This is a genomic window from Ruixingdingia sedimenti (assembly GCF_031432425.1).
GTDB classification, from domain to species: domain Bacteria; phylum Pseudomonadota; class Alphaproteobacteria; order Rhodobacterales; family Rhodobacteraceae; genus Ruixingdingia; species Ruixingdingia sedimenti.
On sequence record NZ_JAVKPH010000007.1, the window covers coordinates 1 to 111,621 of the forward strand.

107 protein-coding genes, 1 tRNA gene and 1 pseudogene (1 of these 109 only partly in view) are annotated in these 111,621 nt (G+C 68.2%); 50 read left to right on the plus strand and 59 right to left on the minus strand.

The genetic code is table 11. The features are described from left to right. Positions 1-205 precede the first annotated feature (205 nt). Together msrQ and msrP are read right to left on the minus strand one after the other, a co-directional pair. Positions 206-814, minus strand: a complete 609-nt coding sequence (gene msrQ, locus RGD00_RS08055) for a protein-methionine-sulfoxide reductase heme-binding subunit MsrQ (protein WP_310456801.1) — start codon at positions 812-814, stop codon at positions 206-208. Continuing rightward, positions 814-1,722, minus strand: a complete 909-nt coding sequence (msrP, locus tag RGD00_RS08060; protein WP_310456802.1) for a protein-methionine-sulfoxide reductase catalytic subunit MsrP — start codon at positions 1,720-1,722, stop codon at positions 814-816. Before msrP ends, msrQ begins: the two co-directional genes overlap by 1 nt. A 168-nt stretch (positions 1,723-1,890) precedes the next feature. Here msrP and RGD00_RS08065 point away from each other — a divergent pair, with 168 nt between their 5' ends. After that, positions 1,891-2,337, plus strand: coding sequence for a DUF302 domain-containing protein (locus tag RGD00_RS08065; protein ID WP_310456803.1), 447 nt, complete (start codon positions 1,891-1,893; stop codon positions 2,335-2,337). Between the two features lie 58 nt (positions 2,338-2,395). Here the strand turns inward: RGD00_RS08065 and clpB are convergent, their stop codons facing one another. From clpB to RGD00_RS08080, 3 genes are all read right to left on the minus strand, one after another. Then, positions 2,396-5,011, minus strand: coding sequence for an ATP-dependent chaperone ClpB (gene clpB, locus RGD00_RS08070; RefSeq protein ID WP_310456804.1), 2,616 nt, complete (start codon positions 5,009-5,011; stop codon positions 2,396-2,398). A 205-nt stretch (positions 5,012-5,216) separates the two neighbouring features. Next, on the minus strand, positions 5,217-5,879 hold the full coding sequence (locus RGD00_RS08075; protein WP_310456805.1) for a metal-binding protein ZinT: 663 nt from the start codon (positions 5,877-5,879) through the stop codon (positions 5,217-5,219). A gap of 143 nt (positions 5,880-6,022) precedes the next feature. Beyond that, entirely contained in the window at positions 6,023-6,790 is a 768-nt protein-coding gene (locus tag RGD00_RS08080; protein WP_310456806.1) for a hypothetical protein, read from the minus strand. Between the two features lie 123 nt (positions 6,791-6,913). Here RGD00_RS08080 and pyrF point away from each other — a divergent pair, with 123 nt between their 5' ends. The 3 genes from pyrF (at position 6,914) to RGD00_RS08095 (ending at position 9,200) form a co-directional block, all read left to right on the plus strand. Further along, positions 6,914-7,621 (plus strand): orotidine-5'-phosphate decarboxylase, encoded by a 708-nt coding sequence (gene pyrF / locus RGD00_RS08085; RefSeq protein ID WP_310456807.1) that lies wholly within the window; start codon positions 6,914-6,916, stop codon positions 7,619-7,621. A 101-nt stretch (positions 7,622-7,722) separates the two neighbouring features. Further along, positions 7,723-8,421 (plus strand): nitroreductase, encoded by a 699-nt coding sequence (locus RGD00_RS08090; protein WP_310456808.1) that lies wholly within the window; start codon positions 7,723-7,725, stop codon positions 8,419-8,421. 14 nt (positions 8,422-8,435) lie between these two features. Further along, positions 8,436-9,200, plus strand: a complete 765-nt coding sequence (locus tag RGD00_RS08095) for an enoyl-CoA hydratase/isomerase family protein (protein ID WP_310456809.1) — start codon at positions 8,436-8,438, stop codon at positions 9,198-9,200. A 10-nt stretch (positions 9,201-9,210) separates the two neighbouring features. Here RGD00_RS08095 and RGD00_RS08100 read toward each other — a convergent pair whose 3' ends face one another. From RGD00_RS08100 to RGD00_RS08145, 10 genes are all read right to left on the minus strand, one after another. Beyond that, positions 9,211-9,483 carry an NfeD family protein gene (locus tag RGD00_RS08100; RefSeq protein ID WP_310456810.1) on the minus strand — a complete coding sequence of 91 codons (273 nt, stop codon included), beginning with the start codon at positions 9,481-9,483 and terminating at the stop codon, positions 9,211-9,213. Beyond that, the gene (locus tag RGD00_RS08105; RefSeq protein ID WP_310456811.1) at positions 9,480-10,358 is read right to left on the minus strand and encodes an SPFH domain-containing protein; all 879 of its coding nucleotides are present in this window, start codon (positions 10,356-10,358) and stop codon (positions 9,480-9,482) included. Before RGD00_RS08105 ends, RGD00_RS08100 begins: the two co-directional genes overlap by 4 nt. 98 nt (positions 10,359-10,456) lie before the next feature. Then, the gene (locus RGD00_RS08110) at positions 10,457-11,257 is read right to left on the minus strand and encodes an enoyl-CoA hydratase-related protein (protein WP_310456812.1); all 801 of its coding nucleotides are present in this window, start codon (positions 11,255-11,257) and stop codon (positions 10,457-10,459) included. A gap of 10 nt (positions 11,258-11,267) precedes the next feature. Further along, on the minus strand, positions 11,268-12,437 hold the full coding sequence (gene metC / locus RGD00_RS08115; protein ID WP_310456813.1) for a cystathionine beta-lyase: 1,170 nt from the start codon (positions 12,435-12,437) through the stop codon (positions 11,268-11,270). Beyond that, complete coding sequence (locus RGD00_RS08120; protein WP_310456814.1) at positions 12,434-13,279, minus strand: sulfurtransferase; 846 nt, start codon at positions 13,277-13,279, stop codon at positions 12,434-12,436. The genes metC and RGD00_RS08120 overlap by 4 nt, the downstream gene beginning before the upstream one ends. 12 nt (positions 13,280-13,291) lie before the next feature. Then, positions 13,292-14,269, minus strand: coding sequence for an ABC transporter ATP-binding protein (locus RGD00_RS08125; RefSeq protein ID WP_310456815.1), 978 nt, complete (start codon positions 14,267-14,269; stop codon positions 13,292-13,294). Between the two features lie 11 nt (positions 14,270-14,280). Continuing rightward, positions 14,281-15,243 (minus strand): ABC transporter ATP-binding protein, encoded by a 963-nt coding sequence (locus tag RGD00_RS08130; protein WP_310456816.1) that lies wholly within the window; start codon positions 15,241-15,243, stop codon positions 14,281-14,283. 4 nt (positions 15,244-15,247) lie between these two features. Continuing rightward, a complete protein-coding gene (locus RGD00_RS08135; protein WP_310456817.1) occupies positions 15,248-16,090 on the minus strand; it encodes an ABC transporter permease in 843 nt (280 codons plus the stop codon). Further along, entirely contained in the window at positions 16,087-17,106 is a 1,020-nt protein-coding gene (locus tag RGD00_RS08140; RefSeq protein WP_310456818.1) for an ABC transporter permease, read from the minus strand. Before RGD00_RS08140 ends, RGD00_RS08135 begins: the two co-directional genes overlap by 4 nt. A 269-nt stretch (positions 17,107-17,375) precedes the next feature. After that, positions 17,376-19,658: a molybdopterin-dependent oxidoreductase gene (locus RGD00_RS08145; RefSeq protein ID WP_310456819.1), complete on the minus strand. Its 2,283-nt coding sequence runs from the start codon at positions 19,656-19,658 to the stop codon at positions 17,376-17,378. A 209-nt stretch (positions 19,659-19,867) separates the two neighbouring features. Here RGD00_RS08145 and RGD00_RS08150 point away from each other — a divergent pair, with 209 nt between their 5' ends. After that, complete coding sequence (locus RGD00_RS08150; RefSeq protein WP_310456820.1) at positions 19,868-20,842, plus strand: LysR substrate-binding domain-containing protein; 975 nt, start codon at positions 19,868-19,870, stop codon at positions 20,840-20,842. 16 nt (positions 20,843-20,858) lie between these two features. Here the strand turns inward: RGD00_RS08150 and RGD00_RS08155 are convergent, their stop codons facing one another. Genes RGD00_RS08155 through RGD00_RS08165 form a run of 3 tightly spaced genes read right to left on the minus strand, consistent with a single transcriptional unit; the run spans position 20,859 to position 24,973 of the window. After that, positions 20,859-22,388, minus strand: a complete 1,530-nt coding sequence (locus RGD00_RS08155) for a class I adenylate-forming enzyme family protein (RefSeq protein ID WP_310456821.1) — start codon at positions 22,386-22,388, stop codon at positions 20,859-20,861. A gap of 2 nt (positions 22,389-22,390) precedes the next feature. Continuing rightward, positions 22,391-23,308 carry a VOC family protein gene (locus RGD00_RS08160; RefSeq protein ID WP_310456822.1) on the minus strand — a complete coding sequence of 306 codons (918 nt, stop codon included), beginning with the start codon at positions 23,306-23,308 and terminating at the stop codon, positions 22,391-22,393. Positions 23,309-23,362: 54 nt separating this feature from the next. Continuing rightward, positions 23,363-24,973, minus strand: a complete 1,611-nt coding sequence (locus tag RGD00_RS08165) for an ABC transporter substrate-binding protein (RefSeq protein WP_310456823.1) — start codon at positions 24,971-24,973, stop codon at positions 23,363-23,365. 327 nt (positions 24,974-25,300) lie between these two features. Between RGD00_RS08165 and RGD00_RS08170 the strand changes: the two genes are divergently transcribed. Both RGD00_RS08170 and RGD00_RS08175 read left to right on the plus strand, forming a co-directional pair. Beyond that, positions 25,301-26,629, plus strand: a complete 1,329-nt coding sequence (locus RGD00_RS08170) for an NAD(P)/FAD-dependent oxidoreductase (RefSeq protein WP_310456824.1) — start codon at positions 25,301-25,303, stop codon at positions 26,627-26,629. Positions 26,630-26,669: 40 nt separating this feature from the next. Then, positions 26,670-27,926 (plus strand): DNA polymerase IV, encoded by a 1,257-nt coding sequence (locus RGD00_RS08175; RefSeq protein ID WP_310456825.1) that lies wholly within the window; start codon positions 26,670-26,672, stop codon positions 27,924-27,926. Between the two features lie 11 nt (positions 27,927-27,937). Here RGD00_RS08175 and RGD00_RS08180 read toward each other — a convergent pair. Next, positions 27,938-28,749: pseudogene (locus RGD00_RS08180) on the minus strand (IS5 family transposase). A gap of 279 nt (positions 28,750-29,028) precedes the next feature. After that, positions 29,029-29,889 (minus strand): N-formylglutamate amidohydrolase, encoded by an 861-nt coding sequence (locus tag RGD00_RS08185; RefSeq protein ID WP_310456971.1) that lies wholly within the window; start codon positions 29,887-29,889, stop codon positions 29,029-29,031. Between the two features lie 202 nt (positions 29,890-30,091). On the opposite strand from RGD00_RS08185, the gene RGD00_RS08190 reads away from it, so the two are divergent. Continuing rightward, positions 30,092-30,166: transfer RNA gene (locus RGD00_RS08190), tRNA-Val, on the plus strand. 60 nt (positions 30,167-30,226) lie between these two features. Continuing rightward, a complete protein-coding gene (ykgO, locus tag RGD00_RS08195) occupies positions 30,227-30,352 on the plus strand; it encodes a type B 50S ribosomal protein L36 (protein WP_310456827.1) in 126 nt (41 codons plus the stop codon). Between the two features lie 85 nt (positions 30,353-30,437). Here ykgO and RGD00_RS08200 read toward each other — a convergent pair whose 3' ends face one another. Then, positions 30,438-32,918, minus strand: a complete 2,481-nt coding sequence (locus RGD00_RS08200; protein WP_310456828.1) for a peptidoglycan-binding domain-containing protein — start codon at positions 32,916-32,918, stop codon at positions 30,438-30,440. A gap of 139 nt (positions 32,919-33,057) precedes the next feature. After that, complete coding sequence (locus RGD00_RS08205) at positions 33,058-33,288, minus strand: hypothetical protein (protein ID WP_310456829.1); 231 nt, start codon at positions 33,286-33,288, stop codon at positions 33,058-33,060. Between the two features lie 160 nt (positions 33,289-33,448). Here RGD00_RS08205 and RGD00_RS08210 point away from each other — a divergent pair, with 160 nt between their 5' ends. Further along, positions 33,449-35,425: a PAS-domain containing protein gene (locus RGD00_RS08210; protein ID WP_310456830.1), complete on the plus strand. Its 1,977-nt coding sequence runs from the start codon at positions 33,449-33,451 to the stop codon at positions 35,423-35,425. Beyond that, a complete protein-coding gene (locus RGD00_RS08215; RefSeq protein WP_310456831.1) occupies positions 35,415-36,143 on the plus strand; it encodes a response regulator transcription factor in 729 nt (242 codons plus the stop codon). The genes RGD00_RS08210 and RGD00_RS08215 overlap by 11 nt, the downstream gene beginning before the upstream one ends. A 243-nt stretch (positions 36,144-36,386) precedes the next feature. Here RGD00_RS08215 and RGD00_RS08220 read toward each other — a convergent pair whose 3' ends face one another. Further along, positions 36,387-36,590 (minus strand): DUF1674 domain-containing protein, encoded by a 204-nt coding sequence (locus RGD00_RS08220; protein ID WP_310456832.1) that lies wholly within the window; start codon positions 36,588-36,590, stop codon positions 36,387-36,389. An 88-nt stretch (positions 36,591-36,678) separates the two neighbouring features. Here RGD00_RS08220 and RGD00_RS08225 point away from each other — a divergent pair, with 88 nt between their 5' ends. The 9 genes from RGD00_RS08225 (at position 36,679) to RGD00_RS08265 (ending at position 48,234) form a co-directional block, all read left to right on the plus strand. Continuing rightward, positions 36,679-37,962, plus strand: coding sequence for an RsmB/NOP family class I SAM-dependent RNA methyltransferase (locus tag RGD00_RS08225; RefSeq protein WP_310456833.1), 1,284 nt, complete (start codon positions 36,679-36,681; stop codon positions 37,960-37,962). A gap of 80 nt (positions 37,963-38,042) precedes the next feature. After that, positions 38,043-39,791, plus strand: coding sequence for a heparinase II/III family protein (locus RGD00_RS08230; RefSeq protein ID WP_310456834.1), 1,749 nt, complete (start codon positions 38,043-38,045; stop codon positions 39,789-39,791). A 12-nt stretch (positions 39,792-39,803) separates the two neighbouring features. After that, positions 39,804-41,393, plus strand: coding sequence for a bifunctional phosphoribosylaminoimidazolecarboxamide formyltransferase/IMP cyclohydrolase (gene purH, locus RGD00_RS08235; protein WP_310456835.1), 1,590 nt, complete (start codon positions 39,804-39,806; stop codon positions 41,391-41,393). Between the two features lie 2 nt (positions 41,394-41,395). Beyond that, complete coding sequence (lspA, locus tag RGD00_RS08240) at positions 41,396-41,896, plus strand: signal peptidase II (RefSeq protein ID WP_310456836.1); 501 nt, start codon at positions 41,396-41,398, stop codon at positions 41,894-41,896. Positions 41,897-41,950: 54 nt separating this feature from the next. Then, positions 41,951-42,493, plus strand: a complete 543-nt coding sequence (locus tag RGD00_RS08245; protein WP_310456837.1) for a DUF3035 domain-containing protein — start codon at positions 41,951-41,953, stop codon at positions 42,491-42,493. Positions 42,494-42,575: 82 nt separating this feature from the next. Next, positions 42,576-43,901, plus strand: a complete 1,326-nt coding sequence (locus RGD00_RS08250; RefSeq protein ID WP_310456838.1) for a M16 family metallopeptidase — start codon at positions 42,576-42,578, stop codon at positions 43,899-43,901. Then, on the plus strand, positions 43,898-45,208 hold the full coding sequence (locus RGD00_RS08255) for a M16 family metallopeptidase (protein ID WP_310456839.1): 1,311 nt from the start codon (positions 43,898-43,900) through the stop codon (positions 45,206-45,208). The genes RGD00_RS08250 and RGD00_RS08255 overlap by 4 nt, the downstream gene beginning before the upstream one ends. Positions 45,209-45,253: 45 nt before the next feature. After that, positions 45,254-47,086 (plus strand): DNA mismatch repair endonuclease MutL, encoded by a 1,833-nt coding sequence (gene mutL / locus RGD00_RS08260; protein ID WP_310456840.1) that lies wholly within the window; start codon positions 45,254-45,256, stop codon positions 47,084-47,086. Then, positions 47,083-48,234 (plus strand): DNA recombination protein RmuC, encoded by a 1,152-nt coding sequence (locus RGD00_RS08265; RefSeq protein WP_310456841.1) that lies wholly within the window; start codon positions 47,083-47,085, stop codon positions 48,232-48,234. Before mutL ends, RGD00_RS08265 begins: the two co-directional genes overlap by 4 nt. Positions 48,235-48,417: 183 nt before the next feature. Here RGD00_RS08265 and RGD00_RS08270 read toward each other — a convergent pair whose 3' ends face one another. Both RGD00_RS08270 and dapB read right to left on the minus strand, forming a co-directional pair. Further along, entirely contained in the window at positions 48,418-48,645 is a 228-nt protein-coding gene (locus RGD00_RS08270) for a WGR domain-containing protein (RefSeq protein WP_310456842.1), read from the minus strand. Further along, on the minus strand, positions 48,645-49,454 hold the full coding sequence (gene dapB / locus RGD00_RS08275) for a 4-hydroxy-tetrahydrodipicolinate reductase (RefSeq protein ID WP_310456843.1): 810 nt from the start codon (positions 49,452-49,454) through the stop codon (positions 48,645-48,647). The genes RGD00_RS08270 and dapB overlap by 1 nt, the downstream gene beginning before the upstream one ends. A 96-nt stretch (positions 49,455-49,550) precedes the next feature. Between dapB and rbfA the strand changes: the two genes are divergently transcribed. The 3 genes from rbfA to truB all read left to right on the plus strand — a co-directional run bounded on the left by rbfA (position 49,551) and on the right by truB (position 51,705). Further along, a complete protein-coding gene (gene rbfA / locus RGD00_RS08280; protein ID WP_310456972.1) occupies positions 49,551-49,982 on the plus strand; it encodes a 30S ribosome-binding factor RbfA in 432 nt (143 codons plus the stop codon). Further along, positions 49,957-50,724 carry a phosphodiester glycosidase family protein gene (locus tag RGD00_RS08285; protein WP_425603393.1) on the plus strand — a complete coding sequence of 256 codons (768 nt, stop codon included), beginning with the start codon at positions 49,957-49,959 and terminating at the stop codon, positions 50,722-50,724. Before rbfA ends, RGD00_RS08285 begins: the two co-directional genes overlap by 26 nt. Before the next feature lie 66 nt (positions 50,725-50,790). Next, positions 50,791-51,705 carry a tRNA pseudouridine(55) synthase TruB gene (gene truB, locus RGD00_RS08290; protein ID WP_310456844.1) on the plus strand — a complete coding sequence of 305 codons (915 nt, stop codon included), beginning with the start codon at positions 50,791-50,793 and terminating at the stop codon, positions 51,703-51,705. A 58-nt stretch (positions 51,706-51,763) separates the two neighbouring features. On the opposite strand, the gene RGD00_RS08295 is transcribed toward truB, so the two are convergent. Next, entirely contained in the window at positions 51,764-52,732 is a 969-nt protein-coding gene (locus RGD00_RS08295; RefSeq protein WP_310456845.1) for a calcium-binding protein, read from the minus strand. A 249-nt stretch (positions 52,733-52,981) separates the two neighbouring features. On the opposite strand from RGD00_RS08295, the gene rpsO reads away from it, so the two are divergent. From rpsO to RGD00_RS08315, 4 genes are all read left to right on the plus strand, one after another. Continuing rightward, positions 52,982-53,251 (plus strand): 30S ribosomal protein S15, encoded by a 270-nt coding sequence (gene rpsO, locus RGD00_RS08300; protein WP_310456846.1) that lies wholly within the window; start codon positions 52,982-52,984, stop codon positions 53,249-53,251. A gap of 470 nt (positions 53,252-53,721) precedes the next feature. Next, complete coding sequence (gene pnp, locus RGD00_RS08305; protein WP_310456847.1) at positions 53,722-55,869, plus strand: polyribonucleotide nucleotidyltransferase; 2,148 nt, start codon at positions 53,722-53,724, stop codon at positions 55,867-55,869. A gap of 96 nt (positions 55,870-55,965) precedes the next feature. After that, on the plus strand, positions 55,966-56,673 hold the full coding sequence (locus RGD00_RS08310; RefSeq protein ID WP_310456848.1) for a CbiX/SirB N-terminal domain-containing protein: 708 nt from the start codon (positions 55,966-55,968) through the stop codon (positions 56,671-56,673). Positions 56,674-56,756: 83 nt separating this feature from the next. After that, positions 56,757-56,879 carry a hypothetical protein gene (locus tag RGD00_RS08315; RefSeq protein ID WP_310456849.1) on the plus strand — a complete coding sequence of 41 codons (123 nt, stop codon included), beginning with the start codon at positions 56,757-56,759 and terminating at the stop codon, positions 56,877-56,879. Between the two features lie 69 nt (positions 56,880-56,948). Here the strand turns inward: RGD00_RS08315 and infB are convergent, their stop codons facing one another. From infB to rimP, 4 genes are read right to left on the minus strand one after another with little or no spacing between them, the layout of a single operon-like run. Then, positions 56,949-59,504, minus strand: coding sequence for a translation initiation factor IF-2 (infB, locus tag RGD00_RS08320; protein WP_310456850.1), 2,556 nt, complete (start codon positions 59,502-59,504; stop codon positions 56,949-56,951). Continuing rightward, positions 59,501-60,133, minus strand: a complete 633-nt coding sequence (locus RGD00_RS08325; protein WP_310456851.1) for an RNA-binding protein — start codon at positions 60,131-60,133, stop codon at positions 59,501-59,503. The genes infB and RGD00_RS08325 overlap by 4 nt, the downstream gene beginning before the upstream one ends. A gap of 21 nt (positions 60,134-60,154) precedes the next feature. Further along, positions 60,155-61,756, minus strand: coding sequence for a transcription termination factor NusA (gene nusA / locus RGD00_RS08330; protein ID WP_310456852.1), 1,602 nt, complete (start codon positions 61,754-61,756; stop codon positions 60,155-60,157). Positions 61,757-61,768: 12 nt separating this feature from the next. Further along, positions 61,769-62,395 (minus strand): ribosome maturation factor RimP, encoded by a 627-nt coding sequence (rimP, locus tag RGD00_RS08335; protein WP_310456853.1) that lies wholly within the window; start codon positions 62,393-62,395, stop codon positions 61,769-61,771. Positions 62,396-62,608: 213 nt separating this feature from the next. Between rimP and RGD00_RS08340 the strand changes: the two genes are divergently transcribed. After that, on the plus strand, positions 62,609-63,823 hold the full coding sequence (locus RGD00_RS08340; protein ID WP_310456854.1) for an MFS transporter: 1,215 nt from the start codon (positions 62,609-62,611) through the stop codon (positions 63,821-63,823). Between the two features lie 55 nt (positions 63,824-63,878). Here RGD00_RS08340 and RGD00_RS08345 read toward each other — a convergent pair whose 3' ends face one another. The 6 genes from RGD00_RS08345 to pip form a co-directional block, all read right to left on the minus strand. Further along, positions 63,879-64,040 (minus strand): DNA gyrase inhibitor YacG, encoded by a 162-nt coding sequence (locus RGD00_RS08345; RefSeq protein WP_310456855.1) that lies wholly within the window; start codon positions 64,038-64,040, stop codon positions 63,879-63,881. Further along, on the minus strand, positions 64,037-65,074 hold the full coding sequence (locus tag RGD00_RS08350; RefSeq protein ID WP_310456856.1) for a ribonuclease E/G: 1,038 nt from the start codon (positions 65,072-65,074) through the stop codon (positions 64,037-64,039). Before RGD00_RS08350 ends, RGD00_RS08345 begins: the two co-directional genes overlap by 4 nt. Continuing rightward, positions 65,071-65,649, minus strand: coding sequence for a Maf family protein (locus tag RGD00_RS08355; protein WP_310456857.1), 579 nt, complete (start codon positions 65,647-65,649; stop codon positions 65,071-65,073). Before RGD00_RS08355 ends, RGD00_RS08350 begins: the two co-directional genes overlap by 4 nt. Before the next feature lies 1 nt (position 65,650). After that, positions 65,651-65,869, minus strand: coding sequence for a translation initiation factor IF-1 (gene infA, locus RGD00_RS08360; protein WP_021097168.1), 219 nt, complete (start codon positions 65,867-65,869; stop codon positions 65,651-65,653). Positions 65,870-65,965: 96 nt separating this feature from the next. Further along, positions 65,966-66,841 carry a carbon-nitrogen hydrolase family protein gene (locus RGD00_RS08365; RefSeq protein ID WP_310456858.1) on the minus strand — a complete coding sequence of 292 codons (876 nt, stop codon included), beginning with the start codon at positions 66,839-66,841 and terminating at the stop codon, positions 65,966-65,968. Continuing rightward, positions 66,838-67,821, minus strand: a complete 984-nt coding sequence (pip, locus tag RGD00_RS08370) for a prolyl aminopeptidase (protein WP_310456859.1) — start codon at positions 67,819-67,821, stop codon at positions 66,838-66,840. The genes RGD00_RS08365 and pip overlap by 4 nt, the downstream gene beginning before the upstream one ends. Positions 67,822-67,881: 60 nt before the next feature. Between pip and ubiG the strand changes: the two genes are divergently transcribed. Next, positions 67,882-68,631 carry a bifunctional 2-polyprenyl-6-hydroxyphenol methylase/3-demethylubiquinol 3-O-methyltransferase UbiG gene (gene ubiG, locus RGD00_RS08375; protein ID WP_310456860.1) on the plus strand — a complete coding sequence of 250 codons (750 nt, stop codon included), beginning with the start codon at positions 67,882-67,884 and terminating at the stop codon, positions 68,629-68,631. An 18-nt stretch (positions 68,632-68,649) separates the two neighbouring features. Here the strand turns inward: ubiG and RGD00_RS08380 are convergent, their stop codons facing one another. The 5 genes from RGD00_RS08380 to RGD00_RS08400 form a co-directional block, all read right to left on the minus strand. Then, positions 68,650-69,714, minus strand: a complete 1,065-nt coding sequence (locus tag RGD00_RS08380; protein ID WP_310456861.1) for a calcium-binding protein — start codon at positions 69,712-69,714, stop codon at positions 68,650-68,652. A gap of 64 nt (positions 69,715-69,778) precedes the next feature. After that, positions 69,779-70,237 (minus strand): MarR family winged helix-turn-helix transcriptional regulator, encoded by a 459-nt coding sequence (locus RGD00_RS08385; RefSeq protein WP_310456862.1) that lies wholly within the window; start codon positions 70,235-70,237, stop codon positions 69,779-69,781. Continuing rightward, positions 70,234-71,064, minus strand: coding sequence for a carbon-nitrogen hydrolase family protein (locus RGD00_RS08390; RefSeq protein ID WP_310456863.1), 831 nt, complete (start codon positions 71,062-71,064; stop codon positions 70,234-70,236). The genes RGD00_RS08385 and RGD00_RS08390 overlap by 4 nt, the downstream gene beginning before the upstream one ends. Positions 71,065-71,067: 3 nt before the next feature. Further along, entirely contained in the window at positions 71,068-71,325 is a 258-nt protein-coding gene (gene grxC / locus RGD00_RS08395) for a glutaredoxin 3 (protein ID WP_310456864.1), read from the minus strand. Positions 71,326-71,361: 36 nt separating this feature from the next. After that, complete coding sequence (locus RGD00_RS08400) at positions 71,362-72,087, minus strand: double zinc ribbon domain-containing protein (protein ID WP_310456865.1); 726 nt, start codon at positions 72,085-72,087, stop codon at positions 71,362-71,364. A 25-nt stretch (positions 72,088-72,112) separates the two neighbouring features. On the opposite strand from RGD00_RS08400, the gene RGD00_RS08405 reads away from it, so the two are divergent. Together RGD00_RS08405 and hemH are read left to right on the plus strand one after the other, a co-directional pair. Next, positions 72,113-72,955: a methyltransferase domain-containing protein gene (locus tag RGD00_RS08405; protein WP_310456866.1), complete on the plus strand. Its 843-nt coding sequence runs from the start codon at positions 72,113-72,115 to the stop codon at positions 72,953-72,955. A 56-nt stretch (positions 72,956-73,011) separates the two neighbouring features. After that, entirely contained in the window at positions 73,012-74,073 is a 1,062-nt protein-coding gene (gene hemH / locus RGD00_RS08410) for a ferrochelatase (RefSeq protein WP_310456867.1), read from the plus strand. Positions 74,074-74,170: 97 nt separating this feature from the next. On the opposite strand, the gene RGD00_RS08415 is transcribed toward hemH, so the two are convergent. Both RGD00_RS08415 and RGD00_RS08420 read right to left on the minus strand, forming a co-directional pair. Next, positions 74,171-74,353, minus strand: coding sequence for a hypothetical protein (locus tag RGD00_RS08415; RefSeq protein WP_310456868.1), 183 nt, complete (start codon positions 74,351-74,353; stop codon positions 74,171-74,173). Between the two features lie 143 nt (positions 74,354-74,496). Then, the gene (locus tag RGD00_RS08420; RefSeq protein WP_310456869.1) at positions 74,497-75,102 is read right to left on the minus strand and encodes a L,D-transpeptidase; all 606 of its coding nucleotides are present in this window, start codon (positions 75,100-75,102) and stop codon (positions 74,497-74,499) included. Between the two features lie 190 nt (positions 75,103-75,292). Between RGD00_RS08420 and dalA the strand changes: the two genes are divergently transcribed. Further along, positions 75,293-75,802, plus strand: coding sequence for a divisome-associated lipoprotein DalA (dalA, locus tag RGD00_RS08425; protein ID WP_310456870.1), 510 nt, complete (start codon positions 75,293-75,295; stop codon positions 75,800-75,802). Between the two features lie 55 nt (positions 75,803-75,857). Here the strand turns inward: dalA and RGD00_RS08430 are convergent, their stop codons facing one another. The 7 genes from RGD00_RS08430 to hslO all read right to left on the minus strand — a co-directional run bounded on the left by RGD00_RS08430 (position 75,858) and on the right by hslO (position 84,125). Then, the gene (locus RGD00_RS08430; RefSeq protein WP_310456871.1) at positions 75,858-76,361 is read right to left on the minus strand and encodes a L,D-transpeptidase family protein; all 504 of its coding nucleotides are present in this window, start codon (positions 76,359-76,361) and stop codon (positions 75,858-75,860) included. Positions 76,362-76,451: 90 nt separating this feature from the next. Further along, positions 76,452-77,669 carry a class I SAM-dependent RNA methyltransferase gene (locus RGD00_RS08435; protein WP_310456872.1) on the minus strand — a complete coding sequence of 406 codons (1,218 nt, stop codon included), beginning with the start codon at positions 77,667-77,669 and terminating at the stop codon, positions 76,452-76,454. Then, positions 77,666-79,507: an ABC transporter ATP-binding protein gene (locus RGD00_RS08440; protein ID WP_310456873.1), complete on the minus strand. Its 1,842-nt coding sequence runs from the start codon at positions 79,505-79,507 to the stop codon at positions 77,666-77,668. The genes RGD00_RS08435 and RGD00_RS08440 overlap by 4 nt, the downstream gene beginning before the upstream one ends. Continuing rightward, positions 79,504-81,345 (minus strand): ABC transporter ATP-binding protein, encoded by a 1,842-nt coding sequence (locus RGD00_RS08445; RefSeq protein ID WP_310456874.1) that lies wholly within the window; start codon positions 81,343-81,345, stop codon positions 79,504-79,506. Before RGD00_RS08445 ends, RGD00_RS08440 begins: the two co-directional genes overlap by 4 nt. A gap of 67 nt (positions 81,346-81,412) precedes the next feature. After that, a complete protein-coding gene (locus tag RGD00_RS08450) occupies positions 81,413-82,552 on the minus strand; it encodes a CCA tRNA nucleotidyltransferase (RefSeq protein ID WP_310456875.1) in 1,140 nt (379 codons plus the stop codon). Continuing rightward, positions 82,549-83,151, minus strand: coding sequence for a CoA pyrophosphatase (locus RGD00_RS08455; RefSeq protein WP_310456876.1), 603 nt, complete (start codon positions 83,149-83,151; stop codon positions 82,549-82,551). The genes RGD00_RS08450 and RGD00_RS08455 overlap by 4 nt, the downstream gene beginning before the upstream one ends. After that, positions 83,148-84,125, minus strand: a complete 978-nt coding sequence (hslO, locus tag RGD00_RS08460) for an Hsp33 family molecular chaperone HslO (RefSeq protein WP_310456877.1) — start codon at positions 84,123-84,125, stop codon at positions 83,148-83,150. Before hslO ends, RGD00_RS08455 begins: the two co-directional genes overlap by 4 nt. Before the next feature lie 75 nt (positions 84,126-84,200). Between hslO and RGD00_RS08465 the strand changes: the two genes are divergently transcribed. Next, complete coding sequence (locus RGD00_RS08465) at positions 84,201-84,638, plus strand: NUDIX hydrolase (RefSeq protein WP_310456878.1); 438 nt, start codon at positions 84,201-84,203, stop codon at positions 84,636-84,638. On the opposite strand, the gene RGD00_RS08470 is transcribed toward RGD00_RS08465, so the two are convergent. Together RGD00_RS08470 and RGD00_RS08475 are read right to left on the minus strand one after the other, a co-directional pair. Further along, positions 84,635-85,249, minus strand: a complete 615-nt coding sequence (locus tag RGD00_RS08470; RefSeq protein WP_310456879.1) for a glutathione S-transferase family protein — start codon at positions 85,247-85,249, stop codon at positions 84,635-84,637. The genes RGD00_RS08465 and RGD00_RS08470 overlap by 4 nt on opposite strands. Further along, on the minus strand, positions 85,246-85,992 hold the full coding sequence (locus tag RGD00_RS08475) for a GntR family transcriptional regulator (RefSeq protein WP_310456880.1): 747 nt from the start codon (positions 85,990-85,992) through the stop codon (positions 85,246-85,248). The genes RGD00_RS08470 and RGD00_RS08475 overlap by 4 nt, the downstream gene beginning before the upstream one ends. A 124-nt stretch (positions 85,993-86,116) precedes the next feature. Between RGD00_RS08475 and RGD00_RS08480 the strand changes: the two genes are divergently transcribed. From RGD00_RS08480 to RGD00_RS08515, 8 genes are all read left to right on the plus strand, one after another. Continuing rightward, positions 86,117-86,875 (plus strand): SDR family NAD(P)-dependent oxidoreductase, encoded by a 759-nt coding sequence (locus tag RGD00_RS08480; protein WP_310456881.1) that lies wholly within the window; start codon positions 86,117-86,119, stop codon positions 86,873-86,875. 19 nt (positions 86,876-86,894) lie between these two features. After that, the gene (locus RGD00_RS08485; RefSeq protein ID WP_310456882.1) at positions 86,895-87,401 is read left to right on the plus strand and encodes a TRAP transporter small permease subunit; all 507 of its coding nucleotides are present in this window, start codon (positions 86,895-86,897) and stop codon (positions 87,399-87,401) included. A gap of 9 nt (positions 87,402-87,410) precedes the next feature. Next, complete coding sequence (locus RGD00_RS08490) at positions 87,411-88,715, plus strand: TRAP transporter large permease (RefSeq protein ID WP_310456883.1); 1,305 nt, start codon at positions 87,411-87,413, stop codon at positions 88,713-88,715. Between the two features lie 68 nt (positions 88,716-88,783). Then, entirely contained in the window at positions 88,784-89,902 is a 1,119-nt protein-coding gene (locus RGD00_RS08495; protein WP_310456884.1) for a C4-dicarboxylate TRAP transporter substrate-binding protein, read from the plus strand. Between the two features lie 59 nt (positions 89,903-89,961). Beyond that, positions 89,962-91,080: a C4-dicarboxylate TRAP transporter substrate-binding protein gene (locus RGD00_RS08500; RefSeq protein ID WP_310456885.1), complete on the plus strand. Its 1,119-nt coding sequence runs from the start codon at positions 89,962-89,964 to the stop codon at positions 91,078-91,080. A 70-nt stretch (positions 91,081-91,150) separates the two neighbouring features. Beyond that, a complete protein-coding gene (locus RGD00_RS08505; RefSeq protein ID WP_310456886.1) occupies positions 91,151-91,888 on the plus strand; it encodes an SDR family NAD(P)-dependent oxidoreductase in 738 nt (245 codons plus the stop codon). An 11-nt stretch (positions 91,889-91,899) separates the two neighbouring features. Then, positions 91,900-92,685, plus strand: a complete 786-nt coding sequence (locus RGD00_RS08510; RefSeq protein ID WP_310456887.1) for an SDR family NAD(P)-dependent oxidoreductase — start codon at positions 91,900-91,902, stop codon at positions 92,683-92,685. Then, positions 92,672-94,384 carry an FAD-binding protein gene (locus RGD00_RS08515; RefSeq protein ID WP_310456888.1) on the plus strand — a complete coding sequence of 571 codons (1,713 nt, stop codon included), beginning with the start codon at positions 92,672-92,674 and terminating at the stop codon, positions 94,382-94,384. The genes RGD00_RS08510 and RGD00_RS08515 overlap by 14 nt, the downstream gene beginning before the upstream one ends. A 42-nt stretch (positions 94,385-94,426) precedes the next feature. Here RGD00_RS08515 and fahA read toward each other — a convergent pair whose 3' ends face one another. Next, a complete protein-coding gene (gene fahA, locus RGD00_RS08520; protein WP_310456889.1) occupies positions 94,427-95,686 on the minus strand; it encodes a fumarylacetoacetase in 1,260 nt (419 codons plus the stop codon). Between the two features lie 219 nt (positions 95,687-95,905). Between fahA and RGD00_RS08525 the strand changes: the two genes are divergently transcribed. Beyond that, a complete protein-coding gene (locus RGD00_RS08525) occupies positions 95,906-96,334 on the plus strand; it encodes a MarR family winged helix-turn-helix transcriptional regulator (protein ID WP_310456890.1) in 429 nt (142 codons plus the stop codon). Here RGD00_RS08525 and RGD00_RS08530 read toward each other — a convergent pair. Then, positions 96,329-97,594: a PP2C family protein-serine/threonine phosphatase gene (locus RGD00_RS08530; protein WP_310456891.1), complete on the minus strand. Its 1,266-nt coding sequence runs from the start codon at positions 97,592-97,594 to the stop codon at positions 96,329-96,331. The genes RGD00_RS08525 and RGD00_RS08530 overlap by 6 nt on opposite strands. Before the next feature lie 153 nt (positions 97,595-97,747). Between RGD00_RS08530 and RGD00_RS08535 the strand changes: the two genes are divergently transcribed. Beyond that, complete coding sequence (locus RGD00_RS08535) at positions 97,748-98,068, plus strand: Hpt domain-containing protein (protein WP_310456892.1); 321 nt, start codon at positions 97,748-97,750, stop codon at positions 98,066-98,068. Here the strand turns inward: RGD00_RS08535 and ilvA are convergent, their stop codons facing one another. Continuing rightward, on the minus strand, positions 98,069-99,322 hold the full coding sequence (gene ilvA / locus RGD00_RS08540; RefSeq protein WP_310456893.1) for a threonine ammonia-lyase IlvA: 1,254 nt from the start codon (positions 99,320-99,322) through the stop codon (positions 98,069-98,071). 148 nt (positions 99,323-99,470) lie between these two features. Here ilvA and RGD00_RS08545 point away from each other — a divergent pair, with 148 nt between their 5' ends. Together RGD00_RS08545 and RGD00_RS08550 are read left to right on the plus strand one after the other, a co-directional pair. Beyond that, entirely contained in the window at positions 99,471-100,703 is a 1,233-nt protein-coding gene (locus RGD00_RS08545; protein WP_310456894.1) for an argininosuccinate synthase, read from the plus strand. A gap of 131 nt (positions 100,704-100,834) precedes the next feature. Then, complete coding sequence (locus RGD00_RS08550) at positions 100,835-101,119, plus strand: SCP2 sterol-binding domain-containing protein (protein WP_310456895.1); 285 nt, start codon at positions 100,835-100,837, stop codon at positions 101,117-101,119. Positions 101,120-101,124: 5 nt separating this feature from the next. Here RGD00_RS08550 and RGD00_RS08555 read toward each other — a convergent pair whose 3' ends face one another. Continuing rightward, positions 101,125-103,380, minus strand: coding sequence for an NADP-dependent malic enzyme (locus RGD00_RS08555; RefSeq protein WP_310456896.1), 2,256 nt, complete (start codon positions 103,378-103,380; stop codon positions 101,125-101,127). 146 nt (positions 103,381-103,526) lie between these two features. Between RGD00_RS08555 and mutS the strand changes: the two genes are divergently transcribed. Then, complete coding sequence (gene mutS, locus RGD00_RS08560) at positions 103,527-106,142, plus strand: DNA mismatch repair protein MutS (protein WP_310456974.1); 2,616 nt, start codon at positions 103,527-103,529, stop codon at positions 106,140-106,142. A 35-nt stretch (positions 106,143-106,177) separates the two neighbouring features. Here mutS and RGD00_RS08565 read toward each other — a convergent pair whose 3' ends face one another. Then, a complete protein-coding gene (locus RGD00_RS08565; RefSeq protein ID WP_425603394.1) occupies positions 106,178-106,717 on the minus strand; it encodes a nucleotide exchange factor GrpE in 540 nt (179 codons plus the stop codon). Positions 106,718-106,721: 4 nt separating this feature from the next. After that, the gene (hrcA, locus tag RGD00_RS08570) at positions 106,722-107,792 is read right to left on the minus strand and encodes a heat-inducible transcriptional repressor HrcA (protein WP_310456897.1); all 1,071 of its coding nucleotides are present in this window, start codon (positions 107,790-107,792) and stop codon (positions 106,722-106,724) included. 118 nt (positions 107,793-107,910) lie between these two features. On the opposite strand from hrcA, the gene rph reads away from it, so the two are divergent. Genes rph through hemW form a run of 4 tightly spaced genes read left to right on the plus strand, consistent with a single transcriptional unit; the run spans position 107,911 to position 110,787 of the window. Then, on the plus strand, positions 107,911-108,624 hold the full coding sequence (rph, locus tag RGD00_RS08575; protein ID WP_310456898.1) for a ribonuclease PH: 714 nt from the start codon (positions 107,911-107,913) through the stop codon (positions 108,622-108,624). Further along, a complete protein-coding gene (gene rdgB, locus RGD00_RS08580; RefSeq protein WP_310456899.1) occupies positions 108,621-109,232 on the plus strand; it encodes an RdgB/HAM1 family non-canonical purine NTP pyrophosphatase in 612 nt (203 codons plus the stop codon). Before rph ends, rdgB begins: the two co-directional genes overlap by 4 nt. Before the next feature lie 10 nt (positions 109,233-109,242). Beyond that, the gene (locus RGD00_RS08585; protein ID WP_310456900.1) at positions 109,243-109,617 is read left to right on the plus strand and encodes a RidA family protein; all 375 of its coding nucleotides are present in this window, start codon (positions 109,243-109,245) and stop codon (positions 109,615-109,617) included. A gap of 3 nt (positions 109,618-109,620) precedes the next feature. After that, positions 109,621-110,787 carry a radical SAM family heme chaperone HemW gene (hemW, locus tag RGD00_RS08590; protein WP_310456901.1) on the plus strand — a complete coding sequence of 389 codons (1,167 nt, stop codon included), beginning with the start codon at positions 109,621-109,623 and terminating at the stop codon, positions 110,785-110,787. 12 nt (positions 110,788-110,799) lie between these two features. On the opposite strand, the gene RGD00_RS08595 is transcribed toward hemW, so the two are convergent. Beyond that, a protein-coding gene (locus RGD00_RS08595; protein ID WP_310456902.1) for a ParB/RepB/Spo0J family partition protein crosses the window boundary here: on the minus strand, positions 110,800-111,621 show its 3' portion. It continues 99 nt past the right edge of the window; only the last 822 of its 921 coding nucleotides appear in the window; its start codon lies off the right edge, out of view; the stop codon is at positions 110,800-110,802.

Below are 111,621 nucleotides of genomic sequence, written 5' to 3' on the forward strand. Positions count from 1 at the left end.
AGCAGCATCTCAACCGCACCCGCCTTCCAGCTACCGTTCCGAACCACCGTCCGTCTCGGTGAAGCGGTATCTAGGCCCAGTTCAGATGAAGGGCAAGAGGGAAAGTTCATCGAAACGTCACTTTTCTTGAAAATCATTATTTTTCAATAGATTGAAAACACGAGAACCTGCGCGTCGGCAGCGTCTTCCGCCGCCTGCCCCGGCGTCACCCCCGCCGCGGGCCGAATCTGGCCAGCCTCAACCCCAGAATCACGGCCAGAATCACCAGATAGACCATCGGTTCGGGCGGCCAGCTCTTGACCACCATCAGGAAATGCACCCCGCCCGCCAGCGCCGCGGGCCAGGCCAGCCGGTGCAGCCGCCGCCAGGCTGCGGCCCCCATCGCCCGGATCGCCGCATCGTTCGAGGTCAGCGCCAGCGGCAGCATCATCGCCAGCCCCGCCATGCCGATGATGATATAGGGACGCCGGGTCAGGTCGCGCGCGATTTCCGGCCAGCGCAACTGCATGTCCAGAAACAGCCAGACCGCCAGATGCAGCACGATATAGGCAAAGGCCGTCAGCCCCATCGCCCGGCGCCAGCGGATCAGGCTGATCCCCGTCAGCCGCCGCAGCGGCGTCACCGCCAGCGTCCCCAGCAGGAACTGCAACCCGTGCAGGCCGAGCGTGTGTTCCAGTTCCTTCACCGGATTGGCGCCCAGATCGCCGGTGAAGCCGCGCATCACCAGCCAGCACAGCGGCAACGCCCCCAGCACATAGGCCACCCAGCCCGGCACCGGCCGCAGCGCCGCATTCACCCTGCGCGCGACATCCATCAGTAGAACTTCGCCAGATCCATCCCGGCGTAGAGGCCCGCGACCTCTTCGCCATAGCCGTTGAACATCAGCGTATCGCGCCGCTTGGCGAAAAAGCCGTCGCCGATGCGCTGTTCGCTCGCCTGGCTCCAGCGCGGGTGATCGACCTGCGGGTTCACGTTGGAATAGAACCCGTATTCGCGCGGGTTCTGGATGTTCCAGCTGGTGGGCGGCTCGTCCGCCACCAGCGAGATCCGCACGATCGACTTGATCGACTTGAACCCGTATTTCCACGGCACCACCAGCCGCAGCGGCGCGCCGTTCTGGTTCAGCAGGGGTTCGTCATAGATCCCGGTGGCGAGGATGGTCAGCGGGTGCATCGCCTCGTCCAGCCGCAGCCCCTCGACATAGGGCCAGTCGAGTACGGGGATGCCGACGCCCGGCATCTCCTCGGGGCGCAAGAGGGTCTGGAAGGCCACGTATTTCGCCGCCGGCTGTACGCCGACACGGGTCAGCAGGCCCGCAAGTTCGAACCCCGTCCAGGGGATCACCATGCTCCACCCCTCGACACAGCGCATGCGGTAGATGCGTTCCTCCTGCGGCTGGCCTTTCAGCACATCGGCAAGGTCATAGGTGCCGGGGCGGTCCACCAGCCCGTCGATCGTCACCGCCCAGGGGTCGATGGTCATCCGGCCCGCGCGGCGCGAGGGGTCGGCCTTGTCCATCCCGAATTCGTAGAAATTGTTGTAGGTGGTGATGTCCTTGAGATCCGTCAGCGGCTCGTCGGTCGAAAACCGGCTTTCCGCGCGCCCCGCGCCCGCGGTGGCGGCCAGCGCCCCCGCCCCGGCGATCAGCGCGCGGCGGCTCAGGTACAGATGCCGGGGTGTCACCTCGGCCCGGGTGGGATCGGTCTTGCTCGGGCGGCGCATCGCGTTCTCCTTCGCTGTCGGGGGCAGTATACGCCCGAATTCCGCCGCTGCGCATCCCATCGCCGGTTTGTGATGCAAGATATATGAACATACGCATGCGTAGATATTCTTCTGGGCAAGGCAGACAAGCCAAGGCATGCTGGCCCCATGGCTGACACGGAGGAAACCATGCCCCATCCCCTCATCCCCGCCGCCGCGCTTGCGGTTTTCGCGCTTGCCCTGCCGGCGGCGGCCGACACGCTCGTCACCCGCACCGTCGAGGGCAGTTTCGACGAGATCGCCTTCGCGGTGGAAAACGCGATCCTGGAAAAGGGGCTGGTGATCGACAGCGTAAGCCATGTGGGCGACATGCTGGAACGGACCAAGGCCGATGTCGGCGCCACCGCCACCATCTTCACCAAGGCCGATGTGTTTCAGTTCTGCTCTGCCACCGTCAGCCGCAAGGTGATGGAGGCCGATCCGATGAACATCGCCTTCTGCCCCTACGGCATCTATGTCTACGAACTGCCCGAGACGCCCGGCCAGATCGGCGTCGCACATCGCGAATATCCCGAGGGCCCGATGCAGGAGGTACAGGCCCTGCTGGCCGACATCGTGGAAACCGCGCTGAAATAGACGAAAGGCCGGGGCGATCCCCCGCCCCGGCCCGATTCGAACGGCCCGCACCGACAGATCAGTGCACGATCACCTGTTCGCCCGGGTCGCGGCGGGCGCCGGTCATCCGCCCGCCGATGATCAACCCGTCCGGCCCCGCGGTGACGGGCACCACCGCGCCGTCCAGCACCTCGCCGCCCAACAGCATCTCGGCCAGCGGATCCTGCAAATGCCGCTGGATCACCCGCTTGAGCGGCCGCGCCCCGAACACCGGGTCATAGCCCGCATCCGCCAACCAAGCCTTGGCGTCCTTGTCGAGTTCCAGCGTGATCTTGCGCGCATCCAGCCGCTTTTGCAGCCGGCGCAACTGGATCTCGACGATGCCGTCCATGTTCGCCCGCGTCAGCCGGTCGAAGATGATCTGGTCGTCCAGCCGGTTCAGGAACTCGGGCCGGAAATGGGCGCGCACGGCGGCCATCACCTCTGCCCGCGCCTCCTTGCTGTCGGCGCCCTCGGGCAGAAGGCTCAGCGCCTGGGACCCGAGGTTCGAGGTCAGGATGATCAGCGTCTGCTTGAAGTCCACCGTCCGGCCCTGCCCATCGGTCAACTGCCCGTCGTCCAGCACCTGCAACAGCACGTTGAACACGTCGGGGTGGGCCTTTTCCACCTCGTCGAACAGCACGACCTGATAGGGCCGGCGCCGTACCGCCTCGGTCAGCACGCCGCCTTCGTCGTAACCGACATAGCCGGGCGGGGCGCCGATCAGGCGGGCGACCGAATGTTTCTCCATGAATTCCGACATGTCGATGCGCACCATCGCGTTGTCGTCGTCAAAGAGGTATTCGGCCAGCGCCTTGGTCAGTTCCGTCTTGCCGACCCCGGTGGGGCCGAGGAACAGGAAGCTGCCCAGGGGGCGGCCCTCGTCGTTCAGCCCGGCGCGCGCCCGGCGCACGGCGTTCGACACCGCCACCACCGCGTCGCGCTGGCCGATCACGCGCCTGCCCAGTTCCTCTTCCATCCGCAACAGCTTGTCGCGCTCGCCCTCCAGCATCTTCGAGGTCGGGATGCCGGTCCAGCGTTCGATCACCTCGGCGATCTGTTCGGGCCGCACGGTTTCGGACACCAGTTCGGCCCCCTCGCGGCTTTCGGCCTCGGCCAGCTGCTTTTCCAGCCCCGGAATGCGGCCGTACTGCAATTCGCCCGCCTTGGCGAAATCGCCCACGCGCTTGGCCTGTTCCAGTTCGGCGCGCGCCTGGTCCAGTTGCTCCTTCAGCACCCGCGCGGATTCGAGCTTGTCACGCTCCGCCTGCCAGCGCGCGGTCAGTTCCGCCGACCGCTGTTGCAGATCCGCCAGTTCCTTTTCCAGCCGTTCCAGCCGGTCGCGGCTGGCGGCGTCGTCTTCCTTCTTCAGCGCCTCGGCCTCGATCTGCTTTTGCAGGATCTCGCGGTCCAGCGCGTCGAGTTCCTCGGGTTTGCTGTCCACCTCCATCCGCAGGCGCGACGCGGCTTCGTCCATCAGGTCGATGGCCTTGTCGGGCAGGAAGCGGTCGGTGATGTAGCGGTGGCTCAGCGTCGCCGCGGCCACCAGCGCAGAGTCGGAAATGCGCACGCCGTGGTGAAGCTCATATTTCTCCTTGATCCCGCGCAGGATGGAAATCGTGTCCTCCACCGTGGGTTCCTGCACGAAGACCGGCTGGAACCGGCGGGCAAGGGCCGCGTCCTTTTCCACATGCTTGCGGTATTCGTCCAGCGTCGTGGCGCCGACGCAATGCAACTCGCCCCGCGCCAGTGCCGGTTTCAGCAGGTTGGCCGCGTCCATCGCGCCATCCGCCTTGCCCGCGCCGACCAGCGTGTGCATCTCGTCGATGAACAGGATGATTTCGCCCGCCGCCGCCGTGACCTCGGACAGGATCGCCTTCAGCCGCTCCTCGAATTCGCCGCGGTACTTCGCCCCGGCGATCAGCGCCCCCATGTCGAGCGCGAGCAGCTTCTTGTCGCGCAGGGATTCCGGCACGTCGCCGTTGATGATGCGCAGCGCCAGCCCCTCGGCGATGGCGGTCTTGCCCACGCCGGGTTCGCCGATCAGCACCGGGTTGTTCTTGGTCCGGCGCGACAGCACCTGCATGGTGCGGCGGATTTCCTCGTCCCGGCCGATGATCGGGTCGATCTTGCCCTCGGCCGCGGCCTCGGTCAGGTCGCGCGCGTATTTCTTCAGCGCGTCATAGCCTTCCTCGGCGCTGGCGCTGTCGGCGGTGCGGCCCTTGCGGATGTCGTTGATCGCGGTGTTCAGCGTCTGCGCCGTGACCGCGCCGGCATCCAGCGCGTCCTTGGCCTTGGTGTTGACCATGCACAACGCCATCAGCAGCCGTTCCACCGGCACGAAACTGTCGCCGGCCTTCTTGGCCAGCTTTTCGGCCTCGTCCAGCACCCGGGCGACCGAAGGGTCCATATAGACCTGCCCGTCCCCGCCCGACACCTTGGGCAGTTTGGCGAGCGTTGCGTTCACCGCCTCCGCCACCCGCGCGGGTTCGCCACCCGCACGCTGGATCAGGTTGGACGCAAGCCCCTGATCGTCGTCCATCAATGCCTTCAACAGATGCTCGGGCGCCAGCCGCTGGTGGCCTTCCCGCATCGCAATCGTCTGCGCCGCCTGCAAGAAGCCGCGCGACCGCTCCGTGAATTTCTCCAAATTCATCGGTCTCTCCCTTTCCCAAGCGCCGCACCCGCCCGCCCGGTTTCCGGCACGGGGCCTGACGGCCTCGAAGTTCAGGTAAGGGCGTTCGGCGAAAATGCAACACCCCGGGGACCGGGATTCCGCGGCATTTCGGCACCGGGAAGGCGAGGCCGCGAAGGGCGGCTTTCGCCGCCCTTGGGCCGGATGTCGGGGCAGGCGCCGGAAATCAGTGCGCCAGCATTTCATGAACGACGTCTTCGGCGCTCATGGCGGCTGGATAATAGGTCGGCCAGTTCGTGACCTCGTTCAACAACGCCGCACGGTCGTCACCCCAATAGAGGTGATAATGCCCCGCCTTGACCGGCGCGATGGCATGGTCGCTGAACTGGATGAAACCGGGCGCCGCAGCATCGCCCCCCGTCTTCCTGAAGATATAGCGCACGCCGCGATTGCCCTTTTCATAGGTCAGGATCTCGTGCCCGTCGCTGGCGTAATGCCCGTGCACGGCGGTACCCTCGCTGTGGAACGTCACCTCGTCGCCGTCGATCACGATGCGGTCGACATCGGTTCTGTAGCCGACGTCATAATAGGCGCGGTATTCCGCGGCGGATTTGTCGCCATGTTCGGCCTTGTGCGCCATCACCGGGTCCAGCGCGCCGCTTTGCAGCAGCGGATAGACCGACTGCCAGTCGCCGGCCCAATCCGCCAGCGGGCGCGCGGCCACTTGGGCATCCTCGAAGTAGCCGTCATAGACCGACTTTTCGGCTTGGGCGTGACCATGGGAATGGCTGTGGCCATGCCCATGGTCATGCGCCTTCTCTGCCAGCGCCGGCCCCGTGGCGAACAGCGTCGCCCCGACAAGCGCCGCCCCGATCCGGTTTGCCATCATCTCATGTACTCCTTTTGCAATGTTATATCATAACTCTTCCACTACATGAGCAGGATCAGCACCGCAAGTGCCCTCTGTTCAGGGAATATGCCTCCAGCCCCCGGACGGGCCGGAGGAGCAATGCCGATGACGCTCTGCGCTGGCTATTTCTTCGGCGTCAGCAGCACCTTGGGCCGCACCTCTTCGGCCGCCTTGAACAGCGCGAAGGTCTGGTTGACATAGTTCACCGCGCCCGAGATGTGGTCCATATAGGCCGTCAGTTCCGGCGTGCGCTCCGCCTCGACCAGTTGCACCGGGCGGTCGGGGCCGTCGCCCTCGAACTGGCAATAGAACAGCGGCTCGCCGCGTTTCAGCACGATGTCCTTCTGCGGCTCGTGCCACTCGAACGCCCACATCAGCGGCCGCGGCCAGACATTCACCGGAAACCGCCCGCCAAAGATCGTGCCGGGCAGCGGATCGGGGCGGTAATGGGCGAAACAGCCCAGTTGCGTCAGATACACCACCTCGTCCGCGATGAAGCAGTAGGGCAGCGACAGCTGGATCGTCGGCCGGTCGGGGTAACGCCATTCCACCTCGCTGACCAAGGTCAGCACCTCGCCCAGTTTCGACCCGCGCACCGCCGACGCGATCCCCGCGCGGTTGATCAGATGCGGCTTGCCCTTGTCGTCGCGGCCGAAACCGATGTGGATGTCGAACGGGCATTTCACCATGAAATAGCGGCTTTCCATCTGGATCACCGCCGGGCAGCGCGCGGCCGATTTCGCATGCGCGCGGTTGGTCTGGCGGAACATCACCCGTTCCGGCGGATCATAAAGCACGCCACCCTTGTCCGTGGTGCGGAACCAGCCCACCGTGATCGGGCCCGCCTTGGGGTCTTCCGGTCCGCGGGTCAGGTTGATCGAAATGTCCATGCTGCAATCCTCTTGGCCTCGGGCGCATGCTGGAAAATCGCCCCGCCCGCGTCCAGCGGTTTTTCGCCCCTTCGCTGCGGCACATGTTCCTGTTAAGGCACCCTGAAGCCGATGGAGACCGCCATGACCCACCCCGCCGATGACCGCCTGATCGTTGCCCTGGACGTGCCGAACGTGGTCGCGGGGCTGGACCTTGCGGGCCGTATCGGGGATGCGGTGTCCTTCTACAAGATCGGGCTCGGCATGCTCACCTCGGGCGGCTTCGCGCTGGCCAACGAGTTGAAGCAGGAACAGGGCAAGCGCGTGTTCCTCGACCTCAAGCTGTTCGACATCGGCGCGACGATCGAGGCCGCGGTGCGCGGCATCGCGCGGCACGACCTCGACTTCCTCACCGTCCACGGCGACCCGCAGGTGGTGCGCGCGGCGGCAGAGGGGCGGGCGGGCAGCGGGCTCAAGGTGCTGGCGGTGACGGTGCTGACCTCGCTCGACCGGGCCGATCTGGACGCGAACCTGATCCGCCCCGGCGACATCCACGAAATCACCCGCGACCGCGCCGCCCGCGCGCTGGAGGCCGGGGCCGATGGCGTCATCGCCTCGCCGCAGGAGGCCGCGATGATCCGCGCCCTGCCGCAGGCGGCGGGCAAGCTGATCGTCACCCCCGGCATCCGCCCCGCCGGCGCCGCCACGGGCGACCAGAAACGCATCGCCACCCCCGCACAGGCCATCGCCGACGGCGCCGACCATATCGTCGTGGGCCGCCCCGTCTGGCAGGCCGCCGACCCGCGCGCGGCGGCGCAGGCGATCCTGAACGGCCTGCCCCGCCGGGGCTGAGCCACAGGCGAAAGCCGTAGCCGCCATCGGCCACGGCTCCGGTTCCCCTTGCGGCCGGTCTAACGCATGTTAGGCTGCGGCCGACCTTGAGGGAACCGCCGATGACCGACGCCGCACAGACGCAACCCGAAACCGACGCCGATGTGGTCCACCGCCTGCTGGCCGAACGGTTCAGCTGCCGCGGTTTCCGCCCCGATCCGGTGCCCGACGCGGTGATCCGGTCCATCATGGATTCCGCCCGCCTCACCGCGTCCTGGTGCAACACGCAGCCGTGGCAGTTGATCGTCACCCGCCCCGGCACCACCGAACCCTTCGCCGCGGCCCTGACGGCAGAGGCCAGACGATCCCCCGCCATCGATTCCGACCTGCCCTTCCCCGCCGAATACCGCAACGAATTCCTCGCCCGCCGCCGCGCCGCGGGCTTCGCGCTCTACGAGGCCGTGGGCATCGCCCGCGGCGACCACGAGGCGCGCACCTGTCAGGCGCTGGAAAACTTCCGCTTCTTCGGCGCCCCGCATGTGGCCATCGTGACGACGCCCGCCGAACTTGGCCCCTATGGCGCGGTGGATTGCGGGGGGTTCGTGTCGTCCTTCCTGCTGGCGGCGCAGGCGCATGGGGTGGCGACGATCCCGCAGGCCGCGCTGGCCCAGCATTCGACCTTCATCCGCACCTATTTCCAGATCCCCGAGGGGCGGCAGGTCCTGTGCGGGATCTCCTTCGGCTATGCCGACAGGGCGCATCCGGCCAATGGTTTCCGCACCACCCGCGCGGATACCGCCGACATTTTCCGCTTCGCCTGACCGCCGGGGGCCCGATGACCGATACCGTTCTTGTCACCGATCTGGAAACCGGCGTGCGGCTGGTGACGATCGACCGCCCCGCGCGGCTCAACGCGCTGGACGGCGCGACGCTGGCCGCGCTGCACGATGCCATCGCCACCGCGACCGACACCACCCGGGTGATCGTGATCCGCGGCACGGGGCGCGCCTTCTGCGCCGGCAACGACCTGAAATGGCTGGCCAGCGGCGTGCTGGACGACCTGGCCGCCCATATGCGCCATCAGGATCTGATGCAAAGGACGTGGGAAATGATCGGCGCCGCCCCGCAGGTGGTGATCGCCAGCGTCAACGGCCTCGCGCTCGCCGGCGGGTTCGAACTCGCGCTTGCCTGCGACATCATCGTGGCCGATGCGGCGGCAGAAATGGGCGACGAACACCTGCGCAAGAACCTGCTGCCCTCGGGCGGCAGCACACAGCGCCTGCCGCGCAAGATCGGGCAGGCGCGGGCGATGTACTACCTGCTGACCGGCCGCCGCATGACGGGGGCGGAGGCGGAACGCATCGGCCTTGCCGCCCTCGCCGTGCCGGGGGACCGGCTGGAAGAGGAAACCCTTGCCCTGGCCACCGAAATCGCCCGCACCGACCGCCACGCGCTGGCGGCGATGAAGGCGACCGTCCGCCGCGGCCTGGAACTGCCGCTGTCAGAGGGCTTGGGACTGGAACGCTGGATGCAATACCGCTATCGCAACGACTCCCCGGCACTGGTCGCCGCGGTCAAGGGCTTTGCGGGCAAGGGCTGAGTACGGCCGCTCAGTTCTCGTTGATATCCCGGTCGATGCGCTTGACCTGCCCCGCCCGCTGGCCGAGCGCGGCGCGGAAGGCGAGCCAGGCCAGCACCGACAGCACCGCAAAGACCAGCAGCAGCATCGGGAACGATCCGCCCAGAATGCCCAGCCACAGCAGGCCGCCCGTCACCACGGCCCCGGCGGCGAAGCCGAGGAACACATAGCCGGGCGCGAACAGTTCCAGTATCCCGAGCCCGACGCCCGCCACCATCCACACCCACCACGCCTGCCAGATCATTCCCCGCGCCCCTTCAACAGCCTGAACGCATCGCCAAAGGCATCCAGCGCCGCGGCGGGCAACAGCACCACCTGCTTGCCCTGCCCCTTGCCGACCGCGGCCAGCGCCTCCACCTGTTTCAGCGCCACCTGATACTGCGCGGCCTCCAGCCCGTTTTCCTTGATCGCGGCGGCGATGGCGATGGTGGCATAGGCTTCGGCATCGGCCAGCACGCGCTTGGCCTTGGCCAGTTGCTCGGCCGCATACAATTCGCCATCCGCCGCCAGTTCCACCGCGCGGCGCTTGCCTTCGGCCTCTGTTACCAGCGCGCGGCGGGCGCGTTCGGCGTTCAGCTGTTGCAGCATCGCGGCGCGGGTGGCCTCGTCGAGGTTCACGTCGAGGATTTCCGCCCGCGTCACCTCGATCCCCCAGTCGTCCACCACATTGGCAAGGCTGTCGCGGATCCGCTCGATCAGCCGGGCGCGGTTCGACTGCACCTCGTCCAGTTCCATCGCGCCGATTTCGGCCCGCACGATCCCCGCTACGGTGGTGGCGATGGCGGCATCGACATCGCGGATGCGGTAGACGGTCTTTTCCGGTTCGGTGATGCGGTAGAACACGCTGGTTTCCACCTGCACCAGCACGTTGTCGGCGGTGATGGCGTCCTGCCGGCTGTTGGGCAACTGGCGTTCCAGAACCGAGATGCGGTGCTTCACCGTGTCGATGAAGGGCACGATCAGGTTGATCCCCGGCCCCAGCACCGCGCGCAGGCGGCCAAACCGTTCGACCACGTATTTTTCTGACTGCGGCACGATCCGCACGCCCAGAAACACGGCGAGGATGAGGAATGCCGCGATCGCCAGATAGACCGCATTGCCGCCGACGAACTCTTCCATGACGCCCTCCGCTTTGCGCCACACTGCCCCGGCGGCAAGGGGCGCGCAATAGCGGGCAGCGGCAACGCAGGCCGGGGCAGGCCCCGGCCTGCGGGATGTCAGGGATAAAGGCGGTTGCGGCGGCTCAGCGGTTCGTATTCCGCCGGGCGCTTGTCACGGAAGGCGGCCAGCGCCTCCTTGGAATCGGGGAAACCGCTCATCCGCACCGTCGCGGCCTGTTCGAAGGCGTAGCCTGCGTAGAGGTCCATCCATTCGATGCGGTTCAGCACCTCCTTGCCCACGCGCACCGCAGTGGGGCTGAACCCCGCGATGCGGCGGGCAAAGCCGTGGGCGCGGTCGAGCAGTTCGCCCGGCGGCACCACGATCACCCCCGCCCCGGCGGCGGCGAAATCGGGGGCCGCCATCACCTCACCGGTCAGGAACATGCGCCGCACCAGCGGCTGCGGCGCCATCCGCGCCAGATGCCGCGCGCCGCCCATCACCCCCACGGTCAGTTCCGGCAGCCCGAACCGCGCGGTTTGCGACGCCACGACGAAATCGCAGGATGCCGCCAGCGCCAGCCCCGTACCCACCGCCGCGCCCTCGACCGCGGCGATGACCGGCACCGCGCAATCGGTGATGGCAAAGAACGCCTCGCGCACGCGCCACATGCGCTCATCGCCGTTTTCCGGCGTCATGGTGGCGAATTCGTCCAGATCGTTGCCGCCGGAAAAGTGCCGGCCCGCCCCGGTCAGCACCACCGCACGCACATCGGGCAGCGCCGCGTCGATGTTCTGGAACAGCCGCGCGATTTCCATATACATCGGCCGGTCGACCGCATTCACCGGCGGGCGGGCGAACCGGACCTCGGCCACGCCGTCGTCCAGTTGCCGCAGTTCCAGATGCTCGAACCCCGTCATCCCGGCCCCCTCAGGCAAAGCGCAGCCGCCGCAGGCCGGCGTCCAGATCGGCGATCAGGTCGTCCACATCCTCCAGCCCGATATGGATCCGCACCACCGGCCCGCCCTTCCATACCGCGACCTTGCGGTTTTCGGGATGCGCCGGAAGGATCAGGCTTTCGAACCCGCCCCAGCTGTAGCCCAGCTTGAAATGCGCCATGCCGCTGACCATCGCCTCCAGCGCGCCATCCGCAAGGGGGGGCAGTTCAAAGGACATGAGCCCGCTGGCCCCGGAAAAATCGCGCTTCCAGATCTCGTGCCCCGGCGCGCCGGGCAGCGCGGGGTAAAGAACCTGCCGCACGCCTTCCTGCCCTTGCAGCCATTCCGCCACCTTCAGCGCCGAGGCCTGATGCCGCGCCAGCCGGGTTTCCAGCGTGCGCAGGCCCCGCAGGCCGAGGTTGATTTCCTCGGTCCCCGCAACCGCGCCCATGTCCTGCACCGCCATGCGCACGGGCAGATAGGCGGCCTCGTTGCAGGCCACGACACCCAGCATCGCATCGGAATGGCCGACGATGTATTTCGTCGCCGCCTCGATCACCGCATCGACGCCGAGCGTGAGCGGCCGGAAAAACAGCGGCGTCGCCCAGGTGTTGTCGAGCGCGGTGCGGAGGCCGTGTTTCTGCGCCACCGCGACGATGGCGGGCACGTCCTGCATGTCGAAGGTGCCGGAACCGGGGGATTCCATGTAGATCAGCTTGGTGTTCGGCTGCACCAGCGCCTCGACCCCCGCGCCGATGGCCGGGTCGTAATAGGTGATCTCGATCCCCATCCGGCGCAGGGTGCGTTCGGCGCAGCGCCGCGCGATGTCGTATACGCTGTCGGGGATCAGCACATGGTCGCCGCTGTTCAGGAACGCCAGAAACACCGCCATGATCCCCGCCACGCCCGACGCGCAGGCGACAGCGGCATGGGCGCCGGAAATATCCGCCACCGCGGTTTCGAACGCGGCGGATGTGGGGGTGCCGTTGCGGCCGTAAAGTCGGCCGCTGAACGGGGTTTTCCACGCCTCGTCCAGTTCGGCGAGCGAGGAAAAGACGAAGGTCGACGCGCGGTAGACCGGCGGGTTGACGCTGACGCCCGACCCGTCGAGGTCGCGGCCCAGTTGCGTCAGGCGGGTGGCGATGCCGTGATCCTTGCTCACACCGAGGTCTCCTTGGGAAGGTCCGCCCGCTGGCCCCATTCGTGCCAGGAGCCGTCGTAGATGCGCCAGTCGTGCTTGCCCATGCGTTCCAGCTGCATCGCCAGGATCGCCGCCGTGACACCCGACCCGCAGGTGGAAATGATCGGCCGGCCCAGATCCACGCCCGCCTTTTCCAGCACCGCGCGCACCGCCTCGGGCGACAGGAAGCGGCGTTCGGGCGTGTCGTCCACGAATGCTGTCCAGGGGATGTTCACCGACTTCGGCATATGCCCCGAGGGCACACCCGGATAGCCCGAGGATTCGGTACCGTTGAACCGGCCCACCGGGCGCAGGTCGATGATCGTGGCGCTGTCGGCGCTAATGGCGGCCAGCACGTCCTCTGCCTGCACGATGTCGGCGGGCGGCGGCGCGGCGCGGAAGGTTTTCGGCGTGGCGGGTGCGGCGGCGCCGGTTTCCACCGGCCGGCCCTCTGCCTGCCAGCGCGGCATGCCGCCGTCGAGGATGCGCACCTTTTCATGCCCGAAATGGCGGAACATCCACCACAGCCGGGCCGAGACGTAATTGGCGTTGTAGACGATCACCAGCGTGTCGTTGTCCACACCCAGGCGGCCGATTTCCGCCGCGAACAGATCCGCGGCAGGCATCATGTTCACGTAAGGGGAATCGGGGTCCGAGACCTTGTTCAGGTCCACGAACTGCGCCCCCGGAATATGCCCCGCCGCGAACACGTCATAGCCGGATTTCTTCATTTCCGGCACGAACCAGGTGCAATCCAGCACGGCCATGCCCGGCGCGCCAAGACGTTCGGCCAGCCAGTCGGTGGTGACAAGAAACGGGTCCATCGGGTTCCTCCTTCAGGGGGCAGTCGCGGCGGGGGCCGGGGCTGCGAGTTCGGGGATTTCGGCGGCGAAATGACAGGCCACCAGATGGGGCAGGCCCGCGCCGCGCAATTCGGGCCGCTGCTCGGCGCAGATGGGGCGGGCATGCGGGCAACGGGTGCGGAAGCCGCAGCCCGAGGGCGGGTCGATGGGGCTCGGCAGGTCGCCCGACAGCCGCAGCCGCGTTCCCGCCATCCGGTCGGGGATCGAGGACACCAGCGCCTGCGTGTAGGGATGCCGCGCGTGGTTCCAGACCGATTCCGCCGGCCCCTCCTCCACGATCCGGCCGAGGTACATCACCACGATCCGGTCCGACAGATAGCGGACCACCGCCAGATCATGGGTGATGAACAGGAAGGCGATGCCCAACCGCGTCTGCAAATCGGTCAGCAGGTTCAGCACCTGCGCCTGCACCGACACGTCCAGCGCCGACACGATTTCATCGCAGATCAGCAGCGCCGGTTCCAGCGCCAGCGCCCGGGCGATGCTGACCCGCTGCCGCTGCCCGCCGGAAAGTTCATGCGGGTAACGGTCCAGCAGATGCGGGCCAAGGCCCACCTGCTTCATCAGTTCCAGCACCTTTTCCAGCCGTTCGGCCCGGTTGCCGATGCCATGCACCTTCAACGGCAGTTCGATGGTCTGGCGCGTGGTCAGCCGGGGGTTCAGCGACCCCATCGGATCCTGAAAGATCATCTGGACCACGCGCGCGCGCGTCAGCCGGTCGCCCCTGCCGCCCGAGGTTTCCCAGCCCGCCAGCCGCACCGCGCCGCCCGTGGGGGCATTCAGCCCCACGACACAGCGCGCCAGCGTGGACTTGCCGCAACCCGATTCCCCCACCAGCCCCACGGTTTCCCCGGTGCCGACCGACAGCGACACCCCGTCCACCGCCTTCAGCAGCCCGCCCCCGGTCGGGTAATGGACGCGCAGGTCGTCAAGCTCCAATGCCTTCTGCATCCGGTTCCCCCTCAGCCGATGGGAAAGTGGCAACGATACGCCCGGCCACCCTCTGCCGTCAGGTCCGGGCGCGTGGTCCGGCACAGATCGCCCGCCCGCGGGCAGCGCGGTTCGAACAGACAGCCCGGCGGGCGCTTTGTCGGCGCGGGTACGGTGCCGGGAATGTCGGTCAGCCGTTCGCCCGTCAGCCGGAAACTGCCATGCGGCCGCGCCGCCATCAGCCCGGCGGTATAGGGATGGCGCGGGGCCTGCATGATCTGCGCCACGGTGCCGGATTCCACCACCGTGCCCGCGTACATGACGATCATCCGTTCCGCCACGCGCGTGACCACGCCAAGGTCATGGGTGATCAGCATCAGGCTCAGATCCGACCGCGCCCGCAGTTCCACCAGCAGGTCGAGGATCTGCGCCTGAATGGTGACATCCAGCGCGGTCGTCGGTTCGTCCGCGATGATCAGTTCCGGCCCGCAGGCCATCGCCATCGCGATCACCACCCGCTGGCGCATGCCCCCCGAAAGCTGGTGGGGATAGTCGTCCAGCCGTTCGGCCGCGTGCGGAATGCGCACCATGTCCAACAGTTCCACCGCCCGCGCCCGCGCCGCTGCGCGGTCCATCGGGCGATGGGCCTGCAACACCTCGGCGATCTGCGCGCCGATGGTCATCACCGGGTTCAGCGCCGTCAGCGGATCCTGAAAGATCATGCCGATGCGGTTGCCCCGGATCGCCTGCAACGCCCGCTGCGGCTTGGTCATCAGATCCTCGCCCTGAAACAGGATCCGCCCCGCGGTCATCCGTTTCAGGTTCGACGGCAACAGCCCCATGATCGCCAGCGAGGTCAGCGACTTGCCGCAGCCCGATTCGCCCACCACCGCCAGCGCCTCGCCCTTGCCGATGGCAAAGCTCACATCCTCGACCAGCGGCGCCTTGGGCCCGGCGGCGATCGACAGGTTCTGAACCCCCAGAAGTGCCGTCATCGCGTCACCTTTCGCGCAGGCGGGGGTTCAGCGCGTCGTTCAGCGCATCCCCGATCAGGTTGATGGACAGCACCGTCACCACCACGAAGCCCGCCGGGATCAGCGTGATGTACCAGGCCGCCCGCAGGACCGACCGCCCCGCCCCGATCATCGACCCCCAGCTGATCACATTGGGGTCGCCCAGACCCAGGAACGACAGCCCCGCCTCGACGATGATCGCGGTGGCGACCAGCACCGAGGAGGCGACGACGATGGAGGACAGGCAGTTGGGCAGGATCTGCGTCAGGATGATGCGCGCATCCGACATGCCGATGATCCGGCAGGAATGCACGAAGTCATAGTTGCGCAGCCGCAGGAACTCGGCCCGCACCAGACGCGCGATGATCGGCCAGGACACGATGGAGATCGAGATGATCACGGTCGTCAGCGACGGCCCGATGACCCCCACGATCACCACCGCGGCCAGAAACGACGGGATCGTCTGCACCGCATCGGTGACGCGCATCAGCACGTCATCGGCCCAGCCGCGGTAATACCCGCTGACCGCCCCCACCAGCGTGCCCACCACGATCGACACCGCCGCCGCCGCCAGCCCCACAAGGATCGAGGCGCGCGCGCCGTACATGATGCCCGCCATGATGTCAGACCCCATCCGGTCGGTGCCGAAGGGCAGGCCCGGGCGTTCGCCCGGCCACAGCAGGGGGCGGCTGACCATCCGTGTCGGCCCCTCTGGGAACACATATCCCGCGACCAGCGCCATCGCGGCGATGGCGGCCAGCAGCGCAAGGCCCATGATGCCGCTCGGCCGCCGCAGGAACAGGCGCAGCTTGCTCGGTGTCGCGGTCATTGCAGTTCCACCCTCGGGTCCAGAAGGATGTAGAGGAAATCGACCACCAGGCTGACGCAGACCACCGCCAGCGAGGCGATGAACATCACCCCCAGCAACAGGTTGGTGTCGCGGGTGAAGATCGCATCGAAGGCCGTGCGCCCCATGCCGGGCAGGCCGAAAACCGTTTCCACCAGCACCGCGCCGCCGATCAGCGAACTGACCTGCAACCCCGCCATCGTCACGATGGGCAACAGCGCGTTGCGCAGCGCATGGCCATAGATCACGCGCCGCTCGCTCAGCCCCTTGGCGCGGGCGGTGCGCACGAAATCCAGATGCATGGTTTCCAGCATCGTCGCCCGGGTAAGCCGGCCATAGATCGCGGTGTAGAAGGTGCACAGCGCGATCACCGGCATCACCAGATGCGCCGCCACATCCTTGACATGGGTCCAGCCGGTATAGCCCGCCCCCACCGTCACCAGCCCGCTGGCCGGCAGCCAGCCCAGCCAGACGGAAAAGCACAGGATCAGCGCGATGGCGACGATGAACACCGGCGTGGCGTAGAACAGCAGCACCAGCACCGAAATCGCCGAATCGACCAGCCGCCCGGCATTGCGCGCCGCGATCACCCCCATCGCCGTGCCGACGACGATGGACAGCAGCACCGAAAACGCCACCAGCATCAGCGTGGTCGGCAGCCGCCCCAGCAGGATGTTCAGCACCGTGTCGGAATACTGGTGCGAATAGCCCAGGTCGAACTGCGCCAGCCGCAGGAAATACTTGGCGAACTGCACCACCACCGGCTGGTCCAGCCCGAACTGCCGGCGCAGCGCGGCGATCTGTTCGGCGGTCATGTCGGAGGTGCCGCTGAGCACGTCGAGCATGTCGCCGGGGGCAAGCTTGATCAGCACGAAGTTCGCGATCATGACCAGCAGCATCACCACCACCGCCTGCATCAGGCGGCGGGCGACGAAGCGCAGCACATCCATGTTCCAGAACCGCGATCGCCTGCGGCGCGTCCCCGCGGGCGCGCTCATCCGGCCGTCCCTGTCACGGCTGCCGGCCTTGCTGGCGCATGTACCATCCATCCATCCATCGGAGACGGACTCCAGAGCTGAGGGGTTGCCTTGAGATAATATTCTCGTCGTCAAACTGTTTTATACATGCCAAAAAGTCAAGCAATAAAACCCGCCCCGACCGCCCGTCCGGGCGCCGCGCAAGCCGGGGCAAGCCCTGACCTACAGGCGCGGTGCGACCGCGGGCCGGGGCTTGCCCCGGCCCGGTCCGCACCTTGCGGGAAGGCCGCTCAGGCGCCCGGCGGCGGTGCGTCGGTGCGCAGCGGGGGCAACGGGTCGGCGAAGCGTTCGACCTCGACCAGACAGGACTGCGCCGAACAGCCCTGCCCCAGATCCGAGGTGCCGATGTCGCGCGTCAGCACGTTGGGGTTGCTGGAACGGTCCAGCCCCTCGCCCTCGGGGTCGAAGGACGCGCCGGTGGGCAGGCTGATCACGCCGGGGATGATGTCGCCCGAAAGCTCCACCCCCGCCAGACAGGCGCCGCGGCCGTTGAAGATGCGCACCATGTCGCCCGCCCCGATCCCGCGCGCGGCGGCGTCGGCGGGGTGCATCAACAGCACCTCGCGCCCGTTGATGCGGCCCGCGCGGCTGTGGCTGCTGGACTCCATCTGGCTGTGCAGCCGCCGGGGCGGTTGCGGCGTCAGCAGGTGCAGCGGATAGCGCGCCGCCAGATCCGCGCCGAGCCATTCCTCGGGGTCCAGCCAGACCGGATGCCCCGGCTGCGCCGGATCGCCCTTTTCGGCGACGAAGGGGCAGAAGATCTCGATCCTGCCCGAAGGCGTGGCCAGCGGCAGCCGTTCCGGTTCGGCCCGGAACCGACCGAGGATGGCGTGGTCGTCCTCGGGTTCGGGCATGCGGAAGAAGCCTTCCTCCCAGAAGGTGTCGAAATCCGGCGCCGCGATCCCGCGGCGGGACAGCCGGTCGCGGATCCCCGCCCACATGTGGCGCAGCCACGCCATTTCGTCCCGCCCCTCGGTAAAGACGTCGCGGGTGCCCAGCCGTTCGGCCAGATCGGCGAAGATGTCGAAATCGTTGCGCGCCTCGCCCACCGGGGCCACGGCCTGATGCATCGCCAGCAGGAACGGGTCTCGCGACGATCCGCCGATGTCGTTGCGTTCCAGCGCGGTGGTGGCGGGCAGCACGATGTCGGCATGCCGCGCGGTCGAGGTCCAGTAGCATTCCTGCACCACCACCGTGCGCGGCCGCCGGAAGGCCCGGCGCAGGCGGTTGAGGTCCTGATGGTGGTGGAAGGGGTTGCCGCCGGCCCAGTAGATCAGCTGTATCTCGGGATACGGGATCACCGCGCCGTTGTAGCGGCAGCTTCCCCCCGGTTCCAGCAGCATGTCCGCCACCCGCGCCACCGGGATCGCATTGCCCACCGGGTTCGCGCCTTCGGGCAGGCCCGGCATCGGCGTGGCGTACAGCGGATTGCCCGGCGCGTTGATCGACCCATAGCCGAAGGCGAACCCCCCGCCCGGCAGCCCGACCTGGCCGAGCGCCACCGCCAGCGCGATGATCGCCCAATAGACCTGTTCGCCATGCCGGGCGCGTTGCAGGCTCCATGCCGCGGTCAGCATCACCCGCTTGCCCGGCAGGTCGCGCGCCAGCGCCTCGATCCGGTCCGCGGGGATGCCGGTGATGGCCGCCGCCCATTGCGGGGTCTTGGCCACGCCGTCCACCCGGCCCATCAGATAATCGGCATAACGGTCGAACCCCACGCTCAGCCGGTCGATCGCCGCGCGGTCCTCTTGCCCGTTGGCCAGCACCCATTGCGTCAGCGCCATCACCAGCGCCGCATCGGCGTTGGGCCGCAGCGGCAACCATTCGGCCCCGATGCCTTCGGGCACGTCGCGGCGGTTGGGCGTCACGTTGATCAGCCGCACCTTGCTGCGGCCCAGATCGCGGATCGCATCGGGATAGCGGTGCTGGCCGAAACCGCCCGACAGCACCTCCCAGTTCTTGGCGGCAATACCGCCGAAGGCGATGAACAGATCGCCATGTTCGCAGATCCCGCGCCATGAACTCAGCGTGGCGCTGACCGCATCGGCGCCGCCGACGATGCGCGGCAGGAAGGTCATCCCGGCGCCGAAGCTGTAGTTCGTCACCTGCGCGGTAAAGCCGCCGATGGTGTTGAGGAACCGATGCACCAACGTGCGCGCATGGTGCAGCCGCCCGGCGCTGGACCAGCCGTAGGACCCGCCGAAGATCGCCTGATTGCCCCATGTCCGGCGCACATGGGCAAGCTCGCCCGCCACCAGTTCCAGCGCATGGTCCCAAGGAATGCGGACGAATTCGTCCTCGCCCCGTGCGGCGCCGCCGTCGCCTTCCAGCCAGCCCCGCCGCACCACCGGCGCGGCGACGCGCAGATCGGATGTCAGCATTTCCGGCCACACCCCGATCAGGGGCGTGGGGTTGGGGTCATGTTCGAACGGCGCGACCGATTCCAGCCGCCCCTCGCTGACCTGCATCCGAAACGCGCCCCAATGAGAGGCGGACCGCAAGACCCTGGGCATCGTACCCTCGCCGCTAGATCGGTTATTACATCATATCCAATATCATAATCTGACATATTCATGCAACAAAGTTATCTATTATAGACCCCACGGCCCGAGTCGCCCCCCATTCCCCGCCCGCACCGCCTTCGGATCGACACGCGCGTCACATCCGTTTATTCATTTTCTTGCAATCGTTTCCCCTGATTCCCTGACCAGAAGAAACCCGCATGACCACGAAGCTCAAAGTCCGACAGGTCGAAGCCTTCAGGGCCGTGATGCAGCTTGGCAGCATGACGCTGGCCTCGGAACAGCTCGGCGTGTCGCAACCCGCGATCAGCCGCCTGATCTCCGACTTTCAGGAGGCGGTGGGCTACAAGCTCTTCACCCGCAAGCGCCACGGCATCCTGCCGACCGAGGACGCATGGCGGCTTTATCAGGAAGTCGAGAACGTCTTTACCGGCCTCGACGAACTCAGCCGCCGCGCCGCCGCGATCAAGAACCTGGAAATCAGCCATATCCGCATTTCGGCCGTCAGCGTGTCGGGCAGCAACCTGTTGCCGCAGGTGATCGCGGATTTCGTGAAGATCTATCAGGGGGTGAAGATCACGCTCGACATTTCGCGCCACGACAGGGTTCTGGAAACGCTGCTGTCGCGGCGGGCGGATGTGGGGATCATCTCGGGCAGCGATTTCACCGACGACCTGACGCGCGTCGCCCTGTCGCAGCGCCCCGCGATCTGCATCCTGCCCGAGGGGCATTTCCTGGCCGACCGCCCGGTGATCAAGGCCAAGGATCTGGCCGGCCTGCCCTTCGTCAGCTTTCCGCATGATGCGAATTTCCGCTTTCGCGTCGACAACCTGTTCGAACGCGCGGGCGTCGAACGCGACCTGCGGATAGAGGGCGGCACCCACGAATCGGTCTGCAACCTTGTTGCGGTGGGGCTCGGCGTGTCGATCATCAGCCCGTTCACCGCCCTGCTGCGGTCGCGCCTGCCGATCGTGGCGCGGCCGTTCCAGCCGGACCTGAACCTCGAAATCGGCCTGCTGTGGGACGAATCGCACATGTCCTCGGCCACGCGGCTGTTCACGGAATTCATGATCGACTGGTTCAAGAAGAACGAGGAAGCGATCTGCACGCTGGAGCCTCCGCCCCTGCGGCCCGCCGGCGTCCACCAGTTGCGCCGGCACGCAGCGCAGTCCTAGGGGAACGGAGGCAACCCTACCCCCTCGCCATATCCCGCAGGTCGGTCTTCAGCACCTTGCCCATCGGGTTCTTGGGCAGCGCGTCGATGAAGTGCCATTTGCGGGGCACCGCGTAATCGGCCAGATCCCGGGCGCAATGGGCGCGCAGCGCGGCGATGTCGGCCCCCTGCCCGTCATGCAGGACGACGAAGGCCGCCACATCCTCGCCAAGGTCGGGGTGCGGCACGGCGACCACCGCGGCCTCTTTCACCGCCGGGTGGCGGTACAGCACCTGTTCCACCGCCACCGACGCGATCTTGAGCCCGCCGCGGTTGATGATGTCCTTCTTGCGGTCGCGGAAGGACAGAAAGCCATCGCCATCCAGCACCCCGGCATCCCCGGTCAGCACCCGCCGCCCGGCAAAGGCCCGCGCCGTCGCCTGCGGATCGCGGTAATAGCCGAGCGCGACCGCAGGCGAAGTCACCGCGATCTCGCCCTCCGCACCCGGCGGCAGGGGATGGCCCGCGTCGTCCACGATCTCTATCCGGCAATGCGGCATGGCGCGGCCGATGGAACCGGGATGCGCCGCGCGTTCCTCGGGGTACAGCACCGTCCCCGCGGGGCCGCTTTCCGTCAGGCCGTAGATCTGCACCTGATCCGCGCCCGGCCATGTCTCGCGCAGGCGGCGGGCGACCTCTGGCGGCAGGGGCGCGCCGCCGCTGGCGATGCGCCGCACGCGGGACAGGTCGTGGCGCGCGGGGTCGAACGCCTGCTGCATGAAATGCAGCACGGACGGCACGCCGTGGTAGAAATTCGTCCCTTCTGCCCCGATCAGGCGCAGGCGTTCGTCATTGTCCACCATACCTTCCAGCACCAGCCCCGCGCCCGCGACCCAAGCGGACATCGCGGCGATGTTCAGGACCGAACTGGTGAACAGCGGAAACCCCGCCTGATACACATCCCCCGCCCGCAGGCCCAAGGCCGCGCCGCAGCACATCCCCGCCGCGATCATCGTGCGCTGCGAGGCCATCACCGCCTTGGGTCGCGCCGTGGTGCCCGAGGTGAACAGCAGGCAACCGAGCGCATCGGGCGAGATAGCACGTTCATAGGGCAGCGCAGGCGCATCCTCGGGGTCGGGCCAACCCGCGCCGATCACCACCTGCCGCAACGCAGGCGCAAGTGCTGCGAAACGCGGGGCGGAGGCCGGATCGGTCAGCAGGAAGGCCGGTTCCACCAGATCCAGATTGGCCGCAAGCTCCGTATCCGCCGCGCGAGTGTTCAGCGCCACCACCACCCCGCCAAGCGCCAGCGCGCCAAGGGCGGTCAGCATGAACTCCCGCCCCGCATCGTTGGTCAGGAACACCGCCAGCCGGTCGCCGGGGCGCAGGCCCATCGCCCACAGCGCCCCCGCCATCCGGTCGGCCAGCCGGTCCAGATCGGCGAACCCGTACCGCCGGCGCCCGCCCGCCCAGGCCTGCACCGACAGCGCGAAACCACCCGGGTCCTGCGCCGCGCGCGCGGCGATCAGGTCGCGGATGGTCAGCGGGGCCAGCGCCTCGGGCGTCATTGTCAGCGCAGGCGGGGCCAGGGCAGGCCCGCGCCGGTTTCGGCAAAGACGATGGTGCCGCCAAGTGCCGGCCCGCCCGCGACGGACACCCAGCCCTCGCCCCGCACAAGGCCGGTGCCGCCCACCCGCCGCGCCAGCGTCGCCGCCGTGGCCGCCGCATCGCGCACCCGCAGCACATAGCCCGCGATCGCCGGCAGGGGCGGCAGATCCGTCAGCACCGGCGCCGCCGCCACCGCGGGCAACAGCACGATGCGCCCGGCCGCCAGTTCCAGCACACGGCCGGCCCCGGCCGCCACCGGCGCCACCCCGGTGAAGGCCCCGATCCGCGCCGCCGAATCCGCCGGATCGGGGACGACGAACACCACATCCTCCAGCGCCTCGGCCCCGTTGGCATGGGTCAGCCAGCGATCCTGCCACAGCAGGTCGGGCGTCTCGTGCCGCACCATGATCAGCCGCGCCTCGGGCATCTTGTCGCGCGGGGAAATGGCGAGGGTGAAGCGCGCCAGTTCCTCGCCCGCCTCGGTCGGCACCATGCGCTGGTAGTTCATGTTCGACGCCGGGCTGAACCCGGCCCCGTTCAGCCGTTCGGCCTGATACACCGGATCGGGCGACCCGAGCGCCAGCAGATGCAGCCCGACATGCCGCGCCAGCTGTTCCCGGAACGCCGCCACCTGCGCCGATCCGTCGAACAGCGCGCCAGAGATTTCCAGATACCCCCGCCCCGGCAGCATGATGCAATGGTTCGCCATGCCGGTTTCGGCCAGCACGCCCTCGGCATTCGGCGCCAGTTGCTTGGACCGCGGCGCAAGCGTGAACCCCAGTTGTTCCAGCCGCGCGGCGGCGGCATCGAGGTCGGCGGCGCTATGCGCGATATGATCGGGCCAGAGCGCATCGCGCGCAGTCGGCAGGGCTTCGCTCATCTGATCCCTCTTTGCTTGGCGCCGGCCCGCGCGACACGGGCCGGCAGTCTGTCATCAGCCGCGCCAGGCGTGCGCGAGCGAACCGAACGACCCGATCGCGCCCACCGTGTGGTCGTGCACATCGGCCTTCGACACGCTGGACCGGTTGGTGGCGATCATCGGCAGCGACGGCAGGTCTGTCATCACGATCCGCTGGAAATCGGCATAGAGCTGCTTGCGCTTGTCCAGATCCATCTCCAGCCGCGCGGCTTCGAGGATCTGGTCCACCTCGGGGTTGGCATAGCCGGACCCGTTGGAGAAGGCGACGCCCTCCTTGATGTTGGACGACACGAAGAAACGGTGCACCCCGATGGTCGGATCGGGGCCCGAGGTGCCGACGACGATGCTCATGTCGAAATCGCGCGCGGTGTAGATGCGCTTGACGAAGCCCGCCATGTCCGCGGTGCGGATGGTCAGGTTGATGCCGATCTGGCGGAACTGTTCGCGCATGTATTCGGATGCGCGCAGCGGTTCATCTCCCCAGGGCAGCGGGTCGATGGTCAGGTCGAACCGCAGGCCGCCGTTGCCGCGCGGATAGCCCGCCTCGTCCAGCAGTTCCTCGGCCTTCTTCAGATCGGGCGCATAGGTCGGCACGCCCTCGGCGGTATAGAAATCGGCCTGTTCCTGATGCAGCGGCCCCGTCGCGGCATAGCCGAAGCCGAACCAGACGTTTTCCAGCAGCCAGTTCATGTCCATCGCATGGGCGATGGCCTGCCGGACCTTGGGGTTGCTCAGGATCGGGCCGCGCAGGTTGAAGTCGATGAAGGCCATGCTGAGGATGGTCTCATACCCCTTCTGCGTGACCGCAAAGCCCGGATCCGCCTGCAACCGCAGCACGTCGAGCGGCGGGATCATGCTGAACGACACCAGATCGGCCTCGCCCGTTTCCAGCATCGCGGTGCGCGTCGCGCTGTCGGACACATAGCGGAACACGACGCGATCCAGATAGGGCTTGCCGGTATCCCAGTAGTCGGGGTTCCGTTCCATCACGATGCTTTCGCCGACGGTATATTCCACCAGCTTGAACGGCCCCGTGCCCACGGGTTTCGTGTTGTGCGGGTTCTGCATGATGTCGGTGCCCTGATACAGGTGCGCCGGCATCATCGGCGATTCCACCGCGTCGAGCGATTTCAGGATCGCCGGCGCCGGGCGGCTGAGCACCAGCACCGCGGTGTGGTCGTCGGGGGTTTCCACCGCCGTCACGGGTTCGAACGTCACGCGGCCGCGGCCGTGGTGGACCTTCAGGATCTCCATGAAGGTGAAGGCCACGTCCTTGGCGGTGAAGGGCGCGCCGTCGTGCCATTTCACCCCCTGCCGCAGGTTGAAGGTGATGCGCAGCCCGTCCTCGGATACCTCCCAGGATTCGGCCAGTGCCGGGCGCATGACCATGCCGAAGTCATAGTCCACCAGCCCGTCGAAGAACTTGGCCCCGAGGTTGGTTTCCGGCCCGGCGGTGGTGATCGCCGAGGTCAGGTAGGACGGCGGCGGCCAGGCCACCACGGTGACGATCCCGCCGGGCTTGGGATCGGCCGCCCATCCCTGCCCGGGCAGGGCCAGGGCGAGCGCGCCAAGGGCCGTGGTGCCGAGAAAGGTCCGGCGATGCATTCTAGTCGACAGGGCTGCCATGCGAACATCCTCCGAGGGGAACACCATGCGACCGCCCGGCAGGGGGGTAGCGGCTTGGAACCTGCCCCCGGGTCCAGCGCGTGCAGCCGTCACGTCAACATGCGTATGACATAGCTTTTATCGAGTCAACGTAAAGTTGGAATGACGAACTGTTATATGTCAGCCGCCGGAAGCGGGCCACAGCCTCCGGTTAAATATAATGTGCAATAGGTATTGTGCATATGTTGACACCACGCACGTTATATAATACGCAGGGCGGGACCGGCCGTCCCATGCCGCCGCCGCGGTGCGCCGGTCGGGCATGGCCGGCAATTCCGCAGGAAAAACATGGGCGAAGCACAGCATTCCGGTAACTTCGACGTCCTGCCGCCCGCGGCCGATGTCGTGATCGTCGGCGGCGGGATCGTCGGCGTCAGCACCGCCTATTTTCTGGCGAAGAAGGGCCTCTCGGTCGTCCTGTGCGAAAAGGGCGGGTTGGGCGAGGAACAATCCAGCCGCAACTGGGGCTGGGTGCGCAAGATGGGGCGCGACGTGCGGGAAATCCCGCTGATGATCCGCGCGATGGAGATCTGGAAGGATCTCAACGCCATCTGCGGCACCGAAACCGGTTTTCGCGTGCGCGGCATCACCTATTTCTTCGACAAGGAAGGCGACGCCGCCCGCTATGACCCCTGGATGAAGGCGGTCGCGCCCTACGATCTGGACACCCGGCTGATCGGGCAGGCGGAAATCGACCGCATCGCGCCGGGCGCCACGCACAAATGGGCCGGCGCGCTGCATACGCCCAGCGACGGTTTCGCCGAACCGCATCTGGCCACCCGCGCCATCGCCGCCGCCGCCCGCGCCGCCGGCGCCCATATCGTCGAGGCCTGCGCGGTGCGGGGGGTCGAAACCAGCGCCGGCACCATCAGCCATGCCGTCACCGAACGGGGCACCGTCCGCTGCAACGCGGTGGTGCTGGCGGGCGGGTCTTGGTCCACCTTCTTTGCCCGCAACATGGGCGTGCGCCTGCCGCAGATGAAGATCCTGTCGCAGGTCGCGCGCACCCGGCCGCTGACGGGCGGGCCCATCGGCTGCGGTTCCGGCCCCGGCTTCGGGTTCCGCCAGCGGCTGGATGGCGGCTACAACTTTTCCATGCGCGCGCTCAATCCGGTGGACATCACGCCGGACGGGTTCCGGTACTTCAAGGACTACATCCCGGCGCTGAAACACGAATGGCGCGGCATGCTGTTCCGTGTGGGCGAAGCCTCGGTGCGCGAAACGCTGACCGCGGCGCATTGGAAGCTCGACCAGCGCACGGTGTTCGAAAAGGTGCGCATCCTGCGGCCCAAGGCGTCGGACAAGGTGCTGAACCGGGCGCTGGCCAATATCCGGCGGATCTTTCCCCATCTGGGCGAAATCCAGGTGGCCGAACGCATGGCCGCATGGATCGACACCAGCCCCGACGCGATCCCGGTGATTTCCGGCGTGGACAGCCAGCCCGGCTTCTACATCGCCACCGGCTTTTCCGGCCATGGCTTCGGCCTCGGCCCGGCGGCGGGCGAGCTGATGGCCCAGATCGTCGCGGGCGAAACCCCGATGGTCGACATCACGCCCTTCCGCCACAGCCGCTTCATCGACGGTTCGCCCATCGAGCATTGGCCGGTAGCCTTCTGATCCCGTGGACCGGCGCGCGCGGGCGGGGCATAATCGGCCCATGCTGCTGTGCCGCGCCTGCCTGACCCTACACGATGCGCCGGGCCCGCGCTGCCCGGCCTGCCGGTCGCCGCGCGTCACGCTGCATGCGGAACTTACCGCGCTCTCCATCGCGCATATCGACTGCGACGCCTTCTATGCCAGCGTGGAAAAGCGCGACGACCCCACCCTGCGCGACCGCCCGGTGATCGTCGGCGGCGGCCAGCGCGGGGTGGTATCGACCTGCTGTTATATTGCACGGATCAACGGCGTACGGTCGGCCATGCCGATGTTCCAGGCGCTGAAGCTCTGCCCCGAGGCGGTGGTGATCAAGCCCCGGATGGCGGTCTATGCCGAGGTTTCGCGCGCCATCCGGGGGATGATGGAGGATCTGACCCCCGCCATCGAACCCCTGTCGCTGGACGAGGCGTTTCTGGATCTGACGGGTACCGAACGGCTGCACGGCGCGGCGCCCGCGCTGATGCTGGCGCGGCTGGTCGCGCGGATAGAGGCGGATCTGGGCGTCACCGCCTCGGTGGGGCTCTCGCACAACAAGTTCCTCGCCAAGATCGCGTCGGACCTCGACAAGCCCCGGGGGTTTTCGGTGATCGGGCGGGCGGAAACCGATGCCTTTCTGGAAACGAAACCCGTGCGCATCATCTGGGGCGTGGGGCTGGCGACGCAGGGCGCGCTGGAACAGGCCGGCATCCGCACCCTCGCCGACCTGCGCCGGTGGGACCATGGGGACCTCGTGGCGCGCTTCGGCCAGACGGGCGAGCGGCTCTATCACCTTGCGCGCGGGCAGGATACGCGCCGCGTCAATGCCCATGCGCCGGTCAAGTCGATTTCCAAGGAAACCACCTTCAACGAGGATACCGCCAATGCCGACCTGCTGGACGGCCATCTGTGGCGGCTGGCCGAACAGGTGGCCGACCGCGCCAAGGCCAAGGCGCTGGCGGGGCGGACGGTGACGCTGAAACTGAAACGCGCCGACCACCGGATCGTGACGCGCCGCACCACCCTGCCCGCCCCCACCCAGATCGCCGACCGGATCTATCGCACCGCGCGGGTGCTGTTCGACGGCGGCGCGGCGCAGGCGGGGCCGTTCCGGCTGATCGGGGTGGGGCTGTCGGACCTGACGCCCGAAAGCGCCGCCGACACCACCGGCGACCTGCTGGACCCCGGCGCAGGCCGCCGGGCGGCGGCGGAACGGGCGACCGACGCCATCCGCGCCCGGTTCGGCGCGCAGGCGATCATCAAGGGCCGCGCGCTGCGCTAGGTCACCGACTCCTATTGCCTCAAGCAGATGCGTATAGCGGCGAGGTGGACGGAAGCGAGGAAGTTTTCGTCGGTCTTGTCGTATCGGGTGGCGACTGCGCGGAAGTGCTTCAGCTTGTTGAAGAACCTCTCGACAAGATTGCGCCTGCGATAGAGTGTCCGATCAAAGGCCGGGATCCGCTTGCGGCCCGGCATCGGCTTGATGTTGGCCACCGCGCCCCGCGCCGCCAGGGGCTCGCGCAGATAGTCGGCGTCATAGCCGCGGTCCGCCAGCAGGGTCTGGCCCGGCCCCACCGTGCCCAGCATGTCCACCGCCGAGCGTCCGTCATGGGCCTGTCCGGCGGTCAGCTTCAGCCGGATCGGTCGGCCCGCCGCATCCACCAGAGCGTGGATCTTCGTCGTCAGCCCGCCGCGCGAGCGACCCATGCGATCGGATCGCCCCCCTTTTTCGGGCCATTCGCCCCGTGCTGGTGAACCCGGATCGAGGAGGAGTCGATCATCTGGACATCGCCATTGTAAGCCTCTGACACGGCTTGCAGAATGCGCGCCCAATGGCCGGCCCTGCGCCAGCGGTTGAAGCGGTTCACGCAGGTCGTATAGGGCCCGTAACGCGCTGGAATGTCGGCCCAGGGCGCACCCGTCCTCAACCGCCAGAAGATGCCGTTCAGCACCCGCCAGTCATCCACACGCTTCACCCCCCGCACCTTCGTCGGCAGCAGAGGCTGAATCACCGACCACTCGAAATCCGTCAGATCAAAGCGACCCATGACCACCTCCCCACCCGCGGGAAGTGAATCACAGCCCCCGAAGATTGGGAATCCCATTTATGGGTATGTGACCTAGGGCGGATTACCCCCTTCGGGCCGGGCGGGAGAAGGAAACGCACTGCGTTTCCCCGCCCGTCGCGCGACGGCGCCACTGGAAACGGAGATGCCGGGAAAACTGGATAGGCCGGCGCCTGCCCCGGCGGGCGAGAAGCGCCCGCCATGGGCGGGGCGGGCGCTGGCCGGGGGCTTGGGGCCCCCGGCCGGGGCAACGCTATCTGCACCGCGATGGCGAAGGCACGCGCCTTCGCCAGACAGAGCGGCGGAGCTGAACCCGGCCTATTCCGCCGCCAGCGCCTCGGCCCCGCGGCCGAAGGCGGTGATTTCCGCCACCACCCCGGCCAGCCGGGCGCGGATTTCCGCGAAACCCGGCCCCGGGGCCACGCGGGTTTCATCCATGTAGAGCGCGCGGTCGATTTCCACCTGCACCACATGCTGCCCGCGCGACGGCCGGCCATAGGCCTGCGCCACATAGGCCCCGGCGAAGGGGTTGTTGCGCGCCACGCGGAAGCCGGCCCGCGCGAACGCCCCCTCGACCAGATCCATCACCTCGGCCGAGGCGGTGGCGCCGAAACGGTCGCCCAGAACCACCTCTGGCGCGGGCCGCCCCGGGCGGGCATGGGCGGCGATCGCGTCATGCGGCATGGAATGACAGTCGATCAGCAGCGATTCGCCAAACACCGCGCGGCTTTCGTCGATCAGCCCCTGCAAGGCGGCATGATAGGGCTGCCAGACCTGCACGATCCGCGATTCCGCCTCTGCCAGCGTCAGGCGGCCGCTGTAGATCTGCCGCCCGTTGGCCACCACCCGCGGGATCACCCCCAGCCCCGAACTGACCCGGGGGTTGAGCCCGCCGCGCCGCACGCCCTCGATCAGCGCGGGGTCCAGTTCATCCGCCGCGCGGTTCAGGTCCACCCAGGCGCGCGGCAGACGCGCGGCCAGCAAAGGCGCGCCCAACCGCGGCGCATCGGCGAAAAGCGCATCGACAAAGGCATCCTCGGACGACCGGATGGCGAGCCCGTCCAGCAGGCTTGCCGTCAGCAGCGCCGCCGGATAGTCGCGCCCCGAATGCGGCGAGGCAAAGATCGCCGCCGTCGTCCGCGCCGCGGGAAGAAACAGGTCATAGGCCGCTGCCGACATCGCCATCCTCCATCCCGAAGGTATAGCCGGATTGCCCGCGGCCCCGAAAGCCTGTTTGGTCATGCGGTTGCGCGGCGTCATGCGGCGGGGAATTCGCGCGGCCGCACATCCGGCCCCCTTGAACAGCGCCGCGACTCCCTCTATAGACCCTCCACCGACGCGGTACTGCCTGCGCCATTCGGCAAGGGCGGGAATGCGGCACGGGCGCGTAGCTCAGCGGTAGAGCACTACGTTGACATCGTAGGGGTCACAGGTTCGATCCCTGTCGCGCCCACCATCCGCCCTTCGGGGCATGTCATTTGGGAAGGCGCACCTGCGCCGCGAAAGGAGAGGACCGATGAAGGTTGCGAACTCGCTCCGCTCGCTCAAGCAGCGTCATCGCGATTGCCAGGTCGTGCGCCGCAAGGGCCGCGTCTACGTGATCAACAAGACGCAGAAGCGCTACAAGGCCCGTCAGGGCTGATCGCGCACCGTCTTGGGCGAAATACCAAAGGCCGCCGGTTTCCCGGCGGCCTTTTGCGTTGTTCCCGCCGCGCGGGGGCGCCCCGTCAGGGCCCGCCCGCCTCGTTTTGCACCGGCGGAAGCCGCCGCTGTTCGGGATCGGCCTGCGGCGGTTGGCCCTGCCCGGGCGGCGTGGCGCGCGGGCGGTCGGCCGCGGGCGGATCGGGGTTGCGGCCCGGCCCCCGCACCTGCGGCGGGCGGGGTTCGGGCACCAGCCCCGGCGCCTCGCGCGGGGGGGTTGCCGCGGTCAGGCGGGCGATGCGCTGCTTGGCCTCCTGCGCGAAGGCGCCTTGCGGGAACTGGCGCAGATAGCCCTCGTAGGCCGCCACCGAATCGCCGTTGCGCGCCGCGGTCCACGCGGCCCTGTCCGCCGCGCGTTGCTGCTGTTGGCGGTCCTGCTGTTGCTGTTCCCGCTGCTGGCCCTGTTCCAGCACGGCGATGCGCTGGCGGGCGGTGTCGGCATGCACGCCGCGCGGGAATTCCGCCAGATAGCCGCGATAGCCCTGCAAGGTGTTGAGCGCATCCACACGTTCCCATGCCGCCTGTTCGCGCGCGGTTTCGCGCGATGCCGCGTCCTGCTCGCCCTGCAAGCGTTCCATCCGCTGGCGGGCCTCTGCGGCATGCGGCCCCCGGGGCCAGTCCGCCAGATAGGCGCGGTAGGCATCCGCCGTGTCGCGGTTGCGGGCGCGGTCCCAGGCCGCCTGTTCGCGGGCGGTGTCGTTCTGGCTGCTCAACTGTTCGATCCTCTGGCGGGCCTGCGTCACATGCGCCCCGCGCGGCCAGTCGGCCAGATAGGCGCGATAGCCCTCGACCGTATCGCGCTGGATCGCGCGTTCCCAGGCGGCGGCTTCGCGGGCGGCGTCGTTCTGGCCGCCCTGCAACTGGTCGATCCGCCGGCGGGCCTGATCGGCATGGGCGCCGCGCGGGAAATCCGCCAGATAGGCGCGGTAGGCATCCACGGTGTCGCGCTGCTCTGCGCGTTGCCACGCCACCCGTTCGCGCGCGCCGTCATCGCGGCTTTCCAGAACCTCGATCCGGTTGCGCGCCTGATAGGCATGGATCCCGCGCGGCCAGGCGGAAAGGTAGTCGCGATAGGCGGCCACCGTGTCGATGTTGCGCGCCCGGTCCCAGGCGGCGTGATCGCGCGCGTCGCTGCCCCCCTGAAGCGCGGCGATCCGCGCCCGGGCGTTCGCGGCAAAGGCCCCGCGCGGGTGTTGTTGCAGATATTGCTGATACGACTGCACAGTGTCGTAGTAGAGCGCCCGGTCCCAGTCGGAACGGTCGCTGCGGTCGTCGTCGCGGTCGCTGGCCAGCACGGCGAGGATCGCCAGCGCCGTCGCCGCGAACAGCCCCGTCGGGAAACGGTCCAGATAGGCCCGCGCCCCGGCGGCGGTGCCAAGGGCGCCGGTCTGGTCCCAATAGGCCCGCTCATCCGGCCGCTGGTCCTGCCGCGCGCGCACCGCGCCCGCCTCCGACCGCAGCCGGGCGATCTGCGCGCTGTCCACATAGCCCGTCGCGGGCAGGCCCGAGGCCCGCTGCCACGCCGTGATCGCCGTGCGGGTGCCCGCACCGAAGATGCCGTCCACGCCCCGGGTGTTGTAGCCGAGCGTCACCAGATCCTCCTGGATCGCCCGGCGCGAATCGCGGCTCAGCGTCAGCGCGGCCTCTGCCCGTTCGGCGATGCGCACGGGATCGTTCGCCAGCCGGTCGCGGGCAAGGCGCGCCTCTGCGGCATGGGCGCCGTTCGGCCAGGCGGTCAGAAAGCGGTCGTAGGCATCCGGCGTCCCCGCGGCGCGCGCGGCGTTCCAGTCGCGCAGTTCCAGTTCGGCCTGTGTCGGCGCAGGCGCAGGGGTGGTGTCGCGCGCGGGCGGGTAATAGCCGTCCACGGTCAGGAAGGGCGCCTGCCGCGACAGATACCCCTCGCCCGTCAGATCGGCGCGCGAGGCAAGCGCGGTGGCCGGCACCGTACCGCGGCGCAACAGCTGATCACGGGCAAAGGCCACCACAGGGGCCACCGGGCCGCGGATCACCGTCACGCCCTCCGGCACCTCCAGCGCGCCCGCACCGGGCGACAGGCCGGCGGCCAGCGGCACCTCTGCCGCCGTTTCGCCCAGCAACACCACCGCGCCCCCTTCGGGTGCGGCGGCGGCGATTTCCATCACGGCGGCAAGGTCGATCCCCTGCCCGCCCACGCCGGCAAGGCCGGGCCGGTCGGCATCGGCGCCCAGAAACCAGTTGCCGCTGGCGGAATGGGCGAACCGCCCCGCCAGCAGGATCAGGATCCGCGACGCGGGTTCGCCCTCGGCATGCACGCCTTCAAGCAGGTCCCGCATCCGCGCGGTGGTCATGTCGCCCCCCGCCCAGACCCCGAACCCCGCGGCCTGCAACCCGGACACCAGCCCCGGCGCATCCGGTTCCGCCCGGGCCTGCGTCGTGGGCGCATCGCCGTTCACCACCACCATCGCGCGCATCTGCGCAAAGGCGGGGGCAGCCATCGTCAGCATCAGCAGAAAGGCCAGAACACGCATGCATCCCCCCATTCGCACTGCGCCCGGCCTGCCCGTCGCGGACAGCCGACCGCCATCAACGAATGTAGTAACCCACGGCTTCCGCACAATGTTCCCGCGCGGGCGGGCGGAAAATCGGCGCAAGATCGCCGGGGGGCATTCAGCCCGCGGGGGTTTCCTGCTGACGCACCGGCGTGCCGCGCGGCAGGCTGCGCGTCATCTGCACCAGCGCCAGCCGCGCCCCCAGACCCACCGCTAGGCCGATCCCCGACAGCGCCAGCACCGTCATCCCCACCGCCTGCCCGGTGACAAGCCCGATCACGGCCAGCCCGCCGAAAATCCAGAACGCGGAAAAGCCCACGGTGCAGGCGATGGCGCAGAATTTCTTCATTCTTTCCTCCCGGGCGCGGTGCTGCGCCGTTTTGCCGCAGAGTTAAGATTGTCGCAGGGGGCGAGTCAACACGCATTCATAACCGGGAATTCATCCGGCGCGGCGCACCGGGCCTTGGTCGCGCCGCGCCCCGATGCTAGGCATTGGGGCGGAGGACCTCATGCCGCTGACCGATGACGCACGCGACGGCCTGATCCGCGCCGGGTTGAACCTGATCCAGCAGGGCCTGTCGATCTTCGACAGCGACCTGCAACTGGCGGTCTGGAACCGCCGGTATCAGGAGATGTTCCAGCTTCCCGACCGCTTCGTCACCATCGGCGCGGGGCTGGAGGACACCGTGCGCTTCCTTGCCGAACGGGGCGAATACGGGCTGGATCGCAGCGTGGAAGAGATCATCCGCTGGCGCATGGCCAAGACGCGCGAAACCGCGCCGCACTACATGGAACACGCCCGCCCCGACGGCCGCTGGATCGCCATCGAGGCCTCGCCCCTGCCGCAGGGGGGCCTTGTCACCGTCTATACCGACATCACCGAGATCAAGCTGCAAGAGGCCCTGCTGCGCACCCGGTCCGAGGTGCTGTCGGATCAGCTTCTGGCGCATGCCGAACGGCTGGGCCACGCGAACCGCGAACTCGCGGCGCAGTTTTCCGCGCTTCAGGCCACCAAGCGCGAACTGACCGAGATCGAATCGCGCACCCGCCTGACGACCGAAATGATGCCGGCCCATATCGCGCATCTCGACCGCAACCTGCGCTACACCTTTTCCAACCGGCGGCTCGGCAAGGTGCTGCCGGGGCGGCCCTCGGACATCGTGGGCCGCGATTGCGTCGATGTCCTGGGCGAGGGCGCCTTCGCGCAACTGGAGGCCAACCTGCGCCTCGCGCTGGACGGCGAGCCGAGCGCGTTCGAATTCACCGACCCGGTGACGGGCCGGCGCATCCGTTCGGCCTTCACCCCCGACCGCATCGGCGAGGGGCCGATCAACGGCGTCTACGTCCTGTCGATGGACGTGACGCAAGAGGCGCTGGCCCGCGAGGCGCTGACCCAGACCCGCAAGCGCGAGATGGCGGCGCAACTGACCTCGGGTCTGGCGCATGATTTCGGCAACCTGCTGACGATCATCCTCGGGTTGCAGACGCGGCTGGACCGCATGGACCTGCCGGCCCCGGCCCGCGATCTGGTGCAGGCGACGCTGGCGGCGGCGCGGCGCGGCGGCGTGCTGCTGGACCGGATCGGATCCATCGCCGGGCGGCGGTCGCTGCGGCAGGCGCCGGCGGAACTGGCCGTGGTGATCGAAGAGGCCGCGGTGCTGGCCCGCGGCACCCTGCCCGACCATATCCGGCTCGAGGTCGGGCCGGTGCCGGTGCGGGGGCGGCATCTGCTCGACACCGGGGCGTTGCAGGATTCGCTGGTCAACCTGATCCTGAACGCGCGCGATGCGATGGGCGCGGCGGGCGGGACGATCCGGCTGGAAACCGGCCTGACGGCCGACGGCGGGGTCGAAATCGCGGTCAGCGACGACGGCCCCGGTTTCAGCCCCGAGGCGCTGGACCATGCGCTCGACCCGTTCTTCACCACCAAGGGGGGCGAGGGCTCGGGCCTCGGGCTCGCCATGGTGAACGACCACCTCAAGATCGCCGGCGGCACGGTGGACCTGTCGAACCGCCCCGGCGGCGGCGCGCGCGTGGCCCTGCGCATGCCCTTGCGCCCGGCCGCGCCGGTACAGGACCGCAGCCGCATGGTGATGCTGGTCGAGGACGTGGACGAGATCCGCGAATCGGTGCGCGGCATGCTGCGCAGCCTCGGCCACCGCGTGATCGAGGCCGCCAGCGCCGAAGAGGCACTGGACCTCGCCGACCTGCCGGGCATCGACACCGTGCTGAGCGACATCATGCTGCCCGGCGCCATGACCGGGGTGGATCTGGCCGAAACGCTGACCGCCCGCGGCCTGCCGCTCCAGATCTGCCTGATGACATCGCTGCCGCAGCAACACCCGCTGCGCCAGCGCGCCGAGGCGCGGTTCCCGCTGCTGCCCAAACCCTTCGACGCGCCGGCGCTGACCGCGGCCCTCGCCGCGCTGCCGCCGCCTTCCTCCACCGCCCCCGGCACCTCGACGGAACCCGCCCATGCCCAATGACCTGAGCGCAACGCTGCTGCCCCATGTCGCCATCCTCGACGACGAGGCCGACATCCGCCGGATCCTTGCCGCCACGCTGGAAGAAGCGGGCTATCACGTCACCACCCATGCCAGCGCCGCCGAATTCGAGGCCGCCCTGGCCGACGGCACGCCCGAGGTCTGCCTGGTGGACCTGGGCCTGCCCGACAGCGACGGGCTGGCGGTGGTGCACCGGCTGGCGCTGGAATCGGGGGCGACGATCATCATCATCTCGGGCCGCGCGCAGGTCGAGGACCGGGTGGCCGGGCTGGAACTGGGCGCGGACGACTACATCATCAAGCCGTTCGAACCCGCCGAGGTCGTCGCCCGCATCCGCGCCCGCCTGCGCAAGGCCCCCCGGCCGGGCGCCGGGCGCAGCGGGCAGGTGGTGCGCTTCGCCGGCTGGCGGGCGGATTTCGACCGCTACATGCTGATCGGCGGCGACGGGATGGAAACCCCCTTCAGCCATGCCGAGGGCGAGGTGCTGCGGCTGTTCCTCGACAACCCCAAACGGCTGCTGTCCCGCGCGCAGATGCAGGAGGCGCTCGGCGGCACCGCGGGCGAAAGCTTCGACCGCGCGATGGATGTGCGCGTGTCGCGCCTGCGCACCAAACTGGGCGAGGATCCGCGCAACCCCCGGCTGATCAAGACGATCTATGGCGCGGGGTATATCTTCCTCGGCGACGTGGACTGGGACTGAGAGGGCCGCGCCGCGGGCCAGCCCCCGGACCCCCGGGATATTTGGGCCAGCCTGAAGAACAGTACATTCCAGCACGAAAGGCGCGGTCTGCATCTTCAGGCTGGACTTGAATATCCCCGCCGAAGGCCCCTGCACGCTCCACCCGCACCGCCGCCGGGCGGAGGGATTTCCCTGCTCATTTTCTGTCCATAAATATCCCGGGGTCCGGGGCAGCGCCCCGGCGCCCACCTCGCCGCAACGGCATCAGAAGTCGATCGCCAGCCCCTTGCGTTCCCAATCGCCGTAACGGACCGGCTCTGGCCCCTCGCGGCCGCCGAGTTCGGGCGGCAGGTCCAGCGCGCGGGCCTTGCGGCGGCGTTCCTCTGCCTCGGCCAGCGCGCGGCGGGCGGCGGGCGGCAGGTCGGGGCGCGGTTCGGCGTTCGGGGTGGCGGGATCGGTGTCGGACATCTGGGCCCCCTGCGGTTGCGGCGTTCCTTGTCTCGGCTGCCCGCGTGATATACCCGGGGGGCGGATCAGGCAAGGCGGGGCGCGCGGGATGGCGCAAGGGGTTGCGGCGCGGCGGGCGGCGCTGGCGGTGCTGGGGCAGGTGCTGGGGGCGCGGCGGCTTCTGGCCGATGTGCTGGCCGATGCGGCGGGGCCGCTGGCGGATCTGGCGGCAGAGGACCGGGCGCGCGCGCAGCGGCTGGCGCTGGCCACCCTGCGGCGGCTGGAACCTGCGGATACTGTCCTCGCCCCCCTTTTGCGCAAGCCCCCGCCCGCCATGCTGCGCAACCTGCTGCGGCTGGCGGTGGTGGAACTGGCCGAACGGCCCGCCGACGCGCATGGCATCGTCAACGCCGCCGTCGCCATCGCCCGCGGCAACCGGGCCACCGCCGCGCAGGCGGGATTCGTGAACGCGGTGCTGCGCCGGGTGGCGGAAATGGAGGCGCCCCTTGCCGCCCTGCCGCCGCAGCGTCTGCCGCCCTGGCTGCGCACGCCGTTGCGCAGCACCTGGGGCCGGGCCGCCGTCGCGGGGATCGAGGCCGCGCATGCGGCAGGCGCGCCGCTGGACCTGACGCCGCGCGACCCTGCGCAGGCGGCGGAATGGGCCGAACGGCTCGGCGCCGACCTGTTGCCGACCGGCAGCCTGCGGCTGGCGGCGGCGGGGCAGGTGTCGGCCCTGGCGGGCTATGACGGCGGCGACTGGTGGGTGCAGGATGCCGCCGCCGCGATCCCGGCGCGGCTGCTGGCGCCCGCGCCGGGCGAACGGGTGCTGGACCTTTGCGCCGCCCCCGGGGGCAAGACGATGCAACTGGCGGCGGCGGGCGCGCGGGTGACGGCGCTGGACATATCCGCCGCCCGCATGGCGCGGGTGGCGGAAAATCTGGCGCGCACCGGGCTGGCGGCGGACTGCGTGGCGGCCGATGCGCTGGTCTGGGAACCCGCGCAGCCCTTCGACGCCGTGCTGCTGGATGCCCCCTGTTCCGCCACCGGCACGATTCGCCGCCACCCCGACCTGCCTTTCGTCAAGGATGCCGCCGGGATCGCCGATCTGGCCGCCCTTCAGGCCCGGCTCATCGACCGCGCGCTGGCATGGCTGCGCCCGGGCGGGCGGCTGGTGTTCTGTACCTGCTCGATCCTGCCCGAAGAGGGCGAGGGGCAACTGGCCGCCGCCCTTGCCCGCCATCCGCTGGAGGTGGAGGTGGAGGACGCGATGCCCCCGGGCGCGGACCCCGCATGGCGCGCGAAGGGCGGCGGGTTGCGGCTGCGGCCCGACATGTGGGCCGACCGGGGGGGCATGGACGGGTTCTTCATGGTCCGGCTGCGGCGGCGCGCCTGATTGAAACGGTGACAGGAACGGGCCGCGCCGCTATGGTTCCCGCGGCAGAAAGCGGGGGGCAAACCCGCCGGGGCAGGGCAATGGCGGAGACGGAACAGGCATCACAGCCCGGGCAGGACGCGCCGCAACCCGGCCTGCGCGACCGCATCGCCGCATGGCGCGCGGGGCTTGGCCGGCCGGCGGTGGGATTCGTCGCGCAGCCCGAACCGCGCACCATCGGCATGGTGGCGCGGGGGCGGCAGTTGCTGGCCGGCAATTTCCTGCTGGCCGGCGTGCTGGTCGAGGCGCCGGGCCTGTCGCTGTGGGATGTGCCCGCACCGGAACCGGGCTTCACGGCGGCGGCGCAGGGCTTCGGCTGGCTCGACGATCTGGCGGCGGTGGCCGATCCGCAGGCGCGCACGCGGGCGCAGGACTGGCTGTTCGACTGGATCGACCGTTACGGCACCGGGCAGGGGCCGGGCTGGGTCCCCGACCTGACGGGGCGGCGGCTTGTCCGCTGGATCAACCATACCGCGCTCTTGTTGCAGGGCCGCGACCGGGCAGAGGCCGACCGCTATTATACCGCCCTGACCCGGCAGGCCCGGTATCTGGCCCGCCGCTGGTCCGCCGCCGCCCCCGGCCTGCCGCGGTTCGAGGCGCTGGCGGGCCTGACGCGCGCGGCGCTGTCGCTGGACGGGCTGTCGCCGCTGGTGGATCCGGCGGTGGCGGCGCTGGCGCGCGAATGCGGGCAGGAAATCGACGCGCAGGGCGGCATCCCCACCCGCAACCCCGAGGAACTGCTGGAGGTGCTGACCCTTCTGACCGGGGCGGCGCAGGCGCTGGCAGAGGCGGGCCAGTCCGCGCCCACCGCGCTGCACGACGCCATCGCCCGCATCGCCCCCACGCTGCGCGCGCTGCGCCATGCCGACGGGGGGCTGGCCCGGTTCCACGGCGGCGGAAGGGGGATGGAGGGGCGGCTCGACCACGCGCTGGCGGAATCGGGGGTGCGGGCGCTGGCGGCAAGCGGGCCGGCGATGGGCTATCTGCGCCTGTCGGGCGGGCGGACCAGCATCATCATCGACGCCGCCGACCCGCCCGGCGGGGGCGCGGCGGGAGGCGCCCATGCCTCGACCCTTGCGTTCGAACTGACCTCGGGCCGCCGGCCGGTGGTGGTCAGCTGCGGGTCGGGCCTGCCCTTCGGGGTGGACTGGGCGCTGGCGGGGCGCGCCACGGCCTCGCATTCCACGCTGGCGATCGACGGCTTTTCGTCGTCGCGCATGGGCCCGGGCCGGGGCCGCGCGCGGCTGGCGCTGGAGGATCGCGCGCATGTCATCCACCTGCGCCAGACGGCGGGCAACGGCGGGCATGCGGTGGTTCTGGGCCATGACGGCTGGTCGCAGACCCACGGGCTGACCCATGTCCGCGCGCTGGAACTGTCGAACGACGGCCGCAGGCTGGCGGGCGAGGATACGCTCGGCGCCGCGACCACGACGGAACGCAAGCGGTTCGACACGGTGATGGAACAGATGCGGCTGGCGGGCGTGCCCTTCGCCGTGCGGTTCCACCTGCACCCGGATGTGGACGCGGCACTCGACATGGGCGGGACCGCGGTGTCGCTGGCGCTGAAAAGCGGCGAGATCTGGGTGTTCCGCCATGACGGCGCGGGGCGGCTGTCGCTGGAACCCTCGGTCTATCTGGAAAAGGGGCGGCTGGCCCCGCGGGCGACAAAACAGATCATCCTTTCGGGTAGGGTGCTGGATTATGCCGCACAGGTGGGGTGGACCTTGGCGAAAGCGCAGGATACGCCGCTGGCCATCCGCGATCTCGACCGGGACGACCCGGTCATCTGAGGAGGCAGAGCCATGACCAACCTCGTGCCGATCGGCCGCGCGCTGATCTCGGTTTCCGACAAGACCGGCCTGGTCGATTTCGCCCGCGCGCTCGCCGCACGGAGGGTCGAGCTGATTTCGACCGGCGGCACCTCGCTGACGCTGCGCACGGCGGGGCTGAAGGTGCGCGATGTGGCGGATGTGACGGGCTTTCCCGAAATGATGGACGGCCGGGTCAAGACGCTGCATCCGATGGTACATGGCGGTCTGCTGGCGCTGCGCGACGACGACGAACATCTGGTGGCGATGGCCGCCCACGGGATAGAGCCCATCGACCTGCTGGTGGTGAACCTCTACCCGTTCGAGGCGACGGTGGCCAAAGGCGCCGATTACGACACCTGTATCGAGAACATCGACATCGGCGGCCCGGCGATGATCCGCGCCGCGGCCAAGAACCACAAGTTCGTCACCGTGGTGACGGACCCCGAGGATTACGCGACCCTGCTGGACCAGCTTGCCGCCCATGACGGCGCCACCGGCTATGCCTATCGCCAGCGGCAGGCGCAGATCGCCTATGCCCGCACGGCGGCCTATGACGCGGCGGTTTCCACCTGGATGGCGGGCGCCATCGGCCAGCCCGCCCCGCGCCGCCGCGCCTTTGCCGGAACGCTGGCGCAGACGCTGCGCTATGGCGAAAACCCGCATCAGGCGGCGGCCTTCTACCTTGACGGGTCGGACCGGCCCGGGGTGGCGACGGCGAAGCAGTGGCAGGGCAAGGAACTCAGCTACAACAACATCAACGATACCGATGCGGCCTTTGAACTGGTGGCCGAATTCGACCCCGCCCAAGGCCCCGCCTGCGCCATCATCAAGCACGCCAACCCCTGCGGCGTGGCCCGCGGCGCGACGCTGGCCGAAGCCTATGCAAGGGCCTTCGACTGCGACCGCACCTCGGCCTTCGGCGGCATCATCGCGCTGAACCAGATGCTGGATGCCGACACCGCCCGCAAGATCACCGAAATCTTCACCGAGGTCGTCATCGCCCCCGAGGCCACGCCCGAGGCGCGAGAGATCTTTGCCGCCAAGAAGAACCTGCGCCTGCTGACCACCGGCGCGCTGCCCGATGCGCAGGCCGGCGGGCTGGCGTGGCGGCAGGTGGCGGGCGGGTTTCTGGTGCAGGACCGCGACGTTTCCGCCATCACCGCGGCCGACCTGAAGGTGGTGACGAAACGCGCCCCCACCGAACAGGAACTGAAAGACCTGATGTTCGCCTGGAAGGTCGCCAAACACGTCAAGTCGAACGCCATCATCTATGTCCGCGACGGCGCCACCGTCGGCGTCGGCGCAGGCCAGATGAGCCGCGTGGACAGCACCCGCATCGCCGCCCGCAAGGCGCAGGACATGGCAGAGGCATTGGGCCTGCCGAGGCCCCTGACGCAAGGGTCGGTCGTCGCGTCCGATGCGTTCTTCCCCTTTGCCGACGGGCTGATTTCCGCGGCAGAGGCCGGGGCGACCGCCATCATCCAGCCGGGCGGATCCATGCGCGACGCCGAGGTGATCGCCGCCGCCGACGAACGCGGCCTTGCCATGGTCTTTACCGGCCAGCGGCATTTCCGGCACTGACGATGCGGCGGCTGTGGCTGACGGCCATCGCGGCCTTCGCGCTGGATCAGGCCAGCAAGCTGGCGGTGATCCACCTTGTGCGCCTGCCGCTGCGGGGCGAGGTCGATGTGATCGACCCGCTGCTGAACCTGCGGTGGGCCGAAAACCGCGGCATCAACTTCGGCCTGTTCGCGCATGACGCGAATGCCGCGCGGTGGGTGCTGATCGCGCTGGCGCTGGCGATTTCGGCCTGGGTCGTCCACTGGGCCCGGCGCGAGAGGCAGAACCGCTGGACGCAGATTTCCGCGGGCCTGCTGGTGGGCGGCGCCTTGGGCAATGTGGTGGACCGGCTGGCCTATGGCTATGTCGCGGATTTCCTCAACATGTCCTGCTGCGGGATCGAAAACCCCTATGCGTTCAACGTCGCCGATGTGGCGATCGCGGCGGGCGCGATGGGTCTGGTGCTGTTTTCCGGCGGCAGCGGCAAGGCGCCCGCCCGCAAGCCGCGCCGAAAGACCCCGTGACGTGACGGGGCCTTTGCGCTAATACGGCGGGGAAGAGCGGGCAAGGAGTCTCGGATGCAGGCGGGAAAGGGCATGATCGGCGGCGCGGCGCTGATCCTGATTCTGGCGCTGTCGGCCTGTGGCGGCGGGCGCGGCGACGCGCCGGTGCTGCGCAACCTGCGGTCCGCCACCGGCGGGCCGGACGAATTTGCCATCCTGCCGCCCAAGCCGCTGCAAATGCCCCCGGATTTCACCGCCCTGCCCGAACCCACCCCCGGCGGCGGCAACCTGACCGACCGCGACCCGATGGCCGATGCAATGGTGGCGCTTGGCGGCAAGCCCGGCGCGGGCGGCAATGACGGCGCGCTGGTCGCCGCGGCCTCGGCGCATGGCGTCTCGCCCACCATCCGCGAGGATCTGGCGCGCGAGGATTATGCGATCCGCGACCGCAACCGGCCCAAGCTGCTGGAACGCCTGTTGGGCACCGATGTCTACAACAAGGCCTATTCCGACCAGACCGTGGAACAGCAACGCGAACTGGAACGCTGGCGCGCCGCCGGCCGGCGCACCCCGGCCTCGCCTCCCGATCCCAAGCAATGGCCCGAACTGTCGCGCTAGGTCACAACCGCGTATGCCCGGCTTGCGGCGCCGCGCGCGCCGGTTAGGCTGCCCGGGCACCCCCGGCCTAACCGGAGCCTCCATGCGCCTGATCGCCCTCTGCCTTGCCCTGCTGTTGCCCGCCCTGCCGCTGCATGCGCAGCCGGTGACGGATTTCACCCTGCCCAACGGCCTCGAGGTCGTGGTGATCGAGGATCACCGCGCCCCGGTGGTGGTGCAGATGCTGTGGTACCGCACCGGTTCCGCCGACGAACCCGCGGGCAAATCGGGCATCGCGCATTTCCTTGAACATCTGATGTTCAAGGGCACCGAAAAGATCGGCCCCGGCGCCTTTTCCGCGGCAGTAGAGGCACAGGGCGGCAACGACAACGCCTTCACCAGCACCGACTACACCGCCTATTTCCAGCGGGTGGCGGCCGACAGGCTTTCCCTGATGATGGAGATGGAGGCCGACCGCATGGTGAACCTGCGGCTGGCCGAATCCGACGTGCTGACCGAACGCAACGTGATCCTGGAAGAACGCACACAGCGGACGGACAGCGACCCGGGCGCGTTGTTCAACGAACAGCGGCAGGCGGCGCAGTACCTCAACCACCCCTACGGCACGCCGATCATCGGCTGGCGGCATGAAATCGCGGCGCTCGGCCCCGAGGACGCGCTGACGTTCTACCGCGCGCATTACGCGCCCAACAATGCCGTGCTGGTGGTGGCGGGCGACGTGGTGCCCGACGAGGTGCGCGCGCTGGCCGAAACGCACTACGGCCCGATCCCGGCGAACCCCGACCTGCCGCCGCGCATCCGCCGGGCGGAACCCCCGCAACTGGCCGAACGCCGGGTGATGTTCGCCGACCCGCGCGTGGGCCAGCCCTATGTGATGCGCACCTATCTTGCCCCCGCGCGCAAGACCGGCACACAGGACCGCGCCGCGGCGCTGGTGGTGCTGGCCGAACTTCTGGGCGGCTCGCCGGCGACATCCGTGCTGGGCCGGGCGCTGCAATTCGACAAGCAGACCGCGACCCATACCTTCGCCTGGTACGATGCCGTCGCGGTGGATGACACGTTGTTCGGCCTCGGCGTCGTCCCGGCAGAGGGCACCACGCTGGAAGAAGCAGAGGCCGCGATGGATGCCGTTCTGGCGCAGTTCCTGGCCGATGGCGTGGATCGCGCGGCGTTCGAGCGGATCATGGCGCAGCTTGAGGCGGCGGAGGTCTATGCCCGCGACAACACCCAGTCCGTCGCCCGCCGCTATGGCGCGGCGCTGGCCTCTGGCCTGACGGTGGCGGATGAACGCGCCTGGCGCGGTGTCCTGCAATCCGTCACCCCCGACGCGGTGATGGAGGCGGCAAAAGACGTCTTCGACCGCCGCCGCGCCGTGACCGGCCATCTGATGCGCGAGGTGACGCCATGAACCGCTTTCTCGCCCTTGTCGCTGCCGCCACGATCTGGTCCCTGCCGGTGCAGGCGGAAATCCCGATCACCGAGGTGAAATCCCCCGGCGGCATCACCGCCTGGCTGGTCGAATCGCATGACATCCCCTTTGTCGCGCTGGAACTGCGGTTCCGGGGCGGCGGCAGCCTCGATACGCCCGAAAAGGCCGGGGCAGTGAACCTGATGGCCGGGCTGCTGGAGGAAGGCGCGGGCGATCTGGATGCGCGCGGCTTCGCCGAGGCGCGCGACGCGCTGGCAGCCGATTTCCGCTTTTCCGCCGGCACCGATGCGGTCGCCGTTTCCGCCCGGTTCCTGACCGAATCGCGTGCCGATGCCGTCACCCTGTTGCGGTCCGCGCTGACCGAACCGCGGTTCGATGCCGATGCGGTGGAACGGGTGCGCGGTCAGGTGCTGTCGAGCCTGCGGTCGGCGGAAAAGGACCCCGGCACCCTAGCCTCGCGCGCCTTCGACGCGCTGGCCTTCGGCGCCCATCCCTATGCCCTGCCGCTGGACGGCACGCTGGAAACCGTGCCCGCCCTTACCCGCGACGACATCGCCGCCGCCCATCGCGGCGCACTGGCGCGCGACCGGGTGCATGTCGCCGCCGTGGGCGACATCGGGCCCGAGGAACTGGGCAGGCTGCTGGACGACCTGCTGTCCGGCCTGCCCGAAACCGGCGCCCCCCTGCCCGGCCCCGCCACGGTGGACCTGACGCGCGGCATCACCGTGCAGGAATTTCTCGGCCCCCAATCCGTCATCATCTTCGGCCACGAGGGCATCCCCCGCCACGACCCCGATTTCATCCCGGCCTATGTCGCCAATGAAATCCTCGGCGGCGGCCGCTTTTCCGCCCGCCTGATGCGCGAGGTGCGCGACAGGCGCGGGCTGACCTATGGCGTGGGCAGCTATCTCTATACCCTCGCCAGCGCCGATCTGGCGATGGGGCAACTGTCCACCGCCAACGCGACCGCAGGCGCAGCCATCGAGGTCGTCCGCGCCGAATGGGACCGGATCGCCGAAGAGGGCGTGACGGCAGAGGAGCTGGAGGCGACCAAGACCTACCTGACCGGATCCTACCCCCTGCGGTTCGACGGCAACGCGCCCATCGCGCGGATCCTCGTGGGGTTGCAGTTGCTGGGCTATCCCATCGACTACCCCGCCGCCCGCAACGCCATGGTCGAGGCCGTGACGCTGGAGGATGTGAACCGCGCCGCCCGGCGGCTGTTCCGCCCCGACAACCTGCGCTTCGTGGTGGTGGGCGCGCCCGAGGGGCTGCCGCAGGACTGACGATCCCGGTGGCCGAATCTGCACGCACATGCTAGGGATGGTGGCATGAACGCCAGCGCCCCCAACATCAGCCCGACCCACCGCCCGGTCATCCGGCAGCTGGACGAATCCGCCATCAACCGCATCGCGGCGGGCGAGGTGGTGGAACGTCCCGCATCCGCGGTGAAGGAACTGGTGGAAAACGCGCTGGATGCCGGCGCGCGGCGGGTGGTGGTGGATTACGCCGATGGCGGCAAGACCCTGATCCGCGTCACCGACGACGGCTGCGGCATGGCGCCGGGCGACCTGCCGCTGGCGCTGTCGCGGCATGCGACCTCGAAAATCGACGGGTCGGATCTGTTGAACATCCACACCTTCGGCTTTCGCGGCGAGGCGCTGCCGAGCCTTGGCGCCGTGGGCCGCCTGACCCTGACCTCGCGCACGGGGGGCGAGGGGGCGGCGACGGTCACGGTTGCGGGCGGGCGCATGGGGGCTGTGGCCCCGGCGGCGCTGACCCGCGGCACGGTGGTGGAACTGCGCGATCTCTTTTACGCCACGCCCGCGCGGCTGAAATTCCTGCGCACCGACCGCGCCGAATCGCAGGCCATCGCCGACACGATGCGCCGTCTGGCGATGGCCGAACCCGGCGTTGGCTTTACCCTGCGCGATGTGTCGGGCGGGGGCGAGGGGCGGGTGGTTTTCCGCGTGGACCCGGAACCGGGCGATCTGTTCGACGCGCTGCGCGGGCGGCTGGCGCGCGTGATCGGCAATGATTTCGCCGACAACGCCATCCCCATCGACGCCGAACGCGAAGGCATCCGCCTGACCGGCTATGCCGCCCTGCCAACCTATTCGCGCGGGTCGTCGGTGGCGCAATACCTGTTCGTCAACGGCCGCCCGGTGCAGGACCGCCTGCTGATCGGCGCACTGCGGGCGGCCTATGCCGATGTGCTGGCGCGCGACCGCTATCCGGCGGCGGCGCTCTATCTTTCCTGCGATGCAGAACGGGTGGACGTGAACGTACATCCCGCGAAATCCGAGGTCCGGTTCCGCGAGGCGGGCGTGGCGCGCGGGCTGGTGGTATCCGCCCTGCGCCATGCGCTGGCAGAGGCCGGGCACCGCGCATCGACCACCGTCGCGGGCCTGACCCTCGGCGCGATGCGCCCGGAACCCGCTGCACCGCACGTCTACCAGATGGACCGCCCCTCCGCCCCCGTGCTGCGGCAGGCGGCGGCATGGCAGGCCCCGGCGCCCGAACTCGCCCCCGGTTTCGCCGAAGCCTCTGCCCGCGTGGTCGAGGCCGAAGCCGCCGACACCGCCCGCCCCCTCGGGGCCGCGCGGGCGCAGGTGCATGAAAACTACATCATCGCGCAGACCGAAACCGGCGTCGTCATCGTCGACCAGCACGCCGCGCATGAACGGCTGGTCTATGAACGGCTGAAACGGCAGGCCGAAGGCACCGGCATCGCCGCGCAGGCGCTGCTGATCCCCGATATTGTCGAGCTTTCCCCCAGTGACGCCGCCCGCCTGCTGGAGATCGCGGACGACCTTGCCACCCTCGGCCTGACCATCGAGCCCTTCGGCGGCGGCGCCGTCGCGGTGCGCGAAACCCCCGCGATCCTCGGCCCCATCGACGCGGGCGCGATGCTGCGCGACATTCTGGACGAACTGGCCGATCAGGGCGCCAGCACCCTGCTGCGCGCCAAGATCGACGCCATTCTCAGCCGCATGGCCTGCCACGGCTCCATCCGCTCCGGCCGCCAGATGCGGGTGGAGGAGATGAACGCGCTCTTGCGGGAAATGGAATTGACGCCCCTGTCCGGCCAGTGCAACCACGGCCGCCCCACCTATGTCGAACTGCGGCTGAGCGACATCGAGCGGCTCTTCGGGCGCACATGATCACCCTCGGCGGCAAGACATTCGCGCTGGATGATCCGGTGGTCTGGGGCGCGCTGGCGGCGCTGGTGCTGGCGATCCTGCTGGTTCTGGTGCTGCGCGCGGTCGGCCGGTCGGCCCGCGCCATGAACCCGGTGCTGCGCGACATGGACTGGATCGCGCGCCGGGTCGAGGCGCTGTCGGACGGGCAGGAAAGGCTGGCCGGCGGGCTCGCCCACGTGTCCGAGGCGCAGACGCAAAGCCAGCACGCCATGCTGCAACTGATGGAAAACCGGCTGGCAGAGGTCAGCGCGCGCATGGGCGAAACCCTGCACGGTTCCGCCACCCGCACCGCGCGGTCGCTTGGCGAATTGCAGCAGCGGCTGGAAACCATCGACCGCGCGCAGGCCAAGATCGAGAAACTGTCGGGCGACGTGCTGTCGCTACAGGACATCCTGTCGAACAAGCAGACGCGCGGCGCCTTCGGCGAGATCCAGTTGCACGACATCGTGCAAAAGGCCCTGCCGCCCGACAGCTATACGATGCAGGCCACGCTGTCGAACGGTCGGCGGGCGGATTGCCTGATCCACCTGCCCAAACCCCCGGGGCCCATCGCGGTGGACAGCAAGTTCCCGCTGGAAGCCTATGAGGCGCTGCGCAACGCCACCACCGCGCAGGCGCAGACAGAGGCCGCCCGCGCCTTCCGCACCGCGGTGCGCGCGCATCTGCGGGCGATTGCCGAACGCTATATCCTCGAAGGCGAAACCGCCGATGGCGCGTTGATGTTCCTGCCGTCGGAGGCGGTCTATGCCGAACTGCACGCGAATTTCGCCGATCTGGTGCGCGAGGGCTTTGCGCTCAAGGTCTGGATCGTGTCGCCCACGACCTGCATGGCGGTGCTGAACACGATGCGCGCGGTGTTGAAGGACGCAAGGATGCGCGAACAGGCCGGCGCGATCCGCCGCGAACTGTCGCTGCTGCATGCCGATGTGGAACGGTTGGGCACAAGGGTGGAAAACCTCGGCCGCCATTTCGGCCAGGCGGCGCGCGACGTCGAGGAAATCCGCATCTCCGCCGACAAGGCGCAACGCCGCGCCCGGCGTCTGGACGCCTTCGATTTCGAGGAACTGGCCCCCGACGCCCTGCCGCCCACCGGCCTGCCGCGGGGCTGAGCGGGCGTTTGCACCCTTCGCCCGGCCTTTGGCCCGGTGGAGAATGCGGGAGCCTCCGGCGGGGATATTTATGGACAGAAAGTGAAGGGGGGTGCTCAAGGCCCGACCCTCTTCATTTTCTGTCCCTAAATATCCCGGGGTCCGGGGCAGCGCCCCGGCGCGCCCTCGACGCCGCAGCGCGCCCTACATCTGCAACGGCCGATACCCGCGCCGCTGCTGGCGGGCCAGCGCGCGGTCGGCGGCGAGGCAGGCGTCGCGCAGGTTGGAAAACCACGCGATGCGGGGCCGGGGCGCCGTGCCGGGGCGGGCCACGCCCCATTCGCGCAGCAGCGTGTATTCGCCGAAGATGTTGTCGGCCAGTTCGATGCGGTAGTACCGGCGATCCTCGCGCTGAAGGAGGATGCTGAACATCAAAGCCCCAGGACGTCGATCATGTCGTATTCGCCGGGCTTCTGCCTCTGCCCCCACAGGGCCGCGCGCAATGCGCCGCGGGCAAAGATGGCGCGGTCGGTGGCGATGTGGCGCAGGATCACCCGCTCGCCATCGGCGGCGAAGATCACGTCATGTTCGCCCACGATGTCGCCGCCCCGGATGGCGGAAAAGCCGATATGGCCGCGGCTGCGCGCGCCGGTGATGCCGTCGCGGCCGCGGTCGGCCACCGCGTCCAGCGCGACCCCCCGCCCCTCTGCCGCGGCCTGCCCCAGCATCAGCGCGGTGCCCGAGGGCGCATCCACCTTCATGCGGTGATGCGCCTCGACCACCTCGACATCCCAGTCGGCATCCAGCGCGGCGGCCACCTTTTTCGTCAGCTGCACCAGCAGGTTGACGCCAAGCGACATGTTGCCGGCGCGGACGATCACCGCATGGCGGGCGGCGGCCTTGATTTTCGCCAGATGCTCCGGCTCCATCCCCGTGGTGCCGATGACATGCACGGCACGGGCCTGCGCGGCGAGGGCCGCGAATTCCACCGTGGCGGCGGGGGCGGTGAAGTCGATCACCGCCTGCGCCCGCGCGAAGGCCGCCAGCGGGTCGTCGGTGACGCTGACGCCCGCCGGGGCGCCGCCCATCGCCTCGCCCACATCGCGGCCGATCCAGGCGTGGCCGGGCCGTTCCACGCAGCCCGCCAGCCGCGCCTTGCCCGATGCCAGCACGGTCTGGATCAGCATCCGGCCCATGCGGCCCGAGGCCCCGGTGATGACGATGCCCGGCAGATCGGTCATGGAAGTCTCCTTCGTTTACGCAACCGTGTAGCCCCTTCGGCGGGCAAGGCAAAGCCCGCCGTTGCGGGGCGGGCGGAAAAGGCCTAGATGCAGGGCATGTCAGGCAAACGCTTCCCCCAGGGCTCCGGCCCCACTCAGCGCCAGCTTCGCGTGGGCGAACTGATCCGGCGCAAGCTGTCGGATGTGCTCAACCGCGCCGAGGTCCACGACCCCGACCTGAACCGCCATTCGATCACCGTGGGCGAGGTGCGGGTGTCGCCCGACCTCAAGGTCGCCACGGCCTATGTGCTGCCGCTTGGCGGCGGCGACCGGGACGGCGCGCTGCTTGCCCTGCGCCGCAACCGGGGCGAGCTGCGGCATCTGGTGGCGCGCGGCATGGCGCTGAAATTCGCGCCGGAACTGCGGTTCGCCATCGACGAGACCTTCGACCGGCTGGACGATGCGCGCCGGCTGTTCGCGGATGAAACGGTGCGGCGCGACGTGGCCGCGCGCGACGACGACGATGCCGATCCGCTGGACCAGGCTTAGGTTTCTGCCGCTGCTGGCGGGGCTGATGGCCGCGCCGCTGGTCATGGGCCAGACGCCCGAGGCGGGCGGCCCCTGCCGCGTCGTGACCCATGAGGGGCAGGACTATGCGCTGTGCGAGGCCGAGGCGGGGCAGGATCTGCGGCTGTTCCTGACCGCGCCCGACGGGCGGCCCTATGGCACCTTCCAGCGGATCGACGCCGCGCTGGAACCCGTGGGCCAGCGGCTGGTCTTTGCCATGAACGCGGGCATGTATCATTCCGACCGCCGTCCGGTGGGGCTGTACATCGAGGACGGGGCCGAACGGGCGCCCATCGTCACCTCTGCCGGGCCGGGGAACTTCGGCATGCTGCCCAACGGGGTGTTCTGCATCGGCGAGGGGCGTTTCGCCATCGTCGAGAGCCGCGCCTTCGCCGAACGCCGCCCCGGCTGCCGCCATGCCAGCCAGTCCGGGCCGATGCTGGTGCATCGGGGCGCGCTGCATCCGCGGTTCATCCCCGGGTCGGAGTCGCGCTATATCCGCAACGGCGTGGGGGTCAGCGCCGATGGCCGGCGGGCGTTCTTCGCCATATCGGCGGGGCGGGTGAATTTCGACGAGTTCGCCCGGTTCTTCCGCGACGGTCTGGGCGTGCCCGAGGCGCTTTACTTCGACGGCAACATATCCCGCCTGCATGCGCCGGGGCTGGGGCGGCGGGATGGCGGCTTTCCGATGGGGCCGGTGGTGGGGCTGGTCGGCCCGCGCTGACGGCACACGTTGACGGGCTCGCGCCGGGGCGTTATCGGGCGGGCTTTCGGGGCGACGGGGGCGAACATGGCACGCAGGCGCAAGGGCCGGGCGGTATCGGGCTGGGTGGTGGTGGACAAGCCTGCGGGCGTGACCTCTACGGCCGTGGTCAACAAGGTGCGGTGGGCCTTCGGCGCGCAGAAGGCAGGCCATGCCGGTACGCTCGACCCGGCGGCGACGGGGGTTCTGGCCGTGGCCCTGGGCGAGGCGACCAAGACCGTGCCCTATATCACCGATGCGCTGAAATGCTATCGCTTCACCGTGCGGTTCGGCCAGCAGACCACCACCGACGATGCCGAGGGCGAACCGATCGCCAGCAGCGACGCCCGCCCCACGGATGCCGACATCGAGGCCGCGCTGGAACGGTTCCGGGGCGAGATCATGCAGGTCCCGCCGCAGTTTTCCGCCGTGAAGGTCGAGGGCGAACGCGCCTATGACCTCGCGCGCGGGGGCGAGACGCTGGATCTGGCCGCCCGGCCCCTGTGGGTGGAAAGCCTGACGCTGGTGGCCCGCCCCGATGCCGATCATGCCGAACTGGAAATGGTCTGCGGCAAGGGCGGATACGTGCGGTCCATCGCCCGGGATCTGGGCGAGGTCCTGGGCTGCAAGGGCCATGTGCTGCGCCTGCGCCGGGTCTGGTCGGGCCCCTTCGACGCCGCCGAAGGGATCGGGATGGAGGATCTGGACCGTCTGGCCCATACGCCGGAACTGGACAGCCATCTGCGCCCGCTGGAACAGGGGCTGGCCGACCTGCCCGAACTGCCCGCCACGGCAGAGGGCGCGGCGCGGATGCGCAACGGCAACCCCGGCATGGTGATCGCCGCCGATGTGGATTACGGTGAGGAAGCCTGGGCGTCCTACCAAGGCAAGGCGGTGGCCGTGGGCGTCTACAAGGCGGGCGAGTTGCACCCGACCCGCGTGTTCGTGGCGCCCGACGCCTGACCGGGCGCCAAAATTTTTCGGCGAAAAATTTTGGCGCGGTCGCGCGATACGGCGGGCGCTACCCCGCCGCCACCAGCCGCACCATGTCTGGCGTCAGCCCCGCACCCCCCGCCACCCGCGCCAGCGGCATGCCGTCGAGCCAAAGCTCCATCACCTCGCTGTCGGCCAGCCATTGCAGCGTGACCGCGGGTTCAGGGAACTGCGCGGGATCGTAGAGCACGACCAGCTCGTCCTCCGCCATGTCGAAATCCATCACCTCCGACGCGCCGCCCGCACCGGTCAGCGCGAAGATGTCGGCGCCTTCGCCCCCGGTCAGCACATCGCCGCCCGCGCCCACAAGGCTGTCGTTCCCCGCGCCGCCGTTGAGGAACCCGTCCCCGCCGCCGATCAGCGTGTCATCGCCATCGCCGCCATCCAGCGTGTCGCCGGGGCCACCGATCGCCACATCGTCGCCCGCACCGCCCGCCAGCCAGTCCGCCCCCGCGCCGCCGACCAGCGTGTCATCCCCGCCGCCGCCGATCAGCGTATCGTCGCCATCGCCGCCCGCCAGCAGGTCGTCGCCCTCGTGCCCCGCCAGCCGGTCGTTGCCCGCGCCGCCCACCAGCGTATCGGCCCCGTCCTCGCCCACCAGCGTGTCATCGCCATCGCCGCCGCGCAGCAGGTCATCGCCCGCGCCGCCGTAAAGCTGATCGTCGCCCTCCCCGCCTTCCAGCGTGTCATGGCCCGCCATCCCCGACAGCCCGTCATTCCCCGCGCCGCCGAAGGCGGCATCGTTGCCGCCGCCGCCGGTGATCAGATCGCCCGCCGCGCCGCCCTCCTGCCATTGGTCGGGGTCGGGCACCGGGGGGATGTCGCTGGACATCACCGGATCGTCGCCCCAGTCGAGCAGATCGCCCTGCGCCGCCGTCTCCTCCACCTCGGGCGGGGGCGGATCGTCCTCCTCCTCGCCCATATCGCGCCGCGCCAGCGCCGCATCGGCCGCGAACCCCGACATCACCAGCCCCAGAAGGCCCAACAAACCCAGCATCCCACACCCCCGCAAGGTCCCCGTTAACCAATATATCGGTTAACATACTGATCTTGCTTCACTTTTACCCCTGCACTATGGCAGAAACGGGGCGCGCGCGCCAGCACCTTCGCAGGCGGGGCCTTTCGGGGCTTTATTTTCCCGAAAATTCTGCCTATACGCCGCCATCCGCCCGTCTGGACGGATCTCTCCCACAAGGCCCTGCTGGACGACATCCCGGCTTGCGCCCCACTTCCGAAAGGAGACCCGATGTCGATCACCGTCGAAGAAAAGGCCCGCGTCATCAAGGAATACGCGACCAAGCAGGGCGACACCGGCTCGCCCGAAGTCCAGGTCGCCATCCTGTCGTCGCGGATCGCCACGCTGACCGAGCATTTCAAGTCGCACAAGAAAGACAACCATTCGCGTCGCGGCCTGCTCAAGCTCGTGGCGCAGCGCCGCAAGCTGCTGGACTACCTCAAGTCCAAGGACGAAGCGCGCTATACCGCACTGATCGGCCGCCTGGGCCTGCGCCGCTGAACCCTCACAGGTTTCACACAAACGCCCGCGCCCGCCAAGGCGCGGGCGTTTTCGTTTGCGGGCGAAGGCACTCTCCCGCCCCGCCGATCCGCGAACGGATGGGGCAGCAGCCTCCGGCGGGAGTATTTGCCGGCAAGATGAAGTCACGCGCACTCTTCCCCTCAAGGATCCGGGTCTCACTTTCTGTCTCTTAAATATCCCCGCCGGAGGCTGCTGCCCCATCCGCCGGGCCAGACGCCGGGCAAAGGGCGGTGGAATCCTTGGGCCGGGGTTCACCCCGGCTTCCTCCCCGCCTGACCCCCAAACCCATATCCCGCTTCCCAAACCCCCCGTTTTCCTGTATGCGCCCGGCATCTGTGACGTGACGCCCTTGGCCCCGGGCACATGCGAAGGATTGGGGCGGCGGCAATGGGGCCGCCATAGGAACGGGAGACCCGGAGGGCCGGGAGTGCTCCCAGATAGGATGCTCGATGTTCAATATCACGAAAAAGTCGATCCAGTGGGGCGATGAAACGCTGACCCTGGAAACCGGCAAGGTTGCGCGCCAGGCCGACGGCTCGGTCATCGCGACGCTCGGCGAAACCAGCGTCATGGCCAACGTGACCTTCGCCAAGACGGCGAAACCCGGCCAGGACTTCTTCCCGCTGACCGTCCATTACCAGGAAAAATACTACGCCGCCGGCAAGATCCCCGGCGGCTTTTTCAAGCGCGAGGCACGCCCGTCCGAAAAAGAGACGCTGACCTCGCGCCTGATCGACCGCCCTTGCCGCCCGCTGTTCGTCGAGGGCTTCCGCAACGAGGTTCTGGTGATGGCCACCGTGCTGTCGCATGACCTCGTGAACGAACCCGACATCGTGGCGATGATCGCCGCCTCTGCCGCGCTGACGATTTCGGGCGTGCCCTTCATGGGCCCGATCGGCGCCGCGCGCGTGGGCTTTGCCAATGGCGGCTATGTGCTCAACCCCTCGGTCGATGATCTGCAAGGGCTGCGCAACAACCCCGAACAGCGCCTCGATCTGGTCGTCGCCGGCACCAAGGACGCGGTGATGATGGTCGAATCGGAGGCCTACGAGCTGTCCGAGGCCGAGATGCTGGGCGCGGTGAAGTTCGGCCATGCCGCGATGCAGCCGGTCATCGACCTGATCATCGACTTCGCCGAGGATTGCGCGAAGGAACCCTTCGACTTCACGCCGCCCGACCTGTCGGGCATCTACGCCAAGGTCAAGGCCGCGGGCGAGGCGCAGATGCGCGCCGCCTTCGCGATCCGCGACAAGCAGGACCGCTACGCCGCGATCGAGGCCGCCGGCGCCGCCATCGTGGCCGCCCTGTCCGACGAGGATCAGGCCGACCCGAACCTGGGCGCCGCGATCAAGAAGCTGGAAAGCGCGATCCTGCGCGGCGACATCATCGGCGGCGGCGCGCGCATCGACGGGCGCGACACCCGCACCGTGCGCCCGATCGTCAGCGAAACCGGCATCCTGCCGCGCGCGCATGGCTCTGCCCTCTTCACCCGGGGCGAGACGCAGGCGCTGGTCGTCACCACGCTCGGCACCGGCGAGGACGAGCAGATCATCGACGCGCTGCACGGCAACAGCCGTTCGAACTTCCTGCTGCACTACAACTTCCCCCCCTATTCGGTGGGCGAGGTGGGCCGCGTCGGTTCGCCCGGCCGGCGCGAGATCGGGCACGGGAAACTGGCCTGGCGTGCGCTGCAGGCGGTTCTGCCCGCGCCGACCGATTTCCCCTACACCCTGCGCGTGGTGTCCGAGATCACCGAATCGAACGGCTCGTCCTCGATGGCTTCGGTCTGCGGCGGGTCGCTGTCGATGATGGATGCGGGCGTGCCGCTGAAGGCCCCCGTGGCCGGCGTGGCGATGGGCCTGATCCTCGAAGAGGACGGCCGCTATGCCGTGCTGACCGACATCCTGGGCGACGAGGATCACCTCGGCGACATGGACTTCAAGGTCGCCGGCACCGCGAACGGCATCACCAGCCTGCAGATGGACATCAAGGTCGCCGGCATCACGCCCGAGATCATGGAACAGGCGCTGGCGCAGGCGAAAGACGGCCGGCTGCACATCCTGGACGAGATGTCCAAGGCGCTGTCCGCACCGCAGGGCTTCAGCGAATACGCCCCCAAGATCGAGACGCTGAGCATCCCCACCGACAAGATCCGCGAAGTGATCGGGTCGGGCGGCAAGGTCATCCGTGAAATCGTCGAGGTGTCGGGCGCCAAGGTCGACATCAATGACGACGGCGTGATCAAGATCGCCTCGGCCTCTGCCGATGCCATCAAGAAGGCCTACGACATGATCTGGTCGATCGTGGCGGAACCGGAAGAAGGCAAGATTTACACCGGCAAGGTGGTGAAGCTGGTCGATTTCGGCGCCTTCGTGAACTTCTTCGGCAAGCGCGACGGGCTGGTCCATGTCAGCCAGATCGCGGCCAAGCGCCTGAACCACCCGAACGAGATCCTCAAGGAAGGCCAGGAAGTGAAGGTCAAGCTTCTGGGCTTCGACGATCGCGGCAAGGTGCGGCTCGGCATGAAAATGGTCGATCAGGACACCGGCGAGGAAATCGTGCCCCGCAAGGAAGCCGAGGAATCCGCCGAGGGCTGATCCCCCGGCCAGACCGACAGAAGGCCCCGGCGGTTGCGCCGGGGCCTTTTCGTTTCGCGCGCCACAGGCCATACCGGGGAAAGCCCGGAGTTTCCCATGCCCTCTGCCATCCTCGTCGCCCATGGCGCCCCCGCCGACCCGCCGTCGCAGGAACGGGTGTTGCAGGCGCTGGCGGCGGCGGTGGGGGGGCTGCTGCCCGGTTGGGTGGTGCGCGGGGCGACGCTGGCGGCGGATGGCGCGCTGGAATCGGCGCTGGCGGGGCTGGACGCGCCTTTCGTCTATCCGTTCTTCATGGCCGAGGGCTGGTTCACCGGCACCCATCTGCCCCGCCGCCTAGCGCAGGCGGGGGCCACGGGGGCGCGGCAACTGCCCCCGCTTGGTGTGGATCCCGATCTGCCGGCGCTGATCGCGCAGGTGACGATGGCGGCGGCGGGCCGCGCCGGGATCGCGCCGGAAACCGCCACGCTGCTGCTGGCGGCGCATGGATCCAAGGTGTCGCGGGTGTCGGCCGACAGCACCTGGGCGATGGCGGCCGCACTGCGCCCGCTGACGCGATTCGCCCGGATCACCGCCGGTTTCGTCGAGGAAACACCGTTTCTGGCACAGGCCGCGACGGGCCTTTCCCCCGCGATCTGCCTGCCGTTCTTTGCCCTGCACGCCGGCCATGTGGCCGATGACGTGCCGCAGGCGCTGGCCGAGGCGGGGTTCACCGGGCCCCTGCTGGCGGAAATCGGCAGCGACCCCGCGATCCCCGGACTGATCGCCGCCGCCCTGCGCCGGGCGGTTGAATCGAATGCTGCCTAATTTCTGAACACAAAGCGCATTTCCCCGCTATGGCCGCGATCACGGATGCGTTAGCGTCAGCCTGTCGAAGCATGGGGGATGCGATGATCCGCACGATCATTCTGGGCAGCTGCGTATCGGTACAGGGGATGTTCGTGGGTGCGCTGTCCGACGGGCGGATCTCGGTCTGCGTGGGCGGAACGGTCTACACCGGCCGACCCGTCTGACGAAAAGCGTCTGACGAAAAGGGCCGCGGTTTCCCGCGGCCCCTGTCATTCCCCAATCCGCTTCCGGCGTCAGGCCAGCTTGCGCTCGACCGTCTCGCGCTCGAAGATCTCGATGACATCGTTCGGACGGACGTCGTCGTAGTTCTCGAAGGCCATCCCGCATTCCTGCCCGGACTGGACTTCCTTCACCTCGTCCTTGAAGCGTTTCAGCGTCTTGAGCGTGCCTTCGTGGATCACCACGTTGTCGCGCAGCAGACGCACGCCGGCCGAACGCCGCGCCACGCCCTCGGTGACAAGGCACCCCGCGACCTTGCCGACGCCAGAGACCTTGAAGACCTCCAGGATCTTGGCATAGCCGATGAAGTTCTCGCGCACCTCGGCCTTGAGCAGGCCCGAGGCAGCCGCCTTGATGTCGTCCACCAGGTCGTAGATGATCGAGTAATAGCGGATCTCGACCCCCTTCTGGTTGGCTGCCGCCCGCGCGGGCGCGTTGGCCCGCACGTTGAAGCCGATCACCGGCGCGCCCGAAGCCTCTGCCAGGCCCACGTCCGATTCGGTGATCGCGCCGACGCCCGAATGCAGCACGCGCACGCGCACCTCTTCGTTGCCGATCTTGTCCAGCGCCTGGGTGATCGCCTCGGCCGAACCCTGCACGTCGGCCTTCACCACCACCGGCAGTTCGGACACGTCCTTGTCGGCCTTGGCCCGCGCCATCAGCTGTTCCAGCGTGGTGGCGGCCCCGGCGGCGGCGCGCTTGTCCTTCGCCGCCTGTTCGCGGTAATCGGCGATCTCGCGCGCCTGCGCCTCGGTTTCCACCACGTTCAGCACGTCGCCGGCCTCGGGCGTACCGTTCAGACCCAGCACCTCGACCGGAACCGAGGGGCCGGCATCGTCCACGCGGTCGCCCTTGTCGTTGATCAGCGCACGGACCTTGCCCCATTGTTCGCCCACGACAAAGATGTCGCCGCGCTTGAGCGTGCCGCTTTGCACCAGAACCGTCGCCACGGGGCCGCGGCCCACGTCCAGCTTGGCCTCGATCACCGCACCCTGCGCGGGGCGGTTCGGGTTGGCCTTCAGTTCCAGGATCTCGGCCTGAAGCGCGATCGCCTCGAGCAGCGCATCCAGCCCCTTGCCGGTCTTGGCCGAAACCTCGACATCCTGCACGTCGCCCGACATGGCCTCGACGACCACCTCGTGTTGCAGCAGGTCGGTGCGCACCTTCTGGGGGTTCGCATCGGGCTTGTCGCATTTGTTGATGGCGACGATCATCGGCACCTTGGCGGCCTTGGCGTGGTTGATCGCCTCGATCGTCTGCGGCATCACCGCGTCGTCGGCGGCCACCACCAGCACCACGATATCCGTCACCTGCGCACCGCGGGCACGCATGGAGGTGAAGGCAGCGTGGCCCGGCGTGTCGAGGAAGGTCAGCACCGCCCCCGAATCGGTCGTCACCTGATAGGCGCCGATATGCTGGGTGATGCCCCCGGCCTCGCCCGACACCACGTTGGCATGGCGGATCGCGTCCAGCAGGCTGGTCTTGCCGTGGTCGACATGGCCCATGATGGTGATGATCGGCGGACGGGACCGCAGATCCTCGGGCTTGTCCTCCACCGTGTCGATGACCTGCTCGACGTCGGCGTCCGACACGCGCACGGCCTTGTGGCCGAATTCCTCGATCACCAGTTCGGCGGTATCGGCGTCGATGGACTGGTTCATGGAAACCATCATGCCCATCTTCATCAGCGCCTTGACCACATCGCCGGCACGTTCGGCCATGCGGTTGGCCAGTTCCTGCACCACGATGGTTTCGGGCAACTGGACGTCGCGGACCTGTTTTTCCGGCTTCTGGCCAAAGCCCATCGCCTTCTGGCGGGCCTTTTCCTGCTTGCGCTTCATCGCGGCGAGGCTGCGCGTGCGCCCGCCCTCGCCTTCCAGCGCGGCAGAAAGCGTCAGCTTGCCGGAACGGCGGCCGTCGTCGCCGCCCTTGCCGCGGTTGGCGCGCTCGCGTTCCTCGCGCTCGCGTTCGCGGTCGGTCTTGCGCGGGGTCGGGCCGGCGGCGCCGGGTTTGCCGGTGCGCGGCTCGTCCGCCGGGGTGACTGCCCCCGCAGGTGCGGCACCGGAAGCGGCGGCCACGCGCGCAGGCGCATTGGCGGCGCGGCGGGCGATGTCGGCCTCGCGGCGGGCCTTTTCCTCGGCCTCGGCCTTGGCGCGTTCTTCTTCCTCGGCCTTGAGGCGCAGGGCCTCTTCATGCTCGCGCTCGGCGCGTTCCTTGGCCTCGATTTCCTCGCGGCGGCGCTGGCGCTCTTCCTCGCGCTGGCGTTCGTCCTCGGCGCGCTGCGCGGCCTCTTCGGCCTCGCGCGCCTTGGCGGCACGCAGCGCGGCGAGACGGCGTTCCATCTCGGCGTCGGAAATCCCTGCGGGGCGCTTGGAAGGGTCACCCAGATGCGTCGACGACCCCGAGCCAGAGCCGCCTGCCGCGCCGGGTTTCGTCGGCACGACCACGCGCTTGCGCTTGGTCTCGACCACGACGCTTTTCGTCCGGCCGTGGCTGAAGCTCTGCTTCACCTGGCCGGAACGCGACCCGCCACCCAGGCCGAGGGGTTTCTTGCCGTCAGTATCGCTCATGCGTTCTTCGTATCCTTCCCGGCGGTCCCGCCGCCGACATGCCCGCGGAGCCCCGCAAGCCTTGCCGCTTCCTCTACAACACGCGCTGTGAGTCCACCAGCCGCAAGCGCGCCGTGTATGGCATGTTCGCGCCCGAAAGCCAAACCCAATTCCCGTGCCGTGAGGCAGCCGATATAACTGTCCGGGCCGTGCGGCGGACGCAGCCGCGTCTTTTCGCGCCCCGACCCGTCGCTGGCCTGGATCAGCACTGCGGCCTGATCCTTTTCCAGCCAGTCCTTGACCTTTTCCATCCCTGCCACCGCCGCCCCCGCCTTGCGCGCGAGGCTGATCAGATCCACCACCCGTTGCGCCAGTTGCGCGTCCAGCAGATCCGCCAGACCCTCGGGCAGCGTCACCGGCGCCCGGGCGGCGCGGGCGAACAGGTTCTTCTTCACCGCCTTGTCCAGCGCGGCGCGGTCGGCGGCGACATAGATCCCCCGCCCCGGCAGGCGGGCCAGCAGATCGGGCACCACCTGCCCTTCCGGCCCGACGACGAAACGGATCAGTCCCGCCTTGGGGCTGACCTCGCCGGTGGCGATGCAACGCCGTTCCGGTTCGTCACGGTTCTTTTCACGGCCGCCGCGCGTCACGCGAAAACCCGAGGCCCGCGATCAGGCCTCGTCCTCCGTTTCTTCGACCGGCTCGTCCTGCAACTCGGTCGGGTCCACCCAGCCGAGCATGACGCGCGCGGTCATGATCATGGTCTGCGCCTCTTCGAGGCCCACGTCGAATTTTTCCAGCAGCCCTTCGTCCTTGACGCGCTGGCCGTTCACCGTCGTCCATCCGCCCGCCAGTTCCCAGTCGGCGCAGGTGGCGAAATCTTCCAGCGTCTTGATGCCGTCCTTGGCCAGCGCCTCGAGCATCTGGGGCGTCAGGCCCTCGAACGTCACAAGGCTGTCGTCCACGCCGAGCGCGCGGGCGTTTTCCAGCGCCTTGCGGTTCTGTTCTTCCAGATAGTCGCGGGCGCGGGCCTGCAATTCCTCGGCCGTGCCCTCGTCGAACCCGTCGATGGACAGCAGTTCGTCCATCTCGACATAGGCGACCTCTTCGAGGTTGGTGAAGCCTTCGGCGACCAGAAGCTGCGCCATCATCTCGTCCACGTCGAGCGTGTCCATGAACAGCTTGGTGCGTTCGGCGAATTCGGCCTGCCGGCGGGCGGATTCGTCGGCCTCGGTCAGGATGTCGATGTCGAGCCCGGTCAGCTGGCTGGCCAGCCGCACGTTCTGCCCGCGCCGGCCGATGGCCTGCGACAGCTGGTCATCGGGGACCACGACCTCGATCTTGCCGGCCTCTTCGTCGATGACGACCTTGGACACCTCTGCCGGTTGCAGGGCGTTCACAAGGAAGGTCGCCTGATCCTGGTTCCACGGGATGATGTCGATCTTTTCACCCTGCAACTCGTTCACCACCGCCTGCACGCGGCTGCCGCGCATGCCGACGCAGGCGCCCACCGGGTCGATGGAGTTGTCATAGCTGATGACGGCGATCTTGGCGCGGCTGCCGGGATCGCGGGCCACGGCCTTGATCTCGATGATGCCGTCATAGATTTCCGGCACTTCCATCTTGAACAGCGCGGCCATGAATTCGGGCGCGGTGCGCGACAGGAACACCTGCGGCCCGCGGGCCTCGCGCCGCACGTCCTTGATGAAGGCGCGGATACGGTCGCCGATGCGATAGCTTTCGCGGCCGATCTTGTCGTTGCGGCGCAGGATGCCTTCGCCCCGGCCGATGTCGACGATGACGTTGCCGTATTCCTCGCGCTTGACGGTGCCGTTGATGATGCTGCCCTGGCGGTCCTTGAATTCCTCGTACTGGCGGTCGCGTTCGGCCTCGCGCACCTTTTGCAGGATCACCTGCTTGGCCGATTGCGCGGCGATGCGGCCCAGATCGACGGGGGGCACCTCGTCCACCACCTCGTCGCCCACCTGGGGATCGGGCAGGTAGGATTTCGCCTGCTTCACCGTCAGTTGCGCATGGTGGTTTTCCACCGCGTCATCCTCCACCACAGTGCGCACGCGGGCAAAGGTGGCGCGGCCGGTCTTGCGGTCGATCTTGACCCGGATGTCCATGTCGGCGCCGTAGCGCGACTTGGCCGCGCGGGCCAGACTGTCCTCCATCGCCTGGATCACCAGGTCGGGGTCGATCATCTTTTCCCGCGCCACCGCCTCGGCGGTTTGCAGCAGTTCGAGCTGGTTGGCAGAGGTGATTGCCATCGCGGCCTCCTGTCAGTGCCTGGTGCGGGGGGTCTCGGCCCCCTCGTCGTCGCTGTCGTCTTCGGTTTCCAGCCCGTCGAAGGCCGCGTCGTCAATATCGGCGCCGTCGAAGGCCCCCGATTCCTTGCGCTGGCGGAGCATTTCCGCGATCAGCTCGTCCGTCAGGATCAGCTTGGCATCCGACAGCCAGTCGAAGCGCAGGCCGATGGTCACGTCCTCGCCGCCTTCTTCCAGCGTGATGAGAACCTCGTCGCCTTCGGTGCCCGCGAGGATCCCCTTGAAGCGGCGGCGGCCGTCGATCAGTTCGGTCGTTTCCACCCGCGCCTCGTAGCCCAGCCACATGTCGAAATCCTTCAGCCGCGTCAGCGGCCGGTCGATCCCGGGCGAGGACACTTCGAGGGTATAGTTGTCCTCGATCGGGTCTTCCACATCCAGCAGCGCCGAGACGGCGGTGGAAATGCGGGCGCAATCCTCGACGTCGATGCCGCCGTCGGGGCGGTCGGCCATGATCTGGAGGATGCGCGTCTTGCCCCCCATCAGGCGGATGCGCACCAGTTCATAGCCCATCCCCTCGATGGTGGGCGTGACGATCTGCGCGAGTCGCCGGTCGATGGCGGTCTTGGCGATAAGGTCGGTCATTTGGGTTGCCTGAGGGCGAAAAACAAAAAACGGGCCACGCGGCCCGTCGCAAGCTCCGGTGGGCTGCGGGTTTGGACCCCGTAGCGCCGCTGTTGATGGCGATATACGCGCGGCGGGGCGGTTTTGCAAGGGTCTGCCGAAAAGCGCATCTGCCTCTGGTCTTTTCCCGCGGCGTCTGGTTGAAGCGGGTCATCCCGGATCGGAGTTTTCCCGATGACCATCGCCGCCAATACGGGGCCGGGGCTGAAGACAGCCCAAACCGCCACCTATTCCGTCATCCTCGCGGTGAGCCTCTGCCACCTTCTGAACGATGTGATGCAGTCGCTTCTGTCGGCGATCTATCCGATGCTGAAGGAAGAATTCGCGCTGGATTACTGGCAGATCGGCATGCTGACGCTGGTGTTCCAGTTCACCGCATCGCTGTTGCAGCCGGTGGTGGGGATCTACACCGACCGCCACCCGAAACCGTGGAGCCTGCCTTTCGCCATGGCCTCCACCTTTTGCGGGCTGCTGCTGCTGGCGCTGGCGCACAGCTATGTGATGATGGTGATGGGGGCCTGCATGATCGGGCTCGGGTCGTCGGTCTTCCACCCCGAATCGGCGCGGGTGGCGCGGATGGCCTCCGGCGGGCGCTACGGGATGGCGCAGTCGGTGTTTCAGGTGGGCGGCAACGTGGGCACGGCCATCGGGCCGCTGCTGGCGGCCTTCATCGTGGTGCCGATGGGGCGCGGGTCGGTGGCGTGGTTCAGCGTGCTGGCGCTGGTGGCGATCCTCGTGCTCAGCTGGGTCAGCCGCTGGTATGCGGGCATCGTCCGCGCCGCCGCGCGCGGCCAGGCCGCCGACCGCACGCTGCCCCTGCCCCGGCGGCGGGTGGCGGTGGCGCTGGTGGTGCTGGCGTTCCTGATGTTTTCCAAGGCCGCCTATATGGCCGCGCTCGGCAACTACTATACCTTCTACCTGATCGAGAACTTCGGGCTTTCCACACAGCAGTCGCAGATCATGCTGTTCGTGTTTCTGGCCGCGGCGGCGGTGGGCACGGTGTTCGGCGGGCCGTTCGGCGACCGGCTGGGGCATGTGACGGTGATGTGGGTGTCGATCCTCGGCGTGCTGCCGCTGACGCTGTTGCTGCCGCATGTCGGGCTGGTGGGCACCGGGGTGCTGACGGTGCTGATCGGGCTGGTGATGGCGGCGTCGTTCCCGGCGATCGTCGTCTTTGCGCAGAACCTGCTGCCCGGGCGGATCGGGATGGTGTCGGGCGTGTTCTACGGCCTGTCGTTCGGCATGGCCGGGCTGACCGCCGCCGGTTTGGGCGTGATGGGCGACCATCTGGGCATCGTGCGGGTGTTCGAGATCTGCGGCTGGCTGCCCGCGCTCGGCCTGCTGACGGTATTCCTGCCCCGTCGGTCGGAATGGGTCCGGGTGGGCTGAAACGCAGGGGAAGGGCCCAAAAATTTTCGTCCGAAAATTTTTGGGCGGTCCGGCCTCAGCCCTCTTCCCGCGGGGGTGTCTCGTCCTCGTCCGTTTCCGGCACGGGGATGACATAGCTGCCGTTCAGCCAGCGGCCGAGGTCGATGTCGGCGCAGCGTCTGGAACAGAACGGCCGATACTGCGGATCGGAGGGTTTCTTGCAGATCGGGCAGGTCATGCCAGTGCCTCGCGCAGGGGTTGGCGGTCGCGTTTGCGCTGCAATTCGTACAGGCCGAGCGTCGTCCAGCCCGCAAGGCTGGTTTCTGCGCCTTCGGCCCTGAACACGCCGCGCAACACCTGATCCAGCACCGCGCGGTCCTTCTTGGACATGGGGGCGAAATCCACCACCACCTGCCCGCCAAGGCCCCGCAACCGCAACTGCCGCGGCAGATCGCGCGCCGCCGCCACGTTCACCTTCAGCGCCGCGGCGGGCGAGGTGTCGGGGCCGGTGTTCACATCCACCGCCACCAGTGCGCGCGTGGGTTCGATCACCATGCCGCCACCGCCGGGCAGCGCCACATCCGCGTCCAGCAGGTCGTCCAGCATCTCGTGCACGCCGAGGGGGGCAAAGCCGTCCTCCTCCACCGCGTCGGGCGCGGGGTCGGCCCATTCGCGCCACGCCAGTTCATGCGCACCCGCGGCGGCCACCAGCAGTTCCGGCCCGCCGGCGGTATCGGCCATCACCGCCTCTGCCAGCGCGCGCATTTCGGCGATGTCGGCGGCGATGTCCTCGTCATCCGCATGTTCCGCGACCGAGCGCAGGATCAGACCGAAGCCTTCGCCCGCACCGGCCATCGCATCCGCCGCCAAAGCCTCCAGCACCGCGCGCCGGTCCTCTTCGCGGATACGGCGCGAGATGTTGATTCCCGGCGCCCCCGGGGTCACGATGCAATGGCGGCTTTTGAACAGCACGCGCAGCGACACCGGCACGGCCTTGCCGGGTTCGGCCACGCCAGACACCTGCACCACCACCCGCTGCCCCGGCGCGAGGCCCGACACCTGTTTCAGGAAACCCGACCCGCCCGGCAGCTTGACGAACACCCCGCCCTGGCCCTTCATCGGGCGGTCCACGATACCCCGGCAGATCGCGCCGGGGGTCAGCGCGTCATCGCCCGGCGGGTCGATCAGGAAATCCACCAGGGTGCCGTCGACGATCAGGGCCGCGGCCTCGCGCCCGTCGATCTGGTCCAGCGCCACGACCCGGCCCTTCATGCGCATCCCCCATGGACGGGCCAGCCCGCCGCCGCCAGCAGCGCCGCGGTTTCTGCCACCGGCAGGCCCACGACCCCGGTGAATGACCCCGAAATCCACGGGACAAAGGCCCCCGCCAGCCCCTGAATGGCATAGCCGCCGGCCTTGCCCTGCCATTCGCCGCTGGAAAGATAGGCGTTCAGTTCGACATCCGACAGCCGCTTCATCTTGACCGCCGTCACCACCTCGCGCAGCCACAGCCGCTCGCCCCGCCGCACCGCCACCGCCGTGATCACGGAATGCCGCCGCCCGCCGAGCGCGACCAGAAACGCCGCCGCCTCGCCCGCGTTGCGCGGCTTGCCGAGGATCCGGCGGCCCAACGCCACCGTGGTATCGGCGCACAGCACCACATCGTCGGGGCCGGCATCCACCGCCAGCGCCTTTTCCCGCGCCAGCCGCAGGCAATAGGGCCGCGGCAGTTCGCCCCGCTGCGGATCCTCGTCGATGTCGGGGGGCAGGATGGCATCGGGCACGACGCCGATCTGCGCCAGAAGCTCCTTCCGGCGCGGGCTTGCGGACCCGAGGATGAGCCGCATCTTACTTGAAGCGATAGTTGATCCGGCCCTTGGTCAGATCATAGGGCGTCATTTCCACCTGCACGCGGTCGCCCGCCAGCACGCGGATCCGGTTCTTCCGCATCTTTCCCGCCGTATGTGCGATGATCTCATGGCCGTTTTCCAGCTCGACCCGAAACGTCGCATTGGGCAGGAGTTCCTTCACGACACCCGGGAATTCGAGCAGTTCTTCCTTGGCCATGTCCACTCCAACGCAAAACGGCCCGCGGGAACCGCAGGCGCACAGTAAATGCGCGCAACCGCGCAGGTTTTCAAGGGCAAATGCGCGAAAACGTGATCACCCCGCCCCGCCGGCGGCAATCCGCCCCGCCTGTTCGGGCCAGTGGCGCAGGTTCAGCACCCCGCCATCCCGCCGCACCTCTGCCACCGCGTCCATCGACACATCGGCAATCGCCCAACCCGGCGCATCCATTGGCGTTTCCGTCAGGATGCCGGTTTCGGGCCAGCCGCGGTCGGGCGGCCCATAGATCGCGGCGCGGCCATGGTTTTCATCCACCGCCGGGCACCACGCGCAGGGCCCCACCGTGGGCGCCTGCACCACCACGCACTGGTTTTCCAGCGCCCGCGCCATCGCCCCCACCCGCACCCGGGTGAACCCCGCGACCGAATCGGTGCAGGACGGCACCAGCAGGATTTCCGCCCCCGATTCCGCCAGATGCCGCGCCAGCAGGGGAAATTCGCTGTCGTAGCAGATCAGCACCCCGATCCGCCCCACGGCGGTATCGAATACCGCCAGCGGCCCGCCGGGGGTCACATCCCAGTCCTCACGCTCGAACCGGGTCATGATCTGCTTGTCCTGATGGCCGACGATGCCCCCCGGCCCGTACAGCACCGCCCGGTTCACCGGCCGCGCACCCCCCGCCCAGACCGGGCCCGAGGCGCCGAGGATATGCACCCCATGCCGCCGCGCCAGTGTCAGGTGCAGATCGTCCACCGCGTCGCGGTGGCGGGCGGCCTCGTGCAGCGCGGCCTCCAGATCGGCGGCGACGGCCGCGCCGCCGAGGCTCGCCAGTTCCATCGCGCCGTATTCGGGGAACACCAGCAGGTCGGCCCCCTGCGCCGCGGCACGCGCGACCCAATCCGACAGCTTGGCGGCATAGGCGCCCCAATCGTCGAACCAGTCCAGCGGATAGGCGGCGGCGGCGATCCTCATGCCCAGGCCCGCGGGCTTTGCAGGCAGTGCATCACCCGAACCAGTTCCGCGCTGATCCCCGGTTCCGACAGCGCATGCCCCGCCATCGGCACCATGCGCAGATCGGCGCGCCGCCAGCCCTCGACCAGCTTCCACGCCGATAGGGGCGGGCAGATCATGTCATAGCGCCCCTGCACCACGGTCGCGGGCACGTCCGCCAGCCGGTGGCGGTTGGCAAGGATCCAGCCATCATGATCCAGAAACCCGCCATGGGTGAAATAGTGGTTTTCCAGCCGGGCGAAGGCGCGGGCGTATTCCGACGGTCCCTCGCCCACCGGGCCATGCACCGCAATCGCCGCCAGTGCGTTTTCCCAGGCGGACCAGACACGGCCGAACCGCATCTCCTCCATCATGTCGCCGGAAAAGAGCCGGCGGTGATAGGCGGCGATCAGGTCGCCCCGTTCCCCTTCCGGGATCGGGGCGATGAACCGCGCCCATTCGTCGGGAAAGAACACCCCCGCTCCGCCGCCATAGAACCAGTCGAGTTCGGCCCGCGTCATCAGGAACACACCGCGCAACACCAGATGCGCCACGCGGTCGGGGTGGGTGATGCCATAGACCAGCGCCAGCGTCGCGCCCCAGCTGCCGCCGAAGACGATCCAGCGGTCGATGCCCAGAAGGGTGCGGATCACCTCTATGTCGCGGACCAGATGCCAGGTGGTGTTCGCCTCGACGCTGGCATGCGGGCGGGACCGGCCGCAGCCGCGCTGGTCGAACAGGATGATGCGGTAATGCGCAGGGTCGAAATAGCGCCGCATCACCGGGCTGCACCCGCCCCCCGGCCCGCCATGCAGCACCACCACCGGCACGCCCTGCGGATGGCCGCATTGTTCCACATAGATGCGGTGGCCGTCGCCGACCTCTACCATCCGCTGGTCGAAAGGCTCCAGCGGCGGGTAAAGGAACTCGACTGCGCGTTTTTGTCCTGACGTCCTGTCCATGACCCCCTATATAACGCGCCAGACCCGCCCCGCCACGGGCAAAGCCACGAGGAGGACGCGATGACGGACACAGGCCAGACCGTCGACCCGGCCGAAATCGCCAAGTTCGAGGCGATGGCCGCCGAATGGTGGGACCCGAACGGCAAGTTCAAGCCGCTGCACATGCTCAACCCCTGCCGGCTGGACTACATCACCCGCCAGATCGCGGCGGAATTCGACCGCGACCTGCGCGCGCCCGCGCCTTTCGCCGGGCTGCGGCTGCTGGACATCGGCTGTGGCGGGGGCTTGCTGGCGGAACCGATGGCGCGGTTGGGGGCCGATGTGGTGGGCGCGGATGCGGCGGAACGCAACCTTCCCGTGGCGCGCCTGCATGCCGAACAGTCGGGCCTTGCCATCGACTATCGCCACACCACGGCGGAATCGCTGGCCGCCGCCGGCGAACGGTTCGACGTGGTGCTGAACATGGAGGTGGTCGAACACGTCCCCGATCCGCTGGCCTTCCTGACCGCCTGCCGGGAGTTGCTGAAACCCGGCGGGCTGATGGTCTGTTCCACCCTCAACCGCAATGCGAAAAGCTTCATGATGGCCATCGTCGGGGCGGAATGGGTGATGCGCTGGCTGCCGCGCGGCACGCATGACTGGGCCAAGTTCATCACGCCCGATGAACTGGCCGGCCTGCTGCGCCGCGCGGGGCTGGACCCGGTGGACCGCAAGGGGATGGTGTTCAACCCGGTGACTTGGGGCTGGTCGCTGTCGGACCGCGACCTTTCGGTGAACTACGTCACCGCCAGCATCAGGCGCGGGGGCTGACCCCGCGCCCGGCCGCGATCACAGGATAACGTCGAAATCGCCCGCCACCACCACCGGCGCGCCCTGCATCCTGATTTCCGCATCCGCGATCCGGTCGCCGTCAAGGTCGATGCCCACGCGGCCATTGGCATAGCGTACCTCGCCCGCCACGCCCGTGAAGGCCGCGGCACCGATGAAGTGCAGCCCCGACGCCACGGCCGACAGGTCGATCACATCGATACCGGACTGGAACTCGCGGATCACATCGGCGGCGGCGCCCACGCCCGTATCCGCCGCAGAGGTAAAGACGAACCTGTCCGTCCCTGCGCCCCCCAGCATCGTGTCGGTGCCACGCCCGCCGATCAGCACGTCATTGCCCGCACCGCCGAACAGCCGGTCCGCCCCGAAACCACCATCGAGCGTGTCGTTCCCGCCGCCGCCATACAGCGCATCCGCCCCGCCATCGCCCGAAATCAGGTCGTTGCCGCCATCGCCATACAGAAGATCGGCACCATCGCCACCCGACAGCGTGTCGATGCCCGCGCCGCCCCAGATCGTGTCGTTGCCGGCGTCGCCGGACAGCCGGTCCCGGCCGTTGTCGCCCATGATCTCGTCATGGCCGATACCGCCCCAGATCGTATCGTTGCCATCCATGCCAAGCAGCGTGTCGTTTCCCGCACCGCCATGCAGTACGTCGTTGCCGATAAAGCCTTCCAGAAAATCGTGACCGCCGCCGCCGTTGATCGTATCGTTGCCAAGCGCCCCGAAGATCATGTTGGACCCCGGTCCGCCGGTCACCTGAAACCGGGCCTCACCGGCCAGCGACAGATACATCGCCGGGTCCGCCAGCGTCAGCCGCACCGTCACGCCTGCGGGCGCCTCGACGATCAGCTGGCCGACGCTGACCACGGCGGTCTCGACCGGCACCGAAGCGTCGTTCACCACGACGCGCTGGCCCGCCTCGGCCGCGTCCAGCGCAGCCTGAAGCGTGGCGTGGCTGGACAGCAGGACCGGATCGAACGTGAGCGGATCATAGCCCCAGATCTGTACATGGGCGCCGGGGGCGTCAAAGATGGTTCCGGTATCGTTCTGGATAGCGTGCATGGGCTTTCCTTTCCCTGAATGCCGCTATTTTATCACTGCCGGCTTGTGTTCACATTGACGTCGATCAATCCCCGTCCCCGAACCGAGTGCGCAGATCGCGCAGGACCGGGATTACCGCGCGGATACGGTCCATCCCGATCGCATTCACCGCATCGGCAAGCATCGGCACGATTGCCTGCACCGCCGCATCCCGCGCCATCCGGCCCGCGGGGCTGATCGACACGAACTTGCGCCGGGCGTCGTCCCAATCGGGGCGGATGTGGATATGGCCCGCCCATTCCAGCCGCGACAGCGTGTTGGTCATCGCCCCGCGCGTCACGTGGAACGCACGGGCCAGTTGCGCGGGGGTGCGTTCCTCCTGCGTGCGGGAAAGGTGGTTCAGCACGCTGAAATGCGACAGTTCCATCCCCCGGGGCAGCGCCTTGGACAGCCGGTTGCGCGCCAGCTGGTCGGCCATGAACAGCTCACCGAACAGGGTGATGGCGATGTCCTCTACCCGGTCGAGGGGGCGGTGGGGGCTCATGGTCCCTCGAACGGGCGGTCATGGGTCAGGGCGGGCACGCGGCCCCGGGCGCGGGCGACCTCTGCCAGATCCAGATCGGCGAAGATCACCCCCGGTTCGGTGCCCGCATCCGCCAGCACCTCGCCCCAGGGCGCGACGACCAGCGAATGGCCCCATGTCCGCCGCCCCTTGCCGGCGCGTTCGGCGTGAAAGCCGGTCTGTGCGGGGGCCAGCACGAAACACCCGGTCTCGATCGCGCGGGCGCGCAACAGCACCTCCCAATGCGCCTGCCCGGTGATGTGGTTGAAGGCCGAAGGCACCGTCAGGATATCGGCCCCCGCCTTTGCCAGATGACGATAGAGATGCGGGAACCGCAGGTCATAACAGACCGTCATCCCCACCCGGCCGAACGGCGTTTGCGCCAGCACCGCCCGCGTCCCGGGGCGATAGCCCGCCGATTCGCGGAACACCTCGGTATCCGTCACGTTCACGTCGAACATGTGGATCTTGTCGTACCGCGCCGCCACCGCGCCATCGGGGCCGATCAGGACGCTGCGGTTGGCGAACCGCCCGCCCGGGTCGTCGGTCAGCAGGCCGAGCGAGCCGGCCAGCAGCCAGACCCCCGCCCGCGCGGCCTCTGCCCGCAGGGCGGCCAGCGTGGGGTCGTCGCCTTCGTGCCGGAACACCGCGCGCTGGTGGCTGCGGCTGGTGGACAGCGCATTGGTGCATTCCGGCGTCAGCACAAAGACCGCCCCGCCCTCTGCCGCCGCGCGGATCAGCGCGATGGTTTCCGGCAGGTTCTCCGCCGGATCGTCGCCCACCGTCATCTGCACCAGCCCCGCGCGCATCGCCTAGTCCGCCAGCAGCGGGTCGAGCTTGCCGGTGGCATCCAGCGCGTGCAGGTCGTCGCTGCCGCCCACATGCACGTCACCGACAAAGATCTGCGGCACCGTGCGCCGCCCGTGCGCCCGCTGAACCATCGCCGTGCGCAGGCCGGGGTCGGCGGATACGTCGATTTCGGTGAAGGCGACCCCCTTGCGGGTCAGCAACCGCTTGGCCGCGTGGCAATAGCCGCAGAACGGCGTGGTATAGATTTCGACAGGTTTCATCGCATCATCCCCTGGGTCGGGCACGACTATAGGGATTCAAACCTCTTTCGCAACGCGCGCGAGCGCCAGAACCGAAACCTCCGCCGCGCCGGCCGCCAGCGCCGCCTCTGCCGCCGCGGCCAGCGTCGCGCCGGATGTGAACACATCGTCCACCACCAGCACATGGCGGCCCTGCACCCGGTCCCGGTGGCGGGGGGTGACGTGGATCGCGCCGGCCATGTTGATGAACCGCGCCTCGCGGTCGCGGCCGTCCTGGCTGGGGGTGCGGCGGGTGCGGTGCAGAAGGTCGGGGATATGGTCCAACCCCTGCGCACGGGCCAGCGCCCCCGACAGCACCGCCGCCTGGTTGAACCGCCGCCGCACCAGCCGCGTCCAGTGCACCGGCACCGGCGCCACCAGCATGTCGGGCCGCAGGATCGCCGCCCCCGCCCGCGCCAGCCACCCGGCGGCGGGGCGGGCAAGGTCCAGCCGGTCGCCGTGTTTCAGCGCCAGCACCAGCCCGCGCCCGTTGTCGCGATAGACCAGCGCCGCCCGCCCCCGCGCCCAGGGCCGGGGGATGCGCAGGCAGTCGTCGCAATAGAGCGGCCCGCCGCCGTCCTCGCCCCCCGGCAGCGGCTGGCCGCAGCCGTCGCAGACCACGCCCGCGATGAAGGGCGTATCGCGCCAGCACCGGCTGCACAGGCCGAAATCGCTGGTCACGAAAGCATCGCAGGACAGGCATTGCGGCGGGTAGATCATCTGCAACACCGCTTGCATTCCCATCGCACCCTCCTATGGTCCGGCCATCATGCAGAACCCGCCCCGGCTGACCGACACCCAGGCCCTTTCCCGCCACCGCGCCCGCGCCCTGCGCGCGCCGGCGATGTTCCTGCAAGACCTCGCCGCCGACGAGGTGCAGGAGAGACTGCTCGACGTTAACAAAAGGTTTACGGCCCCCGCCGTGGTGAGCCCTTTTCCGCAGGTCTGGGCCCCGCGCCTGCCCGGCGCGCGCATCGTGCCGGATGCGGATGTGCTGGCGCTGGAACCGGGGGCGCATGATCTGGTGATCCATGCGCTCTGCCTGCACTGGGCCAACGACCCGGTGGGCCAGATCGTGCAATGCCGCCGCGCGCTGCGCCCGGACGGGCTGTTCCTCGCGGTGCTGTTCGGGGGCCAGACGCTGGCCGAACTGCGCGCGAGCCTGGCCGAGGCCGAATCGCGCCTGACCGGGGGCCTGTCGCCCCGGGTGCTGCCGATGGGGGAAATCCGCGACCTTGGCGCGCTGTTGCAGCGCGGGGGGCTGGCGCTGCCGGTGGCCGATGCGCTGATGCAGCGCACAAGCTATGCCAGCGCCTTCCACCTGATGCGCGACCTGCGCGCGATGGGCGAAACCAGCGCCCTTGCCGCCCGGCCCCGCCGCTTTGCCCCCCGCGCGCTGTTCGCCGAGGCCGCGCGCATCCATGCCGAGAATTTCCCCGCCGAGGATGGCCGCGTCGCCGCGACGTTCGAGATGATCTTCCTCACCGGATGGGCGCCCGACGACAGCCAGCCGAAACCGCTGCGCCCCGGGTCGGCCACCCACCGTCTGGCCGATGCGCTGCGCACGGTGGAACGGCCGCTGCCCGAAAGCCCCGCGAAACCCGAGGATTGACCGCGGCGAGATTCCGCCTATCTCGGGCCCGAGGCCCCGCGCCAACAGGAGTACCGATGCCCGACACCCCCCAGACCCCGCCCCACGCCCCCGCGAGCCACCCCAAGGTGCCCCGGCGCAGGGTCGGCGTGCTGCTGGCCAATCTGGGCACGCCGGACAGCCCCGACTACTGGTCGATGCGGCGTTACCTGAACGAATTCCTGTCGGACAAAAGGGTGATCGACCTGCCGTCGTGGAAATGGCAGCCGCTGTTGCAGCTGATCATCCTGACCAAGCGGCCCTTCAGTTCCGGCGCGAACTACCGGCTGATCTGGAACACCGAAAAGAACGAAAGCCCGCTGATGACGATCACCCGGTCCCAGACAGAGGCGATCGCGGCGGCGCTGGCGGACCGTTACGGCGACGACGTGATGGTCGATTTCTGCATGCGCTACGGCAACCCCTCGACCTTCGACAAGGTGCGGCAGATGGTCGCCGCGGGATGCGACAAGGTGCTGTTCTTCCCGCTTTATCCGCAATACGCGGGCGCGACGACCGCCACCGCCAACGACCAGTTTTTCCGCGCGCTGATGCGGGAACCGGCGCAGCCCGCGGCGCGCACGGTGCCGGATTACTTCGAACATCCCCTCTATATCGAGGCGCTGGCGCAATCGGTGGAAACCGCCTATGCGGCGCTGCCCGCGCGGCCGGATGTGCTGGTGGCGTCCTACCACGGGATGCCGCAGCGATACCTGATGCAGGGCGACCCCTATCACTGCAAATGCCAGAAAACCTCGCGCCTGTTGCGCGAACGGCTTGGATGGGCGGCAGGCGACATCGACACCACCTTCCAGTCCGTCTTCGGGCGCGAGGAATGGCTGCGCCCCTACACGGTCGAACATGTGGCCGAACTGGCGAAGGCGGGAAAGAAGAACATCGCCGTCATCGCGCCGGCCTTTTCCGCCGACTGCATCGAGACGCTGGAGGAAATCCAGGGCGAGATCCAGGAGGCGTTCCGCCACGCCGGGGGCGAGCATTTCACCTATATCCCCTGCCTCAACGACCAGCCCGCGCATATCGCGGCCCTGGTACAGGTGATCGAGGACAATCTGGCCGGATGGCTGGACCCGGCGCGCTAGGCACGAAGCCGAATTCCGATCCGTGCCGGATGCAGGACAAACAAAAAAGAAGGGCGCCGGAAGACCGGCGCCCGAATTCGGCCCTTTGGGACCGTTCTCAGTTCGCGGCAGCCGCGGCAGCCACGGCCACCAGCAGGATCAGCGGAACGATCACGCCGCTGGCCGACGAGCTGGTCTGAGCCTGGACGACCGGGGGCTCGACCTGCGGTTGAACCAGACCACCAGCGAACGCCGACGACGCCGCAAGCGACAGAGCGGCAGCAAGAGCGACTTTCTTCATCTTGACCTCCAATAGGACCTGCCACCGAGGTTGCAGAGGGCGGCAACAGGCGCGAAAGTGTACCTCGTATCTGCTTCTAAGCATCGCCCGAAAGAAAAGGCAACTGGGGAAAACCCATGTTGCCGCGCCGAAACGCGGCGTTGTCAAATCAGCAACACCTGCGTGCCGACTTGGGCCAGATCGTAAAGTTCGAGGATATGTTCGTTGTACAAGCCCACGCAACCATTGGAAGATCTGCGGCCGATCTTGCGCGTGTCATGGGTGCCGTGAATCCGGTAATAGGTCCACGACAGATAAAGCGCGCGCACCCCCATGGGGTTTTCCGGCGACCCGCCGGGCACCACATCGGGCCATTCGGGATTGCGTAGCTTCATCGCCGGCGTCGGGCGCCAGGATGGGTTGACCACCTTCTGCACGACCTCTGTCCGGCCCCGGCGCGTCAGATCCTCGGTCAGCGGCACCGAGGTGGGATAGAGCTTGTAGATCGACTGGTCTTCCGACCAGAAATGCAGCGCGCGCGAGGTGGTGTCGACCAGGATCGCCCCCTTGCGGGTGTCGCTGAAATAGGGCCGCCAGTCCAGCGAGCGGAAGCTGGAAATGTTGCGGCGCACCAGACCGTCGACCTGCGATTCCATTTCCGTGGTGCCGTTGGTCTGCGCCAGCGCGGGCATGGCCAGCGTGCCCATCGCCACCGCGCTGCCGGCCAGGAACCCGCGCCGGTTGATCCCGGGCTTTTGCGAACTGCTCATGTCAGGAACCCTTTCCTGCGTCATCGAATACAAGCTGTCCGTTTACGCCCCTTGCAGGCTTTTCGCAATTCAAAGCGCCGTCATCGGCAACGCGGCGCCAAACTGACCAAAGCGTGTACCGCCCCGGATTTGATCCCGCCCCCCGCTTGCTGTAATGCAGGGCCAACCGGGACAACACGGATGACCCCAGATGAGACGTTCCCTCGCCATCGCGCTGTGCGGCGCGCTTGCCCTGACGGCCTGCGCCGCGCCTGCCGTTCAGCTTGGCTCGGATGGCAAGCCGCTGCCGCAGCTTTACAAGCTGTCCCCGGCTGAAACCGGCAAGATCCAGCTTCGGGTGCTTGATTCGGTCAACGCGCTGCGCCGGGCGCGGGCAGCGGGGCCGCTGCAGCTGAACGCCGAACTCAACGCCGCCGCCGCGACGCATTCGCGCGACATGTCGGTGCAGAACCGGCCGTGGCATTTCGGATCCGACGGGTCGTCGCCGCTGGACCGGGTCAGGCGCGCGGGCTATCCGGGCATGATGCTGGGCGAACTGATCTCGGAAACCTACGAGACGGAACTGGAAACGCTCGCCGCCTGGACCAAGGACCCAGACACCCGCACGATCCTGCTGCAACCCGAGGCGCGGGATCTGGGTTTTGCCTATTACCAGGAACCGAACGGCAAGATCTGGTGGACGCTGCTGACCGGCGGCTGATCCGGCAGGGCCGGGGGCGGACGCCCCCGGGGCCCCGGGGCCGCGCGCGCCGGGTTCAGGGATAGATCACCACCGGGGTGCTGAGGCGCACCATCGAATAGATCTCTTCCATCTCGCGGTCGGTGACGGCGATGCAACCATCCGTCCAGTCCACGCCGCGGCCCCGGGCGGTATGCTTGCCCGCGCGGCCATGGATGAAGATGTCGCCCCCCGGCGAGACGCCTGCCGCCCGCGCGACCTCGACATCCACGGGCCGGGGATAGGAAATCCCCACCGACAGGTGGAAGTTGCTGTTGGGGTTCTGCCGGTCGATGAAATAGATGCCTTCGGGCGTGCGGCCGTCGCCCTCGCGCTGCTTGTGGCCCACGGGGTTGGAGCCGAGCCCGATGCGATAGCTTTTCAGCACCTCGTTATGGTGCAGCAGATACATGCGCCGGGCGCTTTTATGCACCTCGATCCGCGTGACCTCTGGCCCGTGATAGCGTTTGAACTTGCCCGAACCGCAGGCGGTCAGACCAAAGGCCACCGCCAGCACCAGAAGCACCCTGAAGAACCACATAAGCCTGTTGTCCTGCCCCTCGGTATTTTGGGACGAAAATAGCGAAAAACGCGGCCCCGCTCAATCCCTGCGGCCCGGGGGCCGGCGGGTTCAGGGGGTGCGTGTCAGGCAGGCCACAAGCTCCACATGGGTGGACCAGCGGAACTGGTCCACCACCTGCACCCAGTCCAGCCGATAGCCCGCCGCCACCAGAACCGCCGCATCGCGGGCAAAGGTGACGGGGTTGCAGGATACGGCGGCGATGCGGGGCGGCCCGGATTCGGCCAGCATGCGGGTCTGCGCCTCTGCCCCGGCGCGGGGCGGGTCGATCACCGCGGCGTCGAAACCGCGCAGGTCTTCGGCCACCAGCGGGCGGCGGAACAGGTCGCGCGTCTCTGTCGTGACGCGCTTCAGCCCCTCGGCCTGCCGCCAGCCCTGCGCCAGCGCCCCGGTCAGCGCGGCCTCGCCCTCCACCGCGTGGACCTCTGCCTGCCGGGCCAGCGGCAGGGCGAAGGTGCCGCAACCGGCGAAAAGATCCACCACCCGCCGCGCACCCCCCACGGCCTCGGCCACCGCGTCGCGCAGGGCGGCTTCGCCCGCCTCGGTCGCCTGAAGGAAGGCGCCCGGCGGCGGGGTGACGCGGATGCCGTCGAAGGCCACCACCGGGGGCACGCGCAGGGCGACGGGCTCGCCGTCCCATGTCAGGCGGGCGATCCCGTGGGCCTCCGCCAGTGCCGCAATCTGCTGACGCAGTGACGCATCCAGCGCCTTGCCCCCGGCCACGGCGATATCCGGCCCCGTCAGGCTGCGCGTCACGGTCAGCGTCAGTTCCCCCTTGCGCGACCCGCCCGCCTCGGTGATCGTCGCCACTGCCGGGAAGGTCGCGATCAGATCGGGATGCAGCAGCCGGCAGTCGGGCACAGCGACCAGCATGTCCGACCCGCGCGCATGAAACCCCACCGTCACCCCCACCTTCGTCCGCCGCGCCGACAGCGTCGCGCGCCGTCGCGACCGGGGCGGCGAGGTGACGATGGGCCGGAACGGCGCAGACAGCCCCTGCCCGGCCAGCGCGGCCTCGACCACCGCCTGTTTCCAGCCCGCGACGAAATCGTCCGACGCATGCTGCAACGCACAACCGCCGCAGGTGCGGGCATGGGCGCAGGGCGGCTTCACCCGCTGCGGCGAGGGTGCGAGGATCCGCGGTTTGGCAAGGGTAGAGCCTTCCAACTCTCCCTCCACCACCTCGCCGGGCAACATGCCGGGCACATAGACGGGGCCGGGCGCGATGCCGTCGCCCAGATGGCCCAGCCTTTCGATGGTCACGATCATTCCGCCGCCTCTGCCGTATCGGGGTCGATGAAGCCCCCCGATTGCCGCGACCAGTAGCGGGCGTAAAGCCCCCCCTGCGCTAGCAATTCGGCATGGCTGCCCTGTTCGGCGATACGGCCCTGATCCAGCACGATGATGCGGTCCATCGCGGCGATGGTGGACAGGCGGTGCGCGACGGCCAGCACGGTCTTGCCCTCCATCACCCGCAGCAGGGCATCCTGGATCTGCGCCTCGACCTCGCTGTCCAGCGCCGATGTCGCCTCGTCCAGCACCAGCACGGGGGCGTCCTTCAGGAACGCGCGCGCCAGCGCGATCCGCTGGCGCTGGCCGCCCGACAGCTTGACCCCCCGCTCGCCCAGTTGCGCGTCGTAACCCCTGTGGCCAAGGTGGTCATGCAGGCCCAGAATGAACGCATGCGCCTCGGCCGCCTTCGCCGCCGCGATCACCTCCGCCTCGGTCGCATCCGGGCGGCCGTAGAGGATGTTTTCCCGCGCCGAACGGTTGAACAGCGCGGTTTCCTGCGTGACCATGCCGATCTGCCGCCGCAGGCTGGCCTGCGTGACCTGCCGCACATCGTGGCCATCCAGCAGGACGCGCCCCTTTTCGGTGTCATAGAGCCGCAACAGCAGCGCCACCAGCGTCGATTTCCCGGCACCCGAGGCCCCGACGATCCCCAGACGCTCGCCCTGTTTCACGTGTAACGTGATGTCCCGCAGGCCGCCTTCGCCCCGGCCATAAGCGAAACTCACATCGTCAAAGCGGATGTCCCCCTGCGCGCGGCCGATATCCACCGCATCGGGCGCGTCGGTCAGCAGGTGGGGCGCGGCCAGCGTGCGCATGCCGTCCTCGACCTCGCCGATACTGGCATAGATGCCCATCAGCGACATGGACACCCAGCCGGTCATCTGCGCGATGCGGATCGCCACCGCCCCCGCCGCCGCAATGTCGCCCGGCGTGGCGGCGCCTTGCGTCCACAACCACAGCATGCCGCCGATCAGCACCACCGGCAGAACCCCCGCCAGCGCCAGCAGCGCCAGCCGGAAAACCGCAGAGATAGAGCCGAATTCCCGTGCCCGCGCCCGGTAGACCTGCATCGTGTCCAGCGCCGCGCGGTCCTCGTGATCGACATGGGCGAACAGCTTGACCGTCTTGATGTTGGTGATCGTATCCACCACCTGCCCGGTCAGCATCGCCCGCGCCGCCGCCCGCGCGCCCGACCGCCGCCGGATGCGCGGCATGAAGAACTGGATCAGCGCCAGATAGGCCACCAGCCACACCGCCAGCGCCGCCGCCACCCGCACGTCCACCGCCAGCAGGAACACCGCCGACCCCACCAGCGAGGCCAGCGCGAAGGCGACCACGTTGATGATCTCGACCACGCTTTCCGTCATCGCGCGGGCGGTCTGCATCTGTTTCTGCGCGATCCGGCCCGCGAAATCATTGTCGAAATAGGTGACGGACTGGCCCATGGTCCAGCGATGCAGCCGCGACAGGACCAGCGGCAAGACATTCGGCCCGATGATGACAGAGTTCGCGGCGGAAGACGCGGCGAACACCAGCGGCCGCAGGATCAGGTAAAAGGCCGTCGACAGCAGCAAAAGGGCAAGGTTGGTGACGAAAAACCCTTCTGCCGTGCCGCTTGTGGTCGCGTCGATCACCGCCCCCAGGACCAGCGCCGACAGCACCTCCATCACCCCGCCCGCGGCCGATACCGCGGTCGCCAACGCCAGCGCGGGCCAGGCCCCCGACAGACCCCAGCCGAAAAACGCCAGCAGCCGCCGCGGCGGGGGCCCGTCAGCCGGGCGGAAGGCCTCGATCCAGTCGGCGGGGCGCCTCATGCCGCGTCCTCCGTTCCCAGGAAACCGCCGGATTGATGCGCCCAGAACCGCGCATAAAGCCCGCCGCGCGCCAGCAGTTCGGCATGGCTGCCCTCTTCGGCGATGCGGCCGTCATCCAGCACCACGATCCGGTCCATCGCCGCGATGGTGGACAGCCGGTGCGCGATGGCGATCACCGTCTTGCCCTCCATCACACGGTACAGCGTGTCCTGGATCGCCGCCTCGACCTCGCTGTCCAAGGCCGATGTCGCCTCGTCCAGCACCAGCACCGGCGCGTCCTTCAGCATCACCCGCGCCAGCGCCACCCGCTGCCGCTGGCCGCCCGACAGCTTGACCCCCCGCTCGCCCACATGCGCGTCATAGCCCTTGCGGCCCTGCGGATCCTCCAGCGTCAGGATGAAGTCTTGCGCCTCTGCCCGCTTGGCGGCGGCGATCACCTCCGCCTCGGTCGCATCGGGCCGGCCATAGAGGATGTTGTCGCGGACGGAACGGTGCAACAGGCTCGAATCCTGCTGAACCATGCCGATTTTGGCGCGCAGGCTGTCCTGCGTGACGGCGCGGATATCCTGCCCGTCGATCAGGATCCGGCCCGCCTCGGCGTCATAGAACCGCAACAGCAGCTTCACCAGCGTCGACTTGCCCGCCCCCGACCGGCCGACCACGCCCACCTTTTCGCCCGGCCGGATCGCCAGCGTCACCCCCTGCAGCCCGCCGGAGGGGCGGCCGTAGTGATGGGTCAGCCCCTCGATCTCTATCCGCCCTTCGCGGAAATCCAGCGGGCGGGCATCGGGCGCGTCGGTCAGCGTGATCGGCTGCGCGATGGTCTGCATCCCTTCCGCCACGATCCCGAGCGCGCGGAAGAACGACGTCAGCGCCCACATGATCCAGCCGGTCATCGCATTGAGCCGCAGCACCAGCGCCGAGGCCGCCGCCACCGCCCCCACGCTCGCCGCGCCCTGCATCCACAGCGCCAGCGCCCAGCCCACCACCGCGACGATCAAGAGACCGTTGAGCGTGACCAGCGCCACATCCATCGTGGTGAAAATGCGCATTTCGCGCGCGAAGGTCTGCCGCGTCGTCTCGATCGCCTCTTTCGCATAGGCGATTTCGCGGTCGTGATGGGCGAACATCTTGACGGAATGGATGTTGGCGTAACTGTCCACCACCCGGCCCGTCACGGCGCTGCGGGCATCGGCGCTGGCCTGCGAGGCCGGGCCCACGCGCCTCACCGTCCAGCGCACCAGAAACCCGTACAGCACCAGCCAGGCCAGCAGCGGCAGCATCAGCCGCAGGTCGGCCCCCGCCAGCACCACCGCCGCACCGACAAGATAGGCGATGGAAAAGGCGATGGCGTCGAACACCTGGAACACCGCATCCCCCGCGGCGGGCGGGGTCTGCATGATGCGGTTGGCGATGCGGCCGGCGAAATCGTTCTCGAACCAGCCCACCGACTGGCGCAGCACCTGCCGATGCGCGCGCCAGCGGATCAGCGTGCCGAAATTCGGCAGGATCGCGTTGTTCAGCAACAGCACGTCCAGCCCCTGCAACGCGGGCCGGATCAGCAGGATGAAGGCGGCGGCAAGGATCAGTTCGGCTCCATGGGTATCCCACACCGTGCCCGGCGCGTCGGAACCCAGCAGGTCCACCACCCGGCCCAGATACCAGATCAGCCCCAGTTCGACCGTGGCGACCATGATCGACACGATGCCGGTCGCCACGAACACCCGCCGGAAGGGCACTGCATAGGCGCGCAGGAAAGGCCACAGCCGCTGCGGCGGCGCGTCGGTTTCGGGATAGGCGGTGTAGGGATCGACGAGCCCTTCGAAGAACCGGAACAAGGGGGCATCCTTTCGCGCTGTCCACCGCATATAGCGCCCCGCCCCGCAAAGGGGAACCGCCGGGCGGTCAGGGCAGCAGATCCTCGCGCGACAGTGTAAAGCCCGATTGCAGCCACCGCGCCTCTGCCGCCCGCAGCGCCGCGCCCAGATCGGGGCCGCTGAAACCCCGCGCCGCAAGATCGCCCCCGCGCAGGGGAAACACCGCCGCGGCCCCGCGCGCGGTGTCAGCCTGCCACCCCCCGGGCGGGGGGGCGCCGGTCAGCGCGGCACGGGCCAGCACGATGTCCGCCGCCAGATCCGCGCCATGGCGATAGCCGAGTTCCGCCGGGCCCTGCATGGAATCGATCCCGCGCCGGATCGTCTCTATCGCCGCCATTTCGGCCCGCGACAGGCGCAGCCCCCCGGCCTCGCCCCCGACCACCGCCAGACGGCGCAGCCAGCGGGGGTGCAGGGTGCCTTCCAGATGCACCAGAACCGGCAAAGCCCGCGCATCCGCCCCCGGCAGAACCCGCGCCAGAACCCCCGCCTGCGCCATCGCGGCGACCGAAGGCGCAGGGTCCGGGGCGGACAGCAGCTTGCGCATTTCCTGCCCGATGCGTTCGCGCGAAAGCGTCTCTATTCCGGCTGAAAGCGCGGCGCAGGCGGCCAGCCCGTCAGGGTCCAGCCCGCCTTGCGGATCGCCATACCAGGCGTGAAAGCGGAAAAAGCGCAGGATGCGCAGGTAATCTTCGGCAATCCGGGCCTCGGCATCGCCCGCGAACCGCACGCGTCGGGCCAGAGCGTCGGGCAAGCCCCCCAACGGGTCCAGCACCTCACCGTCGGGCGTGGCGTAAAGCGCGTTCATGGTGAAATCGCGCCGGGCGGCATCCTGTTCCACATCATCGGCAAAGGCCACCGTGGCATGGCGGCCGAAGGTTTCCACATCGCGGCGGAAGGTCGTCACCTCATGCGGGATCCCGCCGGACACCACTGTCACGGTGCCGTGGGCGATCCCTGTCGGCACCGGCCGCAACCCGGCCTTTTCGGCCAGAACAGTGACGGTTTCCGGCCGCGCATCGGTGGCGATATCCACATCCGCCACCGCCACGCCGAAGATCGCGTTGCGCACACAGCCGCCCACGAACAACGCCCGGTGCCCCGCCCCGGTCAGCATGGCGCAAACGGCCTGCGTTTCCGGGCGGGTCAGCCAGTCGCCGCCGATCCTCACGCCTGCACCCGTTCGGCCAGCCCCCGCAAGATCCGCGCCGTCGCCCCCCAGATGTAATAGGGCCCCCAGGGCACGGCGTAATAGTTGCGCCATGCCCCCAGCCACTGCCGCCGCTCGACCCTGTACCGCCCGGGATCGGCGACATGGGCAAAGGGCACGCGGAACACCTCGTCCACCTCGCCCGCCTCGGGCACGGGGGCGAAGGGCGCGCGGATCACGCCCACGACAGGGGTGATGCGATAGCCCGTCACGGTCTCATGCGGCGGCAACTGCCCCAGCAGGTCGACCGTCCTGCGATCCAGCCCCACTTCCTCCTCGGCCTCGCGCAGCGCCGCGGCCTCGGGCGAGCCGTCGCCGGCGTCGATCTTGCCGCCGGGAAGGGCGATCTGGCCGGGATGGTGACGCAGGCGCGAGGACCGCTTGGTCAGCACCAGTTCCATCCCCGCCGGGCCGGGCAGCAGGCCGATCAGCACCGCCGCGGGCCGCAGCACCCGGCCGGGGTCAAGCTGCACGCCCGGGTTCAGGTCGAAATCCGACGAGGCCGGCATCGGCCCGGCCAGCGCCTTGCGCAGCCGTCCGACCTCGGCCCCGTCGTTCATGGCCGGCCCTCTGCGCCCTCGGCCTCGAACCCCACGGTGCGGGGGTCGAGTTCGTAATGCGCGCCGCAGAACTGGCAATCCGCTGTCACCACGCCGTCATCGGTGGTCATGGTGGCGATGTCCTTGGCCGAATAGATGGACAGCGAATTGCGCACCTTGTCTTCGGAACAGCTGCACCCGAAGCGCACCTGCCGCGCGTCGAACACCCGCGCGCCTTCCTCGTGGAACAGCCGGATCAGCAGGTCGGTCGGCTGCACCTCGGGGCCGATCAGTTCCTCGGCATCCACCGTATCCAGCAGCAGGTTCACGCGGGTCCAGTTTTCACGGTCGTCCCCGTGCACGATGTCGTCCGCCGCCAGCAACCCCCCATCCCCCGACCCGCCGCCCTGGGCAAAGGGCGAGGCCTTGGGCATGTGCTGCACCATCACGCCCCCGGCCCGCCAGCCCTCGGCCCGCCCGTGGGACAGCGCAAAGCGGGTCGGCAGCTGTTCGGACTGGGCGAAATACGTCTCTGCACAGGCGGAAAGCGACCCGCCGGCGATGGGCGTGATGCCCTGATAGGGCAGCGTGCCGGGGCCCTGGTCGATCAGGATGGCAAAGAAGCCCTCGCCGATCTGGTCGAAGGCGGGCATATCCGGGTCCAGCCGGTCGGCGTCATAGCTGGCATAGGCCCGGATCCGCGCCGGCGCACCGTCATCGCCGGGGCCGTAATAATCGGTCGCGATCAGCCGCGCCGCGCCATTGCCGCGGATCTGCAACGACAGCTTCCAGCGCAGCTTGATCATCTGGCCGATCAGCGCGGTCAGCAACGCGGCCTCTGCCACCAGCGCCTCGATGGCGGGTGGGTAGTCGTGCTGGCCCAGGATCTGGTCCAGCGCGCCGTCCAGCCGCGCGACGCGGCCGCGGATGTCGGCGCGGTCAAGCTGAAAGGGCAGGACGGTATCGTCCCAGGCGATCTGCGATCCGATGGTCATGGGGTTTCCTTGTGTGCCACGTCTTGGCATATCCGCACTATATAGCCACGGCAACGCGCACTCCAAGAGGGCCCCATGATCCGGCGATTCGGCGACAGCCCGCAAAGCGGCATCCGCTATCGGCGCAGGCCGGGGGTCTATGCGGTGCTGCTGCGCGGGCGCGACGTGCTGTTGACGCACCAATCGGCGCCGGTGCCGGAATTCCAGTTGCCCGGCGGCGGGATCGACCCGGGCGAACAGGCCCTGCCCGCGCTGCACCGCGAGGTGCGCGAGGAAACCGGGTGGTCGATGGCCGTCACCCGGCGGCTCGGCGCGTTCCGGCGGTTCACCTACATGCCGGAATACGATCTCTGGGCGGAAAAGCTGTGCACCGTCTATCTTGCCCGCCCTGTCGCGCGGCTGGGTCCGCCGAGCGAGCCGGGCCACCGCGCGATCTGGGCGCCGATCGGAACCGCGGTGGGGCTTCTGGGCAATGACGGCGACAGGCATTTCCTGCGCCGTCTGCTGGCCTAGGCCGAGGGCAGCGTCGCCTGCATCGAGGGCCGGGCAGAAACCTGCGCGAACCAGTCCGCCAGCCGGGGACGGCCACTGCGCCAATCCTTGTCGGCAAAACGGAAATCGAGATAGCCGAGCGCGCAGGCCGCGGCGATGCTGCCCGCATTGAACCCGTCGGAAATCGCGGCGAACCAGCGGCCTTCCAGATCATCCAGACCCGAATCCACCTTTTCCATCTGCCCGCGGGCCCAATCGTCCCACCGCTTGTCCTCGGGCCGCAGCACGTTTTCGTAACGGTGCAGCAGCGCGGCCTCCAGAATGCCGTCGCCAAGCGCCTCGACCGTCAGCACGGTGAAGCGGCGGGTGTCCTGCGGATAGATCGTTTCCCCCGTGGTGCCGACCGAATCGACATAGGCCGTGATCACCCGGCTGTCGAACACGGGGCTGTCGTCCTCCAGCAGCAGGCAGGGCACCTTGCCGGTGGAATTGTGCCGCACGATGTTCGGGTCGCGCTTCACCGGCCAGGCGGCCGAGGGCAGCTTTTCGATCTCTACCCCGCGTTCCAGCGCGGCGACCATCACCTTGCGCACGAAGGGCGAGGCGGGGGAAAAGAACAGGCGGATCGTCATGCGGCGGTATTCCTTCGGTTGCGGGCCGGCCGGGCCCGGACAGGTTCTTCGAGGTTGGGCATGCGCAGGAAATCCTGCGGGTAAAGCTGCATCTGCAGATGCAGGTGTTCCAGCGCGAAGGTGATGTGTTCGCGCATGATCCCCGCGGCGCGTTCGCCCTGCCCCTTGGACAGCGCGCGGGCGATGCGGTGATGGTCGTCGTGCGACCGCAGGATGACCCGGAAGTCGCGCCACATGATGACGCGATCCGAGGCCGCGGGCACATTGTGCAACTGCTGCACGCAGGTGGTGATCCAGGAATTGCCGGAAAGGCGCATCACGGCGGTGTGGAAATTCACGTTCATCCGCCTGTATTCCGGCAGTTTTTCCGGCAGCAACTCGCCCGGCTCCAGAAGCCGGTCGCCCTCTGCCACCAGATCGGCCAGATGGCGGCGGGCGGCATCGGTCATGTTACCGGCGGCCAGTCGGCAGGCCATCGCCTCCAGTTCCGCGCGCACCTCGAAGGCGCCCTCGACCTCTGAGAACGAGAATTCGCGCACAAAGAAGCCGCGGTTGCTTTCGTAGGATACGAGCCCGGTCTGGGCCAATGTCGTCAGCGCCGCCCGCAGGGGCGTGCGCGAGGTTCCCAGCATTTCCGCCAGCCGGTCCTGCCGCAACTTGTCGCCCGGAAGCAGCTCTCCGCTCAGGATCGCCTCGCGCAGACGCTCGGTCGCCAGTTCCGTGCTGGTGTGAGGCTCGGCCAAGTTTCCCCCCTGATTCATTTTTGTTGATTGGATCCAAAACATGTATCAAGGGCAGATTCTTTTTGCAATGTGCGACAAAATGTGTTCATTGCATTCACAACGAAGAAGGAGGAGCCGTCAACCCATGTCTGGAGCCTGTCTCGTCACCGGCGCCGCCGGTGGTATTGGTGCGTTTGTCGGCAAACGCCTTGCCGCTGATGGTTTTCGCATCCTCGCAGCCGATCTTTCGCGCGATGCGGCGGAACGAATCGTGTCCAGTCTGCCGGGGCAGGGCCATCGCGCAATCGGGCTTGATGTCGCAGACGAATCCGCCGTCCGCGCCGCCTTTGCCGAGGCGCGCGATCTGGGCGCCCCCATCGACCAGGTGGTCGCCGCCGCCGGGATCCTGCTGTTCGCCGCCAACGGCGAGCGCCCGCCCATCACCGAGATCACGCTGGACGACTGGAACCTGACGCAGAACGTGAATTCCACCGGCACCTTCCTTCTGCTGCGCGAATACCTGCGCGACGCGGCGGGACGGCAGGTCGCGAACGGCCGTTTCGTCGGTTTCGCCTCTGTCGCGGCGCAGCTTGGCGGCTATCGGTCCAGCGCCGCCTATATCGCGTCCAAGGGGGCGGTGCTGGCGCTGGTCAAGGCCGGCGCCCGCGAATCCGCGCATCTGGGCATCACCGTGAACGCCGTCGCCCCCGGGCTGATCGACGCGCCGATGCTGCGTCAGTCGCTGGCCCCGGAAAACGACGCCATGGCCGCAGCGAACATCCCGCTCAACCGCATCGGCACGCCCGAGGACGTGGCGGGCGCCGTTGCTTTCCTGATGGGCCGCGATGCGGCTTATATTACCGGCGCAGTCATCGACGTGAATGGTGGCTACCGCATGCAATGACACCGCCGGGGAGGGCGACATGGTCAAGATTGCAGAGAAACTGACCTTTCTTCTCGGCTGGATCGCCGGGCTGACGGTCGTGCTGATGATGATCCACGTGATGGTCGACGTGATCGGCAAATACGTGTTCAACGCCCCGCTGCCCGGCACGGCAGAGGTGGTCGCCGCCTATTACATGATCGGCTGCGTGTTCCTGCCGCTGGCTTGGGTCGAGGCTTCGGGCGGGTCGATCGTGGTCGAGGTCATCTATGAAAAGGTGTCGCCCCGCGCGCGCCGGGTGATGCTGAAGCTCGCCGATATCGTGTCGATCATCTATTACAGCGTGCTCGGCTGGTTTTCGTGGGGCGTCGCCACCCACGCCTGGCGCATCAATGAAACCGTGGACGGCATCTGGCGCATCACCACCTGGCCGGCAAAGTTCCTGCTGCCCTTCGGTTTCGCCATCGCCGTCATCGTCATCGTGCTGCGGCTTTTCCTTGGCGAGCGCGGCAAGGTCCGCACCGCCGGTCACGCCCTGGAAATCTGAGGTCGCATCATGGAACGTCTTGAAATCGGCTTCATCGGGGTCGTCGCCATTCTCGCGCTTATCGGCATCCGGGTGCCGATCGGGGTTGCGATGGGGTCTACCGCCTTCTTCGGCATCTGGGCGATGATGGGGCTGCGGCCCGCCATCGGCATCACCAAGGCCATTCCCTTCAACCTGATCGGCGACTGGAACCTGTCGGCCATCCCCATGTTCCTGTTCATGGGTTTCGTCGCGGTCGAGGCGGGGCTGACCCGCGGGCTGTTCGGCGCGGCGCGCATCTTCCTGGCCTGGATCCCGGGGGGGCTCGCGTCCTCGACGGTGTTCGCCTCTGCCCTTTTCGGCGCTGCAAGCGGGTCGAGCGTGGCGACATCCGCCGCCTTCTCGCGCATCGCGGTGCCCGAGATGCTGGACAGCAAGTATGATCCCGGCATTGCTTCCGGCTCGGTCGCGGCGGCGGGCACGCTCGCGGCGCTGATCCCGCCCTCGGTGCTGATGATCGTCTATTGCCTGCTGGTCGACAGCTCCATCAACACGCTGTTCATGGCGGGCGTGGTGCCCGGCATCTTCACGGCGGTGGTGTTCATGGGAATGATCACCATCCGCTGCATGGTGAACCCGAACCTCGCACCCCGTTACGTGGACAAGACCACCCGCGCCGAAAAGCTCGCCCTGCTGCGCGACGCCTGGCCGCTGCCGGTGGTGACGTTCATCGTGATGGGCGGCATCTTCACCGGCGCCTTCACGGCCACCGAATCCGGCGCCGTCGGGGCCTTCCTCGCCTGCGTCCTTGCGGCGATGCGCGGCAAGATGAACTACGCCATGCTGAAACGCGCGGTGATCGACACCGCGGCGGGCACCTCTGCCATCTTCATGATCGTCCTGGGCGCGGCGCTGTTTGCGCGCTTCATCGCGCTGGCGACGATCCCGACCTGGGTGATGGGCTTCTTCGAAGGCTTCAACACCATGACGATCATCATCCTGATCTGCATCATCCTGGTGCTGATGGGGACGTTCATGGAAGAAATCTCGATCATGCTGCTGACCATGCCGGTGCTGGTGCCGCTTCTGGCACAGCACGGGGTGGACATGACGTGGTTCGGCATCCTCGTCATCAAGCTGATGACCATCGGCCTCATCACACCGCCGGTCGGCATGAACGTGTTCGTCATCAAGACCGCATTGGGGGATCGGGTGACGCTCAACCAGATCTTCGGCGGCGTCACCTGGTTCATCGCCGCGGATCTGCTGGTCCTGACGGCGCTGATCACCTTCCCGCAGATCAGTCTGTGGCTGCCCAGCATGATGGGCAGGTAAGCGAACGACCGCCCCGGGGCAGAGAAAGCACCGGGGCCGCCATCCATCAACACCAAGGGAGAGAGACCATGAAGAACCTTCTGCTCGGCGCGGCGCTGTTGCCCGCCATGACCTGGGCCGCCGGCGCCGATACCTATCAGGCGACCAACTGGATGGCCCCGGCCCATATCCTGAACGAATTCCCCTACCAGCAGTTCGCCAAGGACGTGGCAGAGGCCACCGACGGCGCGATGACCTTCGAGGTCTATTCCTCGGGCGCGCTGGTGCCGGCGCCGACGACGATGCAGGGCATCGCGGATGGCGTGGCGCAGATGGGCATCGTCTATCCGCCCTACACGCCCTCGGAACTGCCGCTGAACAACACCGTCAACGACCTGGCCTTCGTCGCCAAGGACGACATGGCGGCGGCCTTCGCCTACACGGAACTGGGCCTGACCAACCCGGCGGTCAAGGCCGAATGGTCCAAGAACGGCGGCCTGTTCGCCGGCGGCTATTCGACGCCCTTCTACAACTTCATCTGCATGGCGGAAATCGTCTCGCCCAAGGATGTGTCGGGCAAGAAGGTGCGCGTGGCAGGCACGGCGCAGACCGAATGGATCCAATCGCTCGGCGGCGTGCCGGTTTCGGTGCCGATCGGCGACGTCTATTCGGGGCTGGAACGCGGCTCGATCGACTGCACGCTGTCGGATGCCACCAACCTCGACAAGGGCAACAAGTTCTGGGAGGTCGCCAAGACCGTGAACACCCTGCCCCAGGGCGTGGTCGTGGGCGCAACCTATGTGTTCAACAAGGACTTCTGGAAAGGGCTGGAACCGGCACAGCGCCGCACCCTTCTGGACAACGTGGCGCTCGGCCTCGCGCGGTCGCAGGTCGCCTATCATGTCGGCGTCGAGGCGGCCCTTGCCGGGTCGAAGGAACGCGGCCTGAACGTGACCGAACCGACGCAGGAAATGAAAGACACCCTCGCCGCCTTCCAGGCGCAGGTGGCCGAAAAACTGCCCGCCAAGGCGATGGCCGAACGCGGCATCGAGGATCCGACCGAGGTGCTGAACCAGTTCATCGAACTGGAAGCGAAATGGCAGGGTCTGGTGGCCGATGTGGACCGCACGGATGCCGATGCCGTCGCCGCGATCCTCAAGGCGAACCTCTACGACAAGATCGACGAGAACACCTTCGGTCTTGAATAAGACCATCCCGGCCGGGCCACGCGCCCGGCCGGATCCTTCCCTCCCTGAAAGAGACCATGATGAAACGACTGCTGCTTGCGGCCAGCGTGCTGCCCTTCACCACCTTTGCGGCGCTGGCCGACATGTATCAGGCGACCAACTGGATGGCGCCCTCGCATATCCTGAACGCGGTAGCCTACGAGCCCTTCGCCAAGGAAATCGCCGAGGCGACCGCCAACCGGGTGGAATTCGAGATCTATTCCTCGGGCTCGCTGGTTCCGGCGCCGACGACGTTGCAGGCGATCGGCGATGGCGTGGCGCAACTGGGGATCGTCGCTGCCTCCTACACGCCGTCCGAACTGCCGCTGTCGGGCGTGATCAACGATCTCGCCTTCCTGGCGCGCGACGATTATGCCGCCGCCTTCGCGCTGGCGGAAATCGGCGTGCTGAACCCCGAACTGATCGGGGAATACACCCGCCACAACGCCATCTTCCTCGGCGGCTATTCGACGCCGATCTACAACTTCTTCTGCATGAAGCCGATTTCCGACCCGGCGTCGGTGCAGGGCCTCAAGATCCGCACCGCGGGCACGGCGCAGAACGAATGGATCGCCTTCCTCGGCGGTATCCCGGTCGCGGTGCCGATGACGGATGTGTATACGGGGCTGGAACGCGGCTCGCTCGACTGCACGCTGTCGGATCCGACGAACCTCGAATTCGGCTACAAGTTCTGGGAAATCGTCAAGCATGTGAACCGGCTGCCGCAGGGTTCCTCGCTCGGCGCGACCTATGTGCTGAACAAGGACTTCTGGGCCGCGCTGTCGACCGAGGACCGCCGCGCGATCCTCGACCTGACCGGCAAGGCGCTGGCGCGGGCGCAGGTCGCCTATCACCAGGGCGTGGATTCGGCGCTGAAGGGTTCGGCCGAACGCGGCATCGACATCGCGGAACCGCATGAAGCGATGGAAGCCAGGCTGAAGGAATTCCAGGACGGCATGGTGGCCGGTCTTGCCAAGCGCACGATGGATCAGCGCGGCATCGCCGACCCGACCCCGATCATCGAGGAATACATCGCCCTGACGCAGAAATGGTCCGCGCTGCTGGAAGGCGTCGACCGCAACGATGTGGATGCGCTGGCGAAACTGGTGCACGATGAAATCTACGCCAAGGTCGATGCCGCGACCTTCGGCCTGAACTGACCCAGGCGCCCGCGCAGAACCCCCTGCGCGGGCTTTCCGATTCGGGCCGGAAGGCCCCTGATGGTGATCCATGACCTCCCAACCGCTTCCCACCGCAATCGTCACCGGCGCCGGCCAGGGCATCGGCCGCGCCATCGCACACCGCCTTGCCGATGACGGATTCGCCGTCATCGTGGCCGATCTCGGCGCCGCGGGCGCGCAGGAAACCGTCCGCCAGTTGCAGGAACAGGGCCACAGCGCCCGCGCCGTGGTGCTGGACATCACCGACCCGGCGGCGACACAGGCGCTGATCGACGGGGCGGAAAACCTGCGCGTGCTGGTCAACAATGCCGGGATCTTCAACACCCGCGATTTCGACAAGCTGACCGCAGACGATTTCCGCAGGATGTACGAGGTCAACCTGGTCGCCATGTTCACGCTGTGCCAGCAGGCGGCGCGCGTGCTGCCGGAAGGCGGGCGGATCGTCAACCTCGCCTCGCGCGCGGCCTTCGGGGCGCGGAACTATGCGCATTACGTGGCCTCCAAGGCGGGTGTCGCGGGCTTCACCAAGGCATTGGCGCTGGAACTGGCGGAAAAGCAGATCACCGTGAACGCGGTCGCGCCGGGCGTGATCGTGACCGACATGCTGCTGGAACGCGCCGAGGGGCTGGAGGGGCTGCGGGTGCAGCAACCCTCGGGCAAACTGGGCGCGCCCGAACATATCGCGCATGCGGTGGCTCTCTTTGCCGATCCGCGGGCGGAATATATCACCGGTCAGGTGCTGATCGTGGACGGCGGGCGTTCCGTCGGCGGCACCGCGGCGTTCTGAGGGGGGGCGAGATGCTTGAACCGACCAATCTGAACGGCCGCACCGCCATCGTCACCGGCGCGGGCCAGGGCATCGGCGCGGCCATCGCCGAGGCGCTGTTGGCTGCCGGTGCGCATGTGCTGGCCGTGGACCGCGAGGCCGCGGGCATCGCCGCACTGGCCGCCCGGCCCGACGTCACCCCCGTGCAGGGCGATGTGACCGATCCCGCCGTGACAGAGACGCTTTCTGCCGCGCTCGACAAGGCGGGCCGGCGGCTCGACATCCTCGTCAACAACGCCGGCATCGCGCGGGGCGCCCATGCGCTGGATACCAGCGACGAGGATTTCACCCGCTATTTCGACGTCAACGTCCTTGGCCTTTTCCGCCTGTCGCGGTGGGCCGTGGGGCGGATGATGCGCACCGGCGGCGGCGCCATCGTCAACACCGCCTCGATCTTCGGCATGATCGGCGCGCAGAATTCCTGCGGCTATTCGGCCTCCAAGGCGGCGGTGATCGGGCTGACGCGGCAGATGGCGAACGATTTCGGCCCCAACGGGATCCGCGTCAACGCCGTCGCCCCCGGCCTGATCGAAACGCCCCTGACCGCCGAACGCATCCAGACAGAGGCATGGCGGCGCCATCAGATGATCGACGGCGCCCCCCTGCGCCGCGTCGGCAAGCCCGAGGATGTGGCCCGCGCCGTGCGGTTCCTCGCCTCGGACGAATCGTCCTTCATCACCGGCCAGGTTCTGGCGGTGGACGGGGGCTGGGCCGTTGGCCGTTATCCGCGCGAAGAGGCAATCCATGTCCCGGCCTGAATCCCCCGACCTGCCCGATAGCTGCGACCTGCTGGTCGTCGGTTCCGGCGCCGCCGGCATGGCGGCTGCGATTTCGGCCCGCCACCACGGGCTGAACCCGGTCATCATCGAGAAATCCGAATATTTCGGCGGATCGACGGCCGTCTCGGGCGGCGCGATCTGGGTGCCCGGCAACCCCATCGCCGCCGCCGCCGGCATGACCGACAGCCGCGAGGCCGCCCGCCGCTATATCCAGGGCGAGGCGGGCAATCTTTTCAACCCCGAACTGGTCGATGCCTTCCTCGACAAGGGGCCGGAGGCCATCGGCTTTTTCCACGAAAAGACCGCGCTGAAGATGACGCACCGGGTGTTTTCGCCCGACTACCATTCGGACGCCGAGGGCGCGGCCGAGGGGGGCCGGTCCGTCGATGCGCTGGACTATGACGGCAAGAAACTGGGCAAGAACCTCTACCGCATGCGCCCGCCCTACGCCGATTTCACCATCCTCGGCGGCATGCCTCTGGGGCGGCCCGACATCTACCACTTCCTGCGCATGGCGCGGTCGGCCAAGTCGGCGGTCTATGCGACGAAGATCATCGCGAAATACGCGCTCGACCGGCTGAGCTGGGGGCGCAACACGCGGCTGGTGATGGGCGCCGCAGTCTCTGGCCGGCTGGCAGAGACGGTTTTCGCGCTGAACATCCCGCTGTGCACCGGGCACGAACTGATCCGGCTGGTGCAGGACGACACCGGCCGCGTGACGGGGGCAGAGGTCAAGGGACCCAGGGGCCTGCGCCGGATCACCGCGCGCAAGGGCGTGGTGCTGGCGGCGGGCGGCTACCCGCACGACACCGCCCGCCGGGCGCAGACCTTCGACCACGTGAAACGCGGCCTGCCGCATTATTCCATGTCGCCCACGGGCGGCACCGGCGGCGCGATCGCGGCGGCAGAGGCCGCCGGCGCGGCCTTTGTGGAAACCAATTCCAACGGCGGCTTCTGGACGCCGGTGTCGCTGCTGCCCAACCCGGACGGCACCAAACGGCCCTTCCCGCATCTTTTCCTCGACCGCGCCAAGCCGGGGGTGATCGCGGTCGGCCATGACGGCGCGCGGTTCGTCAACGAGGCGTCGAGCTACCACGATTTCGTGCAGGGCCTGATCGCGAAACTGCTGGCCGAAGGCCAACGGTCCGCCTGGCTGGTCGCCGATCACCGCGCCGTCCGCCGCTATGGCCTGGGCGCGGCGCATGCGTTTCCGGCAAGGATCGGCAAGCATATCGCCAGCGGCTACCTGAAACGCGACACGACGGTGGAGGGTCTGGCCCGCCAATGCGGGATCGACCCGCAGGCGCTGGCCCGCACCATCGCGGGCTTCAACACCGATGCCGCGCGGGGCGAGGATCCGGCCTTCGGCAAGGGCTCGACCAGCTATCAACGCTATCTGGGCGATGCCGAAAACCAGCCGAACCCCTGCCTGCGTCCGCTACAGGGCCCGTTCTACGCGATAGAGATCTATCCGGGCGACATCGGCACCTCGATGGGCCTCGACATCACCGGCAAGGGCGAGGTCAAGGACCGCGCGGGCAACGTCATCCAGGGTCTCTATGCCTGCGGAAACGACGTGAACTCGATCATGTCGGGGTCTTATCCGGGGCCGGGGATCACGCTCGGCCCGGCGCTGGCGTTCGGCTATGTCATCGGCCAGACGGCCGCAGACGCCTGAAAAAGCCACGGCCCCCACGCCTGACGCGCGGGGGCCGGAATGTCAGCGCCCGGCCCCGGCCGGCGCGGCATGCGCCGGGATCACCCGGCCCGCACAATCCCCGAAACCGATCCGATAGCCCGCGCCCTGCGCAAAGCCGCGCATGACCAGCAGGTCGCCGTCCTCGAGGAAGCTGCGGGTGCCGCCCGCGATCTCCATCGGTTCCTTCCCGCCCCAGCTGAGTTCCAGCATGCTGCCGCGGTTTTCCCGCTGCGGGCCGGAAATCGTACCCGAACCCAGCAGATCCCCCGCCGACATCGGACAGCCCGAGGTCGTGTGATGGCACAATTGCTGCGCGGCGGAATAATACATCTCGCGATAGTTGGTGCGGCTGATGATGGTTTCCGTCCCGCCCTTGGGCGTCAGGCCGACCTCCAGCTGGATGTCATAGAGCATCGGGCCGGGTTCCTGCAGATGCGGCAGCAACGGCACCTCGCGTTCCGGGGTGGACACGCGGAAGGGTTCCAGCGCCGCCGCAGTGACGATCCAGGGCGAAATCGTGGTCGCCGTCGCCTTGGCCTGGAAGGGGCCGAGCGGCTGGTATTCCCACGCCTGAATGTCGCGCGCGGACCAGTCGTTCAACAGCACATAGCCGAAGATCATCCGGTCCGCCTCTGCCACCGACACCATGCCCTCGGACGGCGTACCGACGACCGCGCCCATTTCCAGTTCGAAATCGAACCGGCGCGAGGGGGCGAAGATCGGCATCTGGTGTTCGGGCGATTTCAGTTGCCCCCAGGGGCGGCGCACATCCTCGCCCGACACCACGATCGAGGACGCGCGGCCGTTGTAGCCGATGGGGATATGCAGCCAGTTCGGCGGCAGCGCATTCGCCGGGTCGCGGAACATCGAGCCCACGTTGAACGCATGATGCTTGCCGGCATAGAAATCGGTGTATTCCGCCACCAGGAAGGGCAGATGCATTTCCGCCTCTGCCAGCGGTACCAGATGGCGGGCAACCTCGTCGCGTTCCGCCGCACCCTCGGCCAGCAGGGCGGTCAGCCGCGCGCGCAGTTGCGCCCAGACCTCCGGCCCGGCCTCCATCACCTCGTTCCAGAACGGCACGTCCAGCAGGGGCGCGCCCGGCAGATCGACCAGCCCCGCATCCTCGCAGGCGGCGAGATCCAGCACGAAATCCCCGATGGCGACACCGCAGCGCGGCTCTTCGCCCGGACGCGAGAACACGCCATAGGGCAGGTTGTTCAGCGGAAACGACCCCTCGGGCGCATTCGCGCTTTCGACCCATGACCGAAGCAATGCCATGCCGTTTTCCTATCCTTTCAGCTTGTCATCCGGTGGAACCGGGGCATCGCGCCCGGGCCCCTTGTTTCCTGCACGCCGTCGCGCCCGTTGTCGAGCCCCGCATCCGCGGGCCGCAGCGGCGCGGCCATAGTTGTTGCAAATGCAATGAAGTCAAGGTTGAATGCGCCCGATTTCTGGTGAAGAAGCTGTGAGATCACAGGTTTTGACGGATCCCCGCCGATGGCACCTTTCGTGCTCGATGACTTTCTGCCCTATCGCCTCGTCGTCGCCGCCGGGCGCGTCAGCCGGGCGTTCGAACGCCGCTACATGGCCGAGGCCGGGATTTCCGTCCCCGAATGGCGGGTGATGGCACATCTGTCGCAGGAAGGCGAAGTGTCGGTGCGCGAGATCGAGGCGCGGGTGGACATGGAAAAATCCAAGGTCAGCCGCGCGGCCTCGCGGCTGGAAGAACAGGGGCTGGTGGTCAAGCTCGCCAATCCCGGGGACCGGCGGCTGGTGTCGCTGTCGCTGACCCCCAAGGGGCGGGCGGTGATGGACCGGCTGATCCCGCTGGCGGCGGAATTCCAGGCCGAACTGCGCGCCCTTCTGGGCCCCGATGCGAAAGGGTTCGAGGCGGGGCTGACCGCGATCCTGAAAAGCAGGCTATGACGGCCCGCCGCGGTATTCGTAAAGCACCGCAGACATGTCGTCGGTGAACTCTCCGCTTCCCGTGAAACGCTCGATCTCCCACATCAGCGCATCCAGAAAGGCATCGCCCGGAACGGCGGCATTGCGGCGGACCAGATCGGCCAGCCCCTCTTCGCCCATTTCCGCACCATCCGGGCCGGTGCATTCCGTCAGCCCGTCCGACATCAGCAACAGCCGGTCGCCCGGGCGCAGGCGCAGTTCCACCCGTTCGTATTGCGCGCCGGGGATCAGGCCCACCGGCATGCCGCCCTGCCCCACGCGCGCCACCGACCCGTCCGCCCCCAGCAGGATCGGATGCGGATGGCCCGCCTGCACCAGCGCCACCTTGCCGGATACCACATCGGCGTCGGCATAGATGCAGGTCAGGTACTGATCCACCTGCACCACATCCAGCAGCATCCGGTTCAGCCGCGCCGCCACCATTTCCGGCGGCCAGGTATCCACCGCCCCGCCACCATCGAGCGCCAATGCGATATTGCCATCCGGCGCGGCGCTGGACAGCATGCCCGCCAGCCGCGCCGCCAGCATGGCCGAGGCCACGCCATGCCCCGACACATCCACCGCAAAGAACGCCAGCCGCCGGGGGTTCAACTGGAAATACCCCACCAGATCGCCCCCCACATGCCCCGAGGGCCGCAACAGCAGCGAAATCGCCGCCGTCCCCAGATCGCGGTGCCGGTCGCGCACCAGCGATTGTTGCAGCTTGCGCGCCTCGATCAGGTCGCGGTCGAGCGAATCGTAGATGCCCTGCAATTCCGTCAGGGTGGTGGACAGAAGCCGGTTCTTCTGCGCCAGTTCGCGCTGCATGCCGAGGATGCGCTCGCCGGCCTGGATCCGCGCGCGCAGTTCGTCCGGGTCGACGGGTTTGGACAGAAAATCGTCCGCCCCCACGCCGAGGCCCTGCGCCACCTCGTCCTTTTCGCTTTTGGAGGTCAGGAGGATGAAATAGCCGTAGCTGTCGCGCGGAAGGGCGCGGAAGGCGTGGCAGAATTCCAGCCCCGACATGCCCGGCATCATCCAGTCCGACAGCACGATGTCGAACGCCGCCGCACGGCAAAGGTCGAGCGCCTCTTCGCCCGACCCGGCCTCTGTCACCTGATAGCCCCACCGGGCAAGCGACGCCTGCAGGATGCGCCGCTGCGCGCGGCTGTCATCCACGACCAGCACGCGCCCCGATACCTGCGGGACCGATACGCTTGTACTGCCGATACCCTCCACCATCGTCCCCGTACCTTCACACCTGCGCCGCACCTTCCGCCGCGGAACTTAACGGCAGGTGAAACATCAAATTGCACGCGTCACGCCCGGGCGGGCTTACCAACGCTTAACCGCCGCGGGCCAGACTGGTCACAGGTGCAAGACGGGGGGCGCATGATGCTGGACCAGAACCGGATCGAGGCCCTGCGGGCAGAGGTCGGCGCGGCGGGGTTCGACGAGGTGGTGGACCTGTTCCTGGAAGAGGTGGAAGAGGCGATGGCCCGCCTGCGCGCCGGGTCCGATGCGGCGGCGCTGGAACGGGATCTGCATTACCTCAAGGGGCTGGCGCTGAACCTCGGCTTTCGCCATCTCAGCGCCTTGTGCCAGCAGGGCGAACGCGCCGCCGCCCGGCACGCCCCGGTGGATGTGGCGGCGGTTCTGGCCAGCTATGCCGCCTCGCGCCGGAAGTTTCTGGCGTTGGTGCAGCGGGCCAGGTGATCAGATCAGGAATTCGGCCAGCAGTTCGTCGGTGGTGATGTCGCGCCACGTGAAACCGGCAGAATCGAGCCGCGCCAGAAGGGTGGTGAAATTCTCGGGCCGCGTCGTCTCTATCCCCAGAAGGATGGAGCCGAAGTTGCGCGCCGACCGCTTGAGGTATTCGAACCGCGCGATGTCATCGTCGGGGCCGAGGATGTTGAGGAATTCGCGCAGGGCGCCGGGGCGCTGCGGCATGCGCAGGATGAAGTATTTCTTCACCCCCGAATGGCGCATCGCGCGTTCCTTGACCTCTGGCAGCCGCTCGAAATCGAAATTGCCGCCCGAGGTGACGCAGACCACCGTCTTGCCGCGGATCTGGTCGCGCAGGTCGCGCAGCGCGTCGATGGACAGCGCGCCGGCGGGTTCCAGCACCACCCCTTCGACGTTCAGCATGTCGAGCATGGTGACGCAGATCCGGTCCTCGGGCGCGGCGATCACATGCGCGGGGTCGGCGCCGCGCAGGGTGGCGAAGGTCAGCTCGCCGATCCGCGCCACGGCGGCGCCATCCACGAAACTGTCCACCCGGGGCAGCGTCACCGGCGCACCGGCGGCCAGCGCGGCGGCAAGGCTCATACCGCCGAGAGGTTCGACATAGCGCAAAGCGGTATCCGGCGCGGCGCAGCCAAGATACCGCGTGATCCCCGCCGACAGCCCGCCGCCGCCCACCGGCACCACCACCATGTCGGGCGCGCGGCCAAGCTGTTCGAGCATTTCCACCCCCACGCTCGCCTGCCCCTCGATCACGTCGGGGTCGTCGAAGGGCGACAGGAAGAACGCCCCCGCCCGGCGGCAATGCGCCTGCGCGGCGGCCAGCGTGTGGTCGAAATAGTCGCCGGTCAGCACGATTTCCACCGCATCGCCGCCAAAGGCGCGGGTCTTGTCGATCTTCTGCTGCGGCGTCGTCACCGGCATGAAGATCGTCCCCTTCACCCCGAAATGACGGCACGCATAGGCCACGCCCTGCGCATGGTTGCCCGCGCTGGCGCAGATGAAATGCCGCTGTTCGGGATGCGCCGCGCGCACCTTGCGCATGGCGTTGAAGGCGCCGCGGATCTTGTAGCTGCGCACGGGGCTCAGATCCTCACGCTTGAGCCAGATGTCGGCGCCGTAGCGGTTGGACAGATAGTCGTTGCGCAGAAGCGGCGTTTCCGGGAACAGTTCCCGCAGCGCCCCGGTCGCCTGCCGCGCCCCGTCGCAGAAAGAATCGCCCGACATGCCTGCCCCCGTTCTGTCCCTCTGCGGGGGGATAGCGGCGTGCGCCGGGGGATACAAGGGCGCGCCGGGCCGCACCCCCGCGGGCGGGCTTGTCCGGTTGGGGAAAACAGACTAGACCCGCCCGGTATTTTCGCTGACGGAGCACCGCATGTCCGCGCCCAAGAAAGTCGTGCTTGCCTATTCGGGCGGCCTCGATACCTCGATCATCCTCAAATGGCTGCAAACCGAATACGGCTGCGAGGTGATCACCTTCACCGCCGACCTCGGCCAGGGCGAGGAACTGGAGCCCGCGCGCCAGAAGGCGCTGATGCTGGGCATCAAGGAAGAGAACATCCACATCGTCGACGTGCGCGAGGAATTCGTGCGCGACTTCGTGTTCCCGATGTTCCGGGCCAATGCGGTCTACGAGGGGCTGTATCTTCTGGGCACCTCGATCGCGCGGCCGCTGATTTCCAAGCATCTGGTCGAGATCGCGCACCGCCACGGCGCCGATGCCGTGGCCCATGGCGCGACCGGCAAGGGCAACGACCAGGTGCGGTTCGAGTTGTCGGCCTATGCGCTGGACCCCTCGATCCGCGTCATCGCGCCGTGGCGGGAATGGGATCTGACCAGCCGCACCAAGCTGATCGAATTCGCCGAGGCGAACCAGATCCCGATCGCCAAGGACAAGCGGGGCGAGGCGCCGTTTTCCGTGGACGCGAACCTGCTGCACACCAGCAGCGAGGGCAAGGCGCTGGAAAACCCGGCCGAGGAAGCGCCCGATTACGTCTACCAGCGCACGGTGGCGCCCGAGGATGCCCCCGACACCCCGGAATATATCGAGGTCGCCTTTGAAAAGGGCGATGCCGTGGCGATCAACGGTCAGGCGATGAGCCCGGCCACGATCCTGACCGCGCTGAACGACTATGGCGGGCGGCACGGGATCGGGCGGCTCGATTTCGTGGAAAACCGCTTTGTCGGGATGAAATCGCGCGGCATCTACGAAACCCCCGGCGGCACCATCCTGCTGGAGGCCCATCGCGGGATCGAACAAATCACGCTCGACGCCGGCGCGGGGCATCTGAAAGACAGCCTGATGCCGCGCTATGCCGAACTGATCTACAACGGCTTCTGGTTCAGCCCCGAACGCGAGATGCTTCAGGCCCTGATCGACAAGAGCCAAGAACATGTGACCGGCACGGTGCGGTTGAAGCTTTACAAGGGTTCGGTGCATTGCGTGGGGCGGTGGTCGGACCACTCGCTCTACAGCGAAAAGCATGTGACCTTCGAGGAAGACGCGGGCGCCTACGACCAGAAGGACGCCGCCGGCTTCATCCGCCTGAACGCGCTACGGCTGAAACTGATCGCGACGCGCAATGCGCGGGTGGCGAAGAAGGGCTGATCTGTTCGCTGAATGTTTCACGTGAAACGGGCCGCGCAGGGCTTTCTGCGCGGCCTTTTCCATGGCCTGACGCCACGCCACGCTTGCCATGCCGCAGCGCGGCGATACCCTGCGCGAAACAGGGGGACCGCATGGCACTGGAAGACATCGCCGCAGGCATCCGCAGCGCGCTGGAAGGCAAGACCTTCACCGGCAGCCTCAAATTCGATTGCGGCGATGCCGGGGTGCTGGTGATGGCCGACAACACTGCCACGACGAAAGACCGCGAAACCGACTGCACCATCCGCATCAGCGAGGAAAATCTGGTCAGCCTGCTGAAAGGCAGGCTGAACCCGATGCTGGCGATGGCCACCGGCAAGCTGAAACTGTCGGGCAATCCGGCGGTGGCGATGGCGCTGGTGAAGCTGATCGGCTAGGCGAATCACCCCATCTTGCAGGCCGCCATCACGGCCATGTTCAGGATGTCGTTCACCGTCGCCGTGGTGGTGCAGATCTGGATCGGTTTCTTCACGCCGGTCAGAATCGGCCCGATGACCGTGGCCCCCGCCATTTCCTGCATCAGCTTGACCGAGATCGAGGCCGAATGCCGCGCCGGCACCACAAGGATGTTGGCGGGCCCGGTCAGGCGGCAGAAGGGATACTGCGCCATCACCTCGGGGTTCAGCGCCACGTCCACCGTCATCTCGCCCTCATACTCGAAATCCACCTTCATGCGGTCCAGCACCCCCGGCGCCTTGTGCATCTTGATCGCACGTTCCGAAATCGGATAGCCGAAGGTGGAAAAGCTGACGAAGGCCACCCGGGGATCAAGCCCCAGATTGCGGGCCACGGCGGCGGCGCGGATCGCGATGGTGGCCAGATCTTCCGGTTCGGGCCATTCCTGCACCAGCGTGTCGGCGATCAGCACGATGCGCCCCTTGTACAGCAGCGCCGTCACCCCCACCGCCCCGTCCGCCGCGGTGGCGTCGAACACATGGTTGATCAGGTTCAGCACATGCGCCGACTTGCGCGTGGCCCCGGTGACAAGCCCGTCACCATGCCCATGCGCCAGCATCAGCGCCGAAAACACATGCCGGTCCCGCGCCGCCAGCCGGTGCACATCCTGCCGGTCGAACCCCTGCCGCTGCAAACGGCGGTAAAGGAAATCCTTGTACGTATCCAGGTGCCGGGTGTTGGCGGCGTTCACCACCTCCAGCTCGCGCACCGCGTCGGGCAGGCCCGCGAGTTCCAGCTTTTCGCGCACATCCGGCTCTCGCCCCACCACCAGCGCCTTGCCCAGGCCCGCGCGCTGATAGGCGACCGCCGCGCGCAGCACGCGCACGTCGTCGCCCTCGGCAAAGATCATCCGGGCCTGCGCGGCGCGGGCGCGGGCGTGGATGCCTTGCAGGATGCTCGCCGTCGGGTCCATGCGGGCCTTCAGGCTCTGTTCATAGGCTTTCAGGTCGATGATCGGGCGGCGGGCCACACCGGTATCCATCCCGGCCTTGGCCACTGCCGGCGGGATGACATAGATCAGCCGCGGGTCGAAGGGCGTGGGGATGATGTAGTCGCGCCCGAAGGACAGTTTCCGGCCATAGGCCATCGCCACCTCGTCCGGCACATCCTCGCGCGCCAGCCGGGCCAGCGCCTGCGCGCAGGCGATCTTCATCTCGTCATTGATCGCCCGGGCGTGGATATCCAGCGCCCCGCGGAACAGGTACGGAAACCCGAGGACGTTGTTCACCTGATTGGGATAGTCCGACCGCCCGGTGGCCACGATGGCGTCGGCGCGGATGGCATGCGCCTCTTCCGGCGTGATTTCCGGGTCGGGGTTCGCCATGGCGAAGATCACCGGGTTCTCGGCCATGCTGGCCACCATCGCCGCCGTCACCGCACCCCGCGCCGACACGCCCAGAAACACATCCGCCCCGCGCATCGCGTCTTCCAGCGTGCGGGCATCGGTATGGGCGGCATGGGCCGATTTCCACTGGTTCATGCCCTCGGTACGGCCCTGGTAGATGACCCCCTTGGTATCGCACATGATGCAGTTGTCATGCCGCGCGCCCATCGCCTTGACCAGTTCCAGACAGGCGATCCCGGCGGCCCCCGCGCCGTTGAGCACGATCTTCACATCCCCGATCTTCTTGCCCGACAGTTCCAGCGCATTGATCAGCCCCGCCGCACAGATCACCGCGGTGCCGTGCTGGTCGTCGTGGAACACGGGGATGTCGCAGATCTCTTTCAGCCGCTGCTCGACGATGAAGCATTCGGGCGCCTTGATGTCTTCAAGGTTGATGCCGCCGAAGGTGGGGGCCATCAGGCGGACGGCCTGGATGATCTCTTCCGGGTCCTCGGTGTCCAGCTCGATGTCGATGGCGTTCACATCCGCGAACCGCTTGAACAGGACCGCCTTGCCCTCCATCACCGGTTTGGAGGCCAGCGCGCCGAGGTTCCCCATCCCGAGGATCGAGGTGCCGTTCGACACCACCGCCACCATGTTGCCCTTGACCGTATAGTCGTAGACCGTTTCCGGGTTGTCGGCGATCGCCTGCACCGGCACGGCCACCCCGGGCGAATAGGCAAGGCTCAGATCGCGCTGCGTCGCCATCGGGGTCGAGGCGATGATCTCGTATTTCCCCGGCTTCGGTTCGAGATGATAGGCGAGTGCTTCTTCCGGGGTAATCTTTGTTTTCGACATCAGCGTTTTCCTTTGCGATTCTTGCGTAATAGCGCCTCGAAACGCAATTGCCAACCGGCCACAATCGCCTTTTCCACCCGCCCGCGGTTCGCTAGGGTCTGCCCCGATCATGGGGGGCAGAGGTGAGCGAAGAAACCGTCACGCCGATGATGGCGCAGTATCTGGACATCAAGGCGCAGCATCGCGATGCGATCCTGTTCTACCGGATGGGCGACTTCTACGAAATGTTCTTCGACGATGCCGTCGCCGCGGCAGAGGCGCTGGACATCGCGCTGACCAAGCGCGGCCAGCATCTGGGGCAGGACATCCCGATGTGCGGCGTGCCCGTGGTGCGGGGCGAGGAATACCTGCTGGCGCTGATCCGCAAGGGTTTTCGCGTCGCCATCGCCGAACAGATGGAAGATCCGGCAGAGGCGAAGAAGCGCGGGTCCAAATCCGTCGTGCGGCGCGAGGTCGTGCGCCTCGTCACCCCCGGCACGCTGACCGAGGAAACCCTGCTCGATGCCCGGCGGCACAACTTCCTCGCCGCCTGGGCGCAGGTGCGCGACGACGCCGCGCTGGCCTGGGTGGACATCTCGACGGGCGAATTCCGCGTCACCCCCTGCCCCGCGCCGCGGCTTGGCCCCGAACTGGCGCGGCTGGCCCCGCGCGAGGTGCTGCTGAGCGAGACCGCAGGCGAGGATCTGGCCGGAATAGTGACGGATCACGCCGCCACGCCCACCCTGTTGGGCCGGGCGAGTTTCGACAGCGCGGCGGCGGAAAAGCGGCTCTGCACCCTGTGGAATGTGACGACGCTGGAAGGGTTCGGCAGCTATGGCCGGGCCGAACTGGCCGCCATGGGGGCGATTGCCGATTATCTGGACCTGACGCAGCGCGGCAAGCTGCCCCTGCTGCGCCCGCCGGTGCGCGAAACGGCCGCCAGCGCGATGCAGATCGACGCCGCGACCCGCCGCAACCTTGAAATCACGGCCAGCCTGTCGGGGGGGCGTGAGGGCTCGCTTCTGGCCGCCATCGACATGACGGTAACGGCGGCGGGCGGGCGGCTGCTGGAACGGCGGCTGGCCAGCCCCGCGCGCGATCTGGCGGTGATCCGCGCTCGGCACGATGCGCTGCGCTTTCTGCTGGATAACCGCCGTCTGGCAGAGGATCTGCGCGCCGCCCTGCGCCGTGTGCCCGACATGGACCGCGCGCTGTCGCGGCTGGCGCTGGACCGGGGCGGGCCCCGCGATCTGGCCGCGATCCGCGCCGGGCTGGAACAGGCGGGCGCGATCGCCGCGCAGATCGGGGCCGGGGCGCCGGCGGTGCTGGCAGAGGCCACCGTGGCGCTGCAAGGCCACGAAGGGCTGGCGCAGAGCCTGTCGGACGCGCTGGTGCCCGAACCGCCACTGCTGGTCCGCGACGGCAATTTCATCGCCCCGGGGCATGACGGCGAACTGGACGAAACCCGCGCGCTGCGCGATCAGGGCCGGGGCGTGATCGCGCGTATGCAGGCGGATTACGCCGCGCAGACCGGCATCGGCAGCCTGAAGATCAAGCACAACAACGTGCTTGGCTATTTCATCGAAACCACCGCCACCCATGCCGAAAAGATGCGCGCACCGCCGCTGTCGGAACGGTTCATCCACCGGCAGACGACGGCCAATCAGGTCCGCTTCACCACGCTGGAACTGTCGGATCTGGAAACCCGCATCCTCAACGCCGCCAACCACGCGCTGGACATCGAAAAACGGCTCTATGAGTGCCTGAAGGCGCTGGTTCTGGACCATGCCGGGCCCATCGGCCTTGCCGCCCGCGCGCTGGCCGAAATCGACCTGGCCGCCGCGCTGGCCGAACTGGCGGCGGCAGAGGACTGGTGCGAGCCGGTGGTGGACGACAGCCATGCCTTCGAGGTCGAGGGCGGCCGCCACCCGGTGGTGGAACGCGCCCTGCGCCGCACCGGCACGCCCTTCGTGGCCAACGACTGCGCGCTGACGGATGGCGGAACACCGGCGATCTGGCTGCTGACCGGGCCGAACATGGCGGGCAAATCCACCTTCCTGCGCCAGAACGCGCTGATCGCCTTGCTGGCGCAGGCGGGCAGTTTCGTGCCCGCGCGCCGGGCGCGGATCGGGCTGGTCAGCCAGTTGTTCAGCCGCGTGGGCGCGGCGGACGACCTTGCCCGCGGGCGGTCGACCTTCATGGTCGAAATGGTCGAAACCGCCGGGATCCTCAATCAGGCCGACGACCGCGCGCTGGTGATCCTGGACGAGATCGGGCGGGGCACGGCGACCTATGACGGGCTGTCGATCGCCTGGGCGGTGCTGGAACATCTGCACGACACGAACCGCTGCCGCGCGCTGTTCGCCACGCATTACCATGAAATGACGGCGCTGGCCGGCAAGCTGCCGGGGGTCGAAAACGCCACCGTCAGCGTGAAGGAATGGCAGGGCGAGGTCATCTTTCTGCACGAGGTCCGCAAGGGCGCGGCGGATCGGTCCTATGGCGTGCAGGTGGCGCGGCTGGCGGGCCTGCCGCAGGCGGTGGTGGACCGCGCCCGCGTGGTGCTGGAGGCGCTGGAAAAGGGCGAACGCGAGGGCGGCGGCGCGCGCCCCAAGGCGCTGATCGACGACCTGCCCCTGTTCGCGGCCAGCCCCCCGCCCACCCCGCCACGGGCGGCCCCGCAGCCCTCGGCGGTGGAAGAGCGCCTGCGCGACGTGCATCCCGACACGCTGACGCCGCTGGAGGCGCTGCAACTGGTCTATGACCTGCGGGGGCTGCTGTAGGGTGCGCAGGCTGCGCACCCTGCGCACCCTGCGGTTCAGGCCGTCATGGAGGACACGCCGACCTGCGCCGGGCGCAACAGCCGGTCGTGCAGCATGAAACCGTTCACCATCACCTGAATGATCTGGCCCGCAGTGGTGCCGGGCACCGGGGCCTCGAACATCGCCTCGTGCTGCTGCGGGTCGAACATGTCGCCGACCTTGGGCACGATCACCTTGACCCCGTGGCGGGAAAAGACGTTTTCCAGCTCGCGCAGCGTCAGTTCCACCCCCTCGATCAGTCCGTTGGCGGCGGTGCGCTGGTCGTCGGTCACGGCATCCAGCGCGCGGCGCAGGTTGTCATGCACCGGCAGCAGATCCCGCGCCAGCCGCGAACCGCCGTATTGTTCGGCCTCGCGCCGGTCGCGCTCGCCGCGCTTGCGGCTGTTCTCGGCATCCGCCAGCGCGCGCATGTAGCGGTCGCGCAACTCGTCGCGTTCGGCGCGCAGCGCCTCGATCGCGTCGGCCTCTGCCGGGTTCGCCGCGCCCTCTGCCTGATCCTGGGTCATGTCGTCCTTCTTGTCTTCGTCCGCTTGCATCGCTTCATCCCTTGTGCCGGTCGGAAATCAGCCGTCCGACCAACTGGGCGGTGTAATCGACGATCGGCACGATGCGCCCGTAGTTGAGCCGCGTCGGGCCGATCACGCCGACTGCACCGACGATCTTCCGTTCGGCGTTCATATAGGGGGAAACCACCAGAGAGGAACCCGTCAGCGAAAAAAGCTTGTTTTCCGATCCGATGAAGATCCGCACACCCTCGCCGTCCTCGGTGAGTTCGAGGAATTCGGCGATGTCGCGCTTGCGTTCCAGATCGTCGAAAAGGGTGCGGATGCGGTCCAGTTCCGCGCCCGTATCGGCATCGGGCAAAAGGTTCGCCTGCCCCCGCACGATCAGCCGTTCATGCGGCTGGCCGGCATGTTCCCAGACCGCAAAGCCGCTTTCGACCAGTTCGCGCGCCAGACTGTCGATTTCCTGCCGCCGCAGCGCGACCTCTGCCGCGATATGGCGGCGCAGGTCCGACAGGCTCCGCCCCTCTACCAGGGCGTTGAGGAAATTCGCCGCCTCGCGCATGGACGAGGGCGTCTGGCCGGGCGGCGGGGTGAACACGCGGTTTTCCACATGGCCGTCGGTGAACACCAGCACCACCAGCGCGCGGTCGGGGGCGAGGCTGACGAATTCGATATGCCGCACCGTCGCCTCGTGCTTGGGCGCCAGCACGAGGCTCGCCCCCCGCGTCAGCGCCGACAGCGTGGCGCCGATATGGTCGAGCATCGAGGCCACGTCGCGGTCGTTCACGCCGAGGGTCGAATCGATCCTTTCGCGGTCGGTCTCGTCGAGGTTCTCGACCTCCAGCAACCCGTCCACGAACATCCGCAGCCCCAGTTGCGTCGGCACCCGCCCGGCGGACACATGCGGACTGTCCAGCAGGCCGAGGTATTCCAGATCCTGCATCACGTTGCGGATCGTCGCCGCCGACACCTTTTCCGACATGCTGCGCGTCAGCGTGCGCGAGCCCACGGGATCGCCGGAGGACAGATAGCCCTCGACCACGCGCCGGAAAACCTCGCGGCTGCGGTCGTTCATTTCGGTCAGGATCTTGGTTCGGTCGTTCATCGCGTCCATTCCCCGGGGGGCTGCTGACATTAAAGTGCCGCATCCGGCAACGTCAATCGGGGTTGCGCCAAAGGGTCGCGCGGGCGTATCTGGCGACGTTCTGCGGAAAGGATCGAACATGCGCCCTTCGGGTCGGAAACTTGCACAGATGCGTCCGGTGTCCATCGAGACCGGGGTGGTGAAACACGCCGAGGGGTCGTGCCTGATCAAGATGGGGGACACGCATGTGTTGTGCACCGCCTCTGTCGAGGAAAAGACCCCGCCCTTCCTGAAAGGCACGGGTCTGGGCTGGGTGACGGCGGAATACGGCATGCTGCCGCGCGCCACCAACACCCGCAACCGGCGCGAGGCCGCGGCAGGCCGCCAGCAGGGCCGCACGATCGAGATCCAGCGCCTGATCGGCCGCGCGCTGCGCGCCGGCGTGGACCGCGTGGCGCTTGGCGAAAAACAGATCGTGATCGACTGTGATGTCATTCAGGCCGACGGCGGCACCCGTTGCGCCGCGATCACCGGGGGCTGGGTGGCGCTGCGGCTGGCGACGCAGAAGATGCTCGCGGCGCGCACGATCCTGACCGATCCGATCATGGATCACGTCGCGGCGGTGTCCTGCGGGATCTACGGCGGCCAGCCGGTGCTGGATCTGGACTATCTGGAGGACAGCGCGGCGGGCACGGACGGGAACTTCATCCTGACCGGCGCGGGGCGGCTGGTCGAGGTGCAGATGTCGGCCGAGGGCGCGACCTTTTCGCGGGCCGAGATGGACAACCTTCTGACCTTGGCAGAGGCGGGGATCGCGGAACTGGTGGCGGCCCAACGGGCGGCGGTGGCATGACACGGCGGTTCGACGGCGACAGGCTGGTGGTGGCGACCCACAACCGCGGCAAGCTGGAAGAAATCGCGAAGCTGCTGGAGCCCTTCGCCGTCACCGTCCTGTCGGCGGCGGATTTCGGCCTGCCGGAACCGGCAGAGACCGAGACGACCTTTGCCGGTAACGCCCGGATCAAGGCCCATGCGGCGGCCAAGGCCACCGGGCTGGTGGCGCTGGCCGACGATTCGGGGCTGGAAATCGACGCGCTTGGCGGCGCACCGGGGGTCTATACCGCGGATTGGGCGGAAACCCCTGAGGGGCGGGATTTCGTGATGGCGATGACCCGCGTTTGGGCAGAGCTGGAGACGATTTCGGCGCCGGAACCCCGACGCGCCCGGTTCCGCTGCACGCTGGTGCTGGCTTGGCCCGACGGCCATGACGAGGTGTTCGAAGGCGCCATCGAGGGCCGCGTCACCTGGCCCATGCGGGGCGATCAGGGGCATGGCTATGACCCGATCTTCCAGCCCGAAGGGTATGAACAGACATTCGCGGAAATGGACCGCTGGCAGAAGAACGAGATGAGCCACCGCGGGCGGGCATTCCAGAAGATGGTCGCCGCCGCCTTTGCCTGAGGAGGGCAGCATGAAACGCATCAGCACCGGATCCCCGTTCGAGGCCGCCCTGGGCTATTCCCGCGCGGTGGTGAAGGGCGATTTCTGCTTCGTTTCCGGCGTCACCGGCTATGATTACGCCACCATGCAGATCCCCGAAGATGCCGTCGAACAGGCGCGCAACTGCTTTGCCACCATCGCCGGGGTGCTGGAACAGGCCGGGTTCGCGATGGGCGATATCGTGCGGGTGCAATACACGCTGACCGATGCCGCGCTGGTGGATGTGGTGGCGCCGGTTCTGGGCGCGGTTTTGGGCGAGGTGCGGCCTGCGGCGACGATGGTGATTGCGGGTCTGATCAAGCCGGAAATGAAGATCGAGATCGAAGTCACGGCGATGCGGGGCTAGGGCGTGGAAGACTGGCGCAACGGCGGGTTCGGGCTGTATATCCACTGGCCATTTTGCGTCTCTAAATGCCCGTATTGTGACTTTAACAGCCATGTCGCGGCCCGGATCGACCAGCGGCGCTGGCAGGACGCATACCTACGTGAAATAGACCGGATCGGGGCGGAAACGCGCGGGCGGCGGCTGGATACGGTGTTCTTCGGCGGGGGTACGCCCTCACTGATGGCCCCCCAGGTTGTAGCCGCGATACTGGAGCGCGTGCGGCGGACATGGCCGCTGGCGAACGATCTGGAAGTGACGCTGGAGGCGAACCCCGGCACGGTGGAGGCAGCGCGGTTTCGCGGGTTTCGTGAGGCGGGTGTCAACAGGATTTCCATTGGAATTCAGGCACTTGATGATGAATCCTTGCGTCTTTTGGGGCGGCTGCACAGCGCCGGGGAAGGTCGGCGGGCCATCGGCATCGCGCAGGATCTGTTCGAAAGGGTCAGTTTCGACCTGATCTATGCGCGGCAGAACCAGAGCGCCGAGGACTGGCAGGCGGAACTGCGCGCGGCGCTGGCGATCGGGACGGATCACCTGTCACTTTACCAGCTAACGATCGAAGACGGCACGGCTTTCGGCGACCGTTTTGCCCGCGGGCGGCTGCCCGGCCTGCCGACAGAGACTGTTTCGGCGGAAATGTACGAAATCACGCAGGAAATCTGCGATGCGGCGGGACTGCCGGCCTATGAGATTTCCAACCATGCGCGGCCCGGGGCAGAGTCGCGGCACAATATCATCTACTGGAACGGCGGGGATTATGCCGGGGTCGGGCCCGGGGCGCATGGGCGGTTGACCCTGGACGGTGCGCGATGGGCGACCGAAACCCTGCGCGCGCCGGGCGCCTGGCTGGAGGCGGTGGAGCAACGCGGCAATGGCGAAACGCCGCGCGAGGCGGTTCCGGCGGATGCGCAGGGGTATGAGTATCTGATGATGGGCCTGCGCCGGGATACAGGTGTATCTATGGCGCGGCTGGCGGCGATTCTGGGCGTGGTACCGGATCTGCCGCGGCTGGCGGGGCTGGAAGAACTGGACCTGTTGCAGCGCGAAGGCGATAGCCTGCGCGCGACGCGGCACGGGCGGATGGTGCTGAACAGCCTGCTGGCGGAATTGCTGACGGATGCGAATTTCTGACCGCGGTTGCGGTCAGATCTGGGTATCGCGGCTGATCGCCGACAGCACGTTGCAGAGCCGGTCGAGGTCATCGAAACGGTTGTAGCGGATGCTGATGATGCCCGCTTCGCTGCCCGGTTCGTGGGTGATTTTCACCGACATGCCCAGATTAGCGGACAGATCGGCCTCCAACGCACGGGTATCGGCGTCTTTTTCCTCGGCCGGGTTGCGGCGGCGGGGGGCGCTGCCTGGGGATTCGGCGGCTTTTCCGGCCTGCGCGAGGCGCTCGGCCTCTCGCACCGTCAGTCCCTCGCGAATGATCCGCTGCGCCATGGCCAGCGGTTCGGGCGCGCCGATCAGGGTGCGGGCATGGCCGGCGGAAAGCGCGCCGTCACGCAAGAGGCCAAGCACCTCGTCAGGTAGTTGCAGCAGGCGCATGGCGTTGGCGACATGGCTGCGGCTTTTGCCGAGGGCCTCGGCAATGCGTTCCTGGGTATGGCCGAAACGGTCGATCAACTGGCGATAGCCGAGCGCCTCTTCCACCGGATTGAGATCGGCACGCTGGATGTTCTCGATGATCGCGACTTCCAGCACCTCCGTGTCGGAATAGTCGCGGACGACGACCGGAACCTCATGCAGCTTCGCCATCTGCGCGGCGCGCCAGCGGCGTTCGCCGGCGACGATCTGATAACCCTCGCCTTCCGGCTGGCGGCGGACGATCAGCGGCTGGATCACGCCATGTTCGCGGATGGACTGGGCCAGTTCTTCAAGCCCTTCCGGGTCGAAATCGCGCCGGGGCTGGCCCGGGTTGGGGGCCAGCGCCTCGATCGGCAGGTTGCGGTCGGCGGGCCGGGG

Bases quoted from the DNA above. Each gene is read 5' to 3' on its own strand.
- msrQ (WP_310456801.1), bottom strand. From the start codon at position 814: ATGGATGTCGCGCGCAGGGTGAATGCGGCGCTGCGGCCGGTGCCGGGC.
- msrP (WP_310456802.1), bottom strand. From the start codon at position 1,722: ATGCGCCGCCCGAGCAAGACCGATCCCACCCGGGCCGAGGTGACACCC.
- RGD00_RS08065 (WP_310456803.1), top strand. From the start codon at position 1,891: ATGCCCCATCCCCTCATCCCCGCCGCCGCGCTTGCGGTTTTCGCGCTT.
- clpB (WP_310456804.1), bottom strand. From the start codon at position 5,011: ATGAATTTGGAGAAATTCACGGAGCGGTCGCGCGGCTTCTTGCAGGCG.
- RGD00_RS08075 (WP_310456805.1), bottom strand. From the start codon at position 5,879: ATGATGGCAAACCGGATCGGGGCGGCGCTTGTCGGGGCGACGCTGTTC.
- RGD00_RS08080 (WP_310456806.1), bottom strand. From the start codon at position 6,790: ATGGACATTTCGATCAACCTGACCCGCGGACCGGAAGACCCCAAGGCG.
- pyrF (WP_310456807.1), top strand. From the start codon at position 6,914: ATGACCCACCCCGCCGATGACCGCCTGATCGTTGCCCTGGACGTGCCG.
- RGD00_RS08090 (WP_310456808.1), top strand. From the start codon at position 7,723: ATGACCGACGCCGCACAGACGCAACCCGAAACCGACGCCGATGTGGTC.
- RGD00_RS08095 (WP_310456809.1), top strand. From the start codon at position 8,436: ATGACCGATACCGTTCTTGTCACCGATCTGGAAACCGGCGTGCGGCTG.
- RGD00_RS08100 (WP_310456810.1), bottom strand. From the start codon at position 9,483: ATGATCTGGCAGGCGTGGTGGGTGTGGATGGTGGCGGGCGTCGGGCTC.
- RGD00_RS08105 (WP_310456811.1), bottom strand. From the start codon at position 10,358: ATGGAAGAGTTCGTCGGCGGCAATGCGGTCTATCTGGCGATCGCGGCA.
- RGD00_RS08110 (WP_310456812.1), bottom strand. From the start codon at position 11,257: ATGACGGGGTTCGAGCATCTGGAACTGCGGCAACTGGACGACGGCGTG.
- RGD00_RS08120 (WP_310456814.1), bottom strand. From the start codon at position 13,279: ATGGACCCGTTTCTTGTCACCACCGACTGGCTGGCCGAACGTCTTGGC.
- RGD00_RS08125 (WP_310456815.1), bottom strand. From the start codon at position 14,269: ATGCAGAAGGCATTGGAGCTTGACGACCTGCGCGTCCATTACCCGACC.
- RGD00_RS08130 (WP_310456816.1), bottom strand. From the start codon at position 15,243: ATGACGGCACTTCTGGGGGTTCAGAACCTGTCGATCGCCGCCGGGCCC.
- RGD00_RS08135 (WP_310456817.1), bottom strand. From the start codon at position 16,090: ATGACCGCGACACCGAGCAAGCTGCGCCTGTTCCTGCGGCGGCCGAGC.
- RGD00_RS08140 (WP_310456818.1), bottom strand. From the start codon at position 17,106: ATGAGCGCGCCCGCGGGGACGCGCCGCAGGCGATCGCGGTTCTGGAAC.
- RGD00_RS08145 (WP_310456819.1), bottom strand. From the start codon at position 19,658: ATGCCCAGGGTCTTGCGGTCCGCCTCTCATTGGGGCGCGTTTCGGATG.
- RGD00_RS08150 (WP_310456820.1), top strand. From the start codon at position 19,868: ATGACCACGAAGCTCAAAGTCCGACAGGTCGAAGCCTTCAGGGCCGTG.
- RGD00_RS08155 (WP_310456821.1), bottom strand. From the start codon at position 22,388: ATGACGCCCGAGGCGCTGGCCCCGCTGACCATCCGCGACCTGATCGCC.
- RGD00_RS08160 (WP_310456822.1), bottom strand. From the start codon at position 23,308: ATGAGCGAAGCCCTGCCGACTGCGCGCGATGCGCTCTGGCCCGATCAT.
- RGD00_RS08165 (WP_310456823.1), bottom strand. From the start codon at position 24,973: ATGGCAGCCCTGTCGACTAGAATGCATCGCCGGACCTTTCTCGGCACC.
- RGD00_RS08170 (WP_310456824.1), top strand. From the start codon at position 25,301: ATGGGCGAAGCACAGCATTCCGGTAACTTCGACGTCCTGCCGCCCGCG.
- RGD00_RS08175 (WP_310456825.1), top strand. From the start codon at position 26,670: ATGCTGCTGTGCCGCGCCTGCCTGACCCTACACGATGCGCCGGGCCCG.
- RGD00_RS08185 (WP_310456971.1), bottom strand. From the start codon at position 29,889: ATGTCGGCAGCGGCCTATGACCTGTTTCTTCCCGCGGCGCGGACGACG.
- ykgO (WP_310456827.1), top strand. From the start codon at position 30,227: ATGAAGGTTGCGAACTCGCTCCGCTCGCTCAAGCAGCGTCATCGCGAT.
- RGD00_RS08200 (WP_310456828.1), bottom strand. From the start codon at position 32,918: ATGCGTGTTCTGGCCTTTCTGCTGATGCTGACGATGGCTGCCCCCGCC.
- RGD00_RS08205 (WP_310456829.1), bottom strand. From the start codon at position 33,288: ATGAAGAAATTCTGCGCCATCGCCTGCACCGTGGGCTTTTCCGCGTTC.
- RGD00_RS08210 (WP_310456830.1), top strand. From the start codon at position 33,449: ATGCCGCTGACCGATGACGCACGCGACGGCCTGATCCGCGCCGGGTTG.
- RGD00_RS08215 (WP_310456831.1), top strand. From the start codon at position 35,415: ATGCCCAATGACCTGAGCGCAACGCTGCTGCCCCATGTCGCCATCCTC.
- RGD00_RS08220 (WP_310456832.1), bottom strand. From the start codon at position 36,590: ATGTCCGACACCGATCCCGCCACCCCGAACGCCGAACCGCGCCCCGAC.
- RGD00_RS08225 (WP_310456833.1), top strand. From the start codon at position 36,679: ATGGCGCAAGGGGTTGCGGCGCGGCGGGCGGCGCTGGCGGTGCTGGGG.
- RGD00_RS08230 (WP_310456834.1), top strand. From the start codon at position 38,043: ATGGCGGAGACGGAACAGGCATCACAGCCCGGGCAGGACGCGCCGCAA.
- purH (WP_310456835.1), top strand. From the start codon at position 39,804: ATGACCAACCTCGTGCCGATCGGCCGCGCGCTGATCTCGGTTTCCGAC.
- lspA (WP_310456836.1), top strand. From the start codon at position 41,396: ATGCGGCGGCTGTGGCTGACGGCCATCGCGGCCTTCGCGCTGGATCAG.
- RGD00_RS08245 (WP_310456837.1), top strand. From the start codon at position 41,951: ATGCAGGCGGGAAAGGGCATGATCGGCGGCGCGGCGCTGATCCTGATT.
- RGD00_RS08250 (WP_310456838.1), top strand. From the start codon at position 42,576: ATGCGCCTGATCGCCCTCTGCCTTGCCCTGCTGTTGCCCGCCCTGCCG.
- RGD00_RS08255 (WP_310456839.1), top strand. From the start codon at position 43,898: ATGAACCGCTTTCTCGCCCTTGTCGCTGCCGCCACGATCTGGTCCCTG.
- mutL (WP_310456840.1), top strand. From the start codon at position 45,254: ATGAACGCCAGCGCCCCCAACATCAGCCCGACCCACCGCCCGGTCATC.
- RGD00_RS08265 (WP_310456841.1), top strand. From the start codon at position 47,083: ATGATCACCCTCGGCGGCAAGACATTCGCGCTGGATGATCCGGTGGTC.
- RGD00_RS08270 (WP_310456842.1), bottom strand. From the start codon at position 48,645: ATGTTCAGCATCCTCCTTCAGCGCGAGGATCGCCGGTACTACCGCATC.
- dapB (WP_310456843.1), bottom strand. From the start codon at position 49,454: ATGACCGATCTGCCGGGCATCGTCATCACCGGGGCCTCGGGCCGCATG.
- rbfA (WP_310456972.1), top strand. From the start codon at position 49,551: ATGTCAGGCAAACGCTTCCCCCAGGGCTCCGGCCCCACTCAGCGCCAG.
- RGD00_RS08285 (WP_425603393.1), top strand. From the start codon at position 49,957: ATGCCGATCCGCTGGACCAGGCTTAGGTTTCTGCCGCTGCTGGCGGGG.
- truB (WP_310456844.1), top strand. From the start codon at position 50,791: ATGGCACGCAGGCGCAAGGGCCGGGCGGTATCGGGCTGGGTGGTGGTG.
- RGD00_RS08295 (WP_310456845.1), bottom strand. From the start codon at position 52,732: ATGCTGGGTTTGTTGGGCCTTCTGGGGCTGGTGATGTCGGGGTTCGCG.
- rpsO (WP_310456846.1), top strand. From the start codon at position 52,982: ATGTCGATCACCGTCGAAGAAAAGGCCCGCGTCATCAAGGAATACGCG.
- pnp (WP_310456847.1), top strand. From the start codon at position 53,722: ATGTTCAATATCACGAAAAAGTCGATCCAGTGGGGCGATGAAACGCTG.
- RGD00_RS08310 (WP_310456848.1), top strand. From the start codon at position 55,966: ATGCCCTCTGCCATCCTCGTCGCCCATGGCGCCCCCGCCGACCCGCCG.
- RGD00_RS08315 (WP_310456849.1), top strand. From the start codon at position 56,757: ATGATCCGCACGATCATTCTGGGCAGCTGCGTATCGGTACAGGGGATG.
- infB (WP_310456850.1), bottom strand. From the start codon at position 59,504: ATGAGCGATACTGACGGCAAGAAACCCCTCGGCCTGGGTGGCGGGTCG.
- nusA (WP_310456852.1), bottom strand. From the start codon at position 61,756: ATGGCAATCACCTCTGCCAACCAGCTCGAACTGCTGCAAACCGCCGAG.
- rimP (WP_310456853.1), bottom strand. From the start codon at position 62,395: ATGACCGACCTTATCGCCAAGACCGCCATCGACCGGCGACTCGCGCAG.
- RGD00_RS08340 (WP_310456854.1), top strand. From the start codon at position 62,609: ATGACCATCGCCGCCAATACGGGGCCGGGGCTGAAGACAGCCCAAACC.
- RGD00_RS08345 (WP_310456855.1), bottom strand. From the start codon at position 64,040: ATGACCTGCCCGATCTGCAAGAAACCCTCCGATCCGCAGTATCGGCCG.
- RGD00_RS08350 (WP_310456856.1), bottom strand. From the start codon at position 65,074: ATGAAGGGCCGGGTCGTGGCGCTGGACCAGATCGACGGGCGCGAGGCC.
- RGD00_RS08355 (WP_310456857.1), bottom strand. From the start codon at position 65,649: ATGCGGCTCATCCTCGGGTCCGCAAGCCCGCGCCGGAAGGAGCTTCTG.
- infA (WP_021097168.1), bottom strand. From the start codon at position 65,869: ATGGCCAAGGAAGAACTGCTCGAATTCCCGGGTGTCGTGAAGGAACTC.
- RGD00_RS08365 (WP_310456858.1), bottom strand. From the start codon at position 66,841: ATGAGGATCGCCGCCGCCGCCTATCCGCTGGACTGGTTCGACGATTGG.
- pip (WP_310456859.1), bottom strand. From the start codon at position 67,821: ATGGACAGGACGTCAGGACAAAAACGCGCAGTCGAGTTCCTTTACCCG.
- ubiG (WP_310456860.1), top strand. From the start codon at position 67,882: ATGACGGACACAGGCCAGACCGTCGACCCGGCCGAAATCGCCAAGTTC.
- RGD00_RS08380 (WP_310456861.1), bottom strand. From the start codon at position 69,714: ATGCACGCTATCCAGAACGATACCGGAACCATCTTTGACGCCCCCGGC.
- RGD00_RS08385 (WP_310456862.1), bottom strand. From the start codon at position 70,237: ATGAGCCCCCACCGCCCCCTCGACCGGGTAGAGGACATCGCCATCACC.
- RGD00_RS08390 (WP_310456863.1), bottom strand. From the start codon at position 71,064: ATGCGCGCGGGGCTGGTGCAGATGACGGTGGGCGACGATCCGGCGGAG.
- grxC (WP_310456864.1), bottom strand. From the start codon at position 71,325: ATGAAACCTGTCGAAATCTATACCACGCCGTTCTGCGGCTATTGCCAC.
- RGD00_RS08400 (WP_310456865.1), bottom strand. From the start codon at position 72,087: ATGGGAATGCAAGCGGTGTTGCAGATGATCTACCCGCCGCAATGCCTG.
- RGD00_RS08405 (WP_310456866.1), top strand. From the start codon at position 72,113: ATGCAGAACCCGCCCCGGCTGACCGACACCCAGGCCCTTTCCCGCCAC.
- hemH (WP_310456867.1), top strand. From the start codon at position 73,012: ATGCCCGACACCCCCCAGACCCCGCCCCACGCCCCCGCGAGCCACCCC.
- RGD00_RS08415 (WP_310456868.1), bottom strand. From the start codon at position 74,353: ATGAAGAAAGTCGCTCTTGCTGCCGCTCTGTCGCTTGCGGCGTCGTCG.
- RGD00_RS08420 (WP_310456869.1), bottom strand. From the start codon at position 75,102: ATGAGCAGTTCGCAAAAGCCCGGGATCAACCGGCGCGGGTTCCTGGCC.
- dalA (WP_310456870.1), top strand. From the start codon at position 75,293: ATGAGACGTTCCCTCGCCATCGCGCTGTGCGGCGCGCTTGCCCTGACG.
- RGD00_RS08430 (WP_310456871.1), bottom strand. From the start codon at position 76,361: ATGTGGTTCTTCAGGGTGCTTCTGGTGCTGGCGGTGGCCTTTGGTCTG.
- RGD00_RS08435 (WP_310456872.1), bottom strand. From the start codon at position 77,669: ATGATCGTGACCATCGAAAGGCTGGGCCATCTGGGCGACGGCATCGCG.
- RGD00_RS08440 (WP_310456873.1), bottom strand. From the start codon at position 79,507: ATGAGGCGCCCCGCCGACTGGATCGAGGCCTTCCGCCCGGCTGACGGG.
- RGD00_RS08455 (WP_310456876.1), bottom strand. From the start codon at position 83,151: ATGAACGACGGGGCCGAGGTCGGACGGCTGCGCAAGGCGCTGGCCGGG.
- hslO (WP_310456877.1), bottom strand. From the start codon at position 84,125: ATGACCATCGGATCGCAGATCGCCTGGGACGATACCGTCCTGCCCTTT.
- RGD00_RS08465 (WP_310456878.1), top strand. From the start codon at position 84,201: ATGATCCGGCGATTCGGCGACAGCCCGCAAAGCGGCATCCGCTATCGG.
- RGD00_RS08470 (WP_310456879.1), bottom strand. From the start codon at position 85,249: ATGACGATCCGCCTGTTCTTTTCCCCCGCCTCGCCCTTCGTGCGCAAG.
- RGD00_RS08480 (WP_310456881.1), top strand. From the start codon at position 86,117: ATGTCTGGAGCCTGTCTCGTCACCGGCGCCGCCGGTGGTATTGGTGCG.
- RGD00_RS08485 (WP_310456882.1), top strand. From the start codon at position 86,895: ATGGTCAAGATTGCAGAGAAACTGACCTTTCTTCTCGGCTGGATCGCC.
- RGD00_RS08490 (WP_310456883.1), top strand. From the start codon at position 87,411: ATGGAACGTCTTGAAATCGGCTTCATCGGGGTCGTCGCCATTCTCGCG.
- RGD00_RS08495 (WP_310456884.1), top strand. From the start codon at position 88,784: ATGAAGAACCTTCTGCTCGGCGCGGCGCTGTTGCCCGCCATGACCTGG.
- RGD00_RS08500 (WP_310456885.1), top strand. From the start codon at position 89,962: ATGAAACGACTGCTGCTTGCGGCCAGCGTGCTGCCCTTCACCACCTTT.
- RGD00_RS08505 (WP_310456886.1), top strand. From the start codon at position 91,151: ATGACCTCCCAACCGCTTCCCACCGCAATCGTCACCGGCGCCGGCCAG.
- RGD00_RS08510 (WP_310456887.1), top strand. From the start codon at position 91,900: ATGCTTGAACCGACCAATCTGAACGGCCGCACCGCCATCGTCACCGGC.
- RGD00_RS08515 (WP_310456888.1), top strand. From the start codon at position 92,672: ATGTCCCGGCCTGAATCCCCCGACCTGCCCGATAGCTGCGACCTGCTG.
- fahA (WP_310456889.1), bottom strand. From the start codon at position 95,686: ATGGCATTGCTTCGGTCATGGGTCGAAAGCGCGAATGCGCCCGAGGGG.
- RGD00_RS08525 (WP_310456890.1), top strand. From the start codon at position 95,906: ATGGCACCTTTCGTGCTCGATGACTTTCTGCCCTATCGCCTCGTCGTC.
- RGD00_RS08530 (WP_310456891.1), bottom strand. From the start codon at position 97,594: ATGGTGGAGGGTATCGGCAGTACAAGCGTATCGGTCCCGCAGGTATCG.
- RGD00_RS08535 (WP_310456892.1), top strand. From the start codon at position 97,748: ATGCTGGACCAGAACCGGATCGAGGCCCTGCGGGCAGAGGTCGGCGCG.
- ilvA (WP_310456893.1), bottom strand. From the start codon at position 99,322: ATGTCGGGCGATTCTTTCTGCGACGGGGCGCGGCAGGCGACCGGGGCG.
- RGD00_RS08545 (WP_310456894.1), top strand. From the start codon at position 99,471: ATGTCCGCGCCCAAGAAAGTCGTGCTTGCCTATTCGGGCGGCCTCGAT.
- RGD00_RS08550 (WP_310456895.1), top strand. From the start codon at position 100,835: ATGGCACTGGAAGACATCGCCGCAGGCATCCGCAGCGCGCTGGAAGGC.
- RGD00_RS08555 (WP_310456896.1), bottom strand. From the start codon at position 103,380: ATGTCGAAAACAAAGATTACCCCGGAAGAAGCACTCGCCTATCATCTC.
- mutS (WP_310456974.1), top strand. From the start codon at position 103,527: ATGATGGCGCAGTATCTGGACATCAAGGCGCAGCATCGCGATGCGATC.
- RGD00_RS08565 (WP_425603394.1), bottom strand. From the start codon at position 106,717: ATGCAAGCGGACGAAGACAAGAAGGACGACATGACCCAGGATCAGGCA.
- hrcA (WP_310456897.1), bottom strand. From the start codon at position 107,792: ATGAACGACCGAACCAAGATCCTGACCGAAATGAACGACCGCAGCCGC.
- rph (WP_310456898.1), top strand. From the start codon at position 107,911: ATGCGCCCTTCGGGTCGGAAACTTGCACAGATGCGTCCGGTGTCCATC.
- rdgB (WP_310456899.1), top strand. From the start codon at position 108,621: ATGACACGGCGGTTCGACGGCGACAGGCTGGTGGTGGCGACCCACAAC.
- RGD00_RS08585 (WP_310456900.1), top strand. From the start codon at position 109,243: ATGAAACGCATCAGCACCGGATCCCCGTTCGAGGCCGCCCTGGGCTAT.